100 protein-coding genes and 1 pseudogene (2 of these 101 running past the window's edge) are annotated in these 115,343 nt (G+C 70.1%); 51 read left to right on the forward strand and 50 right to left on the reverse strand.

What is annotated here, in order from left to right; genetic code table 11:
• The 5 genes from ACQP2E_RS21140 to ACQP2E_RS21160 all read right to left on the reverse strand — a co-directional run.
• A protein-coding gene (locus tag ACQP2E_RS21140) for a DUF6882 domain-containing protein (protein WP_433824650.1) crosses the window boundary here: on the reverse strand, nt 1-31 show its 5' portion. 647 nt of this gene lie to the left of the window's left edge; 31 of the gene's 678 nt are visible here — the first part of the coding sequence; the start codon lies at nt 29-31; its stop codon lies off the left edge, out of view.
• A gap of 9 nt (nt 32-40) precedes the next feature.
• Nucleotides 41-226 (reverse strand): hypothetical protein, encoded by a 186-nt coding sequence (locus tag ACQP2E_RS21145; RefSeq protein ID WP_433824651.1) that lies wholly within the window; start codon nt 224-226, stop codon nt 41-43.
• A gap of 12 nt (nt 227-238) precedes the next feature.
• Nucleotides 239-1,114 carry an alpha/beta fold hydrolase gene (locus ACQP2E_RS21150; protein ID WP_433824652.1) on the reverse strand — a complete coding sequence of 292 codons (876 nt, stop codon included), beginning with the start codon at nt 1,112-1,114 and terminating at the stop codon, nt 239-241.
• A 70-nt stretch (nt 1,115-1,184) separates the two neighbouring features.
• Nucleotides 1,185-2,558 carry an MFS transporter gene (locus ACQP2E_RS21155; RefSeq protein WP_433824653.1) on the reverse strand — a complete coding sequence of 458 codons (1,374 nt, stop codon included), beginning with the start codon at nt 2,556-2,558 and terminating at the stop codon, nt 1,185-1,187.
• Between the two features lie 163 nt (nt 2,559-2,721).
• Nucleotides 2,722-3,255: a GNAT family N-acetyltransferase gene (locus tag ACQP2E_RS21160; protein WP_433824654.1), complete on the reverse strand. Its 534-nt coding sequence runs from the start codon at nt 3,253-3,255 to the stop codon at nt 2,722-2,724.
• Between the two features lie 178 nt (nt 3,256-3,433).
• On the opposite strand from ACQP2E_RS21160, the gene ACQP2E_RS21165 reads away from it, so the two are divergent.
• Entirely contained in the window at nt 3,434-4,126 is a 693-nt protein-coding gene (locus ACQP2E_RS21165) for a carbonic anhydrase (RefSeq protein WP_433824655.1), read from the forward strand.
• 4 nt (nt 4,127-4,130) lie between these two features.
• Here the strand turns inward: ACQP2E_RS21165 and ACQP2E_RS21170 are convergent, their stop codons facing one another.
• The 5 genes from ACQP2E_RS21170 to ACQP2E_RS21190 all read right to left on the reverse strand — a co-directional run bounded on the left by ACQP2E_RS21170 (nt 4,131) and on the right by ACQP2E_RS21190 (nt 10,793).
• A complete protein-coding gene (locus ACQP2E_RS21170; RefSeq protein WP_433824656.1) occupies nt 4,131-5,228 on the reverse strand; it encodes an SMP-30/gluconolactonase/LRE family protein in 1,098 nt (365 codons plus the stop codon).
• Nucleotides 5,229-5,318: 90 nt separating this feature from the next.
• Entirely contained in the window at nt 5,319-5,966 is a 648-nt protein-coding gene (locus ACQP2E_RS21175; protein WP_433824657.1) for a response regulator transcription factor, read from the reverse strand.
• On the reverse strand, nt 5,957-7,486 hold the full coding sequence (locus tag ACQP2E_RS21180) for a sensor histidine kinase (protein ID WP_433824658.1): 1,530 nt from the start codon (nt 7,484-7,486) through the stop codon (nt 5,957-5,959). The genes ACQP2E_RS21175 and ACQP2E_RS21180 overlap by 10 nt, the downstream gene beginning before the upstream one ends.
• Nucleotides 7,487-7,498: 12 nt before the next feature.
• On the reverse strand, nt 7,499-8,350 hold the full coding sequence (locus tag ACQP2E_RS21185) for a LacI family DNA-binding transcriptional regulator (RefSeq protein WP_433824659.1): 852 nt from the start codon (nt 8,348-8,350) through the stop codon (nt 7,499-7,501).
• A gap of 13 nt (nt 8,351-8,363) precedes the next feature.
• Complete coding sequence (locus ACQP2E_RS21190; protein ID WP_433824660.1) at nt 8,364-10,793, reverse strand: glycoside hydrolase family 2 protein; 2,430 nt, start codon at nt 10,791-10,793, stop codon at nt 8,364-8,366.
• A 49-nt stretch (nt 10,794-10,842) separates the two neighbouring features.
• Here ACQP2E_RS21190 and ACQP2E_RS21195 point away from each other — a divergent pair, with 49 nt between their 5' ends.
• The 13 genes from ACQP2E_RS21195 to ACQP2E_RS21255 all read left to right on the forward strand — a co-directional run bounded on the left by ACQP2E_RS21195 (nt 10,843) and on the right by ACQP2E_RS21255 (nt 24,654).
• Complete coding sequence (locus ACQP2E_RS21195; protein WP_433824661.1) at nt 10,843-11,982, forward strand: ROK family protein; 1,140 nt, start codon at nt 10,843-10,845, stop codon at nt 11,980-11,982.
• A 26-nt stretch (nt 11,983-12,008) separates the two neighbouring features.
• On the forward strand, nt 12,009-12,557 hold the full coding sequence (locus ACQP2E_RS21200) for a hypothetical protein (RefSeq protein ID WP_433824662.1): 549 nt from the start codon (nt 12,009-12,011) through the stop codon (nt 12,555-12,557).
• A gap of 104 nt (nt 12,558-12,661) precedes the next feature.
• On the forward strand, nt 12,662-13,687 hold the full coding sequence (locus ACQP2E_RS21205) for a hypothetical protein (protein WP_433824663.1): 1,026 nt from the start codon (nt 12,662-12,664) through the stop codon (nt 13,685-13,687).
• Nucleotides 13,684-14,103: a hypothetical protein gene (locus ACQP2E_RS21210; protein WP_433824664.1), complete on the forward strand. Its 420-nt coding sequence runs from the start codon at nt 13,684-13,686 to the stop codon at nt 14,101-14,103. The genes ACQP2E_RS21205 and ACQP2E_RS21210 overlap by 4 nt, the downstream gene beginning before the upstream one ends.
• 87 nt (nt 14,104-14,190) lie before the next feature.
• Complete coding sequence (locus ACQP2E_RS21215) at nt 14,191-14,442, forward strand: hypothetical protein (RefSeq protein WP_433824665.1); 252 nt, start codon at nt 14,191-14,193, stop codon at nt 14,440-14,442.
• A gap of 118 nt (nt 14,443-14,560) precedes the next feature.
• Nucleotides 14,561-15,430, forward strand: a complete 870-nt coding sequence (locus tag ACQP2E_RS21220) for a hypothetical protein (protein WP_433824666.1) — start codon at nt 14,561-14,563, stop codon at nt 15,428-15,430.
• Nucleotides 15,427-19,092, forward strand: coding sequence for a caspase family protein (locus ACQP2E_RS21225; protein WP_433824667.1), 3,666 nt, complete (start codon nt 15,427-15,429; stop codon nt 19,090-19,092). Before ACQP2E_RS21220 ends, ACQP2E_RS21225 begins: the two co-directional genes overlap by 4 nt.
• A complete protein-coding gene (locus ACQP2E_RS21230) occupies nt 19,089-19,919 on the forward strand; it encodes a hypothetical protein (RefSeq protein WP_433824668.1) in 831 nt (276 codons plus the stop codon). Before ACQP2E_RS21225 ends, ACQP2E_RS21230 begins: the two co-directional genes overlap by 4 nt.
• 109 nt (nt 19,920-20,028) lie before the next feature.
• A complete protein-coding gene (locus ACQP2E_RS21235) occupies nt 20,029-21,384 on the forward strand; it encodes a cellulase family glycosylhydrolase (RefSeq protein ID WP_433824669.1) in 1,356 nt (451 codons plus the stop codon).
• Between the two features lie 79 nt (nt 21,385-21,463).
• Entirely contained in the window at nt 21,464-21,997 is a 534-nt protein-coding gene (locus ACQP2E_RS21240) for a YlcI/YnfO family protein (protein ID WP_433824670.1), read from the forward strand.
• Nucleotides 21,998-22,073: 76 nt separating this feature from the next.
• Nucleotides 22,074-22,925 carry a DUF4097 family beta strand repeat-containing protein gene (locus ACQP2E_RS21245; RefSeq protein WP_433824671.1) on the forward strand — a complete coding sequence of 284 codons (852 nt, stop codon included), beginning with the start codon at nt 22,074-22,076 and terminating at the stop codon, nt 22,923-22,925.
• Nucleotides 22,922-23,845 (forward strand): ATP-binding cassette domain-containing protein, encoded by a 924-nt coding sequence (locus tag ACQP2E_RS21250; RefSeq protein WP_433824672.1) that lies wholly within the window; start codon nt 22,922-22,924, stop codon nt 23,843-23,845. Before ACQP2E_RS21245 ends, ACQP2E_RS21250 begins: the two co-directional genes overlap by 4 nt.
• Nucleotides 23,846-23,850: 5 nt before the next feature.
• Nucleotides 23,851-24,654 carry an ABC transporter permease gene (locus tag ACQP2E_RS21255; RefSeq protein ID WP_433824673.1) on the forward strand — a complete coding sequence of 268 codons (804 nt, stop codon included), beginning with the start codon at nt 23,851-23,853 and terminating at the stop codon, nt 24,652-24,654.
• 47 nt (nt 24,655-24,701) lie between these two features.
• Here ACQP2E_RS21255 and ACQP2E_RS21260 read toward each other — a convergent pair whose 3' ends face one another.
• Nucleotides 24,702-25,460, reverse strand: coding sequence for an arginase family protein (locus ACQP2E_RS21260; protein ID WP_433824674.1), 759 nt, complete (start codon nt 25,458-25,460; stop codon nt 24,702-24,704).
• Between the two features lie 34 nt (nt 25,461-25,494).
• On the opposite strand from ACQP2E_RS21260, the gene ACQP2E_RS21265 reads away from it, so the two are divergent.
• Entirely contained in the window at nt 25,495-26,886 is a 1,392-nt protein-coding gene (locus ACQP2E_RS21265) for a protein adenylyltransferase SelO (RefSeq protein ID WP_433824675.1), read from the forward strand.
• On the opposite strand, the gene ACQP2E_RS21270 is transcribed toward ACQP2E_RS21265, so the two are convergent.
• Nucleotides 26,862-28,013, reverse strand: a complete 1,152-nt coding sequence (locus ACQP2E_RS21270; protein ID WP_433824676.1) for an ROK family transcriptional regulator — start codon at nt 28,011-28,013, stop codon at nt 26,862-26,864. The genes ACQP2E_RS21265 and ACQP2E_RS21270 overlap by 25 nt on opposite strands.
• Before the next feature lie 176 nt (nt 28,014-28,189).
• Nucleotides 28,190-29,578, reverse strand: coding sequence for a glycoside hydrolase family 6 protein (locus ACQP2E_RS21275; protein WP_433824677.1), 1,389 nt, complete (start codon nt 29,576-29,578; stop codon nt 28,190-28,192).
• Nucleotides 29,579-29,727: 149 nt separating this feature from the next.
• Here ACQP2E_RS21275 and ACQP2E_RS21280 point away from each other — a divergent pair, with 149 nt between their 5' ends.
• Nucleotides 29,728-30,198, forward strand: coding sequence for a LuxR C-terminal-related transcriptional regulator (locus ACQP2E_RS21280; protein WP_433824678.1), 471 nt, complete (start codon nt 29,728-29,730; stop codon nt 30,196-30,198).
• Between the two features lie 59 nt (nt 30,199-30,257).
• Here ACQP2E_RS21280 and ACQP2E_RS21285 read toward each other — a convergent pair whose 3' ends face one another.
• Nucleotides 30,258-30,800, reverse strand: coding sequence for a TetR/AcrR family transcriptional regulator (locus ACQP2E_RS21285; RefSeq protein ID WP_433824679.1), 543 nt, complete (start codon nt 30,798-30,800; stop codon nt 30,258-30,260).
• A gap of 61 nt (nt 30,801-30,861) precedes the next feature.
• On the opposite strand from ACQP2E_RS21285, the gene ACQP2E_RS21290 reads away from it, so the two are divergent.
• Nucleotides 30,862-32,037, forward strand: a complete 1,176-nt coding sequence (locus ACQP2E_RS21290) for an FAD-dependent monooxygenase (protein WP_433824680.1) — start codon at nt 30,862-30,864, stop codon at nt 32,035-32,037.
• A gap of 8 nt (nt 32,038-32,045) precedes the next feature.
• Here ACQP2E_RS21290 and ACQP2E_RS21295 read toward each other — a convergent pair whose 3' ends face one another.
• From ACQP2E_RS21295 to ACQP2E_RS21325, 7 genes and pseudogenes are all read right to left on the reverse strand, one after another.
• Nucleotides 32,046-32,168 carry a hypothetical protein gene (locus ACQP2E_RS21295; protein WP_433824681.1) on the reverse strand — a complete coding sequence of 41 codons (123 nt, stop codon included), beginning with the start codon at nt 32,166-32,168 and terminating at the stop codon, nt 32,046-32,048.
• 163 nt (nt 32,169-32,331) lie between these two features.
• Nucleotides 32,332-33,462 carry a sensor histidine kinase gene (locus tag ACQP2E_RS21300; RefSeq protein WP_433824682.1) on the reverse strand — a complete coding sequence of 377 codons (1,131 nt, stop codon included), beginning with the start codon at nt 33,460-33,462 and terminating at the stop codon, nt 32,332-32,334.
• An 82-nt stretch (nt 33,463-33,544) separates the two neighbouring features.
• Nucleotides 33,545-34,216: pseudogene (locus ACQP2E_RS21305) on the reverse strand (response regulator transcription factor); the annotation flags it as partial.
• A gap of 9 nt (nt 34,217-34,225) precedes the next feature.
• Nucleotides 34,226-34,909: a VanZ family protein gene (locus ACQP2E_RS21310; RefSeq protein WP_433824683.1), complete on the reverse strand. Its 684-nt coding sequence runs from the start codon at nt 34,907-34,909 to the stop codon at nt 34,226-34,228.
• A gap of 68 nt (nt 34,910-34,977) precedes the next feature.
• Nucleotides 34,978-36,213 (reverse strand): serine hydrolase domain-containing protein, encoded by a 1,236-nt coding sequence (locus tag ACQP2E_RS21315; RefSeq protein WP_433824684.1) that lies wholly within the window; start codon nt 36,211-36,213, stop codon nt 34,978-34,980.
• Between the two features lie 482 nt (nt 36,214-36,695).
• Nucleotides 36,696-36,824, reverse strand: a complete 129-nt coding sequence (locus tag ACQP2E_RS21320; RefSeq protein ID WP_433824685.1) for a hypothetical protein — start codon at nt 36,822-36,824, stop codon at nt 36,696-36,698.
• 151 nt (nt 36,825-36,975) lie between these two features.
• Nucleotides 36,976-37,098 carry a hypothetical protein gene (locus tag ACQP2E_RS21325; protein WP_433824686.1) on the reverse strand — a complete coding sequence of 41 codons (123 nt, stop codon included), beginning with the start codon at nt 37,096-37,098 and terminating at the stop codon, nt 36,976-36,978.
• Nucleotides 37,099-37,156: 58 nt separating this feature from the next.
• Here ACQP2E_RS21325 and ACQP2E_RS21330 point away from each other — a divergent pair, with 58 nt between their 5' ends.
• The 6 genes from ACQP2E_RS21330 to ACQP2E_RS21355 all read left to right on the forward strand — a co-directional run bounded on the left by ACQP2E_RS21330 (nt 37,157) and on the right by ACQP2E_RS21355 (nt 45,727).
• Nucleotides 37,157-38,062, forward strand: coding sequence for a hypothetical protein (locus tag ACQP2E_RS21330; RefSeq protein WP_433824687.1), 906 nt, complete (start codon nt 37,157-37,159; stop codon nt 38,060-38,062).
• A gap of 128 nt (nt 38,063-38,190) precedes the next feature.
• Nucleotides 38,191-40,443, forward strand: coding sequence for a putative bifunctional diguanylate cyclase/phosphodiesterase (locus ACQP2E_RS21335; protein WP_433824688.1), 2,253 nt, complete (start codon nt 38,191-38,193; stop codon nt 40,441-40,443).
• Nucleotides 40,444-40,464: 21 nt separating this feature from the next.
• Nucleotides 40,465-41,889, forward strand: coding sequence for a sulfatase family protein (locus tag ACQP2E_RS21340; protein WP_433824689.1), 1,425 nt, complete (start codon nt 40,465-40,467; stop codon nt 41,887-41,889).
• Between the two features lie 105 nt (nt 41,890-41,994).
• Nucleotides 41,995-42,615, forward strand: a complete 621-nt coding sequence (locus ACQP2E_RS21345) for a TetR/AcrR family transcriptional regulator (RefSeq protein ID WP_433824690.1) — start codon at nt 41,995-41,997, stop codon at nt 42,613-42,615.
• 44 nt (nt 42,616-42,659) lie between these two features.
• The gene (locus ACQP2E_RS21350) at nt 42,660-44,117 is read left to right on the forward strand and encodes a patatin-like phospholipase family protein (RefSeq protein ID WP_433824691.1); all 1,458 of its coding nucleotides are present in this window, start codon (nt 42,660-42,662) and stop codon (nt 44,115-44,117) included.
• Entirely contained in the window at nt 44,114-45,727 is a 1,614-nt protein-coding gene (locus ACQP2E_RS21355; protein WP_433824692.1) for an acyl-CoA dehydrogenase family protein, read from the forward strand. The genes ACQP2E_RS21350 and ACQP2E_RS21355 overlap by 4 nt, the downstream gene beginning before the upstream one ends.
• A gap of 4 nt (nt 45,728-45,731) precedes the next feature.
• On the opposite strand, the gene ACQP2E_RS21360 is transcribed toward ACQP2E_RS21355, so the two are convergent.
• From ACQP2E_RS21360 to ACQP2E_RS21380, 5 genes are all read right to left on the reverse strand, one after another.
• Entirely contained in the window at nt 45,732-46,709 is a 978-nt protein-coding gene (locus ACQP2E_RS21360; RefSeq protein ID WP_433824693.1) for an NAD(P)-dependent alcohol dehydrogenase, read from the reverse strand.
• A 3-nt stretch (nt 46,710-46,712) separates the two neighbouring features.
• Nucleotides 46,713-46,940, reverse strand: coding sequence for a helix-turn-helix transcriptional regulator (locus ACQP2E_RS21365; RefSeq protein ID WP_433824694.1), 228 nt, complete (start codon nt 46,938-46,940; stop codon nt 46,713-46,715).
• A complete protein-coding gene (locus tag ACQP2E_RS21370) occupies nt 46,934-47,461 on the reverse strand; it encodes a hypothetical protein (protein ID WP_433824695.1) in 528 nt (175 codons plus the stop codon). Before ACQP2E_RS21370 ends, ACQP2E_RS21365 begins: the two co-directional genes overlap by 7 nt.
• A gap of 1,099 nt (nt 47,462-48,560) precedes the next feature.
• Nucleotides 48,561-50,882, reverse strand: coding sequence for an FtsX-like permease family protein (locus ACQP2E_RS21375; protein WP_433824696.1), 2,322 nt, complete (start codon nt 50,880-50,882; stop codon nt 48,561-48,563).
• Nucleotides 50,883-50,955: 73 nt separating this feature from the next.
• Nucleotides 50,956-51,636 (reverse strand): ABC transporter ATP-binding protein, encoded by a 681-nt coding sequence (locus ACQP2E_RS21380; protein WP_433824697.1) that lies wholly within the window; start codon nt 51,634-51,636, stop codon nt 50,956-50,958.
• A gap of 132 nt (nt 51,637-51,768) precedes the next feature.
• Here ACQP2E_RS21380 and ACQP2E_RS21385 point away from each other — a divergent pair, with 132 nt between their 5' ends.
• The 5 genes from ACQP2E_RS21385 (at nt 51,769) to ACQP2E_RS21405 (ending at nt 56,905) form a co-directional block, all read left to right on the forward strand.
• The gene (locus tag ACQP2E_RS21385) at nt 51,769-53,022 is read left to right on the forward strand and encodes a sensor histidine kinase (protein WP_433824698.1); all 1,254 of its coding nucleotides are present in this window, start codon (nt 51,769-51,771) and stop codon (nt 53,020-53,022) included.
• On the forward strand, nt 53,019-53,702 hold the full coding sequence (locus ACQP2E_RS21390; protein ID WP_433824699.1) for a response regulator: 684 nt from the start codon (nt 53,019-53,021) through the stop codon (nt 53,700-53,702). The genes ACQP2E_RS21385 and ACQP2E_RS21390 overlap by 4 nt, the downstream gene beginning before the upstream one ends.
• Nucleotides 53,703-53,740: 38 nt before the next feature.
• Nucleotides 53,741-54,772 carry an isopenicillin N synthase family dioxygenase gene (locus ACQP2E_RS21395; RefSeq protein ID WP_433824700.1) on the forward strand — a complete coding sequence of 344 codons (1,032 nt, stop codon included), beginning with the start codon at nt 53,741-53,743 and terminating at the stop codon, nt 54,770-54,772.
• 173 nt (nt 54,773-54,945) lie between these two features.
• On the forward strand, nt 54,946-56,391 hold the full coding sequence (locus tag ACQP2E_RS21400; protein ID WP_433824701.1) for a family 43 glycosylhydrolase: 1,446 nt from the start codon (nt 54,946-54,948) through the stop codon (nt 56,389-56,391).
• Nucleotides 56,392-56,479: 88 nt separating this feature from the next.
• On the forward strand, nt 56,480-56,905 hold the full coding sequence (locus ACQP2E_RS21405) for a hypothetical protein (RefSeq protein WP_433824702.1): 426 nt from the start codon (nt 56,480-56,482) through the stop codon (nt 56,903-56,905).
• Here the strand turns inward: ACQP2E_RS21405 and ACQP2E_RS21410 are convergent, their stop codons facing one another.
• Nucleotides 56,906-57,358: a GNAT family N-acetyltransferase gene (locus ACQP2E_RS21410; RefSeq protein WP_433824703.1), complete on the reverse strand. Its 453-nt coding sequence runs from the start codon at nt 57,356-57,358 to the stop codon at nt 56,906-56,908. It abuts the gene before it with no gap.
• Between the two features lie 37 nt (nt 57,359-57,395).
• Entirely contained in the window at nt 57,396-57,827 is a 432-nt protein-coding gene (locus ACQP2E_RS21415; protein WP_433824704.1) for a MarR family winged helix-turn-helix transcriptional regulator, read from the reverse strand.
• Nucleotides 57,828-57,864: 37 nt separating this feature from the next.
• On the opposite strand from ACQP2E_RS21415, the gene ACQP2E_RS21420 reads away from it, so the two are divergent.
• The 4 genes from ACQP2E_RS21420 to ACQP2E_RS21435 all read left to right on the forward strand — a co-directional run bounded on the left by ACQP2E_RS21420 (nt 57,865) and on the right by ACQP2E_RS21435 (nt 62,208).
• Nucleotides 57,865-58,497, forward strand: coding sequence for an MBL fold metallo-hydrolase (locus tag ACQP2E_RS21420; protein WP_433824705.1), 633 nt, complete (start codon nt 57,865-57,867; stop codon nt 58,495-58,497).
• Between the two features lie 85 nt (nt 58,498-58,582).
• A complete protein-coding gene (locus tag ACQP2E_RS21425; RefSeq protein ID WP_433824706.1) occupies nt 58,583-59,767 on the forward strand; it encodes a sensor histidine kinase in 1,185 nt (394 codons plus the stop codon).
• Nucleotides 59,764-60,432, forward strand: coding sequence for a response regulator transcription factor (locus ACQP2E_RS21430; protein ID WP_433824707.1), 669 nt, complete (start codon nt 59,764-59,766; stop codon nt 60,430-60,432). Before ACQP2E_RS21425 ends, ACQP2E_RS21430 begins: the two co-directional genes overlap by 4 nt.
• Nucleotides 60,433-60,573: 141 nt before the next feature.
• On the forward strand, nt 60,574-62,208 hold the full coding sequence (locus ACQP2E_RS21435; protein WP_433824708.1) for a subtype B tannase: 1,635 nt from the start codon (nt 60,574-60,576) through the stop codon (nt 62,206-62,208).
• 69 nt (nt 62,209-62,277) lie between these two features.
• Here the strand turns inward: ACQP2E_RS21435 and ACQP2E_RS21440 are convergent, their stop codons facing one another.
• Nucleotides 62,278-64,587 (reverse strand): putative bifunctional diguanylate cyclase/phosphodiesterase, encoded by a 2,310-nt coding sequence (locus tag ACQP2E_RS21440; RefSeq protein WP_433824709.1) that lies wholly within the window; start codon nt 64,585-64,587, stop codon nt 62,278-62,280.
• A gap of 71 nt (nt 64,588-64,658) precedes the next feature.
• A complete protein-coding gene (locus ACQP2E_RS21445; protein WP_433824710.1) occupies nt 64,659-65,972 on the reverse strand; it encodes a radical SAM protein in 1,314 nt (437 codons plus the stop codon).
• Between the two features lie 174 nt (nt 65,973-66,146).
• On the opposite strand from ACQP2E_RS21445, the gene ACQP2E_RS21450 reads away from it, so the two are divergent.
• Nucleotides 66,147-66,722 (forward strand): NADPH-dependent FMN reductase, encoded by a 576-nt coding sequence (locus ACQP2E_RS21450; RefSeq protein ID WP_433824711.1) that lies wholly within the window; start codon nt 66,147-66,149, stop codon nt 66,720-66,722.
• Nucleotides 66,723-66,806: 84 nt separating this feature from the next.
• On the opposite strand, the gene ACQP2E_RS21455 is transcribed toward ACQP2E_RS21450, so the two are convergent.
• On the reverse strand, nt 66,807-67,871 hold the full coding sequence (locus ACQP2E_RS21455) for an MFS transporter (RefSeq protein ID WP_433824712.1): 1,065 nt from the start codon (nt 67,869-67,871) through the stop codon (nt 66,807-66,809).
• A gap of 12 nt (nt 67,872-67,883) precedes the next feature.
• On the opposite strand from ACQP2E_RS21455, the gene ACQP2E_RS21460 reads away from it, so the two are divergent.
• From ACQP2E_RS21460 to ACQP2E_RS21470, 3 genes are read left to right on the forward strand one after another with little or no spacing between them, the layout of a single operon-like run.
• Nucleotides 67,884-68,195 (forward strand): MarR family winged helix-turn-helix transcriptional regulator, encoded by a 312-nt coding sequence (locus ACQP2E_RS21460; protein WP_433824713.1) that lies wholly within the window; start codon nt 67,884-67,886, stop codon nt 68,193-68,195.
• A gap of 32 nt (nt 68,196-68,227) precedes the next feature.
• Nucleotides 68,228-70,186, forward strand: coding sequence for an NAD-dependent DNA ligase LigA (gene ligA / locus ACQP2E_RS21465; RefSeq protein WP_433824714.1), 1,959 nt, complete (start codon nt 68,228-68,230; stop codon nt 70,184-70,186).
• Nucleotides 70,187-70,243: 57 nt separating this feature from the next.
• The gene (locus ACQP2E_RS21470; RefSeq protein WP_433824715.1) at nt 70,244-72,163 is read left to right on the forward strand and encodes a hybrid sensor histidine kinase/response regulator; all 1,920 of its coding nucleotides are present in this window, start codon (nt 70,244-70,246) and stop codon (nt 72,161-72,163) included.
• Nucleotides 72,164-72,760: 597 nt separating this feature from the next.
• Here ACQP2E_RS21470 and ACQP2E_RS21475 read toward each other — a convergent pair.
• Both ACQP2E_RS21475 and ACQP2E_RS21480 read right to left on the reverse strand, forming a co-directional pair.
• On the reverse strand, nt 72,761-74,323 hold the full coding sequence (locus ACQP2E_RS21475) for a flotillin family protein (protein WP_433824716.1): 1,563 nt from the start codon (nt 74,321-74,323) through the stop codon (nt 72,761-72,763).
• A complete protein-coding gene (locus tag ACQP2E_RS21480; RefSeq protein ID WP_433824717.1) occupies nt 74,324-74,857 on the reverse strand; it encodes an NfeD family protein in 534 nt (177 codons plus the stop codon).
• Between the two features lie 130 nt (nt 74,858-74,987).
• Here ACQP2E_RS21480 and ACQP2E_RS21485 point away from each other — a divergent pair, with 130 nt between their 5' ends.
• Complete coding sequence (locus tag ACQP2E_RS21485; protein WP_433824718.1) at nt 74,988-76,493, forward strand: GGDEF domain-containing protein; 1,506 nt, start codon at nt 74,988-74,990, stop codon at nt 76,491-76,493.
• Between the two features lie 16 nt (nt 76,494-76,509).
• On the forward strand, nt 76,510-77,595 hold the full coding sequence (locus tag ACQP2E_RS21490) for a GDSL-type esterase/lipase family protein (protein ID WP_433824719.1): 1,086 nt from the start codon (nt 76,510-76,512) through the stop codon (nt 77,593-77,595).
• On the opposite strand, the gene ACQP2E_RS21495 is transcribed toward ACQP2E_RS21490, so the two are convergent.
• Nucleotides 77,588-80,731: an NACHT and WD40 repeat domain-containing protein gene (locus ACQP2E_RS21495; RefSeq protein ID WP_433824720.1), complete on the reverse strand. Its 3,144-nt coding sequence runs from the start codon at nt 80,729-80,731 to the stop codon at nt 77,588-77,590. The two genes, ACQP2E_RS21490 and ACQP2E_RS21495, sit on opposite strands and share 8 nt — an antisense overlap.
• 56 nt (nt 80,732-80,787) lie before the next feature.
• Nucleotides 80,788-81,357: a DUF1707 SHOCT-like domain-containing protein gene (locus ACQP2E_RS21500; RefSeq protein WP_433824721.1), complete on the reverse strand. Its 570-nt coding sequence runs from the start codon at nt 81,355-81,357 to the stop codon at nt 80,788-80,790.
• A 66-nt stretch (nt 81,358-81,423) separates the two neighbouring features.
• Here ACQP2E_RS21500 and ACQP2E_RS21505 point away from each other — a divergent pair, with 66 nt between their 5' ends.
• Nucleotides 81,424-83,925, forward strand: a complete 2,502-nt coding sequence (locus tag ACQP2E_RS21505) for a DEAD/DEAH box helicase (protein WP_433824722.1) — start codon at nt 81,424-81,426, stop codon at nt 83,923-83,925.
• On the opposite strand, the gene ACQP2E_RS21510 is transcribed toward ACQP2E_RS21505, so the two are convergent.
• On the reverse strand, nt 83,897-84,484 hold the full coding sequence (locus ACQP2E_RS21510; protein ID WP_433824723.1) for a GNAT family N-acetyltransferase: 588 nt from the start codon (nt 84,482-84,484) through the stop codon (nt 83,897-83,899). The two genes, ACQP2E_RS21505 and ACQP2E_RS21510, sit on opposite strands and share 29 nt — an antisense overlap.
• Nucleotides 84,485-84,498: 14 nt before the next feature.
• Here ACQP2E_RS21510 and ACQP2E_RS21515 point away from each other — a divergent pair, with 14 nt between their 5' ends.
• From ACQP2E_RS21515 to ACQP2E_RS21525, 3 genes are all read left to right on the forward strand, one after another.
• Nucleotides 84,499-86,742 (forward strand): esterase-like activity of phytase family protein, encoded by a 2,244-nt coding sequence (locus ACQP2E_RS21515; RefSeq protein ID WP_433824724.1) that lies wholly within the window; start codon nt 84,499-84,501, stop codon nt 86,740-86,742.
• 105 nt (nt 86,743-86,847) lie between these two features.
• On the forward strand, nt 86,848-89,634 hold the full coding sequence (locus ACQP2E_RS21520; protein WP_433824725.1) for a GDSL-type esterase/lipase family protein: 2,787 nt from the start codon (nt 86,848-86,850) through the stop codon (nt 89,632-89,634).
• Complete coding sequence (locus tag ACQP2E_RS21525) at nt 89,631-90,077, forward strand: hypothetical protein (RefSeq protein ID WP_433824726.1); 447 nt, start codon at nt 89,631-89,633, stop codon at nt 90,075-90,077. Before ACQP2E_RS21520 ends, ACQP2E_RS21525 begins: the two co-directional genes overlap by 4 nt.
• Before the next feature lie 490 nt (nt 90,078-90,567).
• Here the strand turns inward: ACQP2E_RS21525 and ACQP2E_RS21530 are convergent, their stop codons facing one another.
• Together ACQP2E_RS21530 and ACQP2E_RS21535 are read right to left on the reverse strand one after the other, a co-directional pair.
• Nucleotides 90,568-90,918, reverse strand: coding sequence for a hypothetical protein (locus ACQP2E_RS21530; protein ID WP_433824727.1), 351 nt, complete (start codon nt 90,916-90,918; stop codon nt 90,568-90,570).
• A gap of 73 nt (nt 90,919-90,991) precedes the next feature.
• Entirely contained in the window at nt 90,992-91,342 is a 351-nt protein-coding gene (locus tag ACQP2E_RS21535) for a VOC family protein (RefSeq protein WP_433824728.1), read from the reverse strand.
• Between the two features lie 41 nt (nt 91,343-91,383).
• Here ACQP2E_RS21535 and ACQP2E_RS21540 point away from each other — a divergent pair, with 41 nt between their 5' ends.
• A complete protein-coding gene (locus ACQP2E_RS21540) occupies nt 91,384-92,121 on the forward strand; it encodes an alpha/beta hydrolase (protein WP_433824729.1) in 738 nt (245 codons plus the stop codon).
• Nucleotide 92,122: 1 nt separating this feature from the next.
• Here the strand turns inward: ACQP2E_RS21540 and ACQP2E_RS21545 are convergent, their stop codons facing one another.
• The 3 genes from ACQP2E_RS21545 to ACQP2E_RS21555 all read right to left on the reverse strand — a co-directional run bounded on the left by ACQP2E_RS21545 (nt 92,123) and on the right by ACQP2E_RS21555 (nt 93,781).
• Nucleotides 92,123-92,548: a hypothetical protein gene (locus ACQP2E_RS21545; protein ID WP_433824730.1), complete on the reverse strand. Its 426-nt coding sequence runs from the start codon at nt 92,546-92,548 to the stop codon at nt 92,123-92,125.
• A 35-nt stretch (nt 92,549-92,583) separates the two neighbouring features.
• Entirely contained in the window at nt 92,584-93,060 is a 477-nt protein-coding gene (locus ACQP2E_RS21550; RefSeq protein WP_433824731.1) for a hypothetical protein, read from the reverse strand.
• 214 nt (nt 93,061-93,274) lie between these two features.
• Entirely contained in the window at nt 93,275-93,781 is a 507-nt protein-coding gene (locus ACQP2E_RS21555; protein WP_433833993.1) for a SigE family RNA polymerase sigma factor, read from the reverse strand.
• 127 nt (nt 93,782-93,908) lie between these two features.
• Between ACQP2E_RS21555 and ACQP2E_RS21560 the strand changes: the two genes are divergently transcribed.
• Complete coding sequence (locus ACQP2E_RS21560) at nt 93,909-94,664, forward strand: sulfite exporter TauE/SafE family protein (RefSeq protein ID WP_433824732.1); 756 nt, start codon at nt 93,909-93,911, stop codon at nt 94,662-94,664.
• Between the two features lie 46 nt (nt 94,665-94,710).
• Nucleotides 94,711-98,127 (forward strand): SCO7613 C-terminal domain-containing membrane protein, encoded by a 3,417-nt coding sequence (locus ACQP2E_RS21565; RefSeq protein ID WP_433824733.1) that lies wholly within the window; start codon nt 94,711-94,713, stop codon nt 98,125-98,127.
• A 32-nt stretch (nt 98,128-98,159) separates the two neighbouring features.
• On the opposite strand, the gene ACQP2E_RS21570 is transcribed toward ACQP2E_RS21565, so the two are convergent.
• The 5 genes from ACQP2E_RS21570 to ACQP2E_RS21590 all read right to left on the reverse strand — a co-directional run bounded on the left by ACQP2E_RS21570 (nt 98,160) and on the right by ACQP2E_RS21590 (nt 106,336).
• Nucleotides 98,160-102,494, reverse strand: a complete 4,335-nt coding sequence (locus ACQP2E_RS21570; RefSeq protein WP_433824734.1) for a hypothetical protein — start codon at nt 102,492-102,494, stop codon at nt 98,160-98,162.
• A 104-nt stretch (nt 102,495-102,598) separates the two neighbouring features.
• Nucleotides 102,599-103,204 carry a response regulator transcription factor gene (locus ACQP2E_RS21575; protein ID WP_433824735.1) on the reverse strand — a complete coding sequence of 202 codons (606 nt, stop codon included), beginning with the start codon at nt 103,202-103,204 and terminating at the stop codon, nt 102,599-102,601.
• Entirely contained in the window at nt 103,201-104,430 is a 1,230-nt protein-coding gene (locus ACQP2E_RS21580; RefSeq protein ID WP_433824736.1) for a sensor histidine kinase, read from the reverse strand. The genes ACQP2E_RS21575 and ACQP2E_RS21580 overlap by 4 nt, the downstream gene beginning before the upstream one ends.
• A gap of 56 nt (nt 104,431-104,486) precedes the next feature.
• Entirely contained in the window at nt 104,487-105,293 is an 807-nt protein-coding gene (locus ACQP2E_RS21585; RefSeq protein ID WP_433824737.1) for an ABC transporter permease, read from the reverse strand.
• A 5-nt stretch (nt 105,294-105,298) separates the two neighbouring features.
• Complete coding sequence (locus ACQP2E_RS21590) at nt 105,299-106,336, reverse strand: ABC transporter ATP-binding protein (protein WP_433824738.1); 1,038 nt, start codon at nt 106,334-106,336, stop codon at nt 105,299-105,301.
• A gap of 459 nt (nt 106,337-106,795) precedes the next feature.
• Here ACQP2E_RS21590 and ACQP2E_RS21595 point away from each other — a divergent pair, with 459 nt between their 5' ends.
• Nucleotides 106,796-107,500, forward strand: coding sequence for an HAD family hydrolase (locus tag ACQP2E_RS21595; RefSeq protein WP_433824739.1), 705 nt, complete (start codon nt 106,796-106,798; stop codon nt 107,498-107,500).
• Nucleotides 107,501-107,504: 4 nt separating this feature from the next.
• On the opposite strand, the gene ACQP2E_RS21600 is transcribed toward ACQP2E_RS21595, so the two are convergent.
• Nucleotides 107,505-108,404: an aminotransferase class IV gene (locus ACQP2E_RS21600; protein ID WP_433824740.1), complete on the reverse strand. Its 900-nt coding sequence runs from the start codon at nt 108,402-108,404 to the stop codon at nt 107,505-107,507.
• Nucleotides 108,405-108,488: 84 nt separating this feature from the next.
• On the opposite strand from ACQP2E_RS21600, the gene ACQP2E_RS21605 reads away from it, so the two are divergent.
• From ACQP2E_RS21605 to ACQP2E_RS21615, 3 genes are read left to right on the forward strand one after another with little or no spacing between them, the layout of a single operon-like run.
• Nucleotides 108,489-109,199, forward strand: a complete 711-nt coding sequence (locus ACQP2E_RS21605; protein WP_433824741.1) for a FadR/GntR family transcriptional regulator — start codon at nt 108,489-108,491, stop codon at nt 109,197-109,199.
• A complete protein-coding gene (locus ACQP2E_RS21610; protein ID WP_433824742.1) occupies nt 109,196-109,891 on the forward strand; it encodes a sterol desaturase family protein in 696 nt (231 codons plus the stop codon). The genes ACQP2E_RS21605 and ACQP2E_RS21610 overlap by 4 nt, the downstream gene beginning before the upstream one ends.
• Nucleotides 109,888-110,514, forward strand: a complete 627-nt coding sequence (locus ACQP2E_RS21615; RefSeq protein ID WP_433824743.1) for a lysoplasmalogenase family protein — start codon at nt 109,888-109,890, stop codon at nt 110,512-110,514. The genes ACQP2E_RS21610 and ACQP2E_RS21615 overlap by 4 nt, the downstream gene beginning before the upstream one ends.
• Here the strand turns inward: ACQP2E_RS21615 and ACQP2E_RS21620 are convergent.
• Together ACQP2E_RS21620 and ACQP2E_RS21625 are read right to left on the reverse strand one after the other, a co-directional pair.
• Nucleotides 110,511-111,149: a dihydrofolate reductase family protein gene (locus ACQP2E_RS21620; RefSeq protein WP_433824744.1), complete on the reverse strand. Its 639-nt coding sequence runs from the start codon at nt 111,147-111,149 to the stop codon at nt 110,511-110,513. The two genes, ACQP2E_RS21615 and ACQP2E_RS21620, sit on opposite strands and share 4 nt — an antisense overlap.
• A gap of 28 nt (nt 111,150-111,177) precedes the next feature.
• Entirely contained in the window at nt 111,178-112,431 is a 1,254-nt protein-coding gene (locus tag ACQP2E_RS21625; RefSeq protein WP_433824745.1) for a hypothetical protein, read from the reverse strand.
• Nucleotides 112,432-112,530: 99 nt separating this feature from the next.
• Here ACQP2E_RS21625 and ACQP2E_RS21630 point away from each other — a divergent pair, with 99 nt between their 5' ends.
• Both ACQP2E_RS21630 and ACQP2E_RS21635 read left to right on the forward strand, forming a co-directional pair.
• Nucleotides 112,531-114,072, forward strand: coding sequence for a UxaA family hydrolase (locus ACQP2E_RS21630; RefSeq protein ID WP_433824746.1), 1,542 nt, complete (start codon nt 112,531-112,533; stop codon nt 114,070-114,072).
• A gap of 29 nt (nt 114,073-114,101) precedes the next feature.
• Nucleotides 114,102-114,764: a DNA alkylation repair protein gene (locus ACQP2E_RS21635; RefSeq protein WP_433824747.1), complete on the forward strand. Its 663-nt coding sequence runs from the start codon at nt 114,102-114,104 to the stop codon at nt 114,762-114,764.
• On the opposite strand, the gene ACQP2E_RS21640 is transcribed toward ACQP2E_RS21635, so the two are convergent.
• Nucleotides 114,761-115,343: the 3' portion of a LacI family DNA-binding transcriptional regulator gene (locus ACQP2E_RS21640; protein WP_433824748.1), read on the reverse strand. It continues 503 nt past the right edge of the window; 583 of the gene's 1,086 nt are visible here — the last part of the coding sequence; the start codon falls outside the window, past its right edge; it ends in the stop codon at nt 114,761-114,763. The two genes, ACQP2E_RS21635 and ACQP2E_RS21640, sit on opposite strands and share 4 nt — an antisense overlap.

The following is a 115,343-nucleotide window of genomic DNA, read 5'->3' on the forward strand; positions in this document are numbered from 1 at the left end:
GCTGGGTGAACAATTCCTCGAATCGCGACACCCGGACACCCTATTGCGCAGGCCGGGACTGCTCCGCCTCGCTCTGCAGCGCCTGCCGCAGCGCGGCGACCTCGTCGGCGAGCGCCAGAACCGCATGCGCATGCGCAGCGGCGATCACCGCCGGAGTGCCCGGCAGCTTCCCGGACACGCTCGCCAGGAGCTCATTTGCCAGATGACGGTTACTCGCCTGCGCCATGCCACGAGTGTCTCATCCGGCCAGGAACGCCTTGATCCGGTCGGCCACCAGGTCCGGTGAATGCACCGGCAGGTCGTGCGACGCCCCCGGCACGATCTCCACCGTCGCCGCCGGCATGACCCGAGCCAGTCGCTGCGCGACTTCCCCCGCCGGATAAAGCGCACTTTTTTCACCAAGCAAAACCAGCGAGGGTACGGTCACCGCCTGGAGATCGTTGTCCGGCAACGGCGTGGGTACGGGTAACCGGCGCCGGAATTTCATCGTCAATGGAAACAGTGGCATCAGCTCGTCGTCACGCAGCGTGGCATTGCGAACGGTGGTGGCGAGCCGCCGCCGCACCGGCCGCGGACTGATCCCGGCCAGCCCACCGGCCATCAGCCAGATCCAGAACCGCGCACCGATCGCGCCGAACCCACCCGGGTCGAGCAGCGTGAGGCTGGCAGCCCGGCCGGGATATTCGAGTTCGTACCGCAGCGCCGCCCAGCCTCCGTACGACATCCCGACGAGATGCGCGCCGTCCAGCCCGAGCCCGTCAAGGGTCTCGTCGAGACAGCTGACGACGTCACGCTCAGCGGCGATCTTCCGGGTCTGCCGGGCCGCGCCGGGCTCACCGATCGGGTCGAGCGCGATCACGGGGTTCGTGGCGCCGAGCTTTTTCACGTAGTGGTACCAGGTGAGCGCGTTCCCACCGGCTCCCGGCAGCAGCACGATCGGGGTGCCGGTGCTGGCGCCGCTGCGGTACGCGACGGCCCGCCCGTAACCGGTCTCCACCGGGATCGGGGCGTCAGCACCGGGCAGGAGCCGGGCCAGCGCTTCGCGATAGGCCCCGTCGAAACGCTCACGGGCCCGCTCGGAGGTGAAGCCGCTGATTCCGTCCGCAGGTTCCATGCTGCGAACGTATCTTGATCTCAGCTCGACCAGATAGCCATCAAAGCGAAGTTCATCAGTCTCTCCCCGCTCACTCACCGGAGGGCTCACCGGCGGGCTCACCGGCGCCGCCGAGCGCCGCGGCCGCATCCTCGTTGTAGGTCCGCTGCCCACCCAGAACAACAAGGCTGCCGATCACCAGCGGAAGCAGCACCACCGTGTAAGCCCACCTCAACGACCCCGTGGCGTCCGACGCCAGCCCGATGAGCCACGGCCCCAGAGCGCCACCGAGCGTCACCAGCAACTGAAGCACCGCGAAGCCCAGACCCCGCCGGTGGGCCGCGACCACATCAGCATTCGCGGCGGTCAGGTTGGCGATGGCCGCCGCGAACCCCACGTTCGCGAGCGTGAAGCAGATCGCCTGTGGCACCAGCACCGGCACGCTGATCGCCCCCGCCAGGAACACCGTGCCGAACAGCAACGCCCAGCCACCGATCGCGACCCGGCGTTCATGCAGGCGGTCGCCGAGCCAGCTACCGGCGAGGATGCCACCGACGATGCCGACAAGGCCCGCACCGCCGCCGACCGCGGCCGCCGACGCCTCGGCGAGGCCGAACTCGCGTGTGTAGAACGACGGCATCCAGAAGAACAGCCCACCGAGGCCGAAGAACAGAATGCTCAACCCGACGATGACCGACCGCAGGGTCCGGATACGCAGCAGAATCGCCAGTTGCGTCCGCATCGGAACGGCCGGCTCAACGACGGGGGCCGGAGCGGACGCCGAACCCCCGCTGTACCACCGCGACAGCCCGTCACCGACCCCGCGCACCGGCTCCCGGACCGTCAGCACCAGCAGTGCGATGACCACCCCGGGAACAGCCACCAGGAAGAACCCGGTACGCCACCCGACCGTCTGCGCCAGCGCCCCACCGGCGATGACCCCGATAGGCAGCCCGGCAAAGTACGCCATCCGCTCATACCCGTAGGCCCGCGCCCGCCCGGGCCCCGGATAGAGATCCCCGAGCAGACTCGACGACGGCGGGTTGTACAACTGGCCGGCCGCCCCCAGCAGAACCCGGACGGCGAAGAGCGTCGCGTAGCTCCCGGCCAGCCCGGTCCCCACCGTCAGCAACGCCCAGACGGCAACAACCGCCGAGATGGTCCAGGTCCGTTTGCCGGTGTCGGCCAGCTTCCCGGCCGGCAGCAGCAGCACGATCGCGGCAAGCGCGCCCGCCGTGGCGATCGCCCCGCCCTGGCTGTCGCTGAACCCGAACTCCTCCTGGATCGTCGGCAGCGCCCCGGCCAGCAGGTTGTACTCCACGCGGTCGATAGCGGCGACCAGCGCCACGCAGATCGCCGGCCACCAACCGAACGGTGCGGCCGCGCCACGACGAACAGCGATCGGGGGACGCCCCGGATAGGCCGTCACCTGCTTGATCTGCTCGGACTCCTCGGTGATCGCCATCCCGGCACCCTACCCACAGGAAACAGTGTTTCGCTAGGGGACACAAGGCAACAACCCCAGGAAGAAAGCACCGGTGGCTCCCGGAACCGCCTGCTCCACGTCGGCTGACAACCTGGCACAGGCCCGGCCGGAAGCGGCCGGGCCTTCACGCGTACCCAGGACGTCAGGAACGAAGCTCGCGGATGATCTCCGTGCCGGACCCGGCGGGGGTTGTCGGGTCGCAGGCGACCCGCTCCGATTCGGTGAAGCCGGCCTTCTCCGCGACCTTGCCGGACGCGAGGTTCTCGGCGTCGTAACGGATGATCACCCGCTCGATGCCGGGCAGCGTGAGCGCCACGCGCGCGAGGACGCGCACCGCCGCGGTCATGTGCCCACGCCCGGCCCACGGGGTCCGCAGCCAGTACCCGATCTCCAGAACACCTGGTCCAGGCCGCGTCATCAGGCCGATCGAGCCGATCAACTCACCGATGGTCGTGAAGATCGCGTAATTGAACTCCTCGCCCTTCGCCCAGCTGTCCACCGACCGCTCGATGTAGGACTGCGACTCGGCGAGGTCGTAGGCGTCCGTCGCCCACGGCAGCCACGGCTTCAGCTCGGGAAGCGAATCGTGAATCGCGGCGGTCGCCTCACCGGCCCAGCCGGGCTCCCAGCGCTTCAGAACAAGCTGGCCGGCATTGATCATCTCGGGCGGTTCCATGCCCGGAATCCTGCGACACCCACCACGCCGACGCAAACCACATGGCGGTCTCGCTGGTGATGGCCGCCCTTTGCTCCCGCGAAATGATCTAGCCGTTGTCGCGCAAGCGATAGTTCACTGTGATCCGTCGATGCCCGGGTGCAGGATGTGTCGTCACCCTTCGATGGTTGGAGATGTCATGCTGCACACCTCGCTCCGCCGCCGCGCGCTGCTCGCCGCAGGTGGAGCTCTCGCCGGGTCGCTCACCCTGCCCGGCGCCGCCGCGGCCACCACCGCCAAGGCTCCGGAAACCCCCCGCGAGGCCCTGGAGGCGATCTTGGCGGGCAACCGGCGCTTTGCCGCCGGTCACCCGCGCCACCCCCATCAGAGCCTGGCGAGGGTACGCGAAACCGCCGCCGGCCAGGACCCGTTCGTGATCGTCCTCGGCTGCGCGGACTCCCGGGTCTCCCCCGAGGTGCTGTTCGACCAGGGCGTCGGCGACGTCTTCGACAACCGGGTGGCCGGCAACATTGTCGACGAGCTGCTGCTCGGCAGCATCGAGTACGCCGTCGAGGAGTTCGCCCCGCCGCTGATCGTGGTCCTCGGCCACGAACGCTGCGGCGCCGTGTCGGCCACCCTGAACGCGGTCCGCACCGGCGGTACCGCCCCCGGCCACATCGCGGCGATCGTGGCGGCGCTGACCCCGATCGTCACCCCGTACGTGAACGACCCGGACGGCGTGGAGAACGCGGTCCGCGCCAACGTCCGCGCCCAGGCCGAAGCCCTGCTGGGGACCAGCGACATCGTCCGCGAAAGCGTCGAGGGCGGCCACACCGCGGTGATCGGCGCCCGGTACGACCTGGAAACCGGCCGGGTCACCCTGGTGCACTGAATTCTCAGGCCGGCGGCGACATGACGCGGATGCGGTCGCCGGTCAGCGAGCCGATCAGCCAGCGGTCCCGATAGGGGACGACGTTCGCTGCGGCGGGTGCGGCGCCGACGAGGTGCCGCACCACGTCGCCGGAGTCGGTGAGCACCAGGATCGAGCCCGCCTGCGGCCGGTCCTCGTCGAGAAGCATCGACTGCGGCAGCCGGACCAGCAGACCGCGAGCCCACCGGTACGGGAGAACGTAACGGTCCAGGGCCGTGACCCGGTCGTAGAGGGCCAGCAGGAGCGTGCCGTCGGCGGCCCTGGTGAACCCGTCGGCCAGCCCGGGCAGCCCGTCGACAAGCACGTCGGCGTTGCCGGTGGCGAGCTGATAACGGGTGATCCGGTACCGGGTGGACTCGGCGACCAGGACCGCGCTGCCGTCGGCGGTCGCCACCACGCCGTTCGGGAAGTACAGCCCGGTCAGCAGCTCGGTGGTACGCCCGGTCGACGGGTCGAATCGCAGCAGGCGGCCGTGCGGGCGGCCCTCGATCAGGTCGTACAGCGAATAGGACGGTACCGCTCCGAGCGTACCCACGTGGTGTTGTGAACTGGCGTCGGAGAAGTAGATCGTCCCGTCCGGGGCGAGGGTCACGTCGTTGGCGAATCGGATCGGTGAGCCGCCGGCTGCGGCGGTGAGCAGACGGACACGACCGTCGGGCGTGACCGACTGCAGGCCGACGCCGTGGTTGGCGACGATGAGGCCGCCGTCGGTGGCGAAGACCAGGCCGAGTGGCCGGCCGCCGACCTGGGCGAAGACCTCGGCGCGTCCGGTGGCCGGGTCGACGCGCAGGATGCGGCCCTGCCGGTCGCCGGTGTAGACCAGGCCGCCCTCGTCGACGGCGAGGTCTTCCGGACCGTCGACCTCGGTGCCGGTAAGCGGCACGATGTCGCCGGCGGCGATCACGGCAGGTGCGGTGAGCGCCGCCGGCGGGTCCCACGCAACCGGCTCGAACGGCTCCACGGGCGGGTCGCGGAACAGCACGAACCCGGCGACCGCGAGGACGATCAGGACGAGCAGCGCCGCCGGAAATGTCACCCAGGCGCGGACCTTGGGAATCCTCATGCCCCGATCCTGGGATGCCGGGCCGGTCCGCAGAACCCGGCTGGCACGCGGTGAGGGTGCGGGTAGCCGCACCTCCCGCCGGTCAGGTGTTCAGGCGTTCAGGTATCGCAGCACGGCGAGAACCCGGCGGTGGTCGTCCGGGTGGGCCTGCAGGCCCAGCTTCGCGAAGATGCCGGTGCAGTGCTTCTCCACGGTACGTTCGGCGATGCCGAGCCGCTGCGCGATGGCCTGGTTGGCACGGCCTTCGGCCATCAGAGCGAGCACGGTCCGTTCCCGGCCGGTCAGCGCGCGCAGCGGATCGCCGGGGTCGCTGTGCCGGCCGACGAGCTGGTCGATGACGATCGGGTCGAACGCGGACCCGCCGGCCCCGACCTGCCGGACCGCGGCGGCGAACTCCGCCAGGTCGGAGACCCGGTCCTTGAGCAGGTAACCGACCCCGCCCGCTCCGCCGTCGAGCAGTTCGACGGTGTAGGTGACCCGGACGTACTGGGAGAGCACCAGAACACCGGTCTCCGGGTACCGGCGGCGAATCTCCCGGGCCGCGCGCAGGCCTTCGTCTGTGCGGGTGGGCGGGAGCCGGATGTCGACGAGCGCGACGTCGGGGTGGTGCCGGGCGACGCCGGCCAGCAGTGTTTCCGCGTCGGCGACGGCCGCGACCACGGTGAACCCGGCCTCGCCAAGCAGCCGGGCGATGCCTTCCCGGAGCAGCGTGTTGTCCTCGGCGATCACTACGCGCACGGCAGCACCGCCTGCACGCGGGTGCCGCCACCGACCGGGCTGGCGATCGTGACGGTGCCGCCGTTGTTGCGTACCCGATCGGTGATCCCGGACAGCAGGCCCGCGCCGCCGCGGCCGTCGTCGCTCACCTCGACCCGCAGCGTGCCGGCCTCGGTCCGGATGCGGATCTCGCCGTGCCGGGCGCGGGCGTGCTTGGTCATGTTGGCGAGGGCCTCGGCGATGACGAAGTAGGCGGTGGTCTCCACCGGTTCCGGCGGTGGCTCGGTGATCGCGGCGTGGATCGTCACCGGCAGCGGCGCGAGAGCCGCGAGTTCGCGGACGGCCGCTTCCAGGCCGCGTTCGGTGAGGATCGGCGGGTGGATCCCCTGGCCGATGGCGCGCAGTTCGTCGAGCACGGCGAGGGCGGTACGGCGGGCGTCAGCGAGCAGCGGCCGGGCTTCGTCGGGGCGGTCCGCGAGCACCGACTCGGCAAGGGCCAGGGTGAGCGGAATGGACAGCAACCGCTGCTGCACCCCGTCATGCAGGTCCCGTTCCAGCCGCCGGCGCTCGTCCTCGGCGGACCGCAGGATCCGGGCCCGGGAAGCGGCCAGGTCGCGCAGCCGGGCCCGCAGGTCAGCGGTGAGCCGCTCGTTGTCGAGAGCGAGCGCAGCGGCCGCACAGGCAGCGTCGATGAGCGCGGGATTCTCCAGCAGAGCCCGGTCATGAATCAGGACGGCAAGGTTCTCGTCACCGCGGTCGATGCGCGTCACCGCGACGTCCTCGGTGTCCCAGCCGGCATCCTCGCCGTCGGCCCCGACGTAACGGTCGGTGCCGGGCACCCGATAGGCAACCCGCAGCCCCGGATCATGCAACGTCCCGGCCAGCGCCCGCTGTATCCCGCCCGCTCCGGCGGGGGTGTTGAGCTGGACCACCAGGTTTGCCACGCCGGCCCTGTCGAACCGGTCGCGGAGCATGCCGGCCAGCACCGCGACCGGGATCGTCGCGAACGCGAGCGGCATCAGATCAGTCAGGTACGGCACCGGCGCCCCCGCGATCAACGCGGGTTTGCCGGCCACGAACAGGGTGGTCGCGAACAGCCCGGCAACCGTGACCGGCGCGAGCAACCGCCGCTGAGCAACGGTGCCGCGCCGCCACCGGCCCACCTGCACGACAGCTACCGCGACCCCGGTGAGCACCGCGCCGACCACACCCGCGCCGGCCGCGACATCCGGCGCCACGTTCTGCGGTGCCGGGTTCTGCGATGCCACCGCTTGGACCAGCGCGTAAACAGCCGCGCTCAGATAGGCCAGCACGGCGGCGGCCCGGGGACCGGCCCCGATCAGCCGTCCGGACGGGAACGCCAGGACGAGGTGGGCGAGCACTGCCGCCCACCATCCACCGACCGGCACCGGCGACCGGGAAACCATCCACAGCAGACCGGCCGCGACGAGCAGCGGCCCGGTCCGGTTACCCGGCCGCACCCACCAGGCCACGACCCCGGCAACGACAAACAGCAGGGCAGCACTCAGCACGGCTGACACCGGACCAGCATGTCACCCTTCGGCTCGGCCGCCTCCTGCCCGGGCCGGTGCCGGGCCGGTGCTGTCCCGGAGCTGGATGCGGACCGCCGGGCCCTCCCGATCCTCCGGCGGTGCACCGGCGAGGACCGCGAGGACCGCGTCGCCCAGGATCAGGCCGTGTTCGTGGACGTTCTTGCTCAGGGCTGACAGCGGGGGTGTCGCCAGTTCGCACAGTGGCGAGTCGTCGCAGGCCAGCAGGCTGATCTGGGCCGGGACCGCGATGCCCGCCCGGGTCAGCTCCTGCTCCGCCGCTACCGCCATCACGTCGTTGTCGAAGATCACCGCGGTGGGCGGCGGGTCGGCGGAGAGAAGTGCCCGGATGCCGCGTACACCCGATGCGGAGCTGTAGTCGCCTTCGACCTCGGTGACGCGTACCCCCGCCGCCGCCGACAGGGTGGCGGAGCGCTCAGCGGTGTGGATGAGGGTCGTGGGCCCGCTGACCCGCCCGATGTCCCGGTGTCCGAGAGCGATCAGCGCATCGATCGCTGCCGTCATCGCGGCGGCGTCGTCGGTGATCACCCGCGAGAAGAGTTCGTCACCCCGCCCGGCCAGAACGGCGGGCAGTCCGAGCGACGCCAGATGACCGGGCCGGACGTCGCGACGAACCAGGTTCACCACGACGACCGCAGCGACGGTACGGCCGGCCGCCCACCGGTCGTAGGCGGCGAGTTCGGCCTCCCGATCCGGCACCACCAGGAGCAGAACGCTGGCGCCGTGCGGACCGAGCGCCTCCTCCATGCCGGCGATGAGTTCCATGAAGAACGGCTCGACCCCGACCTGATCAGCAGCCCCACCCGCCAGCACCAACCCGACAAGCCCACTCACGCCGGCCGCCTCCTCAGCCGGTCAGCGAGTTCGCTGAGCGCAGCACCTCGGGCGCGGTGAACGCGGCTGGGTCCAGGGCCGCCGTCGTCGTGACCGAAAAGGTTCGGCTCTCGCCGGGCAGGAGATCGACGAGCATCTCGTCCACGCCGGCGTCCGGCGCGAGGCGATCAACCAGAAGAGCAAGATCCCTTGTGTACGCCGACGCGCTGACCGTCACCTCATATCCGGTGTCCACGGCCCGGACTCCGACCTCGACCGGCGACGGATCGAACGCCAGGTCGTAGTCCTCGGCGAACAGATGCGTCGCCCGCACCGGTCCGGCGTCGGCGACAAGAACCGTGCGCGTGGGGTCGCCCACCGGCAGCAGTTCTCCGACCGGGATGAGGCTCACGTCCCGCGCCGGAACCTCGAGGTCGACCCAGCGCTCCTCGAAGACTTTTCCGTCGAACCCGATGAGCCGGATCTGGGCACGGGACTCCCACGGAGCCTCACTGTCGTTGACAGCCGCCAGCACCGGCCCGCCGTCGCGAACCACGAACCCCAGCGCTCGCGGTTCATAAGCGGCCCGCAACGCGTACCACGCCGGCTTCAACCGCCCGGCCCCGTCGACCACGGCCCACGACGTCACCGGCCAGCAATCGTTCAGCTGCCACAGGATGCTGCCCATCGTCCGCGGTGCGTGCGACCGCAGATGCAGCACCGCATGCCGGGTGGCCCGAGCCTGATTCAACTGCGCGGCCCAATGCCACTCCGCGAAATCAGACGGCAGCCGCATGTGCCGCGAAATCCCGGCGTCGAGTTTCGCGTTGCCGCCTTCGGCCTTCTGGTGCAGCAGAAACGCCGCCGAATCCTTCCGCAGATCCGCGGCATCCAGCGACGACACCAATGTCGCCCAGGCCGGCGGCGCCTGCCAGCCGAACTCCGAGCAGAACCGCGGCACGAACTGATCGTGGAACGTGTAGTCCTCCCGGTTCCACGCCTCCCACTCGTGCCGTGTCCCGTACCGATCGTCATTGGGATGGGCGTGCGCAGCGAGAGGACTCGACGGGCTGCCCGGGTGATAAGGACGCGTCGGATCCAGCGAAGCCAGCAACGCCGGGAAATCCTCGTAGTAGTACCGCGCACCCCAGGTCAGCGCGCCGAGAGCCTCTTTCCAGCCCCAGTCCTGGTGTCCCCAGATGTTCTCGTTGCCGCCATTCCACAGAATCAGTGACGGGTGCGGAACGAGCCGGGTGACGTTCTCCCGCGCCTCAGCGAGAATCTCCGACCGGAGAGGCTCCTCCTCCGCATATGCCGCACAGGCCAGCGGAAAGTCCTGCCAGACCAGAATCCCCTGCTCGTCACAGACCTCGTAGAAATCGTCGCTCTCCCAGACGCCACCACCCCACACCCGCAAAAGATTGGCGTTGGCGAGAGCCGCGCGGTTCACCGCGCGCTCCACTCTGGTACGCGTGACCCGCGTCAGCAGGTGATCCTCGGGAATCCAGTTGAGTCCCCGCACAAAAATCGGCTGATCGTTGACCACCAGGGTGAAAGCCGACCCGTGCTCATCCGGCGTCTCGTCGAGCCGCACATCCCGGAACCCGACCCGGGAGTCGAAACGGTCCAGGATGTCGCCCTGATAGAGCAGCTTCACGGTGATCGGGACCAGGGTCTGGTCGCCGTACCCGATCGGCCACCAGAGCGGGGCGTCCTCCACGTCGATCTCGACGGTTCCGGAGCCGGTCGCGGCGGGCAGCGGCAGGCGGCGACGGCCGTGCTCACCGACGTAGATCTCGGCGACCAGGTTCACCTCGGCGGCCCGCTCGACGTCGACGACCACGGTCAGGTGGTCACGGGTCGCCAGCGGGCGGACGGCCGTGATGCGTGCGGTCTGCCAGCGTTCGAGGCGGACCGGTTTCCAGATGCCGGCCGTCTGCAGATCGGGTCCCCAGTCCCAGCCGAACGAGCAGGCCATCTTGCGGACCGCGTTGAACGGATGCGGGTACGGCCGGGGCCGCTCGCCGATCTCGTCCTGCAGCCGCTCGGCGTACTCGAGGGCGGAGGCGAACCGCACGGTGAGCGTCTGGCCCTCGCCGGTGATCAGCGTGCTGACGTCGAACCGGTACCCGCGGTGCATGTTCGCCGTCCGGCCGATCTCCACGCCGTCCAGTTCGATGGTCGCGACGGTGTCCAGGCCGTCGAAGACCAGGTCGAGGCGTTCACCAGCGGCGGCCGGTTCGGCGCGCAGCACGGTGTCGTACCGCCAGGAGGAGCGGTGGAACCAGGCGAGTGCCGCCTCGTTCTCGCCGAGATAGGGGTCCGGGATCAGGCCGGCGTCGAGCAGATCGGTGTGTACGGTGCCCGGGACGGTGGCGGGCACCGTACGCTCCGCGATCTCCGGCGGGACCGGGCCGCCGGTCGCGCGTACGGTCCAGCCGGTGTGAAGCTCGGTCTTGCGCATACCCATATTCTTAAGCTGCTGAATTAAGTGAGTCAACGAGGGGGCCGGGTTGGTTCGCTCCGCCAGGGGACGAGCGCGGGAAGCGATCCTCGACGCCATCCGCGCCGCCGAGCCGCTGAGCCGTGTCGAGATCGCCGCCGCGACCGGGCTCACCGAGGCCGCCGTCTCGATGACGGTACGCCGTCTGCTCGACGACGGCCTGGTCATCGAGGACGGCCGCAAACCCACCGCCGGCAAACCGCGCACCCTGCTGCGGCTCGACCCGGGCGCTCGCATTGCCGTCGGTGTCCATCTCGACGCCGGCGTCGCCACGTTCGTGCTGACCGGACAGACCGGCGGCATCATCTCCCGCCTGGCCCGTCCCACGAGCACCCCGCCGGCCGCCGACGAGCTGGCGGCCGGTGTCGCGGTCCTCCTCGCCGGCTCCGGCGTCGACGCGGCCCGCTGCCAGGGCATCGGCCTGGCCGGCGCAGCGACTTTCCGGGCACCTGCAGCGACTTTCCCGGCACCTCAGGAACAAGCAGATGAACTCGGTGACCGGCTGGCCTCGGCGACCGGGTTGCCGGTACTGGTGGAGAACGACGCGACAGCTGCCGCGGTCGGCGAGCACTGGGTCGCCCGGCTCGGCCCGGAACGGGCCTTCGCGGCCCTGCACATGGGCGGCCGGCTCGGTGCCGGCATCATCGTCGAAGGCCGGGTCCTGCGAGGCGGTGAGTTCGGCCATTTCTGCGTACGCCCGGACGGCCCCGAGTGCTGGTGCGGCTCGCGAGGTTGCCTGGAGGCGATGGCCGGTCCGCGTACCCTCGTCGCCCTGGCATCGGCAGATGCGGCGGCCGCGGCAGAGGCCGGCCTTGCACGCACCTCGCGGGGTGTGTCCGCGGACTTCGCGGCGATCGCCCGCGCGGCACGCGCCGGAGCACCTGCCTGCCGCGCGCTGCTGGAGGAATCCGCGAGTTACGTCGCGGCCGCGGCCGAGTCGGTGGTGAACCTGCTGGACCTGGACCTGGTCGTGCTGACCGGAGCGGGATTCGCGGTGGCGTCGTTCGTCTACGGCCCGGCCATCCAGCGCCGCATCGCCCCCGCCGACAGCCGGACATGGCATCGCGCGGTGACCGTGACGGTGTCGCTCGCGGCATCGACGGCATCGGCGACCGGAGCGGCGGCGCTCGTGCTCCAGCCCCCCACATAGGACTTCTCGCTCCTAGGATCGGCCACATGACGTCTCATGTGCGACCAACCGGACTGGTCACCGGATGCCTGGTGGCGATCTCCTTCGGGACCGTGTTCATCATGGTCAACAGCGGCGGCCTGGCCTCGCCGTGGCCGCTGGTCATCCGGCTGGCCGGGGTGATCGCCGCGGTGGCCCTGCTGGTGGCCCTCTTCCGCACCGCACGCACCGGCGTGGCCGCCACCGACCCGGACGTGCGCGGATTCACCGACCGCCGCTACTGGCTGGTCGTGGTGATCGAGGTGATCGCGCTGTTCGGCGGCCTCTATGTGATCAACAGCGTGCTGGAACTGCCCGAAGTGTCGATCGCCTGGGTGGCCACCGTGGTCGGTGTGCACTTCTTCGCGTTGGCCTGGGCCTGGCGGATGCCGATGTATCACTGGCTGGGCGCGGTGATGACGTTGCTCGGCCTGTCCGGTTTCGCGGCCTGGGCACTGACCGAGTCGGCGGCGGCAGTCGGGCTGATCGCGGGGGTCGGCTCGGGTGTGGCGCTGCTCGGCACGGTGGTGGCGGCGCTCCGGCAGGCCCGGGGGTAACCGGTCTGGTCGGCCCATGGCTGGATGGCCGCGTCGTCGGTTAGCGTTTCTTTCCCGCAGGTTCTGACTCTTTCCCGCAGGCTCTGACGGAAAGCGACGTCCACATGAGTGACGAGGTCCAGCCCGACGAGGCGCGGCGGGCCCGCGCGATCCGGGAGCGGGTGGAGAGACTCGAGCGGGATCGCGCCGGGCTGGAGCACGACCGGGCCGACCTGCGCCGCGATCTCGCCGAGGCGCGGGCCGTTCTGGAGGAGGTTCCCGAGCTGCGCCGGCTGGTGGCCCGGTTCGGCGATGTCACACCGGATGAGATGGACCGGCGCCGGGCAGAGGCGGCCGCGGCGGCGCAGCAGGAGATCGCTTCGGCGCGGGAGCATGCCGACAAGATCGTGGCCGAGGCGCAGGAGGCGGTGACCGAGGCCCGGGAGCAGCGGGACCGGGTGGCCGCCGAGGCTCGCGCGGAAGCCGATCGGGCTCTTGCTGTCGCTTCCACGGAGGCCGAGCGGGAAACCGCGCGGATTCTTGCTGAGGCGACCGATCGGGCCACTCGCCTGCTTGCCCTGGCTGATCCGGGCGACATGCGGGCGGAAGCGGAGAAGGTGCTGGCCGCGGCCCGCGAGGCGGCTTCGAAGATCGTCTCCGTGGCCCGGCGCGACGCCGAGTGGCAGGCCGCGGAGATCATCGCCCAGGCCCGCCGCGACGCCGAGCTGGCGGCCGCGGAGGTGCTCGCCACGGCGGCAGCTCTGCACGCGGACACCATCGCCCGGGCGGAGGAAGAGGCCGAGGCGGTGCTCGCGGCAGCGAGGAGGAGCGCCTTACCGCAGAAGACCGCGGCACCCCAGGCCACGAAGAAGCCGGACGTTCCGGCGCCTGATCGGGTGCTGATCCGGGACCGCCGGAAGGTCACGCCCGAGAAGCCATGGATGGGATTCGAGGTGGCGGTTTTCGGATACTTGATGCCGCAGGTTCGCGCCTACATTGAATGGGCCGAGTCCTATCTGGAGAAGCGGCCGGCCCGCTATCCGCAACCGAAACGACCCTTCTCGGTGGTCTCCGGCGGATACAACCAGGAGCAGGTCGACAAGTACATCAACGAGCTCGACGGCCGGCTGCGCAAAGCGATGGGCCGATGACGGAAAGCGACGTCCACATGGGTGACGAGGTCCGGCCCGCCGAGGCGCGGCGGGCCCGCGCGATCCGGGAGCGGCTGGAGAGGGTGCAGCGCGAGTTCGCCGTGCTGGAGCACGCCCGCGCCGACCTCCGGCGCGACCTCGACAACGCCCGGGCGGCGGTCACCGAAACCGAGGAGCTGCGCAAACGCCTGGCCCGGTTCGGCGACGCCACACCCGAGGAGCTGGAGCGGGGATACGCCTCGGCCGACGTGGACCGATACATCGATTGGGTGATGCTGTTCCTCGACATGAAGCCGGTCTCGCGCCGCCGTCCCCGGCGCGAGTTCAGCACGGTCACGTGGGGCTACGACCGCCAGCAGGTCGACACGTACCTCGACCAGCTCGACGCCACGGTGGCAACAGCATCGGCGGAGTGAACGCGGCGCTGTTCAGCCTGTTGAGGCCCAGAGGGCCGACGCTCGGAGGCGCGCAACCCCACGGCTACGGCTCCGGCGCCCGAGAGAATGGTGGTCCGGGACCGGCGGAGGATTGAAGTCAACAGGTCCGCACCGGAGTTCACCGTCGTCACCGGCGGATACGACAAGTCTCAAGCCGACGCCTACACCGATTGGGCGACGGCCTTCCTGGAAAAGCAGTCCGCCGGCTTTTCGCAGCCCAGCCGCGACGTCAACGTGGTCCTGCGGGGGTACCGGCCGCGCGAGGTCCGCGATTACCTGGACGAACTCGATGCCCGGCTCCTCGAAGCACAGCGGTGATCCGGCAGGCGTTCACACGAAGGGACCGGCAACATTGGACTGACGGTCGGTTTCGCCGATACCCGATTCTCAGTTGCATGTCATGTACCGAATCGATCGAAGGGCGGGCACACGCGGGATGACAAGCGCCACCGCCGAACCGGCGCCCCGCGACGACCGCCGCCTCCAGGCGATGCGGAACCGCCTGGAGAAACTGCAGGCGCAGCTCGCCATCCTGCAACACGCCAAGGCCGACGTGGACCGGAAACTCCACGACTCGCTTGCGGAACTGGCCGATGCCCGTGCCCGTCTCGATACGTTCGGCGAAATCAGCCCGGCTGACCTGCAGAGCATGCACGCCTCGGCCTCGCGCGCCCTGGCGGACGCTCGCGCACGCGCAGAAGAGATCGTCGCCGGCACGGAGAGGATAGCCGCCGAGTCCTGGGACAGGGCTCAGGTCCGCATCGCTGATGCGGAGAAAGAGGCTCAACGCCGCAGCGACGAAAGGACCGACGCCGCTGAACGCACTGCGAACGAACGACTCGCGATGGCCGCGTCGCGGGCTGCCGACCTGCTGGCGCTGGCCGACCCGGACGATCAGAGAGCCCAGGCCGCTGCCGAACTCGCTGCCGCGAAACAGGAAGCCGAAGCGATCATCGAAGGAGCCCGGGTCGAGGCCGCCTGGCACACGTCGGCGGCGAAGCATGAAATCAGAAGGTTGCGGGCCGTACCAGCGGGCAAGGTTCACACGGCGCGTGAAACGCGTAGAGCCTCGTTCCTCCCTCCCTGGCGAGTTCCGCCGATACCGATATTCAGTAGCGACAGGCGCGGATACGACAAGGACGAGGTGGACCTGTACATCAGGTGGGCTCACGCCTGGCTGGTCGGAGACACCGACAACGCGTCCCCCGATCGCGAATTCACCTGGCCCGTGCGCGGAGGGTACGACCGCACCGAGGTCGACACCTATCTCGAGTCTCTCGACAATCTGCTTCGGGGGATCACATGACGATGCGGAAAGCGGTCCTCATCGGCATCGAACGTTTCGGCGGGACCGCACCCGCCGCCGATCCGGAGATGCCCTCCGACGACGAGTGGCCGTCGCTCGACATGGCAGCCGCGCGGGTCAAGGCGCTCGCCGCCACCCTCACCCGCTTCGACTACGACTGCGTCATCCCGGAGGACACCCGCCAGCTGCGCGCCGCCGACCTGGCCGGGCAGTTCTGGGCGGCCGCGAACGGCCTCGACCGAGACGACCTGCTGGTGCTGCACGTGCTGAGCCACGGCAAGGTGGAGAACGACACGCTCTACGTCATCGGGTCGGACGGGAAACATCACACGCTCAGCGACGTCTCCACCTGGCTTCGGAAGATCACCGACTTTCCCGGTTCGCCGCGCACCCTGTTCCTGCTGGACCTCTGCTCGGCCGGCACCGCGGCCCGGCTCGACTGGCAGGCCGCCACCGCCGACGGCTCCAGCCGGGTCTGGGTGATCGCGGCCTGCGCGCCGGACACCAAGGCGTTCAACGGCCGGTTCACCGAGGCGCTGGTCAACGTGCTGGGCCGGTACGCCGACAACGACGGCGACGTGCACGCGACCCGGTCGCACATCCCGCTCGAACTGATCGGCCGCAGCGTGCGCCGCGAGGTGGCACGGCTCGCCACCGAGCAGCGCGCGCTGCCGCAGCTGGTCACCGGCAGCCTGCTGGACATCACCGCCGATCAGCCGGACCTGCCGTTCTTCGTGAACTCCGGGCACACCACCGATTCGCGCAGCCTGGCCAGGGCGAACGTCGACGTGACGACCACGCCGTTCCTCGACGACGTGGACGAGTCGCTGGACGCCGAGTTCTTCATGGAGCGCGCTTCCGGGTACCAGACCGGCGGCGTCGGCTGTTTCAGCGGCCGCAAGGACGAGCTGAAGATCCTCTCGGACTTCTTCAACGGCTGGGGCAACGCGTCGCTGCGGGTGGTCACCGGCAGCCCGGGCGCCGGCAAGTCCGCGCTGGTCGGAGTGCTGGTCTGTGCCGCGCACCCGATACTGCGCGAACCGACCCGGAAAATCTGGCGCAAGGCCGAATGGGCGCCGGGTGAGTGCCGCGACTTCGCCGCGGTGCACGCCCGCCAGCGTACGGCCGATGAGGTTCTCGCCGCGATCGGACGGCAGCTCGCCATCGAGCCACGTGGGAGCGAGCACTGGCACGTCGAGGACTTCCTCGAACAGCTCGCCGCGCGTACCGAAGCTCCTTTGATCGTCGTGGACGCCCTCGACGAGGCGAGCCAGCCGCGTGAGGTGCTGGCCCGGATCCTGATGCCGCTGGCCACGCTGGTCCGCGCGGACCGCAGGGCAGGCTGCCGGCTGCTCGTCGCGATGCGGCCGTGGGAGGAGTTCGGGTCACTGCGCGAGCTGGCCCAGCGCGGCGGCGGCCTGGTCGACCTGGACACCGTCAAGCAGGACGTGCTGCGCTACGACCTGTACCGATACGTCGACGACCTTCTCGCGTGCCAGCCGCCGTACGACGACTCGGAGTACACCGGTCCGCGGGCCAGCTTTGCCGACGGGGTGGCCCGCGCCCTCACCGCGCACCGGGCCCGCGGGTCCGAGCAACGCTGGGGCGAGTTCCTGGTCGCCGGCCTCTACACCCACCACCTGGTGACCAGCCGCGATCCGATCGCGGACAGCCGGGAAGCGGCCGCGCTGGGCCGGGCGGTGCCTGTCACGCTGCCGGAACTGCTCGAAGTGGATCTCGCCGCCCGGACCCACATCCGCTGGCTGCGCCCGGTCCTGGCGACCCTCGCGCACGCCCGCGGCCAGGGCATGTCGCTGGAGACCGTCCGCAACGCCGTCGTCGCGTTCGCACCCGGTGAGAGTGTGCCCGGCCCGTCCGCGATCACCGCGGCGATCCGCGCGGCACGTTTCTACCTGCGCCACGCGGCCGATGTCGACGGCACCACCCAGTTCCGTCTGTTCCACCAGGGACTCGCGGATTACCTGCGCAAACACCACCAGGGCCGGGACGCGACGGACGAGGCCGACGCGGTGACCGCACGCCGGCTCACCGCAGCGCTGCTCGCGCCGATCGACGGCCCGGAGCGCCGCTGGGACGAGGCCGAGCCCTATCTGCTGCGCAACCTCGTCCAGCACGCCCTCGACGGCGAGTGCCCGGAACTGCTCGCCGAAGATCCCGAATTCTTTGTGTACGCGGACCCCGAAGCAGTCACGGCCCTGCTGGAGAAGCACGAGCCGGCTTGGCTGACCGCCGCCGACTGGGCAACTCTGTTCCCCGCGACCGACGGTTCGAGGCTGTCCCGCCGGTACGCCCTGGCCCGCCACGCGCTGCGCTCCGGCGCCGCTGTCCGGAGCCGACTGGCGGCACGCCTGCGCTGGCAGCCGGCGTGGACAGTGCGGCCGTCGGAGATCACCGAGGACGCGGACCTGGTTCTCTCACCTACGCCGGCATCCGCGATCCTGGTCGCCAGGGTGCGGCGCCGCCCGTACGCGATTGTCGCCACCCGGTCCGGGACGCTCGCCGTCTGGCAACTCGCCGAACACCGCCGATCCTGGACCGTGCAGGTGACACCACCGGTGACCAGGATCAGCGTGCGGGGGACCACGCTTGTCACTCACGACGCCTTCGGAACGGCCCGGGCGTACGACATCCGGTCCGGCACGCCTGTGGCCGGCATCCCGGATGTCCCGGAGGTGCCGGCCGTGGCGACCGAACGCGGCCCGATGCTCATCGTCGCCAGCCCTCAGGGCGGCGTCCGCCTCTTCTGGGACGAGCCCGAACCGGTACCGTGCGGGCTGTTCGACACGGCCCAGCCGGTGACCGCGCTGGACGCCACAGCAGGGATGGGCGTCGTCCACATCACCACTGTCGAGGGCGACTCCATCGTGGTGACCACGTGGAGCGTGCGCAAGCACCGCGTCACCCGCCGCGAGACGATCGGGTACGCCTCCGGCATCCACAGCGTCTCCGCGGTCCGCTGGAACAACAGCCACGTCGTGGTGACCAGTGGTGCCGACGTGCGTGCCTGGATGGCGACTTCCCGGCCGACGAGGCGCGCCACACCGCACACCCTGACGGTCTGGCCCGAGTTCGCCGCCATCGGCACCGACGCCGGCACGATCATCGTGCACGACACGGCGTCCGGTGAGCTCGTCACCAGGATCCCGCAAGCTCACGACAGCCCGGTCAGCTGCCTGCGCCTCGCGTCGGTGGCCGGCCGGACCGTCGTCGCCTCGGCTTCGAGCACCGGAGACCTGGCCGTCTGGGACGTCTCCACCGGCGAATGCATGCTGTACCACCCGACCGAAGCCGTCGCCGCACCCTGGTCGATCGGGGTGACCGAACTCGGTGGCCGGCTGGTCGTGATCGCCTACGGCAACGACGGCTCGACCCGGATGACCAGCAACGACGTGGCTCTCGCCGGACCACGCGCCGAGGAACGGGCCGGGCGGACGGGTCTGCCGATCACCGACCGCGGACTGGTCGTCGAGGCCGATCGGCTCGGGTTCCTGCACATCCTGGACACCTGGAGTGGCCGCCGGGTGGAAACCATCACGATCGGCGCGCCGTTGTCCCAGGTGAACTCGACGCACGACGAGCAGATATTGCTGCGGCTCGCCGACAACGATGTCGTTCTCTACCAGCCGAAGGGCCTCCGATGACCAAGGCACCCGTCCTCGCCGTCCACGGCATCTGGAACCGCAAACCGGGCACCCCCGCCGAGCGTGCCGCCACCCTTTCCGCGCTCTGGACCGGGAAACTCGCCGACGGTTACCGCGACGCCGGGCTCACCGGCCCGTCACCGGCGATCGCGGCCGCGTACTACGCGCACCTGCTCGACGACCAGGCCCAGGGTGACGACGATTTGGAGACGCTGACGCCCGAGGAGCAGGCCTGGGCGTGGGACTGGATGCAGACGGCCGGCGTACCCGAGGAGGTCTCCCAGGGTCCGATGACACGTCCGCTGCGGCAGGGTCTTGACTGGATGTCACGGCACTGGGATCCGGGCGCCCGCGCGATCGGCCGGGTCATGACGGCCACGCTGCGGGAGGTGTACGTCTACATGACCCGCCCCGGCGTCCGGGAACGCTGCCGTCAGGTCGTCATCGACGCGATCGACGACAGCGGCGCCCGGATCGTGGTGGCGCACTCGCTGGGCTCGGTCGTCGCGTACGAGGCTCTGTGTGCCAATCCGGACCGGGAGATCGACCTGTTCCTGACGCTCGGGTCGCCGCTCGGGCTCAAGGGCGCGGTCTTCGACAGCCTGATCCCGGAGCCGGTGAACGGCAAGGCGATGCGGCCGGCCGGGGTGGGTCGCTGGGTGAACATCGCGGACCCGGGTGACCTGGTGGCGCTGCCGATCGAGCTGGGCGGCCGGTTCCCGGTCGACCACCACGACACGGCGTACATCGGGAAGGTGGACTTCCACACGCTCGGCGGCTATCTGTCCAGCGGACTCACGGCGGGTGCGCTCCACGCGTACCTTTGAGGGATTTTTAAAGGGCTTAAGTTTCTCCCCTCCGGACGTTGACAGGGGTGGATGCCTCGGCGCATGTTGGGAGCGCTCCCGAATCCTGCGTCCCCCAGGAGGAATCCCCATGAGATCGAAATGGTGGGGCGGCTTGGCCGCTCTGCTCTGCGGTGCGGCGGCCGTCCTCGTCGCCGCACAACCCGCTCAGGCCGCCACCGGCTTCAGCGTGTCCGGTACGACGATCGTCGACGCGAACGGCAGTCCGTTCGTGATGCGCGGCGTGAACCACGCCCACACGTGGTATCCGTCGCAGCTCTCGTCGACACTGTCCGGTGCCAAGGCCCTCGGGTCGAACACCGTCCGCGTCGTCCTCGCGAGCGGCCAGCGCTGGACCAAGAACGAGGCATCCGACGTCAGCAATGTGATCAGCCAGTGCAAGGCGAACCGGCTGATCTGCGTCCTCGAAGTGCACGACACCACCGGGTACGGCGAACAGGCCGGCGCCGCCACCCTGGCCCAGGCCGTGGATTACTGGATCTCGGTGAAGGCCGCGCTCGACAGCCAGGAGAGCTTCGTCATCCTGAACATCGGCAACGAGCCCTACGGCAACGGCACTGCCGCGTCGTCCTGGACCGCCGACACGAAGTCGGCGATCAGCCGGCTGCGCGCCGCCGGATTCCAGCACCAGATCATGGTGGACGCGCCGAACTGGGGCCAGGACTGGCAGTTCATCATGCGTGACAACGCCGCCTCGGTCTTCGCCGCCGACCCGAACCGCAACACCGTCTTCTCGATCCACATGTACGGAGTGTTCGACACCGCCGCGGAGATCACCGATTATCTGGGCCGCTTCCAGAGTGCCGGCCTGCCGGTCGTGGTCGGTGAGTTCGGATTCGACCACTCGGACGGCAATCCGGACGAGGACACGATCCTGGCCACCGCGCAGGCGCGTGGCATCGGCTATCTGGGCTGGTCGTGGAGCGGGAACGGGGGCGGCGTCGAGTACCTCGACATGGTCACCAACTTCAATGCCGCCGCGCTGACGACGTGGGGCCAGCGGATCTTCAACGGCGCGAACGGCATCAGGGCGACGTCGAAGGAGGCGACCGTATTCGGAAGTTCTCCTTCGCCTTCACCCTCGTCGCCGTCTCCCTCCTCCTCCCCCAGCACCCCGCCGCCCTCTGGTGCTTGCACCGCCTCCTACGCGGTGTCCAACTCCTGGCCCGGCGGCTTCCAGGGCTCCGTCACCGTCAAAGCAGGCTCGGCCGCGATCAACGGCTGGACCGTGAGCTGGACCTGGCCCAGCGGCCAGCGCTTCAGCAGCACCTGGAACGCCTCGGTCACCACCTCCGGCGAAACCGTGACCGCCCGCAGCCTCGGCTACAACGGCTCGCTGGCCGCCGGCGCGTCCACCAGCTGGGGTTTCACCGGGACCTTCACCAGCACCAACACCGCACCGGTAGTCACCTGCACCACACCCTGACCGCGTATGACGCCATGATGGTGCCACTTTGGCACCATCATGGCTTGCGGTGGTGCCATAGCTGTGCCACAGTGGTGTCATGGACTTGACCACGTACGTGAACAACCTCGGCCGGGAGTTCGCCACCCTCGCCGAAGCCGGCGGCGAGGACTCCCGCGCGCTGGTCGAGCGCCTGACCGGGCCGCTCGAATCAGCGATCCGGATGACGCTGCTCGACGCCCTGTCGGCCGCCGCGGACGAGATCACCCAGGACCTGGCCCCCGGCTCGGTCGAGGTGCGGCTCCGCGGACGCGACCCCGATTTCGTGGTGAGCACGCCCGCTGCCGCCGAGCCCGCTCCCGCCGCTTCCGCCTCTGCCGCCTCTGCCGCCTCTGCCGCCTCTCCTGCCGCGGGCACCGAGCCGCCGATCTCCGAGGACGGCCCCGCCGCCCGGATCAACGTACGCCTTCCCGAGCAGCTCAAAGCCGCCATCGAAGAGGCCGCCGCCAAGGAGGGCCGCTCGGTGAACGCCTGGCTGGTCCGCGCGGCCGCCACCGCTCTGCAACGCCCCGAGCGTGACCAGCCCACCGAGCCGCCGAAGCCCAAGCAGGGCTTCACCGGCTGGGTTCGCTGACGTCCTTCTTCACCGCCTTCTTAGCCGGAAACCGACAGTTCTTCTTTGCCAGAAACCGACAGTTCAGGGGACAACCATGCCCATTTTCGACACTCCCGAGCCGATTTCCGTGACTGTCGACCTCAGCGTCGGCTACGTGAGCATCGCCGCGAGCGACCGGACCGACACCGTCGTCGAGGTCCGCCCGAGCAACGAGGCCGACGACTCCGACGTCCAGGCCGCCCAGCAGGTCCGCGTCGACCTCAGCACCGGGACGCTGCGGGTGACCGGCCCGAAACGCGCCTTCGACTTCTCCCACAGGTCCAAGTCGGTCACCGTCTCCATCGAGCTGCCCGCCGGCTCCCGGGTCGCCGCCGAGGTCCAGCTCGGTGACCTGCGTGCCACCGGGCAGCTCGGCGAGTCCCGGCTCAAGACCTCGGCCGGCCACGTCTCGGTGGAGCGGACCGGCGCGCTGCGCATCCGCACGGCGGCCGGTGACGTCACCGCCGCCACCATCGCCGGCGACGCGGACATCGCCACCGGCACCGGCCGGATCACGGTCGGCGAGATCGACGGCAATGCGTTGATCAAGAACTCCAACGGCGACACCACGGTCGACGCGGTGACCGGGACGGTACGCGTACGCGCGGCCAACGGCGACATCACCGTGCGGCAGGCAGGCGCCGGTGCCGACGCGAAGTCCTCCAACGGCAGTGTCCGGCTCGGCTCGGTGGCCCGCGGGTCGGTCGTGCTGGAAACGGCGCTCGGCAACCTGGACGTCGGCATCGCCTCCGGCACCGCGGCGTGGCTCGACGTGAACACCAGCTTCGGCCGCGTACGCAATCTCCTGGAGAACGCTCCCGGGCCGGACGAGACCGACGAGACGGTCGAGGTCCGCGGCCGCACCACGTACGGCGACATCACCATTCACCGAGGAGGAGAACGATGATCGAGGTGTCCGGGCTGCGCAAGGCGTTCGGCGATCACACCGTGCTCGACGGCATCGACCTGAACGTGCCACACGGAATCGTCTTCTCGCTGCTCGGCGCGAACGGCGCCGGCAAGACCACCACCGTGAAGATTCTGTCCACATTGCTCGGTGCGGACGCCGGCGACGCCCGGGTGGCCGGGCACGACCTGACCCGCGAACCTGATGCGGTCCGTGCCGCGATCGGCGTCACCGGCCAGTTCTCCGCCGTCGACAACCTGCTCACCGGCGCGGAGAACCTGACACTGATGGCCGACCTGCACCACCTGCCCCGGGCACAGGGCCGCCGGCGCGCCGCCGACCTGCTCGACCAGTTCGACCTGACCGACACCGGCAAGAAGCCGGTCTCGACGTACTCCGGCGGCATGCGCCGCCGCCTCGACCTGGCGATGACCCTGGTCGGCAGCCCGCAGCTGATCTTCCTCGACGAGCCGACCACCGGCCTGGACCCGCGCAGCCGGCGCACCATGTGGCAGATCATCCGCGACCTGGTCGCCGGCGGCGTCACCATCTTCCTCACCACGCAGTACCTGGAGGAGGCCGACGAACTGGCCGACCGGATCGCGGTCCTCGACCAGGGCCGGATCGTCGCCGAGGGAACCCCGGAGGAGCTGAAACGCCGCATCCCCGGCGGCCACGTCCGGCTGCGGTTCACCGAGCCGCAGAGTCTGGACGCGGCGATGGCCGCGCTGGGGCAGGCGTCACGCGACAACGACACCCTCGCCCTGCGGGTGCCCAGCGACGGCAGCCTGCGCTCGCTCAAGGACCTGATCGGCCGGCTCGACGACCGGGCCATCGAGGTCGACGAACTGTCCGTGCACACCCCGGACCTGGACGACGTGTTCCTGGCGCTGACCTCGTCCTCATCGAAAGGAAGGTGATCACCATGACCGCTCAGGCCCTGCCTTTCCACCCGCTGCGTGACTCGGCGACGATGCTGCGCCGCAACGTGAAGCGGATGCTTCGTTACCCGTCGATGACCCTGCTGCTCATCGGGATGCCCGTCGTCTTCCTGCTGCTGTTCGTCTACGTCTTCGGCGGCACCCTGGGCGCCGGGCTGGGAGCGGCCGCCGGAGACGGCCGCTCCGCCTACGCCAATTACGTGGCCCCCGCGATCATCCTGATGACCGTCACCTCCACGGTCCAGGGCACCGCCATCGCGATCGCCATGGACTTGACCGAAGGCATCATCACCCGCTTCCGCACCATGCACATCGCCCGCGTCTCGGTCCTGACCGGCCACGTGGTCGGCGCCATGATCCAGGCAATGATCGCCGTCACGATCGTGACCGGCGTAGCGATGCTGGTCGGTTTCCGCCCCGGTGCCGGCCCGCTCGAATGGCTGGCCGCGGCCGGCTTCCTGCTGGTCGTGGCGTTCGCCCTGATCTGGCTGGCGACCGCGCTGGGCCAGGTGAGCGACAGCATCGAGACCGCGAGCAACCTGCCCATGCCCCTGGTCCTGCTGCCGTTCCTCAGCAGCGGCTTCGTCCCCACCGACTCGATGCCGGCCGGCCTGCGCTGGTTCGCCGAAAACCAGCCGTTCACCCCCATCATCGAGACCCTGCGCGGCCTCCTCATGGGTACGCCCATCGGCAACAGCTGGTGGATCGCGCTGACGTGGTGCGCGGTGATCGCCCTGGGCAGTCACGTCTGGTCAAAGCACCTGTTCAACCGCGAGTCCTCCCGCTGATCCGCTTCCCCACCCTGCGCCGCCGGCTGAAGAGCACAAGAGTTCAATCACACGCGCAAACTCGCCAGCCGGGAGAGCAGCATCGCTCGGGCGCTGCGCCGCACGTCGTCGCTCGTCGGCCACCACGGAGCTGCCACGTCGACAGCGACAACCCTCCCCGTCGCGATCAGGCGCTCGCAGGTAGCCAAAACCTCGCTCGCCGACGGGCCGTTCCGCACCGGGAAGCGGAGGCCCGGCAGCTCGTCCGCGTCGATCACGTCGAGGTCCAGATGGATGACGAGCGGGCCAGGTGGCACCGTGTTCTCCGAGACCTCACCCACCGGAATGCGGCGAGTAGCGCTGGTCGCCAAATACGAAGCCTCGGCCGGGTCCAAGTCGCGGGCGTCGGCCAGGACAACCCGCTCCGGAGCGAGCGGCGTCAGGCCGAACCGGTCGGCATAACGATCCCGGTGTGCGCCGGTCAGCACCCGCACCGACATGCCGCCCAGATAGCCCGAACCGCTGGTCTCCAGGGTGTGCACGTCACCGTGGGCGTCGAACCAGACGACGGCCGGGTCGATGCCGGCCCGCTGCACGCCGGCGACCGTGCCGCCGGCGACGAGGCAGTCGCCGGAGAAGACCACCGGCACCGAGCCGGCCGCCACCACCGGCGTCACCGCGGCAGCGGCCGCCGTGCAGACGTCGGTGATGCGCTGCCACAGGTCCCCATCGGACAACACCGGCGCGACCGTCACGTCCGCCGCCACCACGATGTCGTCGGAGGAGAGGCGTTCGTCGTGGTGGTACGGCACCAGAATCGTCGTCACGCCTCACCCTAACCACGGCGCGTAAGGTTGATCGGTGGACATCCCAGCGTTTGGCAACCGGTTCGCCAGTGAGCTCCCGGAGATGGCGGTCGCGTGGAAAGGCGCCGCGTTCCCTGACCCCGCGGTGCTGGTCCTCGACGACGCCCTCGCCGTCGAGCTCGGTTTCGATCCGGCGTGGCTGCGCAGCGCCGAGGGCGTGCGCATGCTGATCGGCACCGATGCGCCTGCCGGGACCACTTCGGTGGCACAGGCGTATGCGGGCCATCAGTTCGGCGGTTATTCGCCGCGGCTCGGTGACGGGCGGGCGCTGCTGGTCGGCGAGTTCACCACGCCCGATGGTCAGCTGAAAGACCTCCATCTCAAAGGGTCGGGGCGCACGCCGTTCTCCCGGGGCGGTGACGGTTTCGCGGCGGTCGGGCCGATGCTGCGCGAATACATCGTGAGCCGCGCCATGCATGCGCTCGGAATCCCCACGACACGGTCGCTCGCCGTCGTCACGACCGGGCAGAAAGTGCGCCGGGAAGAGAACCTTCCCGGCGCCGTCCTGGCTCGGGTCGCAGCGAGCCACCTGCGGGTCGGCAGTTTTCAGTACGCACGAGCCACCGGCGATCTCGCCCTGCTGAAACGGCTCGCCGATCACGCGATCGACAGGCATCATCCGGCTGCCCGAGAGGCTGTCCGCCCGTACCAAAAGCTCTTTGAATCGGTGGTTGTCACCCAGGCTGAGCTGGTCGTGAAATGGATGCTGGCCGGGTTCATCCACGGGGTGATGAACACCGACAACATGACGATTTCCGGGGAAACCATCGATTACGGTCCGTGCGCGTTCCTGGATGTGTTCGATCCGGCGACGGTGTACAGCTCGATCGATTCGGGCGGGCGTTATGCGTACGGAAATCAGCCGCCTGTCGCGCATTGGAATCTGGCGCGGCTGGCCGAGTCGATGTTGCCGCTCTTCGATGACGACGAGCAGAAAGCGATCGAACTCGCGACGGAGTCGCTGGGGTTGTTCGGGCCTGCCTACGACGCGGCGTGGATCACGGGGATGCGGGCGAAGCTGGGTCTCCGTGACGATGTCTCCGACAAAGACGTCAAGTCGCTCAGTGAGGACCTGCTCGTCCACCTCAGGGACCGGCGAGCCGACTACACCTCGTCGTTCCGTGACCTGGACAACGCCGTCACCGACCAGGACTGGCTGGTCAGGTGGCACGCGCACAACCCCGACGCCGAGAGCGCGAGAAAGATCAATCCGATCTACATCCCCCGCAACCACCTGGTTGAGGAAGCCCTCGCCGACCCCTCGAAACTCGACGATCTGCTGACCGCGATCGATCATCCGTTCACCGAACGCCCCGGCCTCGAACACTACGCCGAGCCCGCCCCGGAATCCTTCCGCGCCTGCTACCAGACGTTCTGCGGCACCTGATCCGGTGACCCCGCGGCCAGCCAGATCTCCAGGTTGGCCGGGGCGAACACCTCGTCGAGTGCCAGGTGGACAGCCCCGCTGACTCCGGCGACCTGCTCCGGCAGCACCGACACCTCGATCCGCAGGTCCCGGGTGGCGAGCGGCAGCGCCCGCTTGTGGATCACCTCGCGGATCGGGTCCAGCACGTGCGCACGCGCGCGGGCCAGCGAACCCCCGAGCACAAGACGGTCCGGGTTGTAGAAACTGATCAGCGTGGCGAGGGTGCCGCCGAGCAGGGTCGACGCACGACGCAGGAACTCACGGGCCTCCGGATCGCCGGCGTCCGCGGCCCGGACCGCTCCGGAGATCGCGGCCCCGCCGGCCACCGCCTCCAGACAGCCGATGTTTCCGCAACGGCAGATGATCGTGCCGCCTTCCGGGATGGCGACGTGTCCGATATCGCCGGCCGAGCCGTTCGCACCCCGGTACAGCCGCCCATCCATCACGATCGCTGCCCCGATGCCCGCGCCGACGCGTACGTAAAGCATGTGGCCGCCCGAATCCGGGCCGGCGTGCAGTTCACCGAGTGCCATCAGGTTCACATCGTTGTCGACCCAGACCGGCGCGCCGAAGCGGGTGCGCAGCCGCTGCCGGATCGGATAACGGTCCCAGCCCGGCATGATCGGCGGGACGACAGGCAGCCCTGACCGAAATTCAACAGGCCCGGGAACACCGACCCCGACCGCCCAGATCGCGGCGCTGTCCCTGCAGAGATCGTCCGCAAGCGCCTCAGCGCGACGCAGCACCACATCCGGACCTGCGGCGACATCGACACTCTCCTGCCGGGTCGCCAGCACCGCACCGGCCAGATCGGCAATACCGACATTCACCTCGGCAGCGCCCACATCAACACCAAGAACCACACCTCGCCCGGCCCGCACCCGCAGCCGCCGGGGCGCCCGCCCACCCGACGACGGCCCGAGCCCCGCGCCCTCGATCAACCCGGCGCTCTCCAGCTCAGCGACGCGCTGCGCGACAACCGAGCGCCCCAACCCGACACGCTCGACGAGCATCGGCTGCGTGACACCGGAATCCGCCCGCACCGCACCGAGCACCGCGGCAAGACCGTTGATCCGCTCGCTGACCACAAAGCCACCCTAATCGACTTCCTCCGATGAACGGAAGAAGCCCTTTCCCGGGTACGCGTGACGGGCCCGCACGCGCTTGCCGGCCGGCTTGTCGGCCCGCAAGCGCTTGCCGGCCGGCTTGTCGGCCCGCAAGCGCTTGCCGGCCGGCTTGTCGCATCGGCCGGCAAGCGCTGGGATCACGAAGCCGTGCAGGTCAGCGCCGGTGTCGACGCCGTTCCGTTCGCCAGGAACCCGAACTGTGCGGTCCTGCCCGCCGCCAGCGCCCCGTTCCACGACACGTTGCGGACCGTGGCCGTCGAACCGGCCGTGGTGAGGGTTCCGTTCCAGGCCTGGCTGATCGACTGCCCTGTGGCGAGAGCCCAGGTGACAGTCCAGCCGTTGATGGCGTTCGCCCCGGCGGTGACCGTCACCTCACCCTGGAAACCGCCCTGCCAGGAACCGGAGATCCTCAGCGCCGCGGCACAGGCACCCCCGGCCGGAGGCGAGCTGGGCGAGGCCGACGGCGACGTCGACGGCGAAGCCGACGGAGAGGACGACGGCGAGCTCGACGGAGAGGACGACGGCGAACTCGACGGCGACGTGGGCGCGGACGGGCTGGGCGACGACGGGTTCGGCGCGCTGCTCGCCAGGCTGTAGGCCAGATCCGGCTGGAACGACCCCGCCGCGTACCGGCAGCCATCGGCCTCACCCGGCGGCTTCACCCACAGGTACCCGTCGATGTTGGCATCCCCGGTGTTTACGGTCGGGTACTGCCCGATCCGCCGATCCGTGTTGTCGTCACCGCACCAGTCACCACTGGCCCCACCGTTACGGCTCGTGTCGATCACCTGCCGCTTGCCCGTCACTCCCTGTCCGGACAGCGCCGAGATGATCGCCCGCCCATAGGATGCCTCGGCGCTCGTCGCGTTGAAGTTGGAGACGTTCGTGTAGAACCCGTCCGCACTCCCGATCCCGGCCGCGACCAGCCGTGAAGCCTGATCGGCGGTGCTGTTCCACGCCGAGTGCCCGGCGTCGAGATAAACCTTGGCGTTCGCATTGCCGGCCTTCAGCGTCTGCACCGCGGTGCGCAGGGCCTGGTTGCGCGCGGCCAGGTCCGAGCCGCTCAGACATGTCTGCAACGCGATCGAATCAGGTTCCAAGATGATCACTACGGTACGGTCGCCGAGCTCCGACGCCACGTTGGATATCCACGTCTGGTACTGGGCCAGATCCGGTGCGCCGCCCGAGCTGGCGCCGCCGCAGTCCCGGTTCGTGATGCCGTAAACGGTCAGCACCGGGATCTGCCCGGCAGAGTTGGCACCACCCACGTACGCCGATATCTCGGCCTTGACGGTGGACTGGTTGAAGGACGCCAACCAGTGCGAGGAGGGCTGGCTGGCGATCCGATCGCGGATCACCGGCATCCTGGAGTCGGAGGGATTCGCCGCCACCCATCGTGCGGCGGCGGTGTCCGCCTCACGATAGAGCGTGCCACTGATCGTGCCGGCCGCCGCATTTCCGGCGAATCCGACAGCGGCCGTAGCAATCAGTAATCCTGCGGCAACTACGAGGGGGATACGGGTCATGAGGACTCTCCTGGGGAATTGGGAGCGCTCCCAAACGTATCCCGACCTGGCACGATAGGCAACCGTCGATTACGTTTTTGAAGATCTACATTGCGCCTATGTCACTGCAAACGCATCGAAGCCACGCTGGGCCCGTTGCGATCAGGCCAGTGTTGGCGCCGCATCTGCAAGAGATCGTCGAGTCCCTGGCGACCGGCGAGACCGCCCGGGAAGCGGCGGCGCGATTGTTCATCTCGCCGAACACCGTCAAATCCCGCCTGAAGACCCTCTACCAGCAACTAGGCGCACGGGACCAGGCGCACGCGGTAGCCATCGCGTTCCGCCTGGGCATCCTGCGCACCACCGACGAGCCACACCTGCAACCGGTCGTGATCGGAGGCATCAATCCCGACCGATTGCGCACCACCATCAACGATCTGACCGCGCTGCTGCGCATCGCCGAGAAGATCCCCAACCATCCCGACTACCAGAACCTGCTCCGCGAGGTGGCCGACCTGGCCACCGACCCGGCCGCCGACCCGGCCGCCACCCTGCAACAGATAGCCCGCCTGGCCGAATCAGCCGGGCCGGCCGAGTCAGCCGATTCCACCGCCGGCAGCCCCACCGAGGCAGCCGCCTGACCCGAACCAACCATCAAGGGCTTCATCCCGCCGGGGAGGCGACGGGGTGAAGCCCACCCCTATCCGGATCCCCGACGCAGAGTGTCGCAGGCGGCGTCGAGGACCGACTCTCGCAGTTGCTCCGCCGGCACCTCGGGCAGCACGATCGTGCAGTCGCCCAGCCCGCCGATCGCCATCTGTGCCCTGACCAGATCCGCGACCGCAGGGGACGGGCCGACAAGCAGGGACACCATCCGCTGCCGCCACTCCCCCACGGCTGACGCCAGGTCGACCACGGCGAGGATGCTCGGCTCTCGCATGATCATGGCGGTGATGTCCCGGTGCCGATAGGTGACGTCGAAGTAGGCTCCGAGCAGCTCGCGGGCGCTGACGCCCGGCCCGAACGGCGCCAGGGCTATCTCCACGTCGTCGATGAACGGCTGGACCAGGCTGCGCACCAGGTCGTCGCGTGAGGCGAAGTGGTAGTACAGCGCCGGTTTTGTCACCCCGACCCGTTCGGCGATCTCCCGTAGCGAGACCTGGTGCACCCCCTTCTCCGCGATCAGCTCCAGCGCGGCGCTGCGGATCCGGTCGGCTGTTTCGGTGGAGCGGGAACGTGGCACACCACGAAGCCTACTCATCTTGTTTACTTACCGGAAGGTAAGCGAACGAGGGAGGCACAGCATGCACGCCCTGATCTCCGGCGCGAGTGTCGCCGGACCCGTCCTGGCCCATTTCCTGAGCCGCCGCGGCTGGCGGGTCACCGTCGTCGAGCGCGCCGCCGACCTGCGTGCCGGCGACGGCGGTCACGCGGTCGACCTTTTCGGCCCGGCCGTCGAAGTGATCGAACGGATGGGTCTGCTGGCGGAGGTCGAGGCCGCCCGCACCCGCAACGACACGATCACCCTGCTCCGGTACGGCAAGAAACCGATCACTGTGGAGACGGCTGATCTGGCCGCCGGCATCTCGGCCCGGCACGTCGAGATCATGCGAGGGACCCTGGCCGGGCTGCTCCACGACCGCACCCGCAAGGACGTCGACTACCGCTTCGGCACGGTCATCACGGAGATCCACGGCACCGTGGCTGTACTCTCCGACGGAGACGTCATCTCCGCCGATCTCATCGTCGGCGCCGATGGACTGCACTCCGGCGTGCGCCGGCTCGCCTTCGGACCCGAGGAGCGATTCCGGCACTTTCTCGGCGCGTACCTCGCCGTCTACACCCTTCCGGACGTCCTCGGCACCGGGCCTACGGTGGCCGCCTTCACCGCGCCGGGTGTCGCCGCCACCGTCTACCCGACGCTGACACCCGGCCTGTCCCGCGCGCTGTTCCTGACACGCACCACCGAGGAGATTCCCCGCACACGGGATGCCATCCGCCACCTCATCGGCGATCGGCTCGGCCCGCAGGTCAGCCAGGTCCTCGCCCACCTGGACGCGGCCGGCGACCTCTACTTCGACGACATCTCCCAGATCCGGATGGACTCCTGGTCACGCGGCCGGATCACGCTCGTCGGCGATGCCGGTTACGGTCCCGGGCCGGCGGTCGGTGGCGGAACCAGTCTCGCGGCCTCCGGCGCCTACGTCCTGGCGTCGGAAATCGCGGCAAGCCCGGACGACGTTCCCGGCGCGCTGCGACGCTACGAGTCCACGATGGCCGGCCCGGTCCGGCACAGCCGCAAGATCGGCCCGTCGGTCCTCGCTTCGATCGTCCCCCGCAGCCGCGCCCAGGTCTGGGTCACCGCGCAGGTCATGCGCCTGCTCCCCCGCCTGCCGCAACCCGCACGAGCCGGACTGACCAGCTTCGGCGGCGGCCCGGCCGCGATGCTCGACGGCCTGACTCTGAAGTCCTCGCCGTAGTGACCGGCCTAGAGATCAGCCGATGACGCCCTGGCCCGCAGCAACTCGACCGTCACCTGGCCCGGCTTCGTGCCCGCCACGGACTCCCGGACGATCGCGTGGATCGAGCGGACCGGAGCGGGTCGTGCCACCGGCACCACCACGCTCTCCGGCGGCTGCTCGGCCGTCAGCGCGGGGTGTCGGCGGGCGGCTCCACCGGGCTGGGCCTGGACATCGCCCGCCGGGCAGCGGCCACGTTCGAGATCGGCACCGCCAGGACAGGCGGGGCGTCGGTACGCATGTCGCTGCCCGGTCCTACAGCGCCGTCAGGAGGTGGACCGTGACCACGAGGCCGCCGTCGGGGCCTGGGGCGAGCTCGAGGAATCCGGCGTGAGCGCGGACGACGCTCTGCACGATCGCCAGGCCCAGTCCGACGCCGGCGTGCTCGTCCGTGCGTACCCTCTCTGTTCCTCGCTGGAAAGGTTCGGTGAGCGTCGGCAGCAGCTCGGGTGGGAGCGGGCGACCGGTGTTCGCGACTCGCAGCACGCTGGTGCCGGTGGGGCGTGTTCCGGTGTGCACCGTGACGGCGCCGCCGGTGGGCAGGTTGTGGACGATGGCGTTCTGGACGAGGTTGGTCACCATCCGCAGCAGCAGCTCGGCCGAACCGCTGACCGGGGCCGCGCCGCCGGTGACCTCGAGGGTGATCTGGCGCTGTTCGGCGAGGGGTAGCAGTGTCTCGGCGGCCTCCTCGGCGAGCAGCGAGAGGTCGACGTCCTCCCGGGTGCCGGTGCCGCGATCGCCACGGCTGAGCAGCAGCAGGGCCTCGGTCAGGTCGATCGCCCGGGTATTGACGGTGTGCAGCCGCTCGATGAGATCACTGCGGATCCGGGTCGGATCCTTGCGGGCGACGTCCAGCAGCGCCCGCGAGATCGCCAGCGGGGTACGCAGTTCGTGGGAGGCGTTGGCAGCAAACCGCTGCTGCTCGTCGATCTGCGACTCCAGCCGCGCGAGCATCGAGTCGAACGCGTCGGCGAGTTCCCGGAACTCGTCCGCCTGTCCACCCAGCCGGATCCGGTGCGACAGCGAACCGCCTGCCGCCACCCGGCTGGCGTGGGTGATCTGGGTCAGTGGCGCGAGCATCCGGCCGGCCAGGAACCAGCCACCCAGCAGGCCGAACACCAGCAGCAGCGCGAGCACCCCGGCCGCTCGCGGCGCGAAGGCGCGGAGCAGGTCGGAGCGGTTCGGTACGAACGCCACCGGCATGCCGGAGCCGCCGGGCTCGGTCATCCGGGCGTTGTCGATCACCTCTGGTACGTACCTCAGGAGGAACACCCACACGGTGGCGAGCAGCAGGGCACCGGCCAGCATGACGAACCCGGCGTAGCTCAGGGTCAGTTTGAGGCGGGCGCTGAGCCCGGGTTTCCTGGTTGCGGTCGCCCTATCCACGGTCGTCCTGCCGGTGGTCGCCTTGTCGGTGGCCGTTTTGGGCGCGGTCGCTCTGGGCGCGGTCGGTTTGGGCGCGGTCGTTCTCGGCGCGGTCGCTCGTCTCGATGCGGTAGCCGACGCCTGGCACCGTGCCGATGACCCATGGTTCGCCGAGGCGTTTGCGGAGCGCCGACACGGTGATGCGGACCGCGTTGGTGAGCGGGTCGGCGTTCTCGTCCCAGGCCCGTTCCAGCAGATCCTCGGCGCTGACGATGCCGCCCTCCGCGCCGACGAGCACCTCCAGGACGGCGAACTGCTTGCGGGTGAGCGCCACGTAGCGCCCGTCGCGGAAGACCTCACGCCGGAACGGGTCGAGGCGCAGCCCGGCGATCTCACGGACCGGCGGGCGGGCGTACCCCCGCCTGCGGTCCAGCGCACGCAGGCGCAGCACGAGTTCCCGCAGCTCGAACGGCTTCGTGAGGTAGTCGTCGGCGCCGAGCTCGAACCCGGACGCCTTGTCGTCGATCCGGTCGGCCGCGGTGAGCATCAAGATCGGGATACCGCTGCCGGAGGCAACGATGCGCCGGGCCACCTCGTCGCCGGACGGCCCGGGAATGTCGCGGTCGAGAATCGCGAGGTCGTAGGAGTTGACGCTGAGCAGTTCCAAGGCGGAGTCACCGTCGCCGGCGATGTCAGCGGCGATCGCCTCCAGCCGCAGACCGTCCCGGACAGCCTCGGCCAGGTACGGCTCGTCCTCCACGATCAGCACACGCATGACTGAAGCCTATGGTCGGCGGGCCGGCGCCAGCACCGGACCAGACCGCTCCGGGCCGGACTGCTCCGGATCGGGCCGCTCCGGATCGGGCCGCTCGGGGTGTGCCCACCAGCGGCGTGATGCCAGTCCGGCCAGCACCGCGCCGGTTGTGTTGATCAGGACGTCGTCGATGGACGACACCCGGTCCAGCTGGAAGACGTACTGCGCGGTCTCGACCAGTATCGAGCAGCCGGCGCCGAGCGCCAGGATCCGCGGCAGCGACGCCAGCGCCGGGAACCGCATCGGGGCGAAGAACCCCAGCGCTGCGAAGATCAGCAGGTTGCCACCGATCCCGATCGGCCCCATCGTGGCCAGGTCACGCAGCGGGACCAGGCTGACCCGGCCGGCGCCGACTCCGGCATTCAGACCCGGGATCAAGGTCAGCCAGAGCAGCGGCACCGTGCCGTAGACCATGCCGACCTCGGCCAGCGCCGGCCGCCACCCTGATCGGATGCGCGCCAGCGCCCACACTGCCAGCGCGGCCAGCGGCAGCCCGGCCAGCATCATGAACACCACGCCGTTCTCGGTGTCGTAGCAGCCGTGCCACCGCCCGGACAGGCAAGTGGGTGCGGACATCATGAGCGGCCGCCGGACGGTGAACACCGCTCCGGCCAGGGCGAGGGCCGCCAGGCCGAGAAGAAGGATCCTGCGCATGTCCTCATCCAAGCCGCGGGGCGGTTGCGGTGGCGTATGCGATTTTCGATACGCCCGCGATACACGTTTCACCCGCCACCGCCACCGCCACCGCTGGGCGCGGCTCCGGTGATGGCTTGCGACTCCTTCTCCATCATCTCTGTCAAGGGGATGTCGTCGCGGTTGCTGAGGATGACGCCAACCCAGCCGGTGTCCGGGTAGATGCTCCAGTTAGCGCCGACACCGGGGTTGCCGCCGGCCCGCTGGTACACCCACTGGCCGCCGAGGATCTCGATCGGTATTCCGTAGGCCCCGAACGACGCCGGGCCGATCGGGGTCCTGGCGGCGGTGAGCACGTCGGCCCAGGGCCGGTCCAGCAACGTGCCGTCACCCAGCGCCCGCGCGAACCGGACCAGGTCCGGCGCGGTGGCGAAACCACCGTCCCCCGGTGCGTCGATGAAGGCGCGGCCCGGGTTCCAGCCCGGCATGTACGGCAGCGAACTCCCCTGGTCCAGGGTGCGGACCGCGTCCACCCGGCCGCCGCCGGCAACCGTCATGTACGGGTGTGCGATGTGCTGATCGGTGAGCCACTGCGGCCGGGTGTAGAAGGCTGACCCGGTCATGCCGCAGCGCCGGAAGATGTTTTCCTCGACGTAGTCCCAGTACGTCATGCCGGTCACCGCCTCCACGATCAGCGCGGGGATGGCGGTCTCGGCGCCGGCGTGCGTGGTGGTGGGCGTGCCGGGGATGCCCACGAGTTTCGCCTGCCGGGCCCATCGTGCGCAGTGCTCGCGAACCTCCTGGCGGCTCCGGAAGATCCGTTGCACGTCCAGCTCCGGGGTGTTCAGCCCGGAGGTGCCGGAGAGCACGTGGTGAACGGTCACCCGGTCGGCGATGTCCGCGCTGAAGCCGGTGAGGTATTTACCGATGTTGTCCGCGAGCTGCACTCTGCCCTGCTGCGCGAGCTGCAGAATCGCCACGGCGTGGAACGGCTTGCCCGCTGAGCTCAGACTGAACGCGATCCCCTCGTGGTGGCGAATCCGCTTCTCCTCGTCGGCCATGCCGTAGCTTCGCGACAGGATCGTCCGGCCTCGGTGCGACAGCAGCACCACGCCGGCGAACCTGTCCTCGGCGGCGAGGCGCGCAACGTAACGGTCGTAGGCCCCGCCGGGACGGGTGTCCGGCGGGATCCTCCGATCGGGCCGGGTCGGACCCGCCTGGCCGATCCCAGGGTTGACCAGCGGCGCCATCGCACCGGCGGCCGCCACCCCACCCCATCCGATCAACCGTCGCCGGTCGATCCCCCGTGCGGATCTCTCGTCCATAGTCCAGGCCCTTCTCCAGTCGGCGAACCCTGCACCGCGGTTCGTGACTCCACTGAAGACGGTCACCTGTTGTGGCGGCGTATGCACTTTTCGATACGCCCGCGATACGCGGTGTCAGCGCTGTCCGCGCGCCTGGATCTCCGCTTCCACGGCTTCGCGGCGTCGGCGCCAGTCACGCCGCGCCTTCTTGCTGCCGGCCGAGCGCTCACACCACAGCTCCCGGTCCCGAGCAAGCCGGAGCCGCTGCTCAAGCTCCCCGGCGGACAGCCCGGGAAGATCTCGGTCCCAGGTCTCCAACATCTTCCACCGCGACACCCCGCCATCCCACCGCACCACCCGCAGCCCCGACCACCCCATTTCCCGGCGCCGACAACGCGGTTCAGGGCACGGGAGTGGTGGGTTCGGGCGCGTGGATGGGAGCACACGGTGGGCCCTGCATTCGCCAGCTGGATCAGCCGGACCAGCTAGATCAGCCGGGCCAGCTAACGCTCAGCGCGCAGCCCGGACCGGCCGAGCCAGACCGGACCGGCGCGGAACAGGCCGGCGCCGGCCGCGCGGGCGGCGCGGGGCAGGCCGGCGCGGGCCGCGGAACAGACCGGCGCGGGCGGCACGGGACAGACCGGCGCGGGACAGACCGGCGCGGGCGGCACGGGACAGACCGGCACGGGACAGACCGGCGCGGGACAGACCGGCGCGGGACAGACCGGCGCGAGACAGACCGGCGCGAGACAGACCGGCACGCGGCGGCGCGCCTTAGATGGGTCAGTCGTCGTCGCGGTCATCCGCGTCATCGTCGTCGTCCGTGTCGTCGACGGCGTTGACGTCGACGGCGTCGTCGGCGTCTTCCTGTTCGGCGTCGTTGCGGAGGATCTCGCCGTTGGTCACGTCGATATCGGCGCGCTGTGTGATCGCTAAGACCGGGATAAGGCCTTAGCGTCAGGGGATGCGCGTCGCTCTGGTCACCTCGGAACGCATGCCTCAGGACAACTGGCACGACGCCGACTCGGCGTTGCTGGCCGCGGAGCTCGCACGGCTCGGCGTCGCCGTCGGCACTCCGGCCTGGGAGAACGGTGACGGCTGGGCGGATTACGACGTCCTGGTGCTGCAGTCGCCGTGGAGCATGTGGCGGAAACTCGCCGAGTTCGATCAGTGGCTCGCCGAGCGGGAGGCCGGCGGATCACGGATGCTCAACCCGCCGGACGTCCTCCGGATCGGCAGCAGCAAGCGGTACCTGACGACGCTCGCGGAGGCGGGGGTGGTGACGGTCCCGACGACCATTATCGGACCGGATGCCCGCGAGCAGATTCTTTGCGCGTACCCAGGGAAGAGCGCAAGCAGGCGCACTGTGGTGATCAAACCGCTCTCCTCGGGTGGCGCGCTGGACACGCGTGAATTCACCGCCGAACGCCTCGAAGAGGCGGTGGCACATGCCGCATACCTGATCGATTCGGGCGCGGGCGCGCTGGTCCAGCCCTATGTTGAGGCCATCGACACGCACCGTGAGCTGGGTATTCTCACTCTGCGCGGCGAGTTGTCGCATGCGATTACCAAGCGGGCGATCCTGCGGCCGGGCAGCGACGAGCGGGAGTTCCATCCGGATCCGCTGCCGCATCAGCTCACCGCGGCGCAGGCGGCTGTCGCGGAGCGCGCCTACCAGGCGTTTCTCGGTCTGCGGCCGGACGGCGCGGCGCCGCTGCTGTCGGTGCGGCTGGACTTCCTGATCGATCCGGAGACTGAGCCGGGCCTGCTGTTGCTGGAGGTCGAGGCGGTCGCGCCGGTCAAGTTCTTCACGCTGCACCGGGAGCGTGCGGCCGCGTTCGCCCGAGCTGTCGCCGACCTCGCTCGCTGATCAAATTTCGGACGTCAGGCGCTCCGGGCCGGCACGGAGCGCGAGCCGGGCGGAAAGCAACCGCCTTGCACCACCCTTGCCGTGCAGCAAACGCTCGGAAAGTAGCGAGGCCGACCGAACTATCCTTCGTGCGCCCCTTCGAGAGTCTCAGGCGGGACCCTGTCCTGCTCACCCTGATCGGGATAACCCTGGTCGGATGTGGGCTCTTCTTCGTGTTCGCCGGCGACTCCAGCCTGCAGACCCAGATCTACTGGGCCATCCAGGTCCCGCTGGACGCCGCGCTCGCCCTCGGTGGCTGGCGTCTGCGGGGAATCGCGCACACCCGGTACCGCCGCTTCTGGTCGATGATCGCCTTCGCCGGAGCGTCGTTCACCCTGGGTGATTCGTACCAGTTCCTGCACACCATCCTCGCTCCCGGCATCCCGTCGATGAGCGGCGGCATGGTGCAGACCGTGTGCTTCGCGATCGGCATGACCAGCAACGTGATCGCCTGCCTGATCTTCCCCCAGGGCCTGCGCTCCCACCGCGAACGGTTCGTCTTCTGGCTCGACGCCACCACCGTGCTCGTCGGTGGCGGCGTCGTGGCCTGGTGCTTCGCGTTCAACCCGATCTCCAGCGTGCACGTCGACCGGACCAACGCCAGCGTCACCGCGGCTCTGGTCCTGGTCGCGACGTTCTCCGCGACCAAGGTCGCGCTCATCAAGAACCCGCCGATGGCGCGCATCGCGGCCTGGCCGATGGTCAGCGCCGCGATGATCCAGGGCGTCAGCACGTTCCTGCCCGGCGATTTCCAGAGCACCGAGCATGCGTACGTCTTCGTGATCCGCCTGCTGCCGTCGGTCTGCATCGCCGTCGGCCCGTGGATCCAGGTCGTGCTGCTCCGCATCGGCGCCGTTCAGGACGAGCCAAAACGACGACCTTACAGCCTTCTTCCGTACGGAATGATCGCTGTGACGTTCGTGGTGTTCTTCATGATGTTGCCGGACACGGCGACCTCCCAGCTCGTCGGCGCGACCGTCGGCGTCGTGGTGATCACCTGCCTGGTTGCCGGACGCCAGCTGGTCGCGTTCCACGACAACATGCAGCTGATCGAGCGGCTCGACCAGGCCAACGCGGTCGACGGCCTCACCCTGCTGGCGAACCGGACCCACTTCAGCGAGGAGATCCCGCGTCTGCTGACCAAGCAGTCGTCGATGCTGCACATCGACCTCGATGACTTCAAGGAGATCAACGACACGATGGGGCACGCCGCCGGCGACACCCTGCTCATCGAGGTGGCCAACCGGCTGCGTGCCGCGGTACGCCCCGGCGACCTGATCTCCCGGCAGGGCGGCGACGAGTTCGCGATCCTGCTGCCCGGCGCCGGCCCGGACGACGCCGCCCTGATCGCCGACGAGATCCTGCGGCTGCTCGCCGTGCCGCTCGACGTCCGGCAGCACACCGTCGTCACCCGGGCCAGCGTCGGCATCGCGCCGGCCATGCCCGGTGACGAGGCGTCCGCGCTGCTCAGCATGGCCGACATCGCGATGTACGAGGCGAAGCGGCGCGGCAAGAGCATGTGGGTGCACTACACCGAGGACATGGGCGCGCGGGTCAGCGCCGAGGCCGTGCTGATCCGGGAGATGGCGCAGGCCATCGAGAACAACGAGTTCACGCTGGTCTACCAGCCGATCGTGCGGCTCGCCGACGAACGGCTCACCGGCGTGGAATCGCTGATCCGCTGGAACCACCCGACCCGCGGGCTGGTGTCGCCGGTCGAGTTCATCCCACTGGCGGAACGTACCGGGCAGATCGTCACGATCGGTCTCTGGGCGCTCGGCGAGGCCTGCCGGCAGGGCGCGGCGTGGCGGCGCGAACACCCGGAGGCGCAGAACATGTCGGTCGGCGTCAACGTGGCCGGGCGCCAGCTGCGTACCCCTGGCTTCGTCTCCGACGTCGCGGCCGTGCTCGCCACGACCGGCCTGCCCGCCGGGAACCTGACCATCGAGGTCACCGAGACCGCGGTACTCGACGACGAGGAGTCGCACGAGGCGATGGTGGGTCTGCGGGCGCTCGGCGTGAAGCTGGCCCTCGACGACTTCGGCACCGCCGCGTCGTCGCTCGGACTGCTGCTGACCTGCCCGGTCACCTCGCTGAAGCTCGATCGATCGTTCGTCGAGTCGATCACCACGGTGGGCCGGCAGTCGGCGGTCGCCACCGCTGTCAGCCAGATGGCCAGCGCGCTCGACTTCGCGTCGGTCGCCGAAGGCATCGAGACCATCGAACAGCGCGACCTGATCAAGAAGCTGGGCTATCAGTACGGGCAGGGCTACCTCTACTCGAAGCCGGTTTCGCCCGAGCTGATCGTGGAGCAGTGGGCAGCGGCACGGGTACGGTCGTGAATTCGTATCCTGGGCGGCACCATGACCCCACTGCTCCCGGTGCTCGCGCTGCTGGCGTCCGCCCTCGCCCCGCCTGCTCCCGCGGCGGTCGCTGACCGGCCGAACATCGTGTTCGTGCTGGTCGACGATCTGTCGAAGAACCTCGTCCCGTACATGCCGAACGTGCAGCGGCTGGAACGGGACGGAACCAGCTTCACCAACTACACGGTCACCGACTCGCTCTGTTGCCCGTCACGGGCGTCGATCCTGACCGGGCGGTACCCGCACAACACCGGAATCGTGAAGAACCACGGGTCGGACGGCGGTTTCCTGCTGTTCCGCAGCCGTGGTGAGGAGAAGTCGACGTTCGCCACGGACCTGAAGCCGGCCGGGTATCGGACCGCTTTCCTCGGCAAATATCTCAACGAGTATCTGCCGGAGACCGGATATGTGCCGCCGGGGTGGGATCTGTGGGTCGCGGGCGGGAATGCCTACGACAACGTCGACTACGCGCTGAACGAGAACGGGCGTGTCACCCGGTACGGCTCGCGGCCTCAGGACTATCTGACCGACGTTCTCTCGGTGAAGGCGCAGGGCTTCATCCGGTCGTCGGCCAAGGCCGGGAAGCCGTTCGCCGTGGAGATCTCGACGTACACCCCGCATCTGCCGTACCCGGCGGCGCCACGGGACGCGGCGTCGTTCCCGGGGCTGACGGCGCCGCGCGGTCCCGCGTACGGAAATGTCCCGAAAAACGCGCCTGGCTGGCTCGCGCCGCACTCGGCGCTGACCGGCGCGCAGATCGCGCACATGGATCGTGGCTTCCGCCAGCGGGTGCAGTCGGTGCAGGCGATCGACCGGATGCTCGGCGACCTGCGGGTAACCCTGGAGAAGGCGGGGATCGCCGACGACACCGTCGTGGTTTTCAGTTCGGACAACGGCTATCACATGGGCGAATACCGGCTCAATCCCGGCAAGCAGACGGCGTTCGACGTCGATGTGAACGTGCCGCTCGTGGTTGCCGGGGCGGGTGTCAAAGTCGGTCAGGTCAGTGACGCGCTGGTGGAGAACGTCGATCTGCGGCCGACGTTCGGAGATCTGGCCGGGGCGCGGGTCCCGGACGCCGTCGACGGGCGCAGTTTCCGGGCGCTGCTCGGTGGGCTGGCGCCGCAGCAGTGGCGGACCGGGTCGCTGATCGAGCACAGCGACCCGGCCACCGATCCCGCCGATCCGGATTATCAGAAACAGTCGGAGAACACGCCACCGTCGTATGACGCGTTGCGCACTGCCGAGTTCACCTGGGTCGAGTACGTGGACGGGACGCGGGAGTACTACGACCGGCAGTCGGATCCGGCGCAGATGCTGAACCTGGCCGGCGGGCTCGATCCGGAGCGGGTGACCGAGCTGAGCGAGCGATTGCGAGCGCTGGCAACGTGCGCGGGCCGCTCGTGCCGGGCAGCGGGCGGCTGACGGAACGGTTGTGGGCCGGATCCCACCCTGTTGTCGGCATGGAATGAACCGTGATTCAATCCTTGCGATTTATTGAATCCGGATTCACAGCTTGGGGGTGTCCGGATGCCGTATCGGCAGACCGCTTTGACCAGGAAGAACGCGACCGAGAAGCGTGACGGGCTGCTTCGCGGGGCGCGCGCCCTGGTGGCCGCTGACGGGTTCAAAGCAGCTACCGTCGCTGCCATCGCGGCTCGATGCCAGGCAAGCGTGGGGTCCGTCTACTCGTACTTCGAGAGCCGCGACCGACTCCTCGCGGAGGTGTTCCGCAGCGCTGCCGAGCACGAGATCGACATGGTGCGGACGGCCGTCGCGGACACCGGGCAGCAGGCCACCGAGCGGCTTGCCGAGCTGATCCGGATCTTCAGCGGGCGGGCGCTGCAGGGGCGCCGGATGGCATGGGCGCTGCTGTTCGAGCCGGTCAGCCCGGTTGTCGAGGAGGAGCGGCTGGTCTACCGGCGGTCGTACACCGAGATCGGCGAACAGATCATCGGGGACGGGCTGCGCCGGGGTGAGTTCCTGCCGCAGGATGCCGGGCTTGCCGCGTCCGCGGTGATGGGTGCGGTCTCCGAGGCCCTGGTCGGATGGATCCGGCCGGAGAGCCCGCCACCGTCGCCGGCAGTGCAGGCCGACGTCATGGACGGGATCCGGGTGTTCTGTTTCCGAGCACTGGGGGCCACCCGATGACGCGCGCTGGGAGCCACCCGATGACGCGCGCTGGGAGCCACCCGATGACGCCGTCTCTTGCTGTCGCGCAGCGGGTTCTCGCTGATCAGTCGGTCACCCGGATGCTCGGCACCCGCCTGGTTTCGTTCGGTGAGGGCAGCGCGGTGGTCGAGCTCGACATCCGCCCGGAGATCACCAACCATCGCGGTGCAGTCCACGGCGGGATTCTTGCGTACGCGGCCGACACCGCACTCGCGTTCGCCGGCGGAGCGGCGCTCGGGCCGGACGTGGTGACGTCGGGTTTGAGCATCGACTATCTGGCACCGGCGCAGGGGCAGGTTCTGCGGGCGCACGGGATGGTGCTGAATACCACCGGGCGGCGGGCGGCTTGCCGGTGTGAGTTGCACGCGGTCGCCGAGGACGGTTCGGCGGTGCTGGTGGCGGTGGCCCAGGGGACGATAGTGGCTCCAGAAAGGGCGGGGGCCGCACCGGCGTCTGGGGTCTCCGCGGCCGACATTTCCGATAAATCCGAAATGTCCCGGCTGCCGGGAACGGCCACCCCGACACTGCCCACGACCCGGCCACGGTACGGCCGAACCGGCGTCCCCACCGTTCAGCAGATCCTGCGCGACCGCCTCCGCACCGGCGACACCGACGACGGCGCCACCGTGGCCCTGGTCATCGAAGGCGGCGGCATGCGCGGCATCGTCTCCGCCACGATGGCCGCCGTCATCGAGCAGGAGGGCATTCTCCCCGCGGTCGACCTGATCGTCGGCACCTCCGCCGGGGCCGTCAACGCGGCCACCCTCGCGGTCGGCAAGGCCGAGGCGATGGCCGATTCCTACGCCGAGGTCTTCGCCTCCCCCGAGTTCATCGACGTGCGGCGGATCGTCCGAGGCCGCCCGGTCATCGACGGGCTGCGCCTGGTCAGCCACGTCGACGAGCTGTTCGACGTGGGTTCCGCGGCCGGCACCGACTGGGCCGGCCGGCTCGCCATGGTCGCCACCGACGTCGACACCGGGCTCGCCGAGGCGCTGACCGGTTTCACCGACCGGGCCGACCTGATCGGCAGCATCCACGCTTCCGGCCTGCTGCCGATGCTCGCCGGCGAACCGGTGGTGCTGCGCGGCCGGCGCTGGCTCGACGGCGGCATCGTGGACGCCGTGCCGGTGCTCACCGCCGCCACGCTCGGCGCCACCCACGCCATCGTGCTCGCCACCCGGCCGCCGGGAACGCAGCCCGCTTACGGCGCCGGTGATGTCGTCGCGGAGCGTTATCTGCGCCGGCTCAATCCGCAGCTCGCCGCCGCCTACCAGGGGCGCCCGCATCGTTATCGGGAGACGTTGCAGCAGGTCCGGGCGGGCTGGTGTCATGGGGTCAGCACGATCGCGCTCGCCCCGCGTACCCATGATCCGTTGCCGTCCCGGCTGGAGCGCGACCAGACCGCCTTGCGTGCCGCTCGCGTCGCGGCAGCTGAGGCTGCCCGCGAACAACTCGCATTCCTGGCCGGGAGGACGTCATGACGCACGAGGTGGTCAACCAGGCGCCGGCGCGGGCCGGGCTCAACGAGTACCTGATCAACCCGGCGATGACCGAGGCCGTGAAACGATACGACGCGCAGTGGGCGACCGAGCAGCTCAGCGAGGTGGGCGCGCTGGTCGGGCAGGCCGATTTCCAGCGCGACGCCGAGCTCGCCAACATCAACCCGCCGGTTTTCGCCAGCCACGACCGGTGGGGAAACCGGATCGATGCTGTCGATTTCCATCCGGCGTACCACCGGATCATGGGCGCGGCGATCTCCCACGGCGCGCACACGAGCTGCTGGTCGTCGCCCCGGCCCGGCGCGCACGTGGCCCGGGCCGCCACATTCATGCTCTTCGCGCAGATCGAACCGGGGCACGCATGCCCAGTGAGCATGACCCACGCCGTCGTGCCGTCGCTGAATGTCACGCCTTCGCTGGCTGCGGAATGGTTGCCGAAGGTCTATTCGCGGGTCTACGACCCGCAACTTCACGACCCCGCGACCAAGACCTCAGCGATTTTCGGCATGGCCATGACGGAGAAACAAGGCGGGTCCGATGTACGCGCGAACAGCACGCGTGCTCTCGAAAATGGCGATGGCACATGGCGCCTGACCGGGCACAAGTGGTTCTGCTCGGCCCCGCAGTCGGACGCTTTCCTGGTGCTCGCGCAGGCACCCGGCGGGCTCTCCTGCTTCCTGGTCCCCCGGGTGCTGCCCGGCGGTTCTGCGAACGTCTTCCGGATTCAGCGGCTCAAGGACAAACTCGGCAACAAGTCGAACGCGTCCTCCGAGATCGAACTCGACGGAACCGTCGGCTGGCTGCTCGGTGAGCAGGGCCGCGGCGTACGCACGATCATCGAAATGGTCGCGCAGACCCGGCTCGACTGCGTGCTGGGAAGTGCCGCCGGAATGCGGCAGTCGGTGTCCGAGGCGGCCTGGCACGTGCGGCACCGGAGTGCTTTCGGTGCCGTGCTGATCGACCAGCCGGCAATGACCGCGGTGATTGCCGATCTGCAGCTGGAGGCGGAGGCGGCGACGTGGACGGCGTTGCGGCTGGCCGCTGCTTATGACGATCCCTCAGCGGCGGCGTTCTCCCGGCTGGCGACGGCGGTGGCGAAGTATTGGGTGTGCAAGCGCGGGCCGAACCACGCTTACGAGGCCCTCGAATGTCTCGGCGGAAACGGCTACACCGAGAGTTTCCCGCTGGCCCGCCGTTATCGGGAGCAGCCGGTGATGGCGGTCTGGGAAGGGTCGGGAAATGTGATCGCCCTGGACGTCCTGCGGGCGATGGCGCGGGAGCCGGAGTCGGTGGCGGCCGTCGATCAGGAGCTGGCTTCGGCGCTCGGTGTCCATCCGGTTTATGACGCGCACGTGGCGGCCACCCGGAAGCTGATCGGGCAGGTCGCGGCCGATCCGGCGTCGGCGGCCGGCCAGGCCCGGCGGGTCGTGGAGGCGCTGGCGCTCGGATTGCAGGCAGCGGTGCTGATCCGCGAGGCGCCCGACGCGGTGGCAGACGGATTTGTGGCCGCGCGGCTGGGTTCGGAGCGGAGTCTGGAATACGGGGTTCTCGACGCACGCCTCGACCTGGCCGGAATCATCTCCCGCGCCTGAGTCCTCAGCCGCGGACCGTGATGACCACCTTGCCGGTCGGGTGCCCCTCCTCGATGTGACGGATCGCGTCGGCAGTCTCCGCCAGCGGATAGGTGCGGCCGACCACCGGGGTGATCGCGCCCGACTCCAGCAGCGTTGTCAGCTCGTCCAGATCGGTGTGATGCTCACCGGCCGTCACGCCGACGAGCCGGGCCCGCCGGAACACCGAGATCAGCGGGGCTGCCATCTGGCGTCCGAAACCGCCCAGCACCGGGCCCGTCGCGTGGCCGCCGCCGACCAGCGCGATCGTCCCGTCCGGTGTGATCGCCCGGTGCAGCAGCGCCAGCGGCCGGTTGCCGGCGGTGTCGATGATCGCGTCGTACCGCACTCCGGTGCTGTCGATCTCGCGCTGCGTGTAGTCGACGACGTCCACCGCGCCGAGACTGCGGACCAGTTGCACCTTCGACGGGCCGCACACGCCGGTGACCTGCGCTTCCTGGTGGTTGGCCAGCTGCACGGCGAAGGTGCCGACGCCACCGCCCGCGCCGATGACCAGCACGCGCTGGTTCGCGCGTACCCTCGCGTCCTTGAGGGCCTGCAGGGCCGTGACCGCGGAGATGGGCACTGCGGCGGCCTGTTCGAAGGTCAGGTTCGCGGGCATGCGGGCGAGGCGGCGTTCGCGGGCGCGGGCGAATTCGGCGAAAGTGCCGCTTTCGCCGGTGCCGTAGACGTGGTCGCCGGGCCGCATCCGGGTGACGCGGGCGCCGACCGCCGCGACCACGCCGGCGAGGGCGCGGCCGAGGACCGGGTTGCGGGGACTGCGGAGCCCGGAGGCGAGACGCGCGGCAAGGGGCCGGCCGGTCATGAAGATCCAGACGCCCGGGTCCACGGCGGCGGCGCGCACCTCGACGAGCACGTCGTCGTCACCGATCGACGGGGCGGGCACGTCACGCAGAGACAGCCGGTCCGCTGATCCGTATCGGTCTGAGGCGATGGCTTTCACGGGCTACTCCTCCGGGTTGTCGGGATATTGAAAGACGTCGTCGAGCGGCGCGCCGAACTCACGGGCGATCTTGAAGGCGACCTCCAGCGACGGCGAATAACGGCTCTGTTCGATGGCGATCAGCGTCTGCCGCGTCACGCCGACACGATCGGCCAGGTCAGCCTGGGTCATCTCGCCGTGCGCCGATCGCAGCGCGCGGATCCGGTTGGTGACCCGGGTCGGTTTCACCACTGCGGGACGCCGGTGCGGTAGACGACGACCTTGGTGATGCCGCCCAGGATCGCCGAGAGGACGAATCCCAGGTAGATGGCGTTGGCGATCCAGAAATGGTCGGTTTCGGCCATCGCCAGGAGCATCGCGGCAACCGCACCGATCACCACGAACGCCTGCCCGACGTGGTCGCCGAGTCGCCCGATCTCCCGGTCCCGTTCGTCGGACGCGTGCGAGGTTCTCGAGGCTCTCGACGCGCTTGACGCGCTCGACGCGCTTGACGTTCTCGACGCGCTCGACGCGCTCGACGTTCTTGACGTTCTCGATGTTCTTGACGTTCTTGACCTGAGCGCGGCCCAGGCGGTCTCCGCGGCCACTGCGGCGGCGATCGCCGCGCCCACTGAGATCAGGAACGCCGATGCGTACGCGACCTCGTGCACCGGCCGCCCGCCGGACCGGCTGAGGACGACGGCCAGATAGGCGCCGTATCCGAGTGCCGCGACAACAAGCCGTATCCAGGCCCGCTTCTCCTCGTGCGCCACCGCGACACCCCACCCTTGTAAAGAATCTTTGACACGGCGAGCGTAGCAGCCATGTACAACATTTTTGACATCGAACTCTGACATCGGCGGTGGCGGCCGGCCGGGCAGCCGGCGAGCCGGGCAGGCGGCGAGATGGCGAGATGGCGAGATGGCGAGATGGCGAGGTGGCGAGATGGCGAGATGGCGAGATGGCGAGGTGGCGAGGCCAGCGTGTTGATTTCGGGTTCCATCCGCGCCCAAATTCAACACGCATCGGTGGTCGGCTCGCGCGACGCTGGCCGCCCGGCCGCCGCCTGCCCGGCTGCCCGGCCGGCCGGCTGCCGCCGATGCCGCGGGTCTCGTCGGAGGCGAGCCGTAGCCCAGAGAGGTCATCAGCCGTGATGACCTCTCTGGGCTACGGCTCACCCACCGCCTGAGGAACCGCTCGCCGAAAACGACCGGCCACGCCGGAATGCGCCCGGCATCCCGCCGATTGGCACGAGCCCACCAGTCCGCGATCTTGGGGACTTCTGACTGCGGGGTGTCACGCCCGGTCACGACGGGACGGGCCGGTCGCCGATGCGTGGAGCGTGGTGGGCCTCCAGACAGGGCCTCCAGGCACCCGCCAGTTTCCAAGATCGGCACGATGCCCGCGGGCACGACATCCAGAGCGACGGAAACAGGTCGCTGGTATAACGCACCGCCACACCGCCACACCGCCACACACCACCACGCACCGCCACACACCGCCACGCACCGCCACGCACCGCCACACACCGCCACACACCGCGCGGGCCGGCTCCGCCGCAGCCAGCCCCACGGCTTCTCGATTTCGGGTGCGATGGGAACCTGACGTCGACACGAGCAGCCGTTTCGTGGCGTGCGTGTGGACATGCGGTGCGGATCGCACCCTAAATCAACACACTGAACTGCGGTCGTGCGGTTGCTCCGGGCGAAAACGGGCCGGGTGTTGGGCGCGGCGGTGGAACTTGTGAGTTTCGGGTCGGTCCGATGGCGCAACCGCACACCATCGTCGACTCCAGCGAGTCGGCCAGCAGGGTAACTGCTGCTGGGGGCTTGACGGCGCGGCTAGCCAGCGCAGGTGACAAGCCGGAGGGGGTTATTCGGCGCGCAGGGCTGACGATGCTCGCGTCCGGGCGGCCCATCCGCCCGGCACGAGGGCGCCCAACGATGCCAGCAGCACGCCGGCCGCGCCCAGCAGGACCATCGTCCACGGACGATAGACATCGAGGATCGACGCCGGCAGCACCAGGCTCGCGGACTCGGCCATGACCGGAAGCGCCCAGCCGTGCAGGGCGTACCCCAGTGGCACCGCGAGCGCACCGCCCAGCGCGCCGATCAGCGCCACCGAGCTGAGCACCAGCAGCCTGACCTGGCCGGGCGTCATTCCCACCGACTTCAGGACGCCGATCTCGTGGATCCGTTCCCGGGTGTTCAGCATGACCGTGTTGAAGACGCCCAGGCCGGCGACCGTGGTGAGCAGCACGGTCAGCGTGGTGATCAGCGCGATCATCACGGCGACCACCTCGTTCTCCTGCGTCTCCGTGCTGATCTGCGGAACCGCCTGGCCTTCCGGAAGCGCGTCCCGCAGGGCAGACGCGTACGCCTGCTCGGACGTGCCCTCGGTCAGCCCCACCTCGAAGGTGCGCGGGGTGAAGCCGTCGAAACCGGCCATGTCCATCATGATCGTGGCGTCGGAGCCGTTGCTGAACACCTCGCCGACGATCGTCACCGTCTTGCCGGTACCGAGGGTGATGGTGTCGCCGACCCTGGTACCTGTCAGTTTGAGCATCCGGGAGCCGGCCACCGCCTCGTCCACGCCGGAGTACCACCGACCGTTGATCAGCGGATATCCGGCCCAGGACGCATCACCCTGGTACGCACGGACGGTCAGTGGCTCGGTGTAACCGGCCATCGTGAGACTCTCCTCGGTCTCGCCCGCCACGTGCGCGGTCCCCGGCTGCGCCTCGATGATCTTCCGGATGGCGTCGGTGTCGACCGCTCGGGGCTCCGGAACCGCCCCGGGCGGCGGAGCCCCCTGCTCCGGAACCGCCCCGGGCGGCGGAGCCCCCTCGTGACGCACCGGCCCGGCGAGGCCCACCCGCACCGGCACTGCCTGAGTCCGATTCCCCGCCTCCGAGATCCGGGTCAGCGACGCCGCCAGCCCGGCCGCGAACACCACGGTCGTCACCCCGAGCAGCACCGCCACCACTGTCACGAGACTGCGGGCCGGGCGGGCGAACGGCGTACCGAGTCCGAATCCGATCGCACGCGGCAACGGCAGAGCAGCGAGCACCCGGCGGATCCGGACGCCTCGATCCCCGCGCGGCGCCCGGCCCACGGTGAGCGCCTGCACGGCGGAGAAGCGGCCGGCTCGCAGCGCCGGACCGGCCGCCGCGGCCGCGACCAGCAGCAGCACGCCGAGCAGCACGGCCGCGTCGACCCACAGCGGCACCGACGGAACCCCGCTCACCTGGTACGCGTCGCTGGTCTGGCTCAGCAGCGGGATCGCGGCGAAATGCCCGAGGACCACACCCAGGACACCCGCCGGAATGCCGACGATCAACACCTGACCGGCATAGATCGCGGTGATCTGACCCGGCGTGAAACCGAGCGACTTCTGTACGCCGATGGTCCGGAACCCGGCGACGACAGCACCGGACACGACGTTCACGACGATCATCACGGAGAGGACGAGGCCGAGCACCGCGAACGCGAGGATGAACGGCACGAACACCTTGATCACGCCTTCGGCCTGCGCTTTGACGGCCAGCCAGCTGGTCGAGCCGACAACCGGGAGCCCAGCCGTCAGCGAGGAGAGATCGGCGGACGGGTCGGCCAGCCGGTACAGCATCTGCCATCCGGAGGGCTTGACCAGAAACGACTCGGTGGGCCACACCCAGGCCGTGGCCGTCGAGGTCGCGGACGACGCGATCCCGACGACGGTGAGCACGGGCGAACCTTCCACCCCCACGGTGATCGTGTCGCCGATCTTCATATGGAACTGGCCGTACCCCGCCGTTCTCGGGCTCAGCACGATCTGACCGGGACCGGTCAGCCAGGAGCCGTCGCTGACTGCCAGGCGATCCACGCTGTCGCCGGCGGTCTCCCGGCCGACGATCGCCCCGGGCGGCCGTTTGGTGTGCCCGCCCTCCAGATCGGCATCGATCGTGGCGTACGGACCGGCCGAGGCGGTGACGCCGGACGGATTCGCCGGGACCTGCGACGACGCGTAGGTGACCGCCGCGTGTGCGCCGTTCTGCCGGGCGAACGCCTTGTCGAACGGCGCGCTCGACGCGATGATCAACCCGAGCGCGAGCACCCCGGTCGCCGCCGAGAGCAGCACCACCGCGCCGATCACGAGGCTCTGCACCCTGCGCCGCCGGGCACCCGACCCGGCGGCGCGCAGCACCGCACTCATGCCGCCACCTCCGCTTCGCTCCGGCGTCGGCATGAGTTCAATACCGAGCTGGCTGATTCGCTCGCACGCTCGCTCATGCCGCCACCCGCTCACGCAGGTGCCCGTCGCGGACCTCGACGATCCGGGTGGCGCAGCGCCGGGCCAGTTCCGGGTCGTGGGTGACGAGCAGAATCGTCTGCCCGCCGCGGTTGAGGTCGCGCAGCAGCTCCATGACCTGCTGGCCGGCGGTCGCGTCGACAGCGCCGGTCGGTTCGTCGGCGAGCAGCAGCCGGGGGCGGTTGATCAGGGCGCGGGCCATCGCGACCCGCTGACGTTCGCCGCCGGAGAGCTTCGCGGGGAACGCGCCGGCCCGGCTCGCCAGGCCGAGGCTGTCGAGAAGCTCACCGGCGCGGGCCAGGGCCGCCTTGCGTCCGATGCCGGCCAGCTGGGCGGGCAGCACCACGTTCTCCCGGGCGGTGAGTTCGTCGAGCAGATGGAAGAACTGGAAGATGATGCCGATGCCGGTGCGGCGGTGCTTCGCCAGGGCGGTCTCGGACAGTGTGTTCAGCCCGGTGCCGCCGACCGACACCGAACCACTGGTCGGCCGGTCCAGGCCGGCGACCAGGTTCAGCAGCGTGGACTTGCCGCTGCCGGACGGGCCCATCACCGCGACCGCCTCACCCTCGGCGATGGCCAGGTCGACGTTGTCGAGGGCGGGCGGACCGGCGCTTTCGTACTGTTTGGTGACTGCGTCGAGGCGTACCAGATCTGTCATGGACCGGGACGCTAGGCCCGGCCAGGGGTGTCGCGGATCGGGCGCGTGATGGTCTTTCGGCGAGGGCGTCATACCTGGGATGTAGTCACTGGGGCCGATGCCCTGTGGCGCGGCAGGCGGCAGAATGTTGGCGTGTCCCGAATCCTCGCGGTGTGGCGAACCGGCGAGCACGTGGTCTGGTTCGACCTCGCGCTCGTCGTGCTGCTGACGTTCGCCGCCGTGTGGACGAGCAGCGGGGGCGGTGACGCGCCCGCGTTACCGCTGCCGCCGGAGGTGATGTTCCCCGGCCACACGTTCGCGCCGGAGGAGCCGACCGGCAAGATCCTGGCGGCGAACCTGTTGGTCACGCTTCCGCTGCTGGGCCGGCGACGATGGCCGATCATCTGCTTCGCGTTCCAGTTCGTCGCGCTGACGACCATCGACATCGACGGCAACCTGGCCAACCTGACAGCCCTGCTGATCGGCGTCTACGCGGTCGCCATCCACGGGCGGTCGGCGGCGCTGTCGATGGGCGTGCTGTTCGCCGCCTGCATCGTGCTCGCCGCGGCCGACGGTGACACCTGGCCGAGTCTGCCCGACTGGGCGGGTGTGTTCGTGCTCGTCATGCCGATCGGCCTGCTCGGTGTCGCGGTCCGGGCCGCGCGCAGCCGCGCACAGGCGTCCGAGCAGCGCGCCGAGGCGCTGGAGCGCGAACAGCAGGCCGCGACCCGGCTCGCCGTCGCGCACGAGCAGGCCCGGATCGCCCGCGAGCTGCACGACATCGTCAGCCACCATGTCAGTGTGATGACCATCCAGGCGGGCGCGGCCGGCAAGGTCCTGGCCCAGGACCCGCAGGCCGCCCGGGGTGCGCTCGCCGCCGTCGAGGCGAGCGGCCGGGAGACCATGGCTGAGCTGCGGCACCTGCTGGGTGTGCTCGCGCCCGGTCCCGACGACGATCTGCTGCACCCGCAGCCGGGCCTCGACCAGCTGGAGTCGCTTGTCGAGAGCGTCCGCCAGGCAGGCCAGCCGGTCACTCTCGCGGTGACCGATGTTGATCTGCCGCGCGGTCTGGACCTCACCGTTTATCGGGTGGTGCAGGAGGCTCTGACGAACGCGCTGCGTTACGCCCCGGGCGCGCGGACCTCGGTCACCGTCCGCCTGACCGGAGGCCGGCTGAGCGCCGAGGTCGTCAACGACGAGCCGGCGCTGCGCCCCGAGATCGGTGGTCCCGCTCCTGCCGGAGGCGGCAGCGGGCTGCTGGGTCTTTCCGAGCGACTACGTGTGTACGGAGGAAGCCTCGCCAGCGAGCGACGCGTCGGCGGCGGGTTCCGCGTCCACGCGACGATCCCGCTGTCCCCGGACGACGCGGCAAGCCCCGCCGGGACGGCCGAGGAGCGTGCCGCATGACCCGGGTGGTGATCGCGGACGACCAGGCGCTGGTGCGGACCGGCTTCTCGATGATCCTGGCGTCCGAGGGCATCGAGGTGGCCGGCCACGCGGCGAACGGGCACGAGGCCATCGCCGCGACGCGCCGGCTGCGCCCCGATGTCGTGCTCATGGACATCCGCATGCCGGAACTCGACGGCCTCGAGGCGACCCGCCGCATCCTCGCCGACAGCCCGGTCACCAGCGCCGGCGACCCGGTCCGGGTGGTCATCCTGACGACGTTCGACCTCGATCAGTACGTCTATGCGGCGCTCACCGCCGGTGCCAGCGGTTTCCTGCTCAAGGACGTGACGCCGGACCACCTCGTGCACGCGGTCCGGATGGTCCGCGACGGTGACGCGCTGCTCGCCCCGACGATCACCCGGCGGCTGATCGAGCGGTTCGCCCAGGCGAATCCGGATCGGGTCGCCCTGCACCGCGACCTGGCCACGCTGACGCCCCGTGAATTGGAGGTGCTGACACTGCTCGCGGGCGGGCTGAGCAACCCGGAGCTGGCGGCCGGGCTGGGGCTGAGCGAGGCCACCGTGAAGACCCACATCACCCGGATCCTGACGAAACTCCAGCTCCGCGACCGGGTCCAGGCTGTCGTGGTGGCGTACGAAACAGGTCTGGTGACACCGAGCGCCCGCCGCCCCGGATAGGTCATCGGGTGGAAACAACTGTCGCCCAGACTGCGGGGATGTTCGTTGTTCCCACCGTCGACATCAGCCCCTGGGTCGAGGACGGCTCCGCCGAGGCGCGCGCCGCCACCGCCGAAGCTCTTGATCACGCCTGCCGCACCGTGGGGTTCATGCAGGTCGTCGGGCACGGGGTGCCTGCCGCGATCACCGATGGGCTGGCGTCGGCGATCGACGAGTTCTTCGGCCAGGAGCTCGGCGCCAAGAAGGCGTTCGTGCGGCCGCCCGCGGAGAACCGTGGGTACAGCCCGCCGAAAAGCGAGTCGCTCAGTTACAGCCTCGGCGTCGACCCGGTGAGCCGGATGAACGACTTCTTCGAGGCGTTCAACGTGGGTGCCTCGGCAGCCGACTATCCGGCGGCCGCGCTGTCGGATGACGACTATGCGGCGAACACCTGGCCGTCGGCTTCCTTCCAGGATTCCGTCGAGCCCTATTTTCGCGAGGCGCGGCGGGTTGCGCGTACCCTGACCAGGGTTTTCTCTGCCGCTCTCGGGGTTGATCCGAGCTTTTTCGAGCAGCTCACCAGCCACTCGATCGATGTGTTGCGGATGAACAACTACGCGTTGCCGCCGGGCCGGATCGAGCTCGGTGCCGACCTGACCGGCATGGGTGAGCACACCGATTTCGGCATCGTCACCGTCCTATGGGCCGACCGGGTCGCGGGGTTGCAGGTGCTCGGCGCCGACAAGATCTGGCACGACGTGCAGCCGGCCGAGGGCGCGCTGCTGATCAACCTGGGTGACATCTCGGCCCGGCTCACCAACGACCGGTGGATGTCGACGCTGCATCGGGTCAAACCGCCGGTGGTCGACGGGACGATCGAGCGGCGCCGGTCGGCCGCGTTCTTCCACGACGGCAACGCGGACGCGGTCGTCGGGCCGCTGCCGGGGTCCGGCGAGCCGCTGTACGACCCGGTGACCGTCAAAGAACACATCGTCGCGAAGCTGAGCGGGTCGCGGGCCGGCGTCAAGAACGTCGCCGCGGTGCGCGAGGCCTCCCGGGTCCTGGCGGCTGTTTCAGAACCCGGCCGCTGACGGCGAGGTCGTCTGGCTGGGGCGCACCATCGACTTCGCATGGCGCGGATCTACCGCCTGAGTTTACTTGGCGGAAACATCTTGACTACCGGATTGTTATCGCTAACCTTCGATGCAAGCGGGCCGGCCGTGACCACCGAAGGGAACGCGCACACCCATCCGGAGGCCGCCCCATGTCCCCGTACCCTCGTCGTTTTCTGGCGGCTGTAGCCGCCGCCGTGCTCGCGCTGATCGCTGCCGTCCTCTCCCCCGCGGCGCCGGCGCAAGCGGCGCCCGCGGTGAGTTACACGAATCCGATCGCCAATCAGCGCGCTGACACGCACATCTACAAACACACCGACGGTTACTACTACATGACCGCGACGGTGCCGGAGTACGACCGGATCGTGCTGCGACGTGCCACCACGCTGCAGGGTCTGTCGACCGCGGCGGAGACCGTCATCTGGCGCAAGCACACCGGCGGGATCATGGGCGCGCACATCTGGGCGCCGGAGATCCACTTCATCGACGGCAAGTGGTACGTCTACTTCGCCGCCGGTGCCACCAACGACGTGTGGGCGATCCGGATGTACGTCCTGGAGACCAGTGCGGCGAACCCGCTCACCACCGCCTGGACCGAAAGAGGTCAGATCACCACGCCGTGGAGCACGTTCGCGCTGGACGCGTCGACGTTCGTCGCCAGTGGCGTGCGATATCTGATCTGGGCCCAGCAGGAGCCGGGGATCGCCACGAACTCCAACATCTACATCGCGCGGATGTCGAACCCGTGGACGATCACCGGGACGACAGCGCGGATCGCGGTGCCGACGCTTGCCTGGGAGACCCGCGGGTACAAGGTCAACGAGGGTCCGGCGGTGGTGCAGCGGAACGGGAAGATCTTCATGACGTTCTCGGCCAGCGCCACCGATGCGAATTACTGCCTGGGCCTGCTGACCGCTACGGCCGGGAGCGATCTGCTCAACCCGGCGTCGTGGGTGAAGTCGGCCAACCCGGTCTTCGCCAGCAATGCGAACACCGGCCAGTACGGTCCCGGGCACAACTCGTTCACGGTGTCCGAGGATGGTCAGAGCGACATCCTGGTCTACCACGACCGGAACTACCGCGACATCTCCGGTGATCCGCTGAACGATCCGAACCGCCGGACCCGGATCCAGAAGTTCTACTGGAACGCCGACGGCACCCCGAACTTCGGGATCCCGGTTCCGGACGGGGCCACGCCGGTACGGCTGCGCTCCTACAACGTCGTCGACCGGTTCATCCGGCACTGGGAGTACCGGGCCCGGCTGGACGCCAACGTCACGGCCCTGGCCGACTCGCAGTTCCGGATCGTCACCGGGCTCACCGGCTCCGGCACGGTCTCGCTGGAGTCGACGAACTTCCCCGGGTACTTCCTGCGGCACCGCAACTTCGAGGCGTACGTCGAACGCAACGACGGGACCGCGGCCTTCGCCGGTGACGCGAGCTTCGTCCGGCGGACCGGCCTGGCCAGCAGCACGGCAGTCTCGTTCGAGTCGCAGAACTACCCGGGACGGTACCTGCGGCACAGCAACTACCTGATGTACGTGCAGGCCGTGACGGACGCGGCGGGCCGGTCGGACGCGACCTACGTGGTGGAGTAAACCGGATCTTCTGGCCGAAAGAATGATCACCGGTGGCTCCCCGCCCACCTAGCATCTGCACGTTTGCCAGGCACAACGGGGAGTCACCATGCAGCAGAAGCTTCAGACGCGGGCGTTCGAGCGGGTCGCATCCCTCCTGCACCCGGGAGAACAGCCGATCGCCGCGGCGCGGGCCATGGTCGGCGCGTTCACCGCCAGCCGGGCCGGCACCATCGCCCACCACGGCGTCGTCCTGGCCGGCGCCGGCGCCGGAGCGGCGGCCCTCGCCGCGCACCGCAAGCAGTTCGTCGTGGTCACCAATTACCGGGTGTTCTTCCTGCCGCAGACGATTCTTGGCGGGCCCGGCAAGACCGTCCTCGCCGAGCTGCCGCGTACTCAGGTCGCCCTGGCCGAGGCGAAGATCGGCTTCGCGAGCATCCTGCGGCTCGCCTTCTCCGGCACTGACGGCGTGTCGCTCACGTTCCCGCGGTCGGACCAGAAGAACGCGGTGGCGCTGGCCGAGTCGCTGCGCTGATCACACGACGCGTCCGCCCGGATGCAGCTTGCGGATGAAGCGGAGGGACTCGTCGCGGGTGTCCTCGAAACCGAGGCTCTCGTAGAACTTGTGCGCCGGCGCCCGATGGCTGCTGCTGGTCACCTCGACGAACAGGCAGCCCTCGGCGCGTGCCCGCTCCTCGACCGCCGCGATCAGCAGCCGGCCGGCGCCCCGGCCCCGGCTCGCCTCGTCGACGACCAGCGCCGCGAGCCGGCCGAATTTGCCGGTCACCTCCAGGATCGGCGTGATGTGCAGGGCCGCGACACCGATCAGCGTCCCCTCGTCGTCGGCGCCGAGCAGTGCGCTCGCCCGGTCACCCAGCCAGTAGTCGAGGCGGTGGCGGACGTCGCGGGCGGTTGACGCGTACCCAAGCTGTTCGAGCAGAACAGCGAGCCGCGCCGCGTCGCCCTGGTGAATCGGCCGGATGTGCATACCCCAGACAGTAATGATCCGCAGGAGCGCCGGCGCTTCAAGGCCCTTCGCAGAGCCGGTCCAGCAGATCGGGCACGGCGTGCAGGGCGTGGCGTTCGTCCTCGGTCAGCCGGGCCTCGATCGCGGCCGCCACCCAGCGCCGGCGGGCCTCGCGGTCGGCTTCGAGCGCTCTCACACCCTCGGTGGTCAGGGTGAGCAGCACCGCGCGCTTGTCGTGCGGATTCGGCGTGCGCGTCACCAGGGCGTGTGCCTCCAGCTCACCGACCGTGCGGCTCATGCTCTGATGTTTCACCCCGCGACCTGCCGCGAGCTGCGCGATCGTCTGCGGCCCCGCCCTGCCGAGCGCACCCAGCGTTGCTGCCTGCGGCAGCGGGAGGCTTTCTGCCTGAGCCCTTACGGTACGCACGAAGCGGCCGATCGATTGGCGGAGGCGCTCCGCGATGTCGGCTTCCGATGTGGGCCGCGTCATGCCGAAAAGTATACAGCCTGGCTGTACTTTTGTGATCATGGAACTCACCAAGCACGCTCACGCCTGCGTCACCTTCACCGACGGCGGCCGGACCCTGCTCGTGGACCCCGGCACGTTCACGCCGAACGCCGCCGACCTGATCGCGGCCGCTGACGCGGTGCTGATCACCCACGAGCACTTCGACCACCTCGACGAGGCCGCGCTCGCCGCTGAGCTGGACAAACGCCCCGACCTGCCGGTGTTCGGCCCGGCCGCCATCGCGGCGAAGCTCGGCGGGCGCGCGGCTGCCGTCACGGCCGGCGACCGGATCACGCCGGCCGGGTTCGAGGTGTCGGTGCACGGCGGGCGGCATGCTCTGATCCACGCGGACATCCCGGTCATCGACAACGTCGGCTATCTCGTCGAGGGGCGGGTCTTCCACCCCGGGGACTCGTACGAGGTGCCGGAGGTCGCGGTCGAGACGCTGCTGCTGCCGACCAGCGGGCCGTGGACCAAGTTCGGCGAGGCGGCGGATTTCGTACGCGCGGTGCGCCCGTCCCGAGTCATCCAGGTGCACGAGCTGATGCTCAGCGAGCTCGGCCAGAACTCGGCCCGGATGCTGCTCGGCGAGAACGGCCTGACCGGCCTGCCCCTGGAGATCCAGCCCTGGGGCGAGCCGACGAAGGTCTGAACTACTACCGGGGTAGTAGCTGCCGCCCAGGGTTTACGACCCAGGTCCGATGTCTCGGCGGCGGCGCGGACGTAGCGTGATGGCAATGCGGGGCTGGCTGGCGGATGTGGGAGCCGGGCTGCTGGTCGCGGTGCTGTCGGCGTTGGGCGCGCTGACCGGGGCCGGCGAGCAGCAGCACCATGTGCCGCTGAGCGCTGACCTCGTCACGGCGGCGATCGCAGGGCTGGCGGTGGCGCTGGGCCGGCGTGCGCCGGTGATCGTGGTGGTCGTGTCGGCGGCGATCTCGGTGGGTTACCTGGTCGCCGGGTGGACCATTCCGCCGCTGGTCTTCGCCGTGGGGTGGGCGCTCTATCAGATGGCGACACGCTACGAGAGGCGCGTGTCGTGGACCGTGTCGGCGGTGTGCGGGCTGCTGCTCTGGGCAGCGTCCGCGTTCGGCAACCCGGGCGGCAACTGGTGGACGCCGCTGGCGCTGGTCTGGCTCACGCTGACCGGGATGGCGACGGCGGCGGGTGACGCGGTGCGCAGCAGGCGTGACTACATCGCGGAGGTGGAGGGCCGAGCCCGCAGGGCGGAGCAGAGCAGGGAGGAGGAGGTGCACCGGCGGGTGGCCGAGGAACGGCTGCGGATCGCGCGCGAGCTGCACGACGTGGTCGCCCACCACATCGCGGTGATCAACGTGCAGTCGGGCGCGGCTGCGTTCGCGCTGACCCGGCAGCCGGAAGCGGCCGGGCCACCGCTGAACCACATCCGGCGCGCGTCGAGCATCGTGCTGCGCGAGCTGACGTCGATCGTCGGGTTGTTGCGGCAGCCGGGCGAGGCGGATTCGGCGCACCTTCCGCAGCCCGGGCTGAGCCAGCTCACCGAGCTGCTGGACAGTTTCACCGCGGCCGGGGTGCGGATCGCGCATGCCGAGCACGGGGAGTCACGGGTGTTGCCGGCGAGCGGTGACCTGGCGGCATACCGGATCACGCAGGAGGCGCTGACGAACGCGCGCAAGCACGGCCGCCTCGACGAGCCGGTGCGCGTGACGCTGGACTGGCAACGCGACGACCTGGTCATCGAGGTCACCAACGCGGTCCCGGCCGCGCCGACCGGCGGCGGGGCAGAGCCCGGGCTCACCGGCGGCGGTTCGGGGTTCGGGCTGATCGGGATGCGCGAGCGGGCCGGGGCGGCCGGCGGGATGCTCCAGGCCGGGCTGACGGCCGACGGCCGGTTCCGGGTGCGCGCCACGTTGCCGGCACCTGTGGAGTACGGTGACCGGCTGTGACGGTCCGGGTATTGCTTGCTGATGATCAGACGCTGATCCGGGCGGGGTTCCGGCTGATCATCGACCTTGCCGACGGGATGGAGGTGGTCGGCGAGGCGTGCGACGGGCGGGAAGCCGTCGCGCTCGCCGGCACCGCCGATGTGGTGCTGATGGACATCCGGATGCCGGGGATGGACGGTCTCGAAGCCACCCGGCGGATCGCCGCTGATGATCGGCTCGCCGCGGTTCGGGTGATCGTTCTGACGACGTTCGAGGCCGACGACAACGTTCTCGCCGCGCTGCGGGCCGGGGCGAGCGGGTTCCTCAGCAAGGACGTCGAGCCGGACGAGCTGCTGCGGGCGATCCGGGTGGTGCACGCCGGTGAGGCGCTGCTGACACCACGGGCCACCCGAGGGCTGATCGACCGGTTCCTCGGTGGCGCGGACGCCCCTCCCCCGGCGGTGCCGCCCTCGCTCGAAGCGCTCACCGACCGCGAGCGTGAGGTTCTGCGGCTGGTCGCGCTCGGCCGGTCGAACGAGCAGATCGCCGAGCACTTCGTCCTGTCGCCGCTGACCGCCAAGACACACGTGCACCGGGCGATGACGAAACTCGGTGTCCGTGACCGCGCGCAGCTCGTGGTCATCGGGTACCAGAGCGGCCTGGTCCGCCCCGGCGAGCAGGCCTGATACCACTGGAGTAGTACCTGCGGTTTCTACTCAGAGACGACGTCGGCAGGGGGTACGAATCGGCACGCTTGGCCTCTCCACGACAAAGGGCAGGCACAGCGGATGAAGCGCAGGACAGTGTTGGCGTTCGGGGCGGCAGGCATGGTTTCGATGGCGGCCGCGTGCACGACGTCGGACTCGGATTCGACGGACTCGGCGTCGGCCGCGGGTACGACGTACTCGCTGACCTTCGACAAGGACGGCTTCACCGAGAAGACCGCGACGATCACCACGGCGGCGGGCGACAAGGAGATCACCTACCGGCTCTACAGCAAGATCCCCTATGTGTCGAAGCCTGTCGACATCGACTATCAGAGCCTGTCGGTGGCCGTCCCCGTGAAGATCGACGGGAAGGATGTGGACGCGTCGGGCGCGCCGATCCTGTTCGAGATCCCGGTCGGCGGCTACTTCTCGGCGAAGACGACCGACGACCCGTTCTCCAAGACCGAGGGTGGTCCTGGTGGGGGAATGCCGGGCGGTGGGATGCCGGACGGCGCGGGGATGCCGAGCGGTGCAGCCGGCTTCCCCGGAGGCGCGGGCATGCCCAGCGGCGCAGCCGGCTTCCCCGGAGGCGCCGGCATGCCCAGCGGCGCGCCTGGCGGCGCTCCCGGCGGGAACACCGGGAACGGCGGCGCCCTCGCCACCGGCATGGGCAGCACCGGGCAGAACGCCGCCGAGGCGATCGCGGCCGGCTGGGTCGTCGTCTCGGTCGGCGCCCGCGGGCGGGACAACAAGAGCGCCGACGGCAAGTACTACGGCAAGGCGCCCGCCGTGATCGTCGACCTCAAGGCGGCCGTGCGGTATCTGCGGTCGAACAAGGACACCTTCCCCGGCGACACCGACAAGATCGTTTCGGACGGCACGAGCGCGGGCGGCGGTGTCTCGTCACTGCTCGGCGCGTCCGGCGACAGCGACCTGTACAGCTCATATCTCACCGAGATCGGCGCGGCCGACGCCAGCGATTCGATCTTCGGGGTGGCGGCGTACTGCCCGATCACCGATCTGGAGAACGCCGACCCGGCCTACGAGTTCCTCTACGGCAGCCTGCCGGCGAACGGCCAGGCCGTGGACGCGACCGTGTCGAAGGAACTGGCCGGCACGTTCGCCGACTACCAGGACTCGCTCGGGCTGACCGGGCTCGACGGCACGAAGCTGACCGGCGCGCGGTACCAGAACTACCTGCTGGACCACTACCTCCAGCCGGCGGCGACCGAATATCTGGCCGGGCTGTCCAGCACCGAACGCAGCACCTACCTGGCGGCGAACGCGTTCATCAAGTGGTCCGGAGGGAAGGCGACGTTCAGTTACGCCGATTACCTCACGCACCTGGCCAGCCGGAAGAAGGCGGCGCCGGCGTTCGACGCGTTGGACCTCAGTGCCGGGGAGAACATCGAGTTCGGCACGGAGAGCGTCGACGCACGACACTTCACCGAGTACAGCGCGAAGAAGTCCGGCACGACCGTCGAGGCGGACGTCGCCGGGCTGCTCAACCTGATGAACCCGATGTACTTCATCAAGGAGAAGAACGACGGCCGGGCGAAGAACTGGTTCTTCCGGCTCGGCACCAGCGACACCGACACCGCGCTGACCGTCTCGTCGAACCTGGCCGCCGGATTCGCCACGCTCGGCGACACCGTCGATTCGAGCATGTATTGGGACGCCGGCCACGGGGCCAACAACGACCCGGAGAAGTTCATCGCCTGGGCCAACAAGATCACCGGCTACACCGCGAAGTAGGGAAGCCCAGCCGGATGGCTGTCTCGGGTGCCGCCGAGCAGCCGTCCGGCTGCCCGCACGCCGGACGCCTCAGGCCGCCGGCGCGAGCGCCAGGTCGATCTCGGCCGCCGGCGCGGGGCGGGCGAAGTGGTAGCCCTGGGCGTACCGGTATCCCAGGGCGTGCAGCCGGTCCGCCTGGTCCTGTGTCTCGACACCCTCGGCCACGGCCCGCAGGCCCAGCGTGTCGGCGATCCCGCGCAGCGAGGCCGCGATCGCCTCCTGCTGCGGGCTGCCGTTGAGCTCGTCGATGAACGACTTGTCGACCTTCAGCGTGGTGACCGGGCAGGTCCGCAGCAGGGTCAGCGACGAGTGCCCGGTGCCGAAGTCGTCGAGAGCGATCCCGACGCCGATCTTCCGCAACGCCCGCACGGTGTCCAGGGCCGGTCCGCCGGCGAACACCGCGGTCTCGGTGATCTCCAGCGTGATCCCGGGTGGTTCCAGGCCGTACCGGCTCAGCGCGGCGGCGACCAAGCCCGGCAGATCCGGGTCGAGCAGCTGCCGGGCGGAGACGTTGATGCTGACCGGGGGCGCGTCCGCACCCCAGCGGGCATGCCAGGCCGCCGCGTCGGCACAGGCGGTGTCGAGAATCCACGCACCCAGGTCGATGATCAGACCGGTCTGCTCAGCGACCGGGATGAACTCGGCCGGCGAGACCGGACCGCCGGAAGCCGGGCCGCCCGAGGCCGGCCCGCCGGATTCTGGCCCGCCGGAAGCCGGGTGCCAGCGGACCAGCGCCTCCACCCCGCGGATGATGCCGTGCGGCAGCTCGACGATCGGCTGGTAGACGAGCCGGAACTCGCCGGTGTCCAGGCCGCGGCGCAGCGCGGCGGCCATCCGGGCACTGTCGCGCGCGGAGGTGTCCAGCGCGGCGGTGTGCCGCTGGTACCGGTCGGCGCCGACCCGCTGTGCCGCCTGCAGGGCGAGCTCGGCGCGGCGCAGCAGGTCAGCGACGGTGTCGCCACTGCCTGCGGCAACACCGGCCGTGACGGTGACGAGCAGGTCGTGCCCGTCGGCCGGCAGCGGTTCCTGAAACGCGCGTAGCAGGGCCTCGGCCAGCAGGTCGCCGGCGGCGAGCGGGTGCCCGGCCGGCAGCAGGACGCCGAACTCGTCGCCGGTCAGGCGCGCGACCAGCGCGCCCTCACCGGCGGTACGCACGATCCGCTCCCCCGCCTGACGCAGCACCGCGTCCCCGGAGGCATCGCCGAGCCGGTCGTTGAGCGCCGCGAAGTTGTCCAGATCGCAGACCGCCACGGTGCCGCTGGCCGCATGCCTGCCCGAGTTCAGCAGATCGGTGAAGAACCGCCGGTTGGGCAGGCCGGTCAGACCGTCGTGGCGTGCCTTGTCGGCGAGCCGGTCCAGCAGCAGCACGTTGTCGGAGAGCGCCACGTGCTGACGGACCACCACGAGCACGATTAACGAGACCGCACCGGCGGCGAACCCGGCCGGCAGATATCCGAGATCCAGAATGGCGACGATCAGCATGATCGAGGTGGCCAGCACCGCGACGTACGGAATGGCGCTGATTCCACGCCGGCGCTCACCGGAGACAGCCCGAGCCACCGGAGAACCGGCCACGTTCGCACGGACCTGCGAGAACGCCGACACCGTGAGCATCACCGCGAACAGCGGAAGCACCACGACGGTGGCGTTCAGGTGCGGCCACTGCTGCACGGCCGGGGCCACCACCAGCGAGATCGGGCCGAGGGTGCCGACCGGGCTGAGAATCCACAGGGCCGGCCCGTGTACCGCACCGGTGCCGCTCATGCCCACCTTGACCACGGCGACCACGGCCGCGCCGGCGCCACCGAGAACGATGACCTGCACCGCGGTGGCGAGAGCGCCGGTCGGGAGCGGGACGGGCATGACGGTCAGGGCGCGGGCCAGCACGAGGCCGGCGGCGACCGCGACGATCGCGATGTCGAGGAACAGCGCGAGGGTGCCCCGCCAGGTACGCCGGGCGCCGGGCACCCGGACGAGGGCGTGCACGCCGACAGCAACGCTCGCGAGGAAGAGCAGGCCGGTGATCGGGGTGAATGCCATGACATCGCCCAGGCTGCGCTGCGTGTCCACGGCCTGGCTCACGGTGCCCGCGGCGATCAGCGTCACCGCGTACCCGAATTGTCGCCAGAAGACGGAGCCGGCGCCGCCGCTGGTGGCGGAGGCGACCGCGCAGGCCGCGGCCCCGGTGAGCACGGCCAGGACGGTGCATGGCCAGAGCGACCAGGCGGGAACAGCTGTTCTGGTGCCGATGACACCGAGCAGGACGGCTGCGAGAGTCCAGCCGGACGCGACGACGACGAGCCAGCCCGCGGTCCGGGCCGGCCGGGACAGTGGTCGCATCAACCCCGCGGTTCCTTCCGGTTGTGAGTCGGACTGCTTATCGACCACAACCGGACGGAACCTGAGCGAGATCAGTCCTGCGGCGCGGCGGGCAGGCTGTCCATGAACGAACTCACCGAGAAGACCGCGTTGCCGGCGCCGGCCGGGCCGTAACCGGGCGGGCTGGAGAGACCGTAGTGGTCCATCGTCGCGCGGTACGACTCCAGCAGCCGGATGTGATATTCCAGCGGCGCGCCGTCCGGGTTGGTCTTGCCCAGCGGCGTGGTCGGCTCCGGGCACCAGGTGGTGAACCGGGGCGTGATGCCCTTGGACATGAAGTAGTGCAGGCCCTCGGTCGTCGAGTCGATCGCCTCGTTGACGGTGGTGAACCCGAACGGCTCGGCCATCTCGATGCCGGCCACGAAGTTCGGGATGACGTTGCGGGCGCCGAAGATCTCCGCCGAGTCGATGATCCGGCGGTGCCACTCCTCGCGGCCGACGTAACGCTCCTTGCCGGGGCAGTAGAACTCGAAGAGCCGCTTGTCCCAGACCTCGTAGTTCGGGTGGTAGATCTGGATGCCGTAGTCCTTGAACCGCTGCACGTCGGCCTTGGGCAGCGCCTGGGCTACGACCTTGCCGATCCAGCGGCCGGGGAAACGCTCCTCGATCGCCTGGGCGTACTGTCCGTAGAAATCAGCCTCGGTCTTGCCGCCGACCTGGGACGTCACACTGCCGCCAGTCAAGGTGTAGGCGGTGCTGGTGCGAAGCGTGTCGTGCTTGTCGATGATCTCGAGCGCCTCGAGGACCTCGTCGATCGGCTTCACACCGGTGTACGGCCGGCCGGCCGCCTTGTGCTGACGCCAGTTGTGGTTGATGTCGCAGTACTGGCACTCCTCCTTGGCGCCGAAGTACTGACACACGCGGAACACCGTCAGGTAGACGAGGTAACCCCACTGGATCGTCGGGGCGACCTCCATGACCTGCTTGCCGTTCTCCAGGGTGTGCCGGTAGTAGTCCGGCATCGGTGGCAGGCCCACGTCGGCGATCGGCTTGCCGTCGAGGAAGAGCTGGAGGCGCCCGTCGGCGTCCGGCTTCACCCGGTACGGCGACGAGGGGTTGATCCGGACCGACACCACGGTACGACGCAGGTCGTACGGGCCACCGGTGAGCACGATCTCCTCCGGCGGGCGGCGCAGCGCGGCTTCGCCCAGCTCGGGCAGCGTGCGGTGGTCGAAGGAGAAGATGAAGTACGACTTCGGCTTGACGTCACCCTTTTCGTTGTCGGTGAGCGCCGAGTCGTCGAAGGCGAGACCTCCGCGCAGCAGATCCTCCTTGATCACCGCCTCGCGCGGGACGTGAGGAAAACGCGCCATCAAGTCTTCGACGAGATCGGTACGCGACTGCATGCGTCCTCCTGTAAGGGGCTTAGGACCCGTTCCTGCACCTCATCCCATGCCATCACACTCCGACGTGCACACGCCGGTCGGCAAATGGAGACGTTCGCGACAGCGTACGCGCGGCGGGAATGCGGCCAGTAACGTGCTTGTGGATCGCACCAAGTCCGATAAAAGGGAAATGTCATGCCTAACATTCGTATCGGCATCATCATCGGCAGTACCCGCCCGAACCGCAACGGCGAGGCGGTGGCCCGCTGGGTGCACGCGATCGCCGCCAAGCGCAGCGACGCGACCTTCGAGCTGGTGGACCTCAAGGACTTCCCGCTGCCGCACCTGGACGAGCCGGTCCCGCCCTCGATGGGCAGCTACCAGAACGACCACACCAAGCGGTGGGCCGAGAAGATCGCTTCCTACGACGGCTACGTCTTCGTCACCCCGGAGTACAACCACAGCACCTCCGGCGTGCTCAAGAACGCCATCGATTACCTGTTCGCCGAGTGGAACAACAAGGCCGCCGGCTTCGTCTCCTACGGCTCGGTCGGCGGCGCCCGCGCGACCGAGCACCTGCGCCTGGTCGCCGGTGAGCTGATGATGGCCGACGTCCGCCAGCAGGTCACCCTCGCCCTCTCCACCGAGTTCGAGAACTACAGCGTCTTCAAGCCCGGCGACTACCAGCTCCCCCAGCTCGACACGCTGCTGGACCAGGTCGTCGCCTGGAGCACCGCGCTGCTGCCGCTGCGCCAGCCGGTCAAGGCCTGAGCGACTCGCCGCCGGCTTCCTTCTTGGGTACGCGTGGAGCGCTCGCGCTTCGTGCGTACCCAAGAAGGAGCGGGAGCGGACCGCTCAGCCGGTGACGAGGGTTTTCGCGCGAGTGAATTCGCCGTGCGGCAGGACCGCGGCGATACCGAAAACGATCAGGCCGGCGAGGGTGACGGCGGCGCCGGCCCAGAGGGGTGCGGTGTAGCCGAGTCCGGCCGCGAGAGTGAGCCCGCCGATCCAGGCGCCGAACGCGTTGCCGACGTTGAAGGCCGCGATGTTCGCGCCGGAGGCCAGCGTGGGCGAGGCCTGCGCGTGGGTCATGATGCGCATCTGCAGGCCAGGCACGGTGGCGAAACCGAATCCGCCCATCAGCACGAGCGCCACGACGGTCGCGATCTGACTGCCGGCCACCGTCGCGAAGACGGCGAGCACGACGGTCAGGCCCGCCAGCAGCACGGCCAGGGTCCGTCCGGGGTTGAGGTCGGCGGCCTTGCCACCGGCGATGTTGCCGGCGAAAAGACCCACCCCGAAAAGAACGAGCAGCCAGGGTACGTTCGCGACACTGAAGCCGCTGACCTGGGTCAACGCGTACGCGATAAAGCTGAACGCGCCGAACATGCCGCCGAATCCGAGCACCGTGATGATCATCGAGAGCCAGACCTGGCGGCTTCTGAAGATCGCAAAATCGGGTTTTTCAGGTTTTTTCATGATGCTGGGGATCAACACCGCGATGCCGATGAACGAGATCACGCCGATGACCGAAATTGCCCAGAACGTGGCGCGCCAGCCGGCGGCCTGGCCGAGGAAAGTGCCGAGCGGCACCCCGAGCACGTTGGCGACGGTCAGACCGGTGAACATGACGGAGATCGCGGCCGCTTTCCGGTTGGCCGGCACGAGCGCGGCGGTGAGCGCGATGGCGCCGGCCGCGACCGACAGGGCATAACCGGAGATCAGATAGCCGGCGACGGACTCGGAGACGCCGAAGTCCGCGGCGACCTCGGGCAGCAGGCCGGCGATGACGAATTCGGTCAGCCCGATCCCGAACCCGCCGACGGCGAGTGCGTAGAGCGCGATGGGCATAGTTTCCGCCTCGCCGCCCTGCACGGGCTGATCGAGGCTGAGCTGGAACGCCGCCTGCAGGCCGCGCACAAGCTCTCCGTCGTGGAGTACACGGTGCTCGACGCGCTGAGCCGCCAGGACGGCTGGCACATGCGGATGCGTCAGCTCGCCCGCGCCGCGGCGCTGTCCAGCAGCGCCACCACCCGGCTGGTGACCCGCTTGGAGGACCGGGGCCTGCTCACCCGCATCCTCTGCGCCGACGACCGGCGCGGCATCTACACCGAGCTGACACCGGCCGGTCAGGCCCTGCTCCACCAGGCCCGGCCCACCCACGACCAGGCGCTCGCCGAGTCGTTGCAGGAGGCGACGAAACAGCCGGAACTGGATGGGCTGGTCAGCTTCCTGCAAGCATGAAAAGTGTCGTACCTCTGTTCTAGGCTGCCGCCATGGTGTTCGTGACCCGTGAAGAGTTCGATCAGTCGGTGGCCGAGGCGCGCCGGGCCGCACAGGCCTATTACGACAGCGGCGACGTGCTGATGACCGACGCCGGTTACGACGCGCTCGCCGACCGCATCGCGGCGTCGCTGAAGGCGAACCCGGACTGGGACGACCAGGGCGTCACCACCGCTGTCGCAGCGGGCTCGTCGGCCGGCGGCGACGTGCGGCACCCCACGCCGATGCTCTCACTCGACAAGATCACCACGGCCGACGAGGTCGCCGAGTTCGTCGCCACCCTGGGCGGCGACGGCTGCCTGGTCGAGGTGAAACTCGACGGCCTGGCGATCCGCGCGGAATATGTCGAGGGACGTCTGACGCTTGCCGCGCTGCGCGGCGACGGCAGCACCGGTGAGGACGTCACCGCCCAGGTCCGCAAGGGTGTCGCCGGCCTGCCGGTCGCCCTCGCCACCGGCTGGACCGGTGAGGTCCGCGGCGAGGTCTACATGACGGTGGCCGACTTCGAGACCGCCAGCGCCAACCGGGTCGCCGCCGGCGCCAAGGCGTTCGTCAACTCACGCGGCGCTGTCGCCGGGTCGATCCGCAGCATCGACCGCACCTACGACACCCCGATGACCTTCGCGGCGTACGACGTGAGTGGCGCCTTCGACAGCCACCTGGAGCGGATGGCGTTCGCCGCCGGGCTCGGCTTCCCGGCCGCCTGCGACCTGATTCCGTCGGTGGCCGGCGAGCGGATCACCGCCGAGGAGGTGACCGCCGCGATCGACGAGATCGGGTCGCACCGCGCCGACCTGGTCTTCCCGATCGACGGCGCGGTGATCAAGGCAAACCGCGAGGTCACCCGACGCCGGCTCGGGCTGGCCAGCCGCACGCCGTACTGGGCGGCGGCCTTCAAATATCCGCCGGACACCGCGGCCACCGTGCTGCGCGACATCGAGGTGCGCGTCGGGCGGACCGGGCGGATCACTCTGCGGGCCGTCATCGACCCGGTCCACGTGGCCGGCACCACCGTGGCCCGGGCGACCCTGCACAACCCGCAGTGGGTCCTCGACCAGGGCCTTGCCATCGGCCAGACCGTCGCGGTGTGGCGGGCCGGCGACGTGATCCCCCGGGTCACCTCGCCGATCGGTGAGCAGCCGCACGGCCTCACCCCGTGGACTCCGCCGGAGGTGTGCCCGCAGTGCGGCGAGCCGTGGGACAAGTCGAGCCTGCTCTGGCGCTGCCACACCGCTTCCTGTTCCGTGGTGGGTGCTGTCACCTATGCGGCGAGCCGCGAGTGCCTCGACGTCGACGGTCTCGGCGAGGAGATCGTGATCGCGCTGGTCGAGGCCGGTCTGGTCAAAGATCTGGCGTCCCTGTTCGACGTGACGCTTGATCAATTCGCGACACTGCGCACCAGCGACGGCAGCCGGCAGGTCGGCGCCTCGACCGCCGGCCGCATCATCGCCGGGCTGGCCCAGGCCCGCCAGCAGCCGTTCAACCGGGTCATCACAGCGCTCGGCATCCGGATGACCGGCCGTTCGGTCGGCCGGTGGCTGGCGTCCCGGTTCAAGACGATGGACGCGTTGCGCGCCGCGTCCGTCGAGGAGATCGCCGAGATCGACAAGATGGGCCTGATCAAGGCACAGCACGTCGTCGACGGCCTGGCCGCGATGAGCGATGTGATCGACCGGCTGGCGGCGCACGGGCTGGCGATGGCGGTGCTCGACGACGGTTCGGCGAAACCGCTGGCCGGCCAGGTCTACGTGGTGAGCGGCAGCGTCCCCGGTTACACCCGCACGACGGTCAACGAGCGCATCGAGGCCCTCGGCGGCACCGCGAGCGGCAGCGTCTCGGCCAAGACGACAGCGCTGGTCACCGCGGAGACCGGCACCACCAAGGCGAAAAAGGCGGCCCAGCTGGAGATCCCGATCCTCGACCCGGAGGAGTTCGCCCGCATGCTCGCCTGAGTTTCACGGCGCCCCAGAAGGGTAAGTACCGCTGCCCGGCACCCGATCAGTAAGGATGTGCCGCAGCAGCTCTACCTAGGCGGGAACCTGATCATCATGGTCGCCTACATGGCGATCATGGTGGCGATCGTGGTGCCGGTGAACCGGGCCGGTCAGCTGCGCACCAACAAGCTCGCCGTCGCCACCGCGATGATCTTCTTCAGCTGCGCGGTGGGCCACGGCCTGCATGCGCTCATGACGATCCGGGGCGCCGACCACGGCCACTCGTCGCCGTCCTGGCTGTGGGTCACCGCGATCTGGGACGCCGTCACCGCCATGATCGGCATCTATTACTGGACGCTGCGGCGCAGTTATGCGGTGCTGCTCGGCCCCGGGGCGATCTACGTCGACCCGTGGGGTCAGCACCGCCTCGACGAGGCGAGCGCCCGCGAGCAGGCGGCCGTGAACGAGGCCGCCAACCAGCAGGCGATCCTGGCGACAGTGGTCGACCACATCGACGACGCGATCATCGGGCTGTCGCCCGCTGGCACGGTCACCGCCTGGAACCGCGGCGCCGAGAAGCTGTTCGGCCTGCCCGCGCGCGAGACGCTGGGGGTGCCCGTGTCGGTGCTGGACCGGCCGGACGAGCTGCTCGACCGCATCCGCAGCGGCGCGACGGCACTGCATGACGAAACCGATTGGGTACGCGAGGACGGCGCCACGATCCGGATCGCCGTCGACATCGCCCCGATCTGCGACGCTGCCGGCGCGCTGATCGGCGCTTCCGTGGTGGCCCGCAACATCACCGCCGCGATGGAGGCGGCCGAGCAGCAGCGCACCATGGCCGAGCGCAGCCATCAGGCACAGCGGATGGAAAGCCTCGGCAAACTGGCCGGCGGCGTGGCCCACGACTTCAACAACATCCTCGCGATCATCCAGAACTACACCGAGTTCGCGGCCGAGATGTGCGACGACAAACCGGAGGTACGCGCTGACCTCGCGCACGTGACGACAGCGGCGGAACGGGCCACCAACCTGACCCGGCAGCTGCTCACGTTCACCCGCGGCGACACCGTCCAGCCGCAGGACATGGACCTGAATCCGGCGGTCGCCGAGGTGGAGGCGATGCTGGCACGCACGATCGGCGAGGACATCACCCTGATCGCGGTGCCGTCCGCCCGTCCGATCTTCGTGCACGCCGACCCGGGTCAGATCCATCAGGTGCTGCTCAACCTGGCGATCAACGCCCGGGACGCGATGCCGGACGGCGGCACCCTGGTCCTGGAGGTCAACACGGCGACGCTCGGCGGCGACGAATTGGACATGCAGCCACCGCTGCCGGCCGGCGTGTACGCCCGGATCCTGGTGAGCGACACCGGCGAAGGAATCCCGCCGGACGTGGCCGAACGCATCTTCGAGCCGTTCTTCACCACGAAACCACACGGCAAGGGCACCGGACTGGGCCTGGCCACCGTGTACGGCATCGTGGCCGAAGCCGGCGGTGGCATCAACCTGTACTCGGAGCAGGGCATCGGCACGACGTTCCGGATATACCTGCCACTGGTGCCCGATGGTGCGGCCCCGCACACCCCGGCCGCCCGGATCACCCCCGCCGACGGCGCCGGGCGCACGGTCCTGGTCGTGGAGGACGAGCCGGCGCTGGCCCACGTCGTCACCCGCATCCTGGCCGCCGGAGGCTACCGGGTGGTGGCCGCCAACAACGGCCCGGAAGCCCTGGACGCGTTCGACAAGCAGAAGTGCGACGTCCTGCTGACCGACGTCATCATGCCCGAGATGTCCGGTCCCCGGCTGGTCGAGCTGCTGCACGAACGTCGGCCGGAGTTGCCGGTGCTGTACATGTCCGGTTACAGCAACGGACTGCTCGGGACCACGCACATCCTGGACGACGACATCGCGTTCATCGAGAAGCCGTTCACCGGCCAGGACCTGCTCCTCAAGCTCGGCCAGGTCCTGCTCCCGGTCAGTTCAGAGGCCTGAGTAGCACGCGAGGCACCGCCCTCCGCCCTGCCGGGCCCGTCCCCATGGGCGACCTGCCGGGCCGTCCCATGGGCGACATGCCGGGCCGTCCCATGGGCGACATGCCGGGCCGTCCCATGGGCGACATGCCGAAAATGCCTCCACACCCATTGCGGGTGTAACCACATCCACAGTGGGTGTACCGCTTAAGAAGGAGTTGTCCTTGCCGAGCGAGGCTTCGACCAAGCGCTGCACAAACTCTCTCGCTTCTCTCGCCTCTCTCGCTTCTAGCTTCTCTCGCCTCTCCCGCCGCCGGCGCCGGCATGACGAGCTGAAATGACAGTGACCTGCTGGCGATCGTCGCCGTCGTTACTCTCCGCTATCTGCCCGGAACCGGCCGGCATCTGCCCGCAAACGGCCGCTATCTGCCCAGGCACGGCCGCGGCGACGGGCTGCGGGCCCCGCCTGACCCGCTTCGGGCACTCTCGCATCTGAAGCGGGTGGGCGGCTGGTTACTGCTCGCCGTGGTCGGCCACATTCGCGGTCGGTCACTACGTGCTGTGGCTGGTCGCCGGAGGCGGTTACTGCTTGGTGTAGGTGGCCGCCGGAGGGCGGTTACTACTTGTTGTGGTTCTCCTCGAGAGCCGGCGCTGCTGGTTTCGGGGTTGTGGCGTTGGTGGTCGCCGAGGTGGTGGAGGCTGTTGCTGCTGCTGGGGCGGTTGCGGCGCCCAGGCGGGAGAGGAGTCCGGCCAGGTCGACGCCGGTGAGGTCGGAGCCGAGCTGGAGGCCCTGGGCCACGTTGTTCGCCACCGATTTGGTCAGCGACGACGCGCCGTCCGTCGAGATGACGGTCATCTTGTCGATCGCGCCCATCGGGGCGGCAGCGGCCTCGACGACCTGCGGCAGCACCTTGACCAGCAGGTCGAGGACGGCCGCCTCACCGTAGGCGCTGAACGCCTCGGCCTTGCGCGCCATCGCCTCGGCCTCGGCCTGACCACGGGCCAGGATCGCCGCGGCCTCCGCCGTACCCTCGCGCTCGATGGCCTCGGCGATCGCGGTACGCCGGCGCTGCTCCGCCTCACCCTCCTTTGCACCCTCGATGGCGTGCGCCTCGGCGAGCGCGGCACGGCGGGCCCGCTCGCCCTCACCGGTGAGGCGGGCCTGCTCGGCGGACGCCTGCGCGGCGGCGATGGTCGCCTGACGTTGCGCGTCGGCGCCGATGACCGCGGCGTTGCGGGCGGCCTCGGCCTCCTGCTCCACCTTGTACCGAGCGGCGTCGGCGGGCTTGCGGACCTCGGTGTCGAGCTGGCGCTGCTTGAGCTCGGCGTTGCGCTCGGCGACCTTCTGCTGCTCGGTGAGGACGGCCTGCTCTCGCTCGGCCTGGGCGAGCGGGCCGGCCGCGGCCGATTTCGCTTTCGCCGCGTCGATCTCGGCCGCGATGGAGGCCTGCTTGAGCGACAGGTTGCGCTGCGCCTCGGCGATCGCCTCCTCGGCGAGCAGACGCTCCTGCTCGGCGGCCTGCCGGGCGCGGGCCTCGGCGATCGCCGCGTCCTTGAGCACGCGCGCGGCCTCGGGACGGCCCAGGTCCTGAAGGTACGAGCCCTCGGCCAGGATGTCCTGCAGCTGGAACGTGTCGAGCACCAGACCCTGGTTGGTCATCGAGTGCTCGGCTTCCTCGGCGACCGCGCTGGCGAACGCGGCGCGATCACGGATGATCTCCTCGACGGTGAGCCGGCCGACGATCGAACGCAGCGCGCCGGCCAGGACCTCGCGGGTGAAGTCCTCGATCTCGGCCTGCTGGTGCAGGAACCGCTGGGCGGACGCGCGGATCGCGTCCTCGGTGCCGCCGACCTTCACGATCGCGACGCCGTGCAGCTCGGCACGAATGCCCTGCTTGGAGACCGCGCCCTTGATGCTCACGTCGATGCGGCGGCTGGACAGGTCGAGCGACTGGAGCCGCTGCACGACCGGCATGACGAACACCGAGGCGCCCATCACGACTTTCTGCCCGGAGAGGTCGGTGCTGCTGGTGCCGTCGGCCGACTGGGTCACCCGGCCTTTACGGCCGGTGATGATGAACGCCTCGTTCGGCCCGGCGACCTTGATCCGGGACAGCACGAAGAGAACGACGAGAACGATGAGCAGGACCACGCCTGCGATCGCGATCAGAAGGGGTGACATCTAGGCCTTTCCGGTGGGCGGGGTCGCCTCGACGACGACGCTGGTGTCGGTGGGTGCTTCCACCACGAAGATCGGGGTGCCGGCCGGAAGGGCCTGCTCGGCACGGGCGTAGAGCTTGACCGGCTGCCCGCCGAGCCGGACGCGCACCTCGCCGTAACCACTGCCGGCGGGCACCGCGGTCACCACGACGCCCATCGTGCCGATCAGGTGCAGGCGGGTGGGTGTGGCGTCGGTGGGCATGTCACGCGCGGCGCGCGAGAAACGCAACGCGAGCCAGGCGCCTGCGAACGCTGCGAGCAGCGCGATCGCGGCCGCGGCGGCGACAAATCCCGGGGTACGCGCATCGAACAGCTCGGCGGCGATCGCGCCGGCGAAGCCGAGTGTGCCGAGGAAGCCGGCGACCGCTTCCAGGGAGACCAGACCGTCCGCTCCGAGACCGCCGAGGTGCGCGATCTCACCGCCGAGGAGAGCGAACGCGAGGATCGCCAGACCGACTCCGCCGATGATCAGAAACACCACGGTCGCCGTCGTCACTGCGAAGCTCCCCCCCTGCTCACACCGGTCGTCGACCGGGCCCACAGCGTAGGACAGCGGCGCTAACAGGGACATGACAGGTGCTGTCATATTTCTCAGGACCGGGAGCCGGCTGGCGATGGTGGCGGTCGTGAAACCTCCAGGGCAGTGGGCCCGGCTCGGCGTGCCGATCGGGTTCTTCGTCGTGGCCGCCGGTTTCACCGCCGGATATCTGACCGGCTCGGAGCCGGTACGCCTGCTGTTGATGCTGCTCTCCGGCGTTGTCGCGACCCTGGGCATCGCGATGGGCGTACGCGTCAACCGGCTGCCCGACCGGCGTCCCTGGCTGCTCACCATGCTGGCGCTGGTACTGCTCAGCATCGCCAACGCCGCCTGGTACGTGCCCGCCGCGACGCACGGCGGTGCGACGGTCCCGGGACCTCTGCTGGCCGTGGTGCCGTCGCTGGCCGGGTACGTGTTCTTCCTGGCCGCGAGCCTGATGATCGTCCTGCGGCACACGCCGCGCGACGCGAGCGGCACGATCGACGCCGCCGTCTGGGGCATCGCCGCCGCCGCGCCGGTCTGGGAGTTCCTGTTCCGGCCGCAGATGCTGGCCAAGGGTGACACGACCGCCACCCAGTTGTTCGCGCTCACCCAGCTGCTGGTGCTCTGCGGGATCTGCGGAGCGCTGCTGCGGGTGGCCCGGACGAGCGGGCGCGGCAACATCACCCTCTGGTTCCTCTTCGGCGCGCTCGGGCTGACCCTGCTCGGCACCGCCGTGGTGAACATGCTGCCGGCCGACTCCGACCAGGCCTCGGTGCCGGCGTTGCTGTTCGCGGTCGGGTACCTCAGCCTCGGTGCGGCCGGCCTGCACCCGAGCGCCCACGACCTGATGAACCCACGGGTGCGTGCCACCGACCGGGCGCCGAAACTGCAGCTCGGCATGTTCGGCGCGGCCATGCTGATGGTCCCGGTCGTCGGCGCGATCGGCCAGCTCGCCGGCTCACCCGTCGACGGTCCGCTGCTCACCATCGCGCCGATGCTGACGGTCCCGCTGGTGCTGATCCGGATCGGCCGGCTGAACCTGCAGCGCAGCCGCGACCGGGAGGCCCTGGCCCACCAGGCGTCGCACGACGAGCTGACCGGGCTGGTCAACCGCCGCAGACTGTTCACCCTGATGGAGACGGCGATCGCCCGGCACGCCGACGGGCTCGGCGGCGACCTGGCCCTGCTCTACTGCGACCTGAACGACTTCAAGCCGATCAACGACCGGTACGGGCACGAGGCCGGTGACGCCGTGCTACGTGCCACGGCCAACCGGATCACCGACGCCGTCCGTTCGGGTGATGTGGTCGCCCGGATCGGCGGCGACGAGTTCCTCATCTTCTGTCCGGATGCTGACAGCGATACCGCGTACGCTCTCGGCGCCCGCATCGTGCGCGCCCTGAGTGAGCCCGTCAGCTGGCGTGGCGAGACGCTGCGCGTCTCGACCGCCCTGGGCACCACCGTCTGGACGCAGCGCAGAACGGTCGGCCCGGACGATCTTCTGGCGTTCGCGGATGCCCAGATGTACGAGAACAAACGCACCCAAAGTCACCGATCCGTCTATTGCCCCGATGGGGCACCCTCACCCACACTGCGGACAAGTCGCATGTAGATCGGGGGGCGACTGTATGACGAATCGCCGCAATTTCATCAGGGCCGGCGCCGTGGCCGGCGGGGCAGTCGTGGCCGGCATCGCCGCCGGCGCGGCCACCGCTCCACCCGCCCGCGCCGCGGATCCGGTCACCGACCGGCTGTCGCTGCTGTCCTGGCATGCCGCGCTCGCGAACCGGCGTTACGAGGCGGCCGTCGTCGCGGTGATCGGCTCGTCGAGCACCGAGGGTGTCGGCAGCGCCTACGGCCGCGGGTATGTGTCGGTGCTCGCCGACAACCTGCGCCACGCGTTCGGAGTGCCCGGGGCGCCGGGCGGGGCGAACTTCGTGGCCGCGTGGGGCCGCCCCGAGCGCTGGCCGGTGCTGGCGTCGGGCGGCAGGCCGGCGCCGCCCGAGGACGGATGGGCTCTGAAGGGGTACGACCTGGAGGGCGGTTCGCTCACGCACTCCTTCACCGGCACGAGCGTGCAGGTCTGGTACGCGGGCGGCAGTTTCCAGGTGACGGTCGACGGCCAGGTCTCGGCGGTCGCCGGCGGCACCACCTGGTCGTCCGGGCCGCTGCCGGCGGGCAGTCACACGATCGCAGTCAGCGGTACCGGGCGGATCAACGGGTTCGTGACGTTCGACGGCGACGAGAACCGTGGCATCCAGGTGTGGAACGGCGGGCACGGCGGCCGGACCACCGGCAGCTTCGCGTCGAACGTGCCGGCCTGGGCGCCCCGGCTGGCCACGATCCGGCCGCATCTGGTGATCCTGCAGCTCGGCGTGAACGACTGGCGAACCGGCGTGCCGGGGCCGACCATCAAGCGGAACCTGAAGACGGTGATCAGGGCGGTCCGGGAGCACTCGGATCCGTCGTTTGTGATCTACGGGTCGCCACGGGTGGGTCCGGGGCGGGCGCACGGTTTCAGCCGGCTGACGGATGCGTGGCAGCAGGTGGCGGACGAGGACAGCGAGGTCAGCTATTTCGATCTGTCGGCCCGGCAGCTACCGCCGTCGGGTGACAACAGGCTGGGGTTGTACTGCGACGACCTGATCCATATGACGGACAAGGGGGCGGCGCACACGGCGGACGCGCTGACCGGTTTCCTCTCCCCTAGTTGATCGTCCAGATCTCGGCGGAGTCGGTGTCCGCGGCGACGATCCGATGGGTTGTGCCATCCGGCAGCGCCAGGGCGCGGACCTCCATCAGTCCCGTCGCGATCACCGACGGCTCGTGGGTGCCGTCATGAGCCGTGGCCCGCAGCCGGATCGCGGCCGCTGAGCTTCCGGTGACCAGAGTGCTCGCATCCGAGGTGAAGACCATCGACCGCATAGGCCCGGTGTGCCCGGTGGGCCAATTCACCGGCAGACCGTTCGGCGCCGGCATCGTCACCACCGTGTCGGGGCACCACGAATAGGGGTCATCGCAGGCGACGTAGGCGACCGCACCGGATCGCCGGCCCGGCCAGAACGCGAACGTCACCGGGTACCCGGCCACCGGCTGGCGCCCCGCCCGCACCATCCTGTTGCCCGCGACCGAGAGCAGCTGAAGGAACCCGTCGTTCACATGGACTGCCAGCATCTTGCCGTCCGGGGAGAATTCCAGAGCACCCGCACCGGGCTGAGGCCACGTGCCGATCCGGGTTCCGTCGGCGCGCAGCAGGTACACGGCGAAGGTGGTGGCGACGGCGATCCGATCGCCGTCGGCGGACACCGCGATGCCGGAAAGCAGGTAATCGTGCCGGAAGCGGAAGCCGGCGTACCGGCCCCGTGCCTTGCCGAGGTCCAGATGCCACACGTCGATCACATTGTCACGGGTGACCACCAGCAGGCTGCCGTCCCGGCTGAGGGAAACCTGCTGCTGGCTGCCGAAGTCCCCGGCCAGCGACGGCGGGTCCAGGCGAATCGGCCTGGACCGCACCGCCGGATTCACGATCACGGCTACCGCCGCCACCAGGATGACCATCGCGACTCCGGCGTGCAACAGAGCCCGGCGCCGCCTGTTCGGCCACGGAACACTCGCCACCGCGGGCGCCGGCACAGCGCGCGCCTGCGGCCGCCCGGCCAACCGCTCCTGAAGGCGGACGTGGTGGAACTGGTACATGCCGCCGGACTCGCGAAGCAGGTGCCGGGACCGTGCCTCCGCCAAGAAGGCCGGCAGCCGCCAGGGCAGCCGGCCGCGCACCGCAAGGTACGCCCGGACCACCAGGAACCGCGGCCACGCCCGGGTGAAGAGCACAAGCACTCCGACCAGCACGCCGATACAGACCACCGTCCACCACAGCATCGGATCGCGGGCCACGTCCCATCCCGAGCTGAAGCGCCAGAAGAATGCCGCGTCATCGGGCCGAGGCCCGAGGCCCGCGCGCGAGGCAACGGTGTGCGCCATTGCGTCGCCCAACCGCATCGAGGTCAGGGTCAGCAGCGGCAGAGCCAGCGCGACCGCGACCGCCGACGCGGCAGCGCCCGCCACCGACGAAAGCCGGTCGTCCCGGAGAAACCGGTCCGGGCTCGGCCGGGTCGACCGTTCCGGGGACGGACTGAGCCAGGCGTCAGCCGCGAGTCCCGCGCCGAGCACGCAGCCGACGGCCGCCACGAACACCAACCCACCGACGGTCTCGTGGACGCTCTCGTATCGCCAGTCGCCGACGATCGTCAGGACCGCCGCGCACACCAGCAGCACAGCGGCCCCCGGCATCGCCGGGATCGCGAAACCGACCAGGAGGTTGCGCCGTACCCGGTGCCAGGAACCGGCCGGTGACCAGGACAGCCGCCCGGGCGGGCGGGTGTCCACCGCGTACCAGGTGAGGGTGAACAGCAACGCGAACATCGCGCCCACCGTCGCGCCTAGCGCCGTCGCCTCGTCGGGGTACTCCGCGATCGCGCCCATCAGTTCCTGCCCGAGCAGGCTGCTCACCAGCGTCACCAGCATGCCCAGCAGCAGGCCGACGCCCGGCCCGGTCAGCCGCGGCAGGAGCCGGTCGCTCATCCGCCACCAGGCGAGATCCCGTTCTCTGTTCTGGTGCAGATAGACGGCGAGGAATGTCAGCCACCGTGCCGCCTTCTCCGGGTCGCAGCGGAACCGCCCCGGCCCCGGACCACCGAACCGGACCGCGATGGCGTGATCGAGCAGGTGATCCTCGACGGCGTGCCGGGAATGACAGACCACCGGGTTCAGCAGCTCCTCCGGGTTGCTCCCCTCACCGCGATACACCGCCACCAGCAGCGAGATCATCAGCGGCGTGGACAGCGCCTCGGCCAGCGGACCGCCCGGCTCACCGTCGATCGCGGCGAACACCTGCTGCCAGCCGTTCCGGTCCGGATCGGGCACGACCGAAGAGACGTACCGTCGTGCGTCGGCCGCGGCGACCGGCAGCACCCGGACCACCGGGGAACGATGCAGCACCGGCGCGCCGCCGCGGATCGCGTCCTCGAACTCGGCGGTGCGGCAGGTCACCACGATCGGGCGGTTCTGTCCGATCGCATAGTTGATCCGGTGGACCGCCGTGCGCCGCGCCGACTCCGGGATCTCGTCGAGGCCGTCCACCACCGGCAGCAGCAGGCCCGACTCCAGCAACAGCGAGGGAATCCCGGTTTCCCCGTTGAAGTGCGACTGCGCGACGGTACGCACGACCCAGTCATCCATCGGCTCACAGACCGGATCCCAGGAGGAGGCGGAGAGCAGCACCGGCACCGGATTCTCCCGGCTCGGCAGGGCCGGCTCGACACCCGGAACCCGGTCCGGCAGCAGGCCGACGGTGAGCAGCATCGCGACCACGGTCTTGCCCGCGCCCGGGTCACCGAGGATCACCACGCGGCCGTTGGGCAGCCGCCGGTATTCCTTGGCGAGGGCTTCGGCCGCGGTCGTGAAGTCGCCGTCCCATCGGCCGGATCCGGCGTTCACGGGCTGTTCCGGGTCGGCGAACCGGGCAGCCGCCGATGTCCAGGAGATCGGCAGGATTGGATCCTCGGCGCGGATCGAGCGGGCGCGAGCCTCCCCCAGCCACTGACCGCGGATGTCGTCGCCGAGCTGCGCCGCCGCCGCGACGGCGTCCACCCGCGATCGCGGCCGCGCCGGGAACACCTGTAGCACGGCCAGCGCCAGCGAGGCGGCGGAGAGGAGCAACCCGACGATCGTGGCGATGGCCGTCGACGCGCCGAGGTCGACGTTCACCGCCCAGGCAGCGAAGCCCGCCGTGAGGATCGCCAGGCTCCAGAGCAGCGTGACACGCCAGCGGTCATGGGAGTTGAAGGACACCTAGGAATTATCGAAACGCCCAGCTCACCGGGGTGCTGACCGAGGATCCGGTCCCTCTACCGAGGGGCTGAATCCAGCTCCGGCGGCATCGAGACCACCTCGACGTTCGCGAACCACGACGCCACGTGGACCTGGATCTCCGGCGTACCGGGAAGCCTGGGTTTCGCCGCCAGCCGCATGTCGCGCTGGCTGAACACGCTCGGCCCGGTCAGGTCGACCTCGACGCCCTCCGGGACGATCACCTTCAGCTGGCCGAAGACGACACTTCCGCTGATCGTGACGACGTCCTCGCCGGTTGCCAGGTGGCGCAGGTCCAGCTCGGCCTGGCCGAACACCGTGTAGGTGCCGAGCCTGCTGTGCCGCAGCCGCCACCTGCCACGACGGCTGGTCTGGCTGAACACCGTGATCACTTGTTCCACGGTGCGTGACGACCCGACCACCGGGGTCGGCGCGACGCCTTCATATGCCTTCGCCAGCTCCGCGGGATCCTCGGCGGCCCAGACCGTGCCGACCCGTACGCTGAACTCCTCCAGCGTGAGCCGCCCGTCACCGCAGGCGCGTTGCAGCAGCTCGGCCACTCGCTCTCGGTCGCCGTCGGAGATCGGCGCCGGCACAGGAACAGTCACGCCGCCGACCCTATCGCCGGTACCCTGTGCGCGCGGTCCCGGCCGAGCTGCCAAACTTAGGAGATCATGACGCTGACCGATCGCCTCCCCAGCTCCCCCGAACCCGACGCCGTCTTCGATGCCTTCCAGGCCTGGGTGACCGAGCAGGGCCTGACGCTGTACACGCATCAGGAGGAAGCGCTCATCGAGATCGCGACCGGGGCGAACGTCATCCTGAACACGCCGACCGGTTCCGGGAAGAGCCTGGTCGCGACGGGTGCGCACTTCGCCGCGCTGGCGTCCGGGCTGACCACCTTCTACACCGCGCCGATCAAGGCGCTGGTCAGCGAGAAGTTCTTCGCGCTCTGCGCGGTCTTCGGCGCGCACAACGTCGGCATGCTCACCGGTGACGCCAGCGTCAACGCGGACGCGCCGATCATCTGCTGCACCGCGGAGATCCTGGCGAACCTGGCGCTGCGTGAGGGCGCCGACGCCGACGTCGGCCAGGTCGTCATGGACGAGTTCCACTTCTACGCCGAGCCGGACCGCGGCTGGGCGTGGCAGGTGCCGCTCATCGAGCTGCCGCAGGCCCAGTTCATCCTGATGTCGGCCACGCTGGGTGACACCACCCGCTTCGTCGACGATCTCTCGCAGCGCACCGGCCGCGCAACAGCGGTGGTCGCCAGCGTGGAGCGGCCGGTCCCGCTCATTTTCGAGTACGCCATGTCGCCGCTGCACGAGGGCATCGAGGAACTGCTCAAGACCAAGCAGGCGCCGGTCTACATCGTGCACTTCACGCAGGCCGCGGCGCTGGAGCGCGCGCAGTCGCTGATGAGCATCAACATGTGCACCCGCGAGGAGAAAGACAAGATCGCTGCGGCGATCGGCAACTTCCGCTTCACAGCGGGCTTCGGGCGTACGCTCTCCCGGCTGGTCCGGCACGGCATCGGCGTGCACCACGCGGGCATGCTGCCGAAGTACCGCCGGCTCGTCGAGACGCTCGCCCAGGCCGGCCTGCTGAAGGTCATCTGCGGTACGGACACGCTCGGCGTCGGCATCAACGTGCCGATCCGCACCGTGCTGTTCACCGGCCTGTCGAAGTACGACGGAGTGAAGACCCGCCTGCTCAAGGCACGTGAGTTCCACCAGATCGCGGGCCGGGCCGGCCGGGCCGGGTTCGACACCATCGGCACCGTCATCGTGCAGGCCCCCGAGCACGTCATCGACAACGAACGCGCCCTGGCGAAGGCCGGCGACGACCCGAAGAAGCGCCGCAAGGTGGTCCGCAAGAAGCCGCCGGAGGGGACGATCGGCTGGGGCCGGCCCACGTTCGACCGTCTTGTCGACGCCGAGCCGGAACCGCTGACCTCGTCGTTCCAGGTGTCGCACGCGATGCTGCTGAACGTGATGAACCGGGGTGGCGACCCCTTCCAGGCGATGAAGCACCTGCTCACCGAGAATCACGAGGAGCCGAACGCGCAGCGCCGGCACATCCGCCGGGCCATCGCGATCGCCCGGGCCTTGATCGCCGGCGGTGTGATCGAGCGTGTCGTCGCCCCGGACGGCACCAGTGCGACGTACCGCCTGGTCGAGGATCTGCAGCTGGATTTCGCCCTGAACCAGGCTCTGTCGCCCTTCGCACTCGCCTCGCTGGAACTGCTCGACAAGGAATCACCCGAATACCCGCTCGACGTGGTGAGCGTGATCGAGTCGACTCTCGAGGACCCGCGCCAGGTGCTCTCCGCGCAGCGCCAGAAAGCGCGCGGCGAGGCCGTCAACGCGATGAAGAGCGAGGGCATCGAGTACGAGGAACGGATGCAGCTCCTCGAGGACGTGACGTACCCGCAGCCGCTGAAGGAACTGCTGGACGCCGCCTACGAGACCTATCGGCAGGGCCACCCGTGGGTCGCCGACTACGAGCTCAAGCCGAAGACCGTTGTCCGCGACATGTACGAGCGGGCGATGACCTTCACCGAGTACGTCTCGTACTACGGCCTGTCCCGTTCCGAGGGCCTGGTGCTGCGATACCTGGCCGACGCGTTCCGCGCGCTGCGCCAGACGGTGCCCGAGGACGCCCGCACCGAGGAGCTCACCGACCTGATCGAGTGGCTCGGCGAACTGGTCCGCCAGGTCGACTCCAGCCTGCTCGACGAATGGGCCCGGCTGCAGAACCCCGGCGCCGAGATCGCCGAGGTACGCATCGACGACAAGCCGCCGGCGGTCACCCGCAACGTCCGGGCGTTCCGCGTCCTGGTCCGCAACGCCATGTTCCGCCGCGTCGAGCTGGCCGCGCTGCGCCGCTGGGACCTGCTCGGCGAGATGGACGCCGAGTCCGGCTGGCCGGCCGAGCGCTGGCAGAAGGCCATCCAGGAGTACTACGACGAGTACGACGAGCTGGGCACCGGCCCATCGGCGCGCGGTCCGGCGTTCCTGCACATCGACCAGGGCGCGGCCGTGTGGACGGTCCGCCAGGTCTTCGAGGACCCGAACGGCGACCACGACTGGGGCATCGAGGCCACGATCGACCTGGAAGCCTCCGACGAGGCCGGCATCGCCGCGATCACGGTGACGGCGGTCGGCCCGCACTAGAGGCCGGCCCTTGCACTGCTGCGGCTGCCCACTGCTCGGCGGTGAGTTCGTACTCGATCTCGCCCTGCTCCGCCCCCGGCAACGGGTGGTCCCAGTGCTCGTGGAAGTTGCGCACGTACCGCATGCCGACCGCCCGCATGACCGCCTGCGAGCCCTCGTTGACCACCATCGTCTGGGCGAACACCCGCCGCAGGCCAACCGTCGCGAACCCGTGCCGCAGCAGCTCCCGGGACGCCTCGCTGGCGATGCCACGCCGCCACTGCTTGCGCGGGATCCGATAGCCCAGCTCGGCACTGCCCGGACCACCCTCGGGCTGCAACGCCAGCAGCCCGGCGAAGTCGGCGCCGTCGAACGCCATCCAGTAACCGAGCCCGTCCACCACCCGGCCGAACGCCATCCGCTTGCGGTGCGATTCCTCCACCTCGTCGCGGGAGCGCGAGCGCCCGTACAGGTATCGCAGCACCTCCGCGTCCGCGTCCAGCTCGGCCTCCAGGTCGAGATGCTCGTCGGCGAGCGGGCGCAGAACCAACCGTGAAGTACGCAGAACGGGTTGCGGCATCCGGCAATCGTGGCATGCCGACGATCCCCCGTTCACCCCGTTTTGGCCGGGCGTTGACGCTCACCCGGCACGGTGACGGCGTGACGACAAAATCCACATCGGCCGGTGCGGCGCTCGCCCTCGTGGTCGCGCTGGCCGCGGTGCCGGCGTCCGCGTCCGCACACACACCGGCAACCGGGAACTGTTCGGCCGACGCGTCGCTGCTCGGCTTCTCCGACGCCCTCGACAAGACCACGTTCGACGGCACGCCGGTGGCCGGCCTCTCCGCGCTCGCCGTGAAGAACCGCACGCAGGCCCTGGCGCTTGTCGACAACATCGGCACCACGCCGGCCCGGATCTACCACCTCGACCTCAGCAAGGAACCGAAGGTCACCGGGATCACCCGGCTGGGCTCCTACACCGGCGCCGACTTCGACGGCGAAGGCCTCGTGCGGGAAAGCACCGGAAAGACCATCCTCGCCAGTTCGGAGAAGGAGCCGTCGATCCGCCGCTTCCGGCTCTCCGACGGCGCCGAGATCGCCTCCCTCCCGGTCCCGGCCCGCTTCCAGGTCACCCCGGCCGGCGAGGCCGCGGTCAACCAGACCTTCGAGGCACTCACCGTCACACCCGACGGACGCCGGCTCTTCGCCGGCATGGAGGGCTCACTCTCCGGCGACGGTCCCGGTCTCAACCGGATCATCGGGTACGCGGGACGCGCGGGCACCGCCTACACCCCGCAACTTCAGTACGCGTACCGCCCCGACACCAACCTCGGTCTCGTCGAGCTGATCGCGCTCGGTGGCGACCAGTTCCTCTCCGTCGAGCGCGGCTTCACCGCCGGCGTGGGCAACACGGTCCGGGTCTTCCGGGTGTCGGCGACCGGAGCCCCGGACGTCTCCAGCGTCACCTCACTGTCGGCGCTCACCGACCCGCGGGCCTGGCTCGGCAAGGAGCTGCTGTTCGACGTGGCGCAGTGCCCGCCGTCCGGCGCCACCGCGAAGCAGCCGCAGCCGAACCCGCTGCTCGACAACATCGAGGGCGCCGCTCTCGGCGAGAGCCTGCCCGGCGGCCGCCGGGTGCTGCGGCTGATCTCCGACGACAACGGCAGCGCCACCCAGATCACCCGGGTCTACACGTTCGCGGTCAAGCTCCGTGCCGAGCCCACCCTCGACGGGCGGGCGCTGATCCCGGCGACCGCGTACCAGCCGGGCCCGGTCTCCGGCACCCAGCTCGCGCCGGACACCGTGAACGGGATCACCCCGCCGTTCCCGGGCCAGCCGATCCCCGGTTTCTCCGCGGTCATCACCTCGGACAAGCCCGGCCGTTTCCTCGCCATGCCGGACAACGGGTTCGGGGCGAAGAACAATTCGGCGGACTTCCTGCTGCGCGCCTACGACATCAAACCCGCCTTCGGTACGCACCAAGTAGCGATCAAGGGCCACATCAGTTTCCGCGACCCCGGGCACAAGATTCCGTTCCCGATCGTCAACGAGAACACCCGGGACCGGCTGCTGACCGGCGCTGACTTCGACATCGAGTCGCTGGCCCGCGACGCACAGGGCAATCTGTGGATCGGTGACGAGTTCGGCCCGTACCTGATCAAGGTGGACCGGACCGGCAAGGTCCTGCAGGCGCCGATCCCGCTGCCCGACGGCGGCAAGTCGCCGCAGTCGCCGGACCTGGCCGCCGGGGAGACCGCGACCGTACCGGCCAGCCGCGGCTTCGAAGCCCTGGCCGTCAGCCGGGACGGCACGACCCTGTACCCGATCCTCGAAGGCGCCCGCATCGACGACGCCGACCAGCGCCGCCGAATCGTCTACGAGTTCTCCGTGGTGAAGAACGCGTACACCGGCCGTACCTGGTCGTTTCGGGTCGACGACGCGTCGCTGCTGGTCGGGGACGCCGCCGTGCTCGACGGGCGGCGGCTGCTGCTGATCGAGCGGGACAACGCGATGGGCGTACAGACTCGGATCAAGCGTCTGGTGACCACCGACCTGGACCAGGCAGGGGCCGGTGGGGCTCTGCCCCGCAGAACGGTCACCGACCTGATGCGCATCGCTGACCCGCGTGGGGTGTCGACGCCGGCCCGCCCGGGTGAGTACGGCGTGGGGCCGCTGTTCTCGTTCCCGCTGCAGTCGGTCGAGTCGGTGCTGCCGCTCGGTGGTGACCGGGTGCTGGTGGCGAACGACAACAACTTCCCCGGCAACGACGGCCGGATCCCCGGCAAGGCCGACGACACCGAGCTGATCACCATTACCGTGCCCGGCCTGCGCGGCTAGGACTTCGCGGTCGGGCCAGAGCTTTCACCGGTCGCGTCGCCGACCCTGGCGAAACCGATCGGGTGATCTTCGGGAAAAACGGTCTACCGGACCGTTGATCAACACATGACACGGAGATTCGGCGCCGCGGTGGCGGCCTGCGCGCTCGGCCTGTCCCCGGCCGCGCCCGCGAGCGCGGCCGGCGAAGGCGTCGCCATCAGCTATCCGGCCGAGGGGCAGACCGTCGGCACCGGGCCGCTCACCGTGACCGGTTCGGTCACCCCCGGCGGCGAAAAGGCGCAGGTCATGTACGCCGTCGACGTCTCCGGGTCGACCGGTTCGCCGTCCGGGCTGGACTGCGGCGGCGACGGTTCCGTGACGGCGAAGCTGGACGACTTCAACCAGGACGGATCGGTCGGCGACACGCTCGACTGCGAGATCTCCGGCGTCGTGTCGCTGAACGCCGCCCTGCGCGCCGTGCCGAACGCCGACAACCGGATCGCGGTGGGGCTGACCGGGTTCGGCGACGACGCGGCGGTGGCCGATCTCGATCCCGGTGACGGGCAGCGGGCGTTCGTGGCGCCGGGCGAGACCGGCAGCGGGCGTGACGTGGTTCCCCGGGTCAACGCGGTGGCCGGCTCGCTGACCCGGGGCACGATCGGGCGCGAGACCCAGCACGACGTCGGCTCCGGCACCGACTTCGAGCGGCCGCTCGACGTGGCGGCGGCCGCGTTCACCACCACCGGCGCCCGGTGGATCTTCCTGCTCTCGGACGGGCAGGCGCCGGTTCCGGACACCACCGCGATCGCCACCGCGGGCATCCGGGTACGCACGTTCGCGATCGGCGCGGCAGCCACCTGCGCGCCGGGCTCAGCCCTCGCCGCGATCGCCACTGCCACCGGTGACCAGTGCGTACGCGTCGACGACCCGTCCCGGCTGCGTACCAGCATCGTGACGTCGCAGCCTGCCGGCATCCGGGAGGTGACGGTGGAGCGGGACGGCCGGCCGCCGTTCCCGGCCACTGTCGACAGCATCGGCAACTTCTCGGCGGCGGTGGGGACGGTCGGCAGCGGCGTGCATCAGCTCGTCGTGCGCGTGACGCTCGCCGGCGGCCGGAAGCTGGAGTCCCGCCGCTGGTTCACCGGCCGGGACGGCACCCGGTTCGTGGCGCTCGGTGACTCGTACTCCGCCGGTGAGGGTGTCGAGCCCTACGTCGACCAGCGGGTGGAGAAGATGCTGCTGGGGCTGCCGCTCTACGCGCAGACGCCCGGTTTCCTCTGCCACCGCTCCCGCAAGGGCTGGCCGCTGAAGGTGACGATGCCGGGTTCGAGCCGGCCGGTCGCGGAGAGCGGCGGCGCGTTCGATTTCGCGGCCTGCTCCGGCGCGCGCCTGGTCAACGTCGACACCCAGCAGATGACGAAGACGTACCTCGATCGGCGTACCGCGATCCCGCTGCAGAACAAGAGCCTCGGCACCGACGTGGACCTGGTCACCATGACGTTCGGCGGCAACGACGTCGGCTTCGCCGAGGTGCTCAAGCACTGCGCGGCCCAGATTCGCTGCATGAACGACGGCTTTGTCACGGCCGGCCGCCGGTCGATCTCGCTCGACGACTGGACGCGGATCCGCATCGCCCTGGTCCAGAACGAACTCGACGGCCTTTACCAGCAGGTTCGCTCCCGGGTCCGGCCGGACACTACGATCGTAGTGGCAACCTATCCGCACCTTCTCCGTGTCGGCCGGCGCCCCTGCACCGAAGGCGCAGTGATCAACAAGGACGAGCGGCAGTGGATCGCCGACCGGATCGACGAGTTCGACGACGTCATGCTGCAGCGCGCTCCCCGCAGCGGTCTGCTCGTCGCTGACGTGCGCGAACAATTCGCCGGCAACGCGGTCTGCGACGGCGACAACTGGATCACCGGCCTGCGGCTGGCCCGCGCCACCGACCTCGGCGGCGACGTCACCAGCGCCGCGTCGTTCCACCCGAACGAGAAGGGCACAACGGCGTACGCAAAAGTCGTCTCCAGCACGATCGCGGCGCCTCTGCCCGCGTACCCGATGGCCCTGAAAAGCGACGGAAGCGCGACCGCGGCAGCGAGCCGGGCCAAACCGAAGATCGCGGCCGTCCGTGCGGCGCAGCGCGCGGAATGGACGTCGCGGCCCGGACCGGTGCGCAAGGCCGTCTCCCCCGCCCTGCGTGCCGCGATTCCTCCTTCACTTCCTTTGGTACGCGTTTCCGGGCTGGAAAAATACCCTGATTCCGTGGTGAAAGCCGTCGCCGCGACCCGCATCGTGCCGATGCTCGTAGCCGACGGGGCAGCGATGCGCGGCCTGCGATCGTGCCGCAGCGACGTGGTCCGCGGCGAGCAGGTGCCGGTCGCGGCGGAGGGGTTCACCGCCCGGTCGGCGGTGACGATCCGGCTCACCGGCGAACGCACCCGCGACCGGGTCCTCGGCACCCTGACCGCTGACGATCAGGGCCGGGTGAGTGGCTGGGCGAGGATGCCGCCGGATCTGCCGGCCAGTGCGATCTCGGGGCTCGAGGTGCGCGGCGACAATCCACTCAAGGGCACAACGCTCGGTTTCGCGGTGCTGCGGGCGACGACGAAACCGGCGTGTGTCGCGCACGCGCGCGCCGCCGGCCTGCTGTCACCGACACCGCCGTCCTCGTCTCCGGCGTTTCCGGTGTTTCGGGCGTCTCCGGCGCCGCCTGTTTCACCTGTTTCACCTGTTTCGCCTGTTTCACCTGTTTCGCCTGTTTCACCCGTTTCACCTGTTTCGCCGAAGGGTGACGACGACTTGCCCATCACCGGCTCAGCGAACTGGCTGCTGCCGGCGGCCGGCAGCGGAACCGCAATGATCCTTCTCGGCACCCTGCTGGTCGCCGTCACCGTCCGGAGGCGCAGGCCATGAGACCGATTCTGATACTGCTGGGCCGCTGCACCCTGCTGGTGGTGGGCCGCAGCGCCCTGCTGTTCGGTTGTTACGCGCTGCTGATGGTCGGCGGCTGCGCGGGCGACGGGCTGAACGGGCTCGGCGGCCTGCTGAGCGAGGGCAGCACGACCGCGACGTCCTCACACAGCGACGGCCACTTCGACGGCGGCTCGGTGCTGCTGGTCGAGGCGCAGTACCCGGGCACGGTCTCCGAGGTGCTGGCGAACGTCGGCGACCGGCTCAGCAACGCGGGGTACGACCTGCGCTGCCCCGGCAGCAACGACTCGTCGGTCCCGGACGGGCAGACCGGAACGAGCGATCCGAGACAGACGTGCGCCCTGGACGGCAACGGCGTCTCCGGCACGGTGTGGCTCGGCACAGCCTCAGACCGAACAGTGCACCTCTCAGCCCTGGCCTCCTGACCCGCCCAACCGCGAGCACCAGCCACCACCGGGCGGCGGGGCGGGTGGTGGCTGGCGCTCACAGCGGCGAGGGTGGCGGCAGGCGGCGGGGGCCCCCAGATCTTGAGTGATTGCTGACCGTCTGGGTGGACTCCACTTTCGCCTTTTCTGAAGCGATAGCGGGTTCGTGGCGGCGTGGCGGCGTGGCGGCGTGGCGGCGTGGCGGTTTTCTCGGCGCGAGGTGCCGCTCGGAGATCTTGTGCGGTTTGGCCGGCCGATCGACCACGAGTGCACGAGTTTGCGGAACGGCCATCCGCGGCATGCCGGTTTCGAGTGTTCTGAGAGTGTTGTGGTGACGCTCTGCCACCACGGGAAGTGGACGGCGCCGGGCCTTGGAGACTCGTGGGTGTTCTATGCCCCCGGTTTCCACGGTTCGGCCAACGCCGTGCTTCACAGTTCCGTCGTGGCGAGCGCGGTGCTTCACAGTTCCAACGGGGTGAACGCGGCCGCTTCACAGTTCCAACGGAGTGAACGCGGCCGCTTCACAGTTCCGACGGGGTGAACGCGGGGCTTCGCCGATCTTGCGGAGTTCGGCGAACCGTTTGCGCGCAACTCCGCAAGATCGGCTAGGCCCGTTCGATCTTGTGGAGTTGTGCGGGCACGTCTGCGGGGAAGTCCACAAGATCCGAGCCGAGCGGCGCGGCTCGCGGCAGAGCGGCACGGGCAGCACGGGCAGCACGGGCAGCACGGGCAGCACGGGCAGCACGGGCAGCACGGGCAGCACGGGCAGCACGGGCAGCACGGGCAGCACGGGCAGCACGGGCAGCGCGGGCAGCGCGGAAGTGGAGGGGTGCACCGTCACTCAAGATCTGGCGGGTGCCCGCTCGGCCGCCGCCCTCAGGTGCGATGCGGGTGCGGCCGGGAACCGCCGCACGCTACGGACCGGTGATCACGCAGAACTCGTTGCCGTCGGGGTCGGCCATGACGTGCCAGGACCAGCCGTCCTCCTCGATCGGCGCGGCGGTGAGCCGGCGCGCACCGAGCCCCTCCACCCGCCTGACCTCGGCGTGCATGTCAGCGACGCGCAGGTCGAGATGGAGGCGGTTCTTGCCGGACTTCGCCTCGGAGACCCGCTGCAACAGGACCTCCACGCCGCTCCCGGCCACCGGTTTCAGTGAGCGATATCGGTCACCGCCACCCGGCTGCGCCACGTATCCGAGCACCCCGCTCCAGAACTCTGCCGACCGATCCAGATCAGCGCAATCCACGACCACCACCAACTCCACGTAACTCAAGGTAATTGATCGAAGACGATATGGTGCCCCGCATGGAGTTCTTGAAGCCGCTGGTCCTGCCTGTCACGATCCGTCCGGCCGAGCGGCACGGAGCCGTCGACCTCTACCTGCCGCCGGGCGAACCCCGGCCGACAGGCGAACCCCGGCCGACAGGCGGACCCCGGCCGGCGGTTCTCTTCGTGCACGGAGGCCCGCTGCCGCCCGGGATGCGCCCGTTGCCGCGCGAGTGGCCGATCTTCCAGGGGTACGCGTCTCTCGCCGCCGACCGGGGTGTCGCCGGCGCGGTGGTGGATCACCGGTTGCAGGGGCCGGACGCGTACCCGGCAGCGGCCGACGACGTGGCCGCCGCCCTCGAAATTATCCGTGCCGACCCGCGGGTGGACGGCGAGCGCATCGCGATCTGGTTCTTCTCCGGTGGCGGCCGGTTGGCTGCCGACTACCTGCGCTCGGTGCCGTCGTGGCTGCGTGCCGTGGCACTGACGTACCCGATGATCACGCCCTACCCGGGCTGGCCGGACGATCCGCGCTTCCGCCCGGCCGAGGCCGTGGCGGCAGCAGGCGACCTGCCGATCGTGCTGACCCGGGCAGGCCTCGACGACCCGCGGATCGCCGAGGGGGTGGCCGTGTTCGTGGCTGCCGCCGAGAAGGCGAACCTGACCATCGTCGACGTCCCGAACGGCCGCCACGGCTTCGACAACCTGGACGACACCGACGAGTCCCGGGAAGCGGTCACCCAGGCGTTCGACCTGGTCCTGGCCGCCCTGAAATAGCTCAGTCCAGCAGCCAGACGCTGACCGACTGCGCGGCCGGGGTCACCGCCACCACCAGGATCAGCAGCGACATCACGGCTCCCCCGATCAGCGCGATCGACAGCCGCCGGTGCCCGCTCTGATATCCGAGGATGAACAGCATCCCCGTGACGAACAGGGTGAACCCGGCCAGCAGCGGCGCCCAGCTGATCGAGTACGCCACCAGCCAGGACATCCGCCAGCCCGCCCAGATGTCAGCGGTGGCGGTGTACTCGTCGTTCATCGACGGGATGTACCAGTGGCCGGCGAACTCGCGCGCCCGAGCGAGGGCCAGCCCGAAGCACACCGCGTACCAGACGGCGAAGGCGAACGGGAAGGCGGCGACGAGCCAGCCTCCCGTCCGCCGGCGCGAGAACGGGAGGCTGCTGCGCGTGGTCACCGTGGTCACCGCCGCATCGTAATGGCCGGCGCCACTAAAGGAAGCTACGGGAAGAGGGTCAGACCCGGGTTCCCGGCGACGGCGGCCAGCTGGTTGCGGGTCAAGATCTCCTTGGTCGCCAGGATCAGCATGCTGGTGCCGTCCTTGCGGTACGCCTCGGCCTGGAACGTCTTGCCGGTCTCCGTCACGATCACGATCGTCTTGTCCTCCGTCACGGTCCAGGTGCAGTCCCAGTCCGCGTTCACCGGGCACTGCGACTCGGCACGCTTCGGATATTCGTGGCCCGCGATGATCCGTACCTGCATCTTGCCGCCGCGAGGCAGCTCGGCGACTGTCTCGTACTGAAGGCGCTTGGTGTTCCACGCGAACGACGGGACGTCGCTGCGCAACGCCGTGGACAGCACGCTTGTCAGCCGCTGGGCGGCGGGACCGCACGCCTCGCTCGGGCGCGGCGCGGGATGCGACTGCTGCGGCCCCGGCTCCGGTGTCTCCCGGAGGTCGACGGTGGGGCACGGCAGCACAGGGGTAGCAGGCTGAAACGAGACCCCTTCGTGCATAAATTTCGGCACAAAAGGAAAAAAAGCTACAAGAGCAATGGCCGAAAGAGCAACAACCACCCCCACCCTCACCCGGGTACGCCGACGCCGCTCCCCCGCGATCAGCGCATCGACTGAGATCCCACTCGGCGGGGCATCCGACGAAGCCTCCCGCATCCACTCGGACATGTGCACCACGTCAGACCTCCTCAGCCACAACGGCGCCACCGAGGCGCATGCGAAGCGAATCGAGAGCCCGGGCCGTCTGGCTCTTCACGGTTCCGGTGGAACACCCGAGCTGAGCGGCGGTCTCCTCCACCGACAGGTCGCAGAAGTACCGCAGCACCAGCACCGCCCGCCGCCGTGGTGGCAACTCGCCGAGCAGCGCCACGAACATCTGCCGGTCGGCCACCGACTCCGGCCCGCCGGCGGTCGCCGCCCGGTCCGGCACGGTGGTCACCGGATGCTCGCGCCGCCACGAACGGCGGCGTTCGTTGAGCATCGTGCGGACGAGGATCTGCCGGACGTACGCGTCCGGATGCTCCACCGTGGAGACCTTGCCCCAGTGCCGGTACAGCTTCACCAGCGCGATCGACACCAGGTCGTCGGCGGCGTGCCAGTCCCCGCAGAGCAGGTATGCGGTACGCCGCCAGCCGTCCATCCGGCCGGCCACGTACTCGCGGTACTCATCGACATCAACCACGATCTCTCCTCGCTGTCCCCACCTCTCAACACACCCGGTCCGGCGCGAGGTTGCTCGTGGGACGAAGCCCGGCTCACAAAAATCCCCGCTGGCGAAAACCGATCACCGTCGACGTCGTACCGTGCGCAGCATGATCCTCGGGGAAGTACTCGCGCTGATCGCCGGCGGGCTGACAGCGGGAGCGATCAACGCGATCGCGGGCGGCGGATCGCTGATCACCTTCCCGCTGCTCGTCGCCATCGGCCTGCCGGGCGTCGCCGCCAACGTCAGCAACGCGCTCTCGGTCGCACCCGGGTACGCGGCCAGCGCCGTCGGCAGCCGCCCCGACCTGACCGGCCAGGGCCGCCGGGTACTCACGATCATCCCCACGATCATCGTCGGCGCCCTCTGCGGCAGCGCCATTCTGCTGCTCACACCACGCGGCGTGTTCGACGTCGTCGTACCGTTCCTGCTGCTGGGCGCCGCGCTGATGATGGCGTTCCAGACCAAGCTGCGGAACCTGGCCCGCGGCCCGCGCGACGACGGCTCGCGCCGGAGCACGGTGCTGATGCAGCTGTCGGTCTTCGCGTGCGGGGTCTACGGCGGCTACTTCAACGCGGCGATGGGCGTGCTGCTGATCGCCTTCCTGGCGCTGGTGCTCGACGAGCCGCTGCGCCGGATCAGCGCCCTGAAGAACGTCTTCAGCGCCGTCGTCGGCACCACGACGGTGCTGGTCTACGGCATCTTCGGCCCGGTCAACTGGGCCGTCGTCGCGGTGCTCGCCCCGGCCACCATGGTCGGCGGATATGTGGGCGCCCGGCTGGCCCGGCGGCTGCCGTCGGAGATCCTGCGCTGGACGATCGTCGCCTTCACGGTGACCGTCGCGGTGGTCCTGTTCATCACCTGACCGGCTCCGGGGTGAATCGCTTGCGACCGTAGGCGAAACTGACGCCGTGACCAGCGCACCATCGACGTATCCCTGTCCCCGTTGCGGGACGACGGCCTCGGCCGGGACCGGCTGTCCGGGCTGCGGGCGGGCCCCCGACGCCGACGCCATCGAGGTGATGCGGCTGGACGCCGAGATCGCCGGCCTGCGGCAACGATTCGATGCGGCGCGCGCGGAGCTGACGACCCTGCAGACGCGGATCGGCGACGTCACGGCCCAGCGCAACCGGATCGCGTACCGGGTGGTCACTAAGGCCAAGGCCGAAAAACCGGTGACAGAACCAGCCGTCATCAACACACCGGAACCCCAACTCACCACCCTCACCGTTCAGAACGTCCTCTTCGCCCTCGGTGGCCTGCTGCTCATCGTCGCCGCGGCCGTCTTCACCGCTGTCGCCTGGGCGCAGGTGGGCGTCACCGGCCGCGCCGCAATCCTCGCCACGGCCACCGTCGCGGTCCTCGCCGTGCCTCCGTTCGCGGTCCGGCGCGGCCTCACGGCCGCCGCCGAGACCCTCGCGGCCGTCGGCCTGCTCATGATCCTTCTGGACGGTTACGCGGCCTGGGCGGTCAACGTCCTCGACGTGCGTGGCCAGGACCCGCAGCTGTACGCGGCCGCGGTCTGCGCCGCCACAGCAGTGATCGCGTCCGGATACGGCCGGCTGACCCGGCTGCCCGGCCCGGCGATCTCCGCGCTCGCCGTGGCGCAGCCGGTGCTCCCGCTGCTGGCGCTCGCCGCCGACGCCGGCGTGACCGGCTGGTCGCTGACCCTGGCCGGGGTGACCGCGCTGAACCTGGCCGTGGTCCACGCCCGCCGCTACTCCCCCACCGGCCTCGGCCTGGTCGCCTACGTCTGCGCCTTCGCCGCCGGCATCGTCGCCGCGCTGATCGCCCTGGTGGACCTGGTGTCCGCGGGCACGGCAACCGAAGCCGCCACCGCCGGCGGCCTGCTGGTGCTGGTCACGGCCCTGGCGACAACGAGCGCCGTGCTCGCCGGCAACCGCGAGGCCCAGACCGTCACGGCCGGCCTGCTCACCGCCGCCGTGTCCGTCACCGCAGCCGCCTGGTCGCTGCTGCTGGGCGCTCCCGCACTCTCAGCGGCGATCGACGAGGGTACGGGTGTGCTGCGCCTCGCCGTGGTCGCGCTGGTCGTCGCCGCGCTGGTCGCCGCGATCCGGCCCCGGCTGCCGCAGCCGGTCGGCCGGGGTCCCTGGGCGGCGGCGCTGCTCACGGCTGCGGTGCCCGCTCTCGGCGCCGCCGGTGCGATCCTGATCGCCGCGGTGAACACCGTCGACGCGGCCCGCCCGGTGTTCGACGCGCCCCTCGGCCTGGCCGTCGGCGAGCCGGATTGGACGCTGCTGGTGGCGACTGTCGCGGTGCTGTGTGCGTACGCCCTGCTGGTGAAGGCCCGGCAGCGCACGGACCTCGCGCTGATCGCCGTGGCCGGGGTCGCGGTGCTCGCGCCGGCGGCGTTCCGGCTGCCGTGGTGGACCGCGGTGATCATGGCGATGATCGTCGCCGCAGGCGCGATCGCCCTCGCGACACGCACCCGAGGCACGCGCCGGCGACCGTTCCGGATCACCCTGGCCGCGCTGCTGGCCGGATATGCGCTGCTGGTCAGCATGGGCAACCCCGCGGTGGGCGCGGCCGCATGCCTGACCCTCACGCTGCTGGCAGCGACAACTGCCTATTTCGTACGCACGGAGCCCGGCAGCAACGCCCTGGGCTCGGCAAACGCTGCGGTGAGCCTGCTCGCTTTCCCGCCGGCGGTGTGGCTGGCGCTGATGGCCGCCGATGTCCCGGTGACCTGGCAGGTGCGCGCCGAGCTCGTGGTGGCCGCCGGGTTCGCCGTGGCCACGCGGTTGACGCCCTGGTACCGCTCCGCGGCTCTGACCGTGTCGTTGCTGGTCACGACGCTGGTGCCGGTGGTCGCCCGGGCCGGCGAGGACGCGGTCGCGCTGTATGCCGCTGTCGCCCTGGTGCTGGTCGCGGCAGCTCTGCCGCCGGAGGCCGTCCGACCGGTTTCGATCAGCGCTGCTCCGGCAGCACCGATTTCTGGCAGGGCCCTGCCGGGTGGCGTGCCGGCGGCGATCGTTCCGCTGCTGGTGCTGCTCTTCGCGACCGGGCGTGACCTGGCCGCCGTGCTGATCGAACCTTATCGGGCCCTCGAGTCGTTCTGGTCGGGTGATGTGCCGGAGGTGCCGAGCGCGCGGTGGAGCTCGATCGCGGCGCTGCTGATCGTGGCCGGTGCGGCCGCGTTCGCCGCCGTCCGCCTCACGTCGCGGAGCGCGTTCCGGCCTGCTTTCCGGCTTGCTTTCTGGGCGGCTGCGCCGGTGCTCGCTGTCGTCGTTCCGCTGGTCTTCGCGGCGGTCGAGGCGCCCTGGCCGGCGGTGCCGCTCGCCGGTCTGGTCACCGGGCTGGCCGGGATCGTCGCGCTCGCACTGACCGGTTCGGCCGGCCGGTGGGGCGCGGTGCCGGCCGTGGTCCTCACTGCTCTCGCGGCGGCCGGGCTGGCCGGGACCACCCCGGTACGCGGTGCGATGCTGGCCGCGTTCGCCCTGGTCGTCGTCGCCGGAGCGGTTGCCGGTGTGTCCGGACGGGCGGAAGCGGCCCGGGCCGGCGGCTGGGTCACCGGGGCGGTTTCGGTGGTTGTTGTCGCGTACACCGCAAGCCAGATGGTGGATCTCGGACCCGGAAGCGGGCCGCTGAGCGTGCTGACCGCGGCGGCCATCGCCGCGGCGCTCGAATTCGTGCTCGCCGCGCGCCGCCCGCGTGAGGCGCCCGCCGTGGCCGCGGTCGCGCACTCGGCCGCGCTGATCGCCCTGCTGGTCGCGGGTACGACCGGCCGCGCCGCGCTGATCGCCACCCTCTGGGCGCTCGTGCTGGGCCTGCGCGCGCTGCGGCCGGGCGAACGTGCGGCGGTCCGGTTCCGTCACACGGTCGCGGCGGCGGTGTCGGTGCTGGCCGGCTGGTGGCTGTTCCTGGGTTCGCGCGACGTCACGACGGTGGAGATCTACACGCTGCCGGCGGCGGCACTCGCGCTCGGCGCGGGCTGGCTCGCCCGCCGGGGCCGTCCGTCGCTGCCGTCCTGGAGTGCGTACGGTCCGGCGCTCGCCGCCGGTTTCCTGCCGACCCTCGCAATGATCAGCAGCGGCGGCCCGGAGTATCCGCGCCGGCTCCTGCTCGGTGTGGCGGCCGTGCTGGTGCTGCTGGCCGGCGCCCGGGCCCGGCTGCAGGCGCCGGTGGTGACCGGCGGCGTGATGCTGGTGCTGACGGCGCTGCACGAGCTGGTCCAGTTCTGGGATCTGGTGCCGCGCTGGGTGCCCCTCGCGGCAGGCGGCCTCCTCCTGGTGGGCACAGCCACCACCATGGAACAACGCCGCCGCGACGTGCTGCGCCTCCGCAACGCGGTGGGCCGGATGAGCTGACCCAGCCGCGCCGGTCGCGGTCTCGGGGTGGGTCAGCAGGTCTGGCGGGGGGTCTCGTCGGGGGCGTAGGTGCTCCAGTCCTCGGGGGTCAGAGGGCCGGACTGGGCGCACAGGCTGGCCACCGGGTCGCGGAACAGTTCGGGGTCCCAGATCTGCATCGTGGTGCTGTCCGAGGACACCAGGCTCCGGCCGCGCGGCCGGAACGCCAGCATGCTCACCGTGCCGGTGTGCCCGGTCAGTGGGATGCCGGCCTGCTCCCGGGTACGCGTATCCCACAACCGGATCACGCCGGCGTCGGTGGCGACCGCGAGCACCCGGCTGTCCGGGCTGAACGCGACCTCGCCCGGCTTCTCGCCCGGGGTCGGCAGCGGCCCGCCGATCGGGTCGCCGGCGGCCGGGTCCCACAGGCGTACCCCGGAGGTAGCGCCCACCGTGACCAGGAACGAGTTGTCCGGGCTGAAGGCCACCTCGAAGGTGTCCGTGCCGCCGGAGATCGGTGTGCGGAGCAGGGTTCCGGTCCGGGTGTCCCACAGCGCGACCCCGCCGGAGGAGCCGGTGGCCAGCAGCTTCGAGTCCGGGCTGAACGCGACGTCGGACAGCTCGCCGCGATGCCCGGCCAGCGGCGCGCCCTTGCCGTCTCGCCACAGCCAGGGAACGCCGCCACTGGTCCCGGCGGCCAGCAGGCGCCCGTCCGGGCTGAACTCGACGCCGGGTGCGAGCAGCCCGGCGCTGTCCGCGGGGTGCCCGGAGAGGACCGGGCCGTGCTGTACGCCCCGGTGGTCCCAGAGGCTGACCTCGTCGGCGCCGTGCACGGCCAGTGTTCCGCCGGTCCGGTACGCCAGCCCGTCGATGCTGCTCGGCGTGGTGATCAGTCCGGGCGCCGCGGGCAGCATCGTGGTGGCGTCGAACACCCTGGTCGCGCCGAAGAGGGACCCGATGGCAAGCCGGGCGCCGTCCGCGCTGAACGCCAGTGCGCTCACCCCGTCGGCGGTGACCGGCGGGGCGCCCACCGGGGTCCGTCCGGTCAGGTCCCACAGCCGCACCACGCCGTAGGCGCCGGTCGCCAGGGTCCGATTGTCCGGGCTGAACGCGAAGGTGGACGCCTCCTCGGACCCGCTCTCGCTCGCCGTGGCCGTCGCCGTGGCCGTGGCCGCTGCCGCCGGGACGCCGGTCAGCGGCGTGCCTGCGGGCCGGCCGGTCGCCACGTCGAGAAGCGCGGGCGGGCCGCCGGCGCGGGAGACCGCGAGCAACCGGCCATCCCGCGAGATTGCCATCTCGGCGATGCCGGCCCGGTGCTGCCCGGTGCCGCCGGACGCGGCGCGAAGAACGGCTCGTCGTTGACCTGTCGCCGGATCCCAGCTGGTCACGGCGCCGTCGACGGCAAGGGCGAGCAGCGTCCGGCTGTCCGGGGTGAACAGCACCTGCGCGGTCCTGGGCTCCTCCACGCCGGCCTCGGCAATCGCCGCATCGGCAATCGCCGCATCGGCAATCGCCGCATCGGCAATCGCCGCATCGGCAATCGCCGCATCGGCAATCGCCGCATCGGCAATCGCCGCATCGGCAATCGCCGCATCGGCAATCGCCGCATCGGCAATCGCCGCATCGGCAATCGCCGCATCGGCTGTCGCCGCGTCGACGACGGCCGTCACCTGGCCGGCGCGCGGCGCGAACGCCGGCTTCCCGGAGTCCGCGTGCCACACCCGGATCGTCCCGTCCAGGTCCCCGGCCGCGATGAACCGGCCGTCCGGGCTGTACGCGACGCCGTACAGCATGGTGCCGTACCCGGCATGCCGCAGGGTGGCGACCCGTTTGCCGGTCGTGGTGTCCCAGACGCCCATCGTGTCGCCACAGCCCTCGACGACGATCCGGTCGCCGTCCGGGCTGAACGCCACCTGGGATCCGTCGACGCTGATCCGCACGGCCGGCTGCCAGTTCATCGACACGTCCGCGACCTGCCAGATCAGGGTCACCGAAGTGGCGTCCAGGTGCGCACCGGCCAGTTTCGTGCCGTCCGCGCTGAACGTGAGGAACCCGATTCCGCTCGCGGCGGCCTGCCCCACGATCCGGCCGCTGCCGACGTCCCAGAGCCGCACGTGGTCGTCGTCGGCGACGGCCAGGACCCGGCCGTCCCGGCTGTACGTCACGGCCTGCACGCCGCCGTCCGCCCCGAGACTGTTGTGATAGCCGATGAGCAGGGCGCTCGCGGCCGCGTAGGCCTCCTTGGTCGGTGCCGCGCGCAGGGCCATGACGGCGAGGCGCTGCGCCGTGATCCGCTCCGAGCTGGGCAGCGACCTGCTCTGCGCGGCCAGCTGGCGGGAGAGCGCGATGGCACTCTGATCCTCGGCGAGGGCGGCGTTCCGGGTGGACAGGACCGCACCGGCGACCGAGCCGGCGAACAGCAGGGTGAGCGCGGCCGCGGTGGCCCGGTACGCCCGCGTGCGCCGCCTCTCGCGCCGCCCGCCCGCCGCCAGGAACTCGGTCACCGCCGGATCGACGGCGAACCGTTCGACGGCGTGCCGGGCCTCGGCCAGCCGGACGCCGCGATAGAGATAGGAGCCGTCCCGGCGTCGCTGCCGCCAGGCGGCGGTGTCCTCGGCGAGCTCCCGCTGCAGGGCCTGGTCGGCGGCGCAGGTCTCCAGCCAGCCGCGCAGCGTGTGCCACGACTGGATGAGCTGCTCGTGCGCGATGTGCACGTCGTCACCGAGGACCAGCAGCCGCCGCTCGGCGAAGGCTTCCAGGACGGCATCGAGATCGGGCCCGGCCGAGACCAGCAGGGCGGACCGGGAAGCCGGCCGTCGCGCCGGCCGTCCGTCGACCACCACGACCAGGTGCAGGAACACCCGCCGGGCGATCTCCTGCCGATCCGGCGGCAACGCCGCGTAGACCCCGTCCGCACTGGAGCGCACGATGTCCGCGACCCCGCCGGTACGCCGGTACCCGTCCAGGCTCAGCCCGCCGGGCCACATCACGAACAGCGTCTGCGACAACAGCGGCAGCACTCCGGTGTCGAAGCCGGTCGGCAGCGTACGGTCGCGCAGGTCGTCGACGATCGCATCGGTCAGCTCGGCCGGGACCGCCACCCCGGCCCGCGCCGCCGGACCGGTGATCGCCTCCCGCAGCTCGGCCTCGCTCATCGCGCCGACCGCGAACGGGCCGGCTTCGACCGCGTCGCGGACCGCCGGCCAGCCCATCGCCTGGTCGAGGAAGTCGCCGCGCACCCCGAGCACGACGATCGCGTCCGGGGTCATCGCGACCAGGGCGTCCAGATACGCCTGCCGGACCGCGTGGTCGGTGACCAGCGTGAACAGCTCCTCGAACTGGTCGACCACGAGCACCAGCCGGGCGCCGGGACTGCCGAGCAGCGCCTGTTTCACCAGCAGGTGTGCCGCGGACGGCTCGGCCAGCACGGCGTGCTGGGTGGTGATGGCGTCGGAGCCGCACAGGTCGGCCAGGTGGGTGGCGAGGTGCAGCACCGGGTCGGCGGTCGGCGTGATCACCCGCCGGGGCCAGCCCGACGAGTCGGCGGCGACCTGGTCGTTCGCCAGGGCGTGCAGCAGTCCGGCGCGCAGCAGCGACGACTTCCCGGCGCCGGACGGCCCGACCACGAGCAGCAGCCCGTCCGCACCGAGCCGCTCACCGACGCGGGCGACGAGCCGCCGGGTCAGCTCGTGCCGGCCGTGGAAGACCGCGGCGTGATGTTCCTCGAACGGCAGCAGACCCCGATAGGGGCAGCCCTTCCACGCGAAGGCGGCCGGGAAGACCTCGCCGGAGTGTTCGGCCGACAGCAGGTCCAGCACGCGGGCCAGGTCGGCCGCCATCCGCCGGGAACGCTCGCGGTCGCTGCTGTGCTGGGCGGCCTCTCGGCGTACCTCATCGCGCAGATCGGTGATCGCGGCGCTGAAACCGTCGCTGAGCTGAGCGAAGGCGAAGCCGAGCGCGGGCGCGAGGTCAGGGTCGCCGCCTGCGGCGGCCGAGCGCAACGCCGCGCCCGCCAGGTCCGCGCTCTGGAAGAGGGAGATGATCTCGGAGCGCAACTCACGGTCTTCGTCGGTACGGAACGCGGCTGCGATCCGCTCGGCCAGTTGCGCGCGGCCGTCGTCGCCGTGATCCTTGAGCCGCTCGATGGCGTCCGCGATGACGTTGGTGAGGATGTTGGCGCCCACCGACCCGACCACTCCGGCGCCCGCGCCGAGGACGCCTGCCGCGCCGCCGGTCGCCGCGACGATCGGCGCGAGAGCCGCCACCGACAGCACACCGACCACGGCCGGCGCGGATGCCTCCCGCAGGGTCTGCGCGTGGGTGGCGACGGCGGCGGCCACCGACTGGCGCATCCGCTCGAACAGCGGCTCGTCGTCGATCGGGTTCACGGGCGTTCCTCGGGCTGTGCCAACGGGTCGACAGAGTGTTTCCACCCGGCCGCACGCCCAGGGTTCGAACCGCGGATCACTGACCGAAATGGTGACGCCGAGCGTCAGATCCAGCCGCTCCTGCGGGCGATGCGGGCCGCCTCGTGGCGGTTCGCGGCGCCCAGTTTGCCGGCCGCCGCGGACAGATAGTTGCGGACTGTTCCCGGTGACAGCGAGGCCCGCCGGGCGATCTCCTCGATCGGCGCGCCCTCGGACGCCAGCTGCAGCACGTCGGCCTCGCGCGCGGTCAGCGGGCTGTCGCCGGCGCTGATCGCCTCGGCGGCCAGCTGCGGATCGACGTATCGCCCGCCACCGTGGACGGTCCGCACCACCATCGCCAGGTTCTCCGCCGACACCGTCTTGGGCAGGAAGCCGCGTACCCCGGCGGCCAGGGCCTGCTTCAGATGGCCGGGACGCCCGTGACTGGTGACGATCATCGTGCGGCAGGTCGGGACCTCGACGCGCAGGCGATCCGCAACGGTCACGCCGTCGAGGTCGGGCATCTGCAGGTCGACCACGGCGACGTCCGGGTTCAGGGCGCGGGCCGCCGCGATCGCCTCGGCGCCGGTGGCCGCCTGGCCCACCACGATCAGGTCGTCCTCCAGGGCGAGCAGCGCGGCCAGGGCGCCACGGATCAGATGCTCGTCGTCGGCGAGCAGGATCCGGATCACACGGCCTCCCTCGTCCGCGGCAGGCTCACCGCGACCCGGAAACGGTCCGGCGGCACCGGGCCGGCGTCGACCGTACCCCCGGCGCCGGCGACCCGCTCGGCCAGGCCGGTGAGTCCGTTGCCGCGCGCCGCACCGGCGCCGCCGGCGCCGTCGTTGGTCATGGTTCCGTCGTTGGTCATGGTTCCGTCGTTGGTCATGGTTCCGTCGTTGGTCATGGTTCCGTCGTTGGTCATGGTGAAGGTGACCGTCCCGTCCGCGGCCCGGTCCAGCTCGATGGTGCAGCTGGTGGCCCGGCTGTGCCGCAGCACGTTCGTGGTGGCCTCGCGGACCGCCCAGCCCAGCGTGGCCCGGGTCGGTTCGGCCAGACCGGCGCCGTCGCCGATCACCCGGCAGCTGATCCCGGCCGCGTCCAGCAGCGACCGCGCGCCGGCCAGCTCCTCGTCGAACCGCGCGGTGCGCAGCCCGCTGACCACCGCCCGCAGCTCGGCGAGCGAGTCCTGCGCGATGCGCCGGACCTCCAGCATCTCCTCGACGGCCTCCGGCCGCCCGCGTTTGCCCAGCTGGGCGGCGAGCTCGGCCTTCAAGGCGACAACCGAGAGGGTACGCCCGGCGACGTCATGGAGATCGCGGGCGAACCGCAGCCGTTCCTCGGCGACGGCCAGCTCCGCCTTGACGTGCTGCGCCTCGTCGAGCTGCCGGATCACGTCGATGGTCCACACCGTCCACCGCTCGGTCGCGAGCAGCGCCACCACGACAAGCAGCAGCCCCAGGTTCGCGCCGAACCCGGCGTCCCCGGCCACCACCGCCGGCCCGGCCGCGATCACCCAGCCGGCCGTCGCGATCGTGACGGTCATCCAGGTGGAGATCATCGGGTCGAGCGCGATCAGGAGCGAGGCGAGCACGACCACTGCGACGGCCGCGTACGTGCCGTCGGCGAGGGCGGTGACCGGGATCGCCGCCGCCACCGCGGCCAGCGACAACGCGCCGGCGACCACGATTCGCCGGCGCGGCCTCGGCGCCTTGCCGAGCCGGTGGTCAATGGCGCTGTGCAGCAGCATCACCGCGGCGACGGCCTGCGCGGCGGCCAGCCCGGCGGCGAGAACGGCGAGGTAACCGTGCGTCGCGTCGACCTGGCCGACAACCGCCAGCGGCACACCGGCGAAGAGCACATAGAGCGAGCCGCGCATCGTCAGGTCGACCCGGGCGGCACGGGACGTCGGTGTCATGGTCATCAACCTATCGACGTGGTTTCCAGAGGCCTATCGATGTGGTTTCCGAGGGCCTATCGACGTGGTTCCCAGAGGAATGTGCGGCGGACCGCCCACAGCCCGGCCACGATCCAGGCGGTGAGGATCCCGGCCGGCAGCAGCGCGTCACCGAACGTCGCGGCGAACCCGACCGGCGCGGCCTCGCCCGTGGTGCCGAGCCAGCCGAGCCGCAGCAGGTCCACCACCGGGGTCAGCGGCAGCGCCCGCAGCAGCGCCACGACCACGCCGGGAGCGTCGTCCATCATCGGGTACAGCATCGAGCCGATCAGGCACGCCAGCAGCACCGGCAGCGTCGTGACCTGCGCCGACTCCGCGGTCCGGGTGAATACCGCGGACACCGCCGCGAGCAGCACGAACACGATCACACCACCCAGGGCGCCGGCCACCATCAACGGTACGTTGACCGGGGCCGGCAGCCCGACCAGGATCGCCCCGGCGACCACGAACACGATCATCTGCGCGACGGCGACGGCCACCATCGGCGCGGCGATACCGGTGATGATCGTGGCGTCGCTGAGCTCGCCGGCGCGCAGCCGTTTGAGCACCAGCTCCTCACGCCGGGCGACGTACGTGGTGACCAGGTTGTAGTAGACCGCCGCCAGCAGCACGTATCCGAGCAGCGAGGTGACCACGGTGACCGATGTCGCGACGTCGTCGGAGTCGGCCATCCCGGAGGTGGAGATCGCGCCGGCCAGGATGAGCGGGATGACGAAGGCGCTGAACATGGCGGTGCGGTTGCGGGCGAACAGTTTCAGCTCGGCGAGGCCGACGGCGCGGAGCCGGGAGGTGTTCCCACGAGTCGCGTTTCTGGTGGTCGTCATAGTTGTCATGCCGGGACCTCGTCGCTCGGGGCTGTCTCGCCGTTCGGGGCTGTCTCGCCGATCGGGGCTATCTCGCCGTTCGGGGCTGTCTCGCCGTTCGGGGCTGTCTCTTCGGTCTGGGCCACCGCGAGGAAGGCCTCTTCCAGTGATGCCGGGCGGGCCTCCAGTCCGGCCAGCTCGATGTCGTGGCGCCGCGCCCACCCGAGCAGCTCGGTCAAGGTGTCCTGCAGGTCGTCGGTGCGCAGCGTGACGCGACCGGGGTCGTGCTCCGGGCGTACCCTCGCCGGCTTTTGATCCTGGGGTTGGCGAAGGCCTGGCAGGGCCGGGAGCTGGACGCCGTGCGGGAGTCCGAAAATGATCCGTGCCGGGTGCTGGGCGACGACCTCGGCGGTGGAGCCGGCGATGACCACCTCGCCGCGATGCATGATCGCCAGCCGGTCGGCGAGTTCCTGCGCCTCGTTCAGGTAGTGCGTGGTCAGCAGCACCGTCACACCGTCGGCGAGCAGGGCGCGGACCATCTGCCAGGCGTTACGCCGGCTCTCCGGATCCAGGCCGGTCGTCGGCTCGTCGAGCAGCAGCACCGCCGGACGGCCCATCACGGCGAGAGCCAGATCGAGACGGCGCCGTTCGCCACCGGAGAGCTGCCGCACCCGCACGTGCTCACGATGTCCGAGATCGACCAGGTCGAGGGCCTCCGCGACCGGGCGTGGATCGGTCAGCGTGCCCGCCCACATGGCGGCCGACTCACCCACCGTCAGATCGGGCGGCAGGCCGCCCTCCTGCAGCATGATCCCCAGGCGGGGGCGCAGGACGCGCCTCTCACTGTACGGATCCCGGCCGAGCACCCGGACAATTCCGGCGTCCGGCCGCCCGAATCCGGCGACCAGGTCCATGGTCGTGGTCTTGCCGGCCCCGTTCGTGCCGAGCAGTGCGAACAACTCCCCGCGCCGCACGTCGAAGCTGACACCCCGGACCGCTTCGAAGCTCCCATAACGCCGCCGCATGGAACTGACCTCGACGGCGGCCGATGTCGTTGTCGTCATGCAGTGAAGTCTGTGGCCGGTTCCGAGGCGGCGGCAGTGCGCCCGTTCACGACTTCGGATGACAGATGTCATGAGCCTCAGCGACTTCAGTGGACAGTGCGCGGCGGGCGGTGGGCGGTGGGCGGTGGGCGGTGGTGGCCTCAGCCGGTGCCGCCCACTCTACGCTCAGGAGTCTTCGGGCGGCGCGGGCTGCACAGGGCGGCACGGGGCTGCACAGGGCGGCGGCGCGGGGAGCCCCGTCCGCGATCTTGAGCGATCTTTCACATTTTGGGGTCGACAATCACTCAAGATCGCGAGAATCGCCACGGTTCGGCGCGGCGCGGCACCGCACGGCACCGCACGGCACCGCACGGCACCGCACGGCACGCGGGCGGCGGGGCGGGGCGGGGACAGGCGGGGATGGGCGGGACGGCGCGGGGATGGGGGCGGAATGTAACGGCGGGCTGCAACACTCTTGCGATGACGACGCGGGTTGCCATGTGGTCCGGGCCTCGGAACATCTCGACGGCGATGATGCGCAGTTTTGGTTCGCGGGCGGACACCGTGGCCGTCGACGAGCCGCTTTACGCGTACTATCTGGCCGCGACCGGGATCGAGCACCCTGGCCGGGAGGAGATCCTGGCCGCGCAGCCGCAACGATGGCCGGACGTGGCCGCGCGGCTGACCGGGCCGATTCCCGGCGGGCCGGCTGTGTTCTATCAGAAGCACATGACCCACCACCTGCTCCCCGACGTCGGCCGGGAGTGGCTCGGGGCGCTCACCCACGCGTTCCTGATCCGCGACCCGGCGCACGTGGTCGCGTCGTACGCGAAGGTGCGCGGCGAGCCCACCCTCGACGACCTCGGTTATCCGCAGCAGTTGGAGATCTTCCGGTCGTTCGGCGGGCCGGTCGTCGACGCGGCCGACGTGCTGCGGGATCCGGCGACGACGCTGGGGCGGCTCTGCGAGGCGCTCGGCATCGGCTTCGACGAGGCGATGCTGTCCTGGGCGCCGGGTCCGCGCGCGGAGGATGGCGTGTGGGCACCACATTGGTACGCGGCGGTCGAGCGCTCCACCGGCTTCGGAGCATACGACCCGTCGCCGGCCCAGGTCCCGGACCGGCTGCTGCCGCTGGTCGAGGCGGCCCAGCCGTACTACGACGAGATGGCCGCCCACCGCCTCTGAGCTGTCACAGGATGCGTACGCCGTTGGCGGCAGCGTGTTTCTGGTAGATCTGGGCCAGCCGGGACGTCAGCGGGCCGACCTCGCCGGTGCCGATGGTGCGGCCGTCGATCACGGTGACCGCGGCGATCTCGCCCATCGTGCCGGTGCAGAACACCTCGTCGGCGGTGTACATCTCGGTCAGCGAGATGTCGCGTACGACCGCCGGGATGCTGTGCGCCGACGCCAGGTCGAGGACTGTCTGGCGGGTGATCCCTTCCGGGCATGCCGCCGTCGACGGGGTTGCCAGGGCGCCGTTCACGACGGCGAACAGGTGGGTCGCGTTGGTCTCCGCGACGAAGCCGCGCTGGTCGAGCATCAGCGCGTCGTCGGCGCCGGCCGCGGTCGCCTCGATCTTCGCGAGGATCGAGTTCAGCAGGTTCGCGTGGTGGATCTTCGGGTCCAGGACGTCCGGGCCGGGCCGGCGCACGCTGGAGGTCGCCAGTCGCAGGCCGCCCGTGTCGTACACCGGGGCCTTGAACTCGGCGAGCACGATGAGCGTGGATCCGGCCTGGTTGAGGCGGGGGTCCATGCCGCTGGTGACCTTCACGCCACGGGTCAGGGTGAGCCGCACGTGCACCCCGTCGGCCATGTCGTTCGCGCGCAGCGTGGTCACCAGCGCGTTGATGATCGTCGCGTCGTCCGGGATGTCGGCGAAGCCGAGCGCCACCGCCGAGCGCCGCAACCGGGCCAGGTGCTCGGTCAGCCCGTAGACCGCGCCACGGTACAGCCGCAGACCCTCCCAGACCGCGTCGCCACCCTGCACCACCGAGTCGAACGGCGACAGGCCGGGCTGGCTGCGATGCAGCAGCTCCCCGTTGACCCAGTACCGGATGTCGGCGTTCCGCTCGTCGTAGCGCTGCAGCATCGCCAGATCATATTCCCCGCCGATCTCAGCTGAACTGGTCCAACCAGTTGACGGGTTGAAGTGTGACGCGGCACACTGCCGCTCATGACTTTCGATCCGGCACCCCGGTCATCGGTCTCCGACCACGTCTTCGGCCGGCTGCGTGACGCCGTGGTCCGCGGCCGATACGCCGCCGGCGACGCGCTGCCGAGCGAACGCGACCTGGCCGCCACGTTCGAGGTCAACCGGCACGCGATCCGCGAGGCGCTGCGCCGGCTGCAACAGCTCGGCCTCGTCAAGGTCAGCCAGGGCGGCGCCACCCGCGCCCTGGACTGGCGCAGCAGCGCCGGTCTCGACCTGGCCCTGGCCCTGTCCACCAGCGACGACGTGCTGCCGGTGCCCACCATCGAACGCGACGTCATGGAGATGCGCGCCTGCGTCGGCGCGGACGCGTCCCGGCTGGCGGCGGCCCGCGCCGGACAGGCGGAACGCGACGCGGTCGCGGCGGCCGTCGACGGCTACGCGGCGGCGGTGCCCGATCTCGTCGCGATGGGCCAGGCCGACCTGGCGTTCTGGCGCCGGATCGTCGAGGCGTCCGGCAACGTCGCGTACCTGCTGGCCTTCAACAGCCTCACCGCCGGGGCGCTTGCTGTCGGCCACATGCCGCCGCAACGACGTACCGAAGAACTGCTGGACGTGGCCGCCCACCGTGCCCTGTCCGATCTGATCGCCGCAGGCGATGCCGCAGGCGCGGAACGCGCCGCGAGAGCCCTCCTCGCGGTTCCCTCCTCCACTTGGGAAAAAGAGACCCGATGATCCCTGCCGTCCTCTACGCCGTTCCGGCGTTCCTGCTGCTGATAGTCATGGAGCTCCTGTCATTCCGGTTCCTGCCGGACGACGAGGAGCGTGGGTACGAGGCCCGCGACACCGCCACCAGCCTGTCGATGGGTCTCGGCAGCCAGATCATCGGCGTGCCGTGGAAACTGCTCACCGCCGTGCTCTTCGCCGGCCTCTACGTGCTCAGCCCGCTCAAGCTCGACCCGGGCGACTGGTGGGTGTGGGTGCTGCTGTTCTTCGCCGACGACGTCGCCTACTACTGGTTCCACCGGCTGCACCACGAGGTACGCGTCTTCTGGGCCGGTCACGTCGTGCACCATTCCAGCCAGTTCTTCAACTTCTCGACGGCGCTGCGGCAGAGCTGGACGCCGATGACCGCGCTGCCGTTCTGGCTCGGTCTCGCCGCGCTCGGCTTCCCGCCGTGGATGATCCCGTACCTGGACCGCAACTACGGCGGCATCCTGATTGTCTGGGACCGGCTGTTCGGCAGCTTCGAACCCGAGGGCGAACGGGTGCGATACGGCCTGACCAGCAACATCGAGACCTACAACCCGCTGAGGGTGGCGACACACGAGTACGCCGCGATCTGGCGAGACGTGCGGTCGGCGACCTGCTGGCGCGAGCGCGCCGGTTATCTGTTCGGCCGTCCGGGCTGGACGCCGGCCGCATGAGCGTCACCGCTGTCCGGCCGGGCACGAGCCTTCCGCTGCGGGTCTTCGCCGTCACCGCCGCCGTCGAGCTGGTCGCGGTGGCCGCCGACGTCACCGTCCTGCAGTGGATCGCGAAACCGCTGCTCGCGCCGCTGCTGATCTGGCATCTGCGCCGGCACGGCAGGCCTGACCCGGTGGTGGCCGCGCTCGCGTTCGCCACCGCCGGCGACATCGCGCTGCTGGTGCCGGGTCAGGCCGCGTTCCTGACCGGGATGCTGTTCTTCCTCGGCACTCAGATCTGCCTGATCACCGCGTTCCTGCGCCGGACGACACCCCGGCCTTTGCCGGTGGCGTGCTGGGCGCTGCTCTGGGTCACGGCCAACGCGCTGTTGTGGAACCAGTTGGGTGCTTTACGCGTACCCGTGCTGCTGTACAGCCTGGCGCTGACCGCCATGGCCGCGGCAGCGGCAGGGGTTGGCCGCGTCGTCGCGGCGGGTGGAGCGCTGTTCGTGATCTCCGACCTGTTGATCGGCGTCGGCGCCGCGGGCGCGGAGTTCCCGGCCCGCGGCGTCCTGGTGATGGCGACGTACATCGCCGCGCTCGCCCTGATCAGCGTCGGCTGGCAGCGGCGGCCCCAGATTTAGATGTCGGGCGTCATGTCGCCGGTGGCGGGAATCCCGTCGGCGGCGGCATAACGCAGCCGGACCACACCGCTCGGCGTGGTCACCGCGGGCTCGGTGAGCGCCAGCTTCGCGGGCAGCACGCCGTCCTGGAACACCTTCTTGCCGGCGCCCAGCAGAATCGGGTACACCCAGAGATTCAGCCGGTCGAAGAGGCGGTCCCGCAGCAGGGTCTGCACCAGGTTCAGGCTGCCGATCACGTGGATCTTCTCGTGCTTGTCGCGCAGAGCCCGCACGTCGGCGGCCAGAGCGGGACCGAGCTGCGACGAACCCGTCCAGGTCAGTGCGGGGTTGGCGCGCGAGGCGACGTATTTCGGGATGCCGTTGAACAGAGTGGCGATCTCACCGGGCTGATGCGGCCAGTACCCGGCGAAGATGTCGTAGGTCCGGCGGCCCAGCAGCAGCGCGTCCATGCCCGCCATCCCGGCCCAGACCTGCTCGCCGACCTGCTGATCCCACAGCGGCGCCTGCCAGCCACCGAACGCGAAGTTCTCCGGGTCCTCGCTGGGGCCGCCGGGCGCCTGGGCGACCAGGTCAAGTGTCGTGAACAGGTCGATGTGAATCGTGCCCATGATCTCGTCCTCCTCGTAGACCGTCACGACCTCAGACCATCGCCACCATCAAATCTCATCGCAGCTTCTTCTCCAGTGCCTTTTCCAGTGCCGCCGCCGGGCCGGCCTCGCGGATCGCCCGCATGTGGTCTGCGGTCTCCCTGGCGAGCCGCCCCTGCGCCCACAACCCCGCGCGGACCTGGCTGATCACCTCGGGCGCGTCCCGCACCGGATAGTCGCCGAACTCCCCCGCATACCCGAGCAGCAGGCAGGCCAGCGCGAATACGCTCAGCGGCGCCTGTTCACCGGCCGCCCAGCGGTCGGCCACGACCGGCCGGTTCCGGGCGTCCCACTTGGACAGCGCGTTGAGCGCGATGTCCGACAACCGGTGCTCCAGCGCCGGATTGCGGAACCGCTCCAGCGTCGCCTCCACGAACGTGCCGGCGTCAGCCGGCAGTGTCGGCAGCACCTCGTCACGCAGCAGCCGCCGCAGGAACTCACCGGCCAGTGGATGCTCGACCGCCGCGTCCACCGTGACACAGCCCAGCAGCGGCGCCACCGCGGCAATGGCGGTGTGCGAACCGTTCAGGATTCGCACCTTTTTCTCCCTGAACGGCCGGATGTCCGCCAGGAACTCCACCGGCAGACCTGCTTTGTCCAGTGGAAACTCGTCACGGATCCGCGAATCACCGGCGATCGCCCACCGCGCGTAGAACTCGCCGCGCACCTCGGCGGCGTCGCCCGCAGGCACGATCCGGTCCACGATGGTGTCGTGGAAACGGCAGTGCGCACCCACCCACCCGGCGAACCCCGGATCGAGCGTCGCCGCGTGCCGCAGCACGGCCGCGCGCAACGCCTGACCGTTCTCCTCGATCAGCTCGCACGGCAGGAACGACAGCCCCCGCTCCGGGTCACCGCCGAAGTGCCGCCACCGCTCGTGCAACAGCACCGCCATCTTGGCCGGGAACGTCGCCGGCGGCCGCGCGCCGAGATCCTCGGCGGTGAACACGATCCCGGCGTCCGTGGTGTTCGAGACGACAAGCCGCAGATCCGCCCCCCGGGCCACCGCGAGACAACGGTCCCAGTCCGTGTAGGCGCCGACCACCTCCTGGATCACGTCCACGTCGGTGACCTCGGTGAACCCCGCCCCGTCGAGCACCACCCGGAACGGTCCGGCCACCGGCGCCGACGCGCTCGCCGTCACCTTCAGCACCACCACGCCGTGATCGAGAACCCCGGCGTCGTTGCCCTTCTGGATCATCCAGTCGGCGAAGCCGCGCAGAAAGTTACCGCCGCCGATCTGAAGAAGCCGCACCGGCCGCTGCCGCACGCTCACTCCCCTCGCGATGGACGCCACCATCGGAGCCGTGTGATGATGCGCGATGCAAACGTTCCCACAAATTCCACCATCGCGGAAGGGTGGTAAACCGTGCCCGGAACAGGCGCCCCGCTCGCCGACCACGCGCTGCTGCTGCACCCCGACGACCACGTCGCGGTCGCCCTGCGCGACCTGCCGCCGGGCTTGAAACTGACGCACGGCACCCTCACCGTCGACGTCACCGCGGCGATCCCCCAAGGCCACAAGCTGTGTGTACGGGATATGCCCGCGGATACGCCCGTTCACAAGTACGGCCAGACGATCGGACGGACCACCACCGCGGTACGAGCCGGTGAGCACGTGCACAGCCACAACCTCGCCATGGACACGGTCCGCCCGGCGTACGAGTTCGGCACCGGCCGCGTCACCGTGCCGAGGGCTTCGGTCACGCGTACGTTCGAAGGGTTTGAACGCGTCGGAGGCGCTGTCGGCACGCGCAACTACGTCGGCATCGTCACCTCCGTGAACTGCTCCGCGTCCACCGCTCGCATGATCGCCGACCAGTTCCGCGGCCCGGTCATGGACGCCTGGCCGCACGTCGACGGCGTCGTCGCGCTGACCCACGACTCCGGCTGCGGCATGGTCCCGTCCAGCGAGGGCGGCCAGATCCTGCGGCGCACGCTGCGCGGATACGCCGCCCACCCCAACGTCGGCGCGGTGCTCGCCATCGGCCTCGGCTGCGAGATGCTCGCCGTCGACGCGTTGTTACACGACCTGCCCGCGCCGGCCGACACTCTGGTTTCTCAGCTGACCATCCAAGATCAGGGAGGGGTACGCGCCACCGTCCGCGCCGGAGTCACCGCCGTACGCGAACTGATCGAACAGCTCGACCAGCGCCGCCGCACCACCGTGCCCGCCTCCCGCCTGATCCTCGGGCTGAACTGCGGCGGCTCCGACGGATACTCCGGCATCACCGCGAACCCGGCCCTCGGCCACGCCTCCGACCTGCTCGTCGCCCAGGGCGCCACCACCGTTCTGGCCGAAACCCCCGAGGTGTTCGGCGCCGAACACCTGCTCACCCGCCGCGCGGTCAGCTCCGCCGTGGGCCACAGGCTGCTGGACCGCATCGCGTGGTGGCAGAAATACGTCGCGGCCGGCGGCGGCACCCTGGACAACAACCCGTCACCGGGCAACAAGGCCGGCGGCCTCACCACCATCCTGGAAAAATCCCTCGGCGCCGTCGCCAAAGGCGGAACCGCCGAGCTCACCGCCGTCTACGAATACGCCGAACGCATCACCGCCGCCGGCTTCACCTTCATGGACACCCCCGGGTACGACCCGGTCTCGGTCACCGGCCTGGTCGCCGGCGGCGCCACCGTCGTCTGCTTCACCACCGGACGCGGCTCGGTCCTCGGCAGCAAGCCGGTGCCGACGCTCAAGGTCGCGACCAACACCACGATGTACGAGCGGATGCGCGACGACATGGACCTGAACGCCGGGCCGATCGCCACGGGAGACGCAACCGTCGCGGAGATCGGTGACCGGATCTTCGAGGAGATCCTCGCCGTCGCGTCCGGCCGGATGACCGTCAGCGAGGACCTGGACCTGGGCCGCGACGAGTTCATCCCGTGGCAGCTGGGTGCCGTGACCTGATCTCCTCTTCGGCTCTTTACGATGCTCGGGTGACTTCGACAACGGTGGCCGGGGTGATGACCCAGCTCGCGGCGCTCGACGATCCGAAGGTGCGCGCCGTGAACGAGCGCCACGGCGACGACCACGGGGTGAACCTCGGCAAGTTGCGCGCCCTCGCCAAGCAGCTCAAGACACAGCAGGACCTGGCTGTTGCGCTCTGGGCGACCGACGACACCGCGGCCCGGCTACTGGCGATCCTGATCAGCAGGCCGAAAGGGTATTCGCGTGACTCGCTGGACGCGATGCTGCGGTCGGCGCGTGCTCCGAAGGTGCACGACTGGCTGGTGAACTACATCGTCAGGAAGAGCCCGCACGCCGAGGAGCTGCGGGTGGCCTGGTTCGCCGACCCGGACCCGGTCGTGGCGAGTGCTGGCTGGGCCCTGACCACGGCACGGGTTCCTGGGGACCTGGATCTGGACGGGCTGCTCGACATCATCGAAGCCTCGATGAAGGACGCGCCGGACCGGCTGCAATGGGCGATGAACCACTGCCTCGCCCAGATCGGGATCTCCGACGCCGGGCGGCGGGCGCGCGCCCTGGAGATCGGCGAGCGCCTGCAGGTGCTGGTGGACTACCCGACCGCGCCGGGGTGCACGTCACCGTTCGCCCCGACCTGGATCAACGAGATGGTCCGGCGGCAGGCTGCCGTTTAAACCGCTGGAGCCAGGCCCGACGACGCACGAACGACTAAGCCGGTCGGGAGGGTGACCTCGCGTTCGCGTACCGTCGTGGCCGGCTTTCCGGCACCGCCCACCCGGCGGAGAAGCAGTTCGAGCGCGGCCGCACCCGCCCGGCCTTTCGGGACCGCGACCGTGGTCAGCGGCGGATGGCTCATCGCGGCGAGGCTGATGTCGTCGTAGCCGACAACGCTCATCCGCTCCGGCACCGGCACACCCCGGGCCGCCAGCCGGTGCAGCAGGCCCATCGCCACCAGGTCGTTGTAGGCGAGCACCGCGGTCGCCGGACTCGCCAGCACCAGGTCACCGGCGAGGACGCCGCCCTCGAAGGTCGGCGCCACCGACCCGAACCGGAGTATCTCGACGCCGGGTTCATCCGGTTTGCCGTTCTCTGGTTTGCCGTTCTCTGGTTTGCCGTTCTCTGGTTCTTCGTTCGCCAGCGTTTTGTCGTATTCCGCCAGGGTGGTCAGGCGTTGAGCGCTCGCCCAGGATTCGTCCGGGCCGGCCAGGAACGCGATCCGCCGGTGGCCCAGTGCCCGCAGATGGTCGATCGCC

It is taken from the genome of Actinoplanes sp. CA-015351 (assembly GCF_050955685.1).
GTDB lineage: Bacteria > Actinomycetota > Actinomycetes > Mycobacteriales > Micromonosporaceae > Actinoplanes.

Coding starts and splice junctions, on each gene's coding strand:
- ACQP2E_RS21210 (WP_433824664.1), top strand. CDS start 13,684: ATGACGGAAAGCGACGTCCACATGGGTGACGAGGTCCGGCCCGCCGAG.
- ACQP2E_RS21225 (WP_433824667.1), top strand. CDS start 15,427: ATGACGATGCGGAAAGCGGTCCTCATCGGCATCGAACGTTTCGGCGGG.
- ACQP2E_RS21610 (WP_433824742.1), top strand. CDS start 109,196: ATGATCCCTGCCGTCCTCTACGCCGTTCCGGCGTTCCTGCTGCTGATA.
- ACQP2E_RS21205 (WP_433824663.1), top strand. CDS start 12,662: ATGAGTGACGAGGTCCAGCCCGACGAGGCGCGGCGGGCCCGCGCGATC.
- ACQP2E_RS21505 (WP_433824722.1), top strand. CDS start 81,424: ATGACGCTGACCGATCGCCTCCCCAGCTCCCCCGAACCCGACGCCGTC.
- ACQP2E_RS21220 (WP_433824666.1), top strand. CDS start 14,561: ATGACAAGCGCCACCGCCGAACCGGCGCCCCGCGACGACCGCCGCCTC.
- ACQP2E_RS21490 (WP_433824719.1), top strand. CDS start 76,510: ATGACGAATCGCCGCAATTTCATCAGGGCCGGCGCCGTGGCCGGCGGG.
- ACQP2E_RS21150 (WP_433824652.1), bottom strand. CDS start 1,114: ATGGAACCTGCGGACGGAATCAGCGGCTTCACCTCCGAGCGGGCCCGT.
- ACQP2E_RS21340 (WP_433824689.1), top strand. CDS start 40,465: ATGACCCCACTGCTCCCGGTGCTCGCGCTGCTGGCGTCCGCCCTCGCC.
- ACQP2E_RS21405 (WP_433824702.1), top strand. CDS start 56,480: ATGCAGCAGAAGCTTCAGACGCGGGCGTTCGAGCGGGTCGCATCCCTC.
- ACQP2E_RS21160 (WP_433824654.1), bottom strand. CDS start 3,255: ATGGAACCGCCCGAGATGATCAATGCCGGCCAGCTTGTTCTGAAGCGC.
- ACQP2E_RS21170 (WP_433824656.1), bottom strand. CDS start 5,228: ATGAGGATTCCCAAGGTCCGCGCCTGGGTGACATTTCCGGCGGCGCTG.
- ACQP2E_RS21240 (WP_433824670.1), top strand. CDS start 21,464: ATGGACTTGACCACGTACGTGAACAACCTCGGCCGGGAGTTCGCCACC.
- ACQP2E_RS21275 (WP_433824677.1), bottom strand. CDS start 29,578: ATGACCCGTATCCCCCTCGTAGTTGCCGCAGGATTACTGATTGCTACG.
- ACQP2E_RS21375 (WP_433824696.1), bottom strand. CDS start 50,882: ATGAGTGCGGTGCTGCGCGCCGCCGGGTCGGGTGCCCGGCGGCGCAGG.
- ACQP2E_RS21235 (WP_433824669.1), top strand. CDS start 20,029: ATGAGATCGAAATGGTGGGGCGGCTTGGCCGCTCTGCTCTGCGGTGCG.
- ACQP2E_RS21600 (WP_433824740.1), bottom strand. CDS start 108,404: ATGCTGCAGCGCTACGACGAGCGGAACGCCGACATCCGGTACTGGGTC.
- ACQP2E_RS21415 (WP_433824704.1), bottom strand. CDS start 57,827: ATGACGCGGCCCACATCGGAAGCCGACATCGCGGAGCGCCTCCGCCAA.
- ACQP2E_RS21355 (WP_433824692.1), top strand. CDS start 44,114: ATGACGCACGAGGTGGTCAACCAGGCGCCGGCGCGGGCCGGGCTCAAC.
- ACQP2E_RS21390 (WP_433824699.1), top strand. CDS start 53,019: ATGACCCGGGTGGTGATCGCGGACGACCAGGCGCTGGTGCGGACCGGC.
- ACQP2E_RS21165 (WP_433824655.1), top strand. CDS start 3,434: ATGCTGCACACCTCGCTCCGCCGCCGCGCGCTGCTCGCCGCAGGTGGA.
- ACQP2E_RS21345 (WP_433824690.1), top strand. CDS start 41,995: ATGCCGTATCGGCAGACCGCTTTGACCAGGAAGAACGCGACCGAGAAG.
- ACQP2E_RS21245 (WP_433824671.1), top strand. CDS start 22,074: ATGCCCATTTTCGACACTCCCGAGCCGATTTCCGTGACTGTCGACCTC.
- ACQP2E_RS21215 (WP_433824665.1), top strand. CDS start 14,191: ATGGTGGTCCGGGACCGGCGGAGGATTGAAGTCAACAGGTCCGCACCG.
- ACQP2E_RS21395 (WP_433824700.1), top strand. CDS start 53,741: ATGTTCGTTGTTCCCACCGTCGACATCAGCCCCTGGGTCGAGGACGGC.
- ACQP2E_RS21585 (WP_433824737.1), bottom strand. CDS start 105,293: ATGACGACCACCAGAAACGCGACTCGTGGGAACACCTCCCGGCTCCGC.
- ACQP2E_RS21155 (WP_433824653.1), bottom strand. CDS start 2,558: ATGGCGATCACCGAGGAGTCCGAGCAGATCAAGCAGGTGACGGCCTAT.
- ACQP2E_RS21230 (WP_433824668.1), top strand. CDS start 19,089: ATGACCAAGGCACCCGTCCTCGCCGTCCACGGCATCTGGAACCGCAAA.
- ACQP2E_RS21250 (WP_433824672.1), top strand. CDS start 22,922: ATGATCGAGGTGTCCGGGCTGCGCAAGGCGTTCGGCGATCACACCGTG.
- ACQP2E_RS21510 (WP_433824723.1), bottom strand. CDS start 84,484: ATGCCGCAACCCGTTCTGCGTACTTCACGGTTGGTTCTGCGCCCGCTC.
- ACQP2E_RS21310 (WP_433824683.1), bottom strand. CDS start 34,909: ATGCGCAGGATCCTTCTTCTCGGCCTGGCGGCCCTCGCCCTGGCCGGA.
- ACQP2E_RS21525 (WP_433824726.1), top strand. CDS start 89,631: ATGAGACCGATTCTGATACTGCTGGGCCGCTGCACCCTGCTGGTGGTG.
- ligA (WP_433824714.1), top strand. CDS start 68,228: ATGGTGTTCGTGACCCGTGAAGAGTTCGATCAGTCGGTGGCCGAGGCG.
- ACQP2E_RS21445 (WP_433824710.1), bottom strand. CDS start 65,972: ATGCAGTCGCGTACCGATCTCGTCGAAGACTTGATGGCGCGTTTTCCT.
- ACQP2E_RS21595 (WP_433824739.1), top strand. CDS start 106,796: ATGACGACGCGGGTTGCCATGTGGTCCGGGCCTCGGAACATCTCGACG.
- ACQP2E_RS21440 (WP_433824709.1), bottom strand. CDS start 64,587: ATGCGACCACTGTCCCGGCCGGCCCGGACCGCGGGCTGGCTCGTCGTC.
- ACQP2E_RS21190 (WP_433824660.1), bottom strand. CDS start 10,793: ATGCGCAAGACCGAGCTTCACACCGGCTGGACCGTACGCGCGACCGGC.
- ACQP2E_RS21450 (WP_433824711.1), top strand. CDS start 66,147: ATGCCTAACATTCGTATCGGCATCATCATCGGCAGTACCCGCCCGAAC.
- ACQP2E_RS21315 (WP_433824684.1), bottom strand. CDS start 36,213: ATGGACGAGAGATCCGCACGGGGGATCGACCGGCGACGGTTGATCGGA.
- ACQP2E_RS21380 (WP_433824697.1), bottom strand. CDS start 51,636: ATGACAGATCTGGTACGCCTCGACGCAGTCACCAAACAGTACGAAAGC.
- ACQP2E_RS21515 (WP_433824724.1), top strand. CDS start 84,499: ATGCCGACGATCCCCCGTTCACCCCGTTTTGGCCGGGCGTTGACGCTC.
- ACQP2E_RS21540 (WP_433824729.1), top strand. CDS start 91,384: ATGGAGTTCTTGAAGCCGCTGGTCCTGCCTGTCACGATCCGTCCGGCC.
- ACQP2E_RS21605 (WP_433824741.1), top strand. CDS start 108,489: ATGACTTTCGATCCGGCACCCCGGTCATCGGTCTCCGACCACGTCTTC.
- ACQP2E_RS21420 (WP_433824705.1), top strand. CDS start 57,865: ATGGAACTCACCAAGCACGCTCACGCCTGCGTCACCTTCACCGACGGC.
- ACQP2E_RS21350 (WP_433824691.1), top strand. CDS start 42,660: ATGACGCCGTCTCTTGCTGTCGCGCAGCGGGTTCTCGCTGATCAGTCG.
- ACQP2E_RS21615 (WP_433824743.1), top strand. CDS start 109,888: ATGAGCGTCACCGCTGTCCGGCCGGGCACGAGCCTTCCGCTGCGGGTC.
- ACQP2E_RS21145 (WP_433824651.1), bottom strand. CDS start 226: ATGGCGCAGGCGAGTAACCGTCATCTGGCAAATGAGCTCCTGGCGAGC.
- ACQP2E_RS21410 (WP_433824703.1), bottom strand. CDS start 57,358: ATGCACATCCGGCCGATTCACCAGGGCGACGCGGCGCGGCTCGCTGTT.
- ACQP2E_RS21475 (WP_433824716.1), bottom strand. CDS start 74,323: ATGTCACCCCTTCTGATCGCGATCGCAGGCGTGGTCCTGCTCATCGTT.
- ACQP2E_RS21580 (WP_433824736.1), bottom strand. CDS start 104,430: ATGACACCGACGTCCCGTGCCGCCCGGGTCGACCTGACGATGCGCGGC.
- ACQP2E_RS21330 (WP_433824687.1), top strand. CDS start 37,157: ATGCGCGTCGCTCTGGTCACCTCGGAACGCATGCCTCAGGACAACTGG.
- ACQP2E_RS21590 (WP_433824738.1), bottom strand. CDS start 106,336: ATGACGACAACGACATCGGCCGCCGTCGAGGTCAGTTCCATGCGGCGG.
- ACQP2E_RS21255 (WP_433824673.1), top strand. CDS start 23,851: ATGACCGCTCAGGCCCTGCCTTTCCACCCGCTGCGTGACTCGGCGACG.
- ACQP2E_RS21200 (WP_433824662.1), top strand. CDS start 12,009: ATGACGTCTCATGTGCGACCAACCGGACTGGTCACCGGATGCCTGGTG.
- ACQP2E_RS21290 (WP_433824680.1), top strand. CDS start 30,862: ATGCACGCCCTGATCTCCGGCGCGAGTGTCGCCGGACCCGTCCTGGCC.
- ACQP2E_RS21520 (WP_433824725.1), top strand. CDS start 86,848: ATGACACGGAGATTCGGCGCCGCGGTGGCGGCCTGCGCGCTCGGCCTG.
- ACQP2E_RS21560 (WP_433824732.1), top strand. CDS start 93,909: ATGATCCTCGGGGAAGTACTCGCGCTGATCGCCGGCGGGCTGACAGCG.
- ACQP2E_RS21435 (WP_433824708.1), top strand. CDS start 60,574: ATGGTTTCGATGGCGGCCGCGTGCACGACGTCGGACTCGGATTCGACG.
- ACQP2E_RS21400 (WP_433824701.1), top strand. CDS start 54,946: ATGTCCCCGTACCCTCGTCGTTTTCTGGCGGCTGTAGCCGCCGCCGTG.
- ACQP2E_RS21425 (WP_433824706.1), top strand. CDS start 58,583: ATGCGGGGCTGGCTGGCGGATGTGGGAGCCGGGCTGCTGGTCGCGGTG.